The following is a 115343-nucleotide window of genomic DNA, read 5'->3' as shown; positions in this document are numbered from 1 at the left end:
GCAACACACAGACAGCTTCTTCTACCGTCTTGACATCCTTCACCAACATACTCCGTTTGTTGTTCTGTTCGCGCAGGTCACAACGCCGGGTGTACTTCATCATGTAGGCAATGACCTTACCGAAAGCCTGGCTCTGATAGTACGGGCTGTCCGGATTGGAGACGAAGAACAGGGACATGCGCCCACCTTTCAGAAAGACTTTCTCCACGCCGAGGCGGGCAGCCAGGCGTCGCAAGGGAACGATGCGCAGCAGTTCTTCCGTTTCGGGAGGAATCGGACCGAAGCGGTCTTCGAGGCGGGTACGGAAAGCATCCACATCCTTGTCGAGTGTCAATCCGTCCAACTCGCGATAGAGCAACATACGCTCGCTGCTGCCAGTCACGTAATCGGCAGGCAACAGAAGTTCAAGGTCGCTTTCCACCTGGCATTCGTCGACAAACTGTTCTCCACTGATGACGCCTCCGTCTGCTTTCAGTTCTTCGGCATAAAGGTCGGCAAACTCGTCGGTCTTCAGTTCGTGCACAGCTTCGGAAAGAATCTTTTGATACGTCTCGTAGCCTAGGTCGGCAATGAAACCACTCTGTTCGGCACCGAGCATATTGCCTGCGCCACGGATGTCAAGGTCCTGCATGGCAATGTGGATGCCACTGCCCAGGTCGGAGAAGTTCTCGATGGCTTGCAGGCGTCGTTTTGCTTCGGGAGTAAGGGAGGACAAAGGCGGTGCCAGCAGGTAACAGAAAGCTTTTTTATTGCTCCGCCCCACACGTCCGCGCATCTGGTGCAAGTCACTGAGGCCGAAGTTCTGCGCCTGGTTGATGATAATGGTATTGGCATTGGGTATGTCGATGCCACTTTCGATGATGGTAGTGGCAAGCAGCACGTCGTAATCGTAATTGACGAAATCAAAGATTATCTTCTCCAGTTCGGCAGGCTCCATCTGTCCGTGTCCGATACAGACACGGCAGTCGGGAATGTGCCGCTCTATCATGGCCTTCAACTCAACCAGATTGGAAATACGGTTATTCACGAAGAATACCTGCCCGTTACGGCTCATCTCAAAATTGACGGCGTCGGCAATGATTTCCTCGTTGAAAGTGTGCACTTCCGTCTGGATGGGATAGCGGTTAGGCGGCGGTGTCTGGATGACGCTCAAGTCGCGCGCACCCATCAGCGAAAACTGCAAGGTACGGGGAATGGGTGTAGCCGTCATGGTCAGCGTATCCACATTCACCTTCAATTGGCGGAGTTTCTCCTTGACGGAGACGCCGAACTTCTGCTCCTCATCAATAATCAACAAACCAAGGTCTTTGAACTTAACGTCTTTTCCCAGGATACGGTGGGTACCGATAAGAATATTCACTTCCCCTTCGGCAAGCCCTTTCACTACAGCCTTTGCCTGAACAGCGGTGCGGGCACGACTCAGATACTCCACCCGGCAAGGCAAGCCTTTCAAGCGCTCCTTGAAGGTCTGGAAATGCTGATAGGCAAGTACGGTAGTGGGCACCAGTACAGCCACCTGCTTATTGTCCGCCACAGCCTTGAAAGCGGCACGAACAGCCACCTCCGTCTTGCCGAAGCCCACGTCACCGCACACCAGGCGGTCCATCGGACGGGCACTCTCCATGTCGGCCTTCACGTCGGAAGTAGCCTTGCTTTGGTCGGGGGTATCCTCATAGATGAAGGAGGCTTCCAACTCCCGTTGCAGGAAGCTGTCGGGACTGTATTGGAACCCCTTCTCCTCGCGGCGTTGCGAGTAGAGTTTTATCAAGTCGCGGGCAATATCCTTTATCTTCGTCTTGGTGCGGTCTTTCAGCTTCTCCCAGGCTCCGGTGCCGAGCTTGTTGAGGCGGGGCGCTTCACCCTCCTTTCCCTTGTACTTGGAAACCTTGTGCAGAGAGTGGATGGAGACAAACACCACATCTTCGTTCTGATAGACAATCTTCATCACCTCCTGCGTGGTATCACCGTTGGGGATACGTACCAGTCCGGCAAAACGCCCCACACCGTGGTCGGTATGCACCACATAGTCGCCGGGGGTGAATTGGTTCAGCTCCTTCAGGCTCAAGGCCACCTTGCCGCTGCGTGCCTTGTCGCTCTTCAAGTTATACTTGTGAAAGCGGTCGAACAGCTGATGGTCGGTAAAGACGCAGATACGCAAAGTGTCGTCGGCAAAGCCTCCGTGCAGCGTCCGTTCCACGGCGGTAAAGGATATGTTGTCTCCACGGTCCTCAAAGATGGCACGGATGCGGTCGGTCTGTTTCAGGCTGTCGCTGCATATGTAGATGGTGTAGTGACGGGAGAGGTATTCGCGGAAACTCTCTGCCACCATGTCGAAGTTTTTATGGAAGATAGGCTGTACCGTAGTATGGAACGAAACGGTAGCATCCGGCGTTCCGGTGGGCTTGTTGCCGAACTCCATCCGGCGGAAATCGAGGGCGCGCAGGGTGAACTCGCCACCATCAATCAGCTTGCCTTCCAGCGTGATGGCTCCATTCTCCTCCGACTCACGGGCGGCGATGGCCTGTGGGGTGAGCGATTCGTCGTGCACGGTCTGGATGCGTTCGCGCAACCAGAGAAAGTCGCGCATGGCAAGCAAGCTGTCCGACGGAAGGAAATCGAGGAACGACACCATGCCGCCGCTTCCTTTTTTTTCTAGGCTATGGCTCAAGTCGGGAACTATCACGATGCTTTCTTTCTTCTCCTTCGAGAGCTGTGTTTCCACCTCGAAGGTACGGACGCTTTCCACCTCATCGCCGAAAAAGTCTATACGGAAGGGATATTCGGAAGAGAAGGAAAAGACGTCGATAATACTGCCACGAACGGCATACTGCCCCGGCTCGTAGACGTAGTCCACATATTCGAAGCCGTAGCTGCGCAACACGTCCGTCACGAAGTTCATATCCACCCTCTCGCCTGCATGCAGTTTCAGTGTATTCTCTCCCAGTTCCTTACGAGAGACTACCTTTTCGGCCAGCGCATCCGGATAGGTCACCACGCAAAGCCCCTCTTCTCCTTTTTGCAGGCGACTCAGCACTTCTGTACGGAGTATTTCGTTTGCCGCATCCTTCTGCCCGTACTTGATGGCGCGGCGGAACGAAGAAGGAAAAAACAATACCTGCTCTGTCCCCAATATCTGCGTCAAATCATGATAGAAATAACCGGCTTCCTCCATATCGCCCAGAATGAAAACGAGCGGACAAGTAGCCCGCTGAACCAATACAGACGAAAACAAAGAAGCGGCAGAGGCATATAAACCTCCGCAATATAGGTGACGGACAGAGTTATCTTTCAGAAGCCTGCACACCCCCTCTACATTGGGATGGGAAGCATAAGATTGTTGCAGTTCAGTTATATTCATTGCTTTGCGCTTTTTCCCCCGGTATTGCCTCTCATAAGGTATCCTACCGAAATAAATTCGGTGCAAAAATACACAAATAATCTTTAGCTTTGACCTGTCGGCAACTATGTTCTCTGAAATAATCTTTCTGCTGTCAGCCTGCACATCCTTCACCTTTTTTCTGTATCGCCCTATTTATCGGGGAAGGCAATGAAACTTCTTTTCCTCCAATTATGAATAACACAGCCTGCACAATCCCTATTCAGGAGTTATGTTACACAAAGTTTATCCCCAGCCTGCGGACATGTATCCCAGGGTTTGGTCTGTCTATCCCAAGGCTTGGGATAGACAGACCAAGACTGAAGAGCACTTTTTCTCCCTATATCTACCCACTTTATCCTTTATACTTCGAAAGTTTTTCTTTAATAGTTTGAATGTTTTCTGTTAATGATTGAAACGGGAATAGCTAAAGATTGAGGCTAAAGTTCAAAGTCAAGCATACGGTTCTTTGATTTAACCTGCATTCCTCATAGTCAGGAGTTAGAAGGAACTACATAAATGAAAGAGTCGTGGCGCCAGAACTTTGCAAAATCAAGATTTGTGTGAAAATGCTGCCAGATAAAAAAGAAATGTATTACATTTGTTCCCAGTTATAACCCCCATTACCTATAAGTATGCAAACATCAGACAGCATTGTCATCATCCCCACCTACAATGAACGGGAGAATATAGAAAATATCATCCGTGCCGTTTTTGCTCTGAAACATGGTTTTCACATCCTTGTCATTGAAGACGGTTCGCCCGACGGAACGGCTGCCATTGTAAAGACCTTGCAGCAGGAGTTTCCTGAACGCCTCTTCATGGTGGAGCGCAAAGGAAAGCTGGGATTGGGAACAGCCTATATAGCCGGCTTTAAGTGGGCATTGCAACGAGGTTATGAGTATATCTTCGAAATGGATGCCGACTTCAGCCACAATCCCCAAGACTTGCCGCGACTCTACCGCGCCTGCTCCGAAGAGGGTGCCGATGTAGCCATCGGTTCACGTTATGTGAGTGGTGTGAACGTAGTGAACTGGCCCATGGGACGTGTACTGATGTCTTATTTTGCCTCCAAGTATGTACGCTTCATCACCGGGCTGCCCATCCACGATACTACAGCCGGATTCGTATGTTACCGCCGCCGGGTATTGGAGACCATCAATCTGGACGGTATCCGCTTCAAAGGATACGCCTTCCAGATAGAAATGAAATTCACCGCCTACAAATGCGGCTTCAAGGTAAAGGAAGTGCCTGTCATCTTCATCAATCGCGAACTGGGCACCTCCAAAATGAACAGCAGTATTTTTGGTGAAGCCGTATTCGGAGTGATTCGGTTGAAATGGAACAGTTGGTTCCATAAATATCCTACCGTAGATAAGGAGATGAAGTAATGGGTGATAGAGTGATAGGGGTTTACTATAAATATTAGGAAGATATGAAAAGAACATTGATACATAACGCTACGATTGTCAACGAAGGACAATCCGTGAAAGGTTCCGTAGTGATAGAAGACGGGCGCATTGCAGAGGTACTGACAAACTGGAAACCTCTCTCCGCCCCTTGTGACGAGACCATAGATGCCACCGGATGCTATCTGTTGCCTGGCATCATCGACGACCATGTACATTTTCGCGATCCCGGGCTGACCCACAAAGCGGACATCCTCACCGAAAGCCGTGCGGCTGCCGCAGGTGGTGTGACCTCCATCATGGATATGCCCAATACAAATCCGGTGACCACTACGCTGGATGCCTTGAACGCCAAACTTGATTTGCTGAACGAGAAGTGTATCGTAAACCATTCCTGCTACTTCGGCGCAACAAACGACAATTACAGCGAATTCGGCAAGCTGGACAAGCACCGCGTCTGCGGTATCAAGCTATTCATGGGTTCCAGTACCGGAAACATGCTGGTAGACAAGATGAACAGCCTGCTGAACATCTTCAACGGTACAGACATGCTGATTGCCGCCCACTGCGAAGACCAGGAAACCATCAAGAACAATATTGCCAAGTATAAGGAAATGTTTGCCGGAGAGAATGATATTCCCATAGGCAAGCATCCCTACATCCGCTCCTCGGCAGCATGCTATGCATCTTCTGAGCTGGCAGTACGGCTGGCAAGGATTGCCGGTGCACGGCTGCATATTCTGCATGTGTCCACAGCCAAGGAACTGCAACTGTTCAATGACTATTCACTTTCCGAGAAGCATATCACCGCCGAAGCATGCGTTGCCCATCTCCTCTTCACGCTCAGTGACTATCGCACGTTGGGTGCACGTATCAAGTGCAATCCTGCCATTAAGAAGCAAGCCGACCGCGATGCCCTGCGTGCAGCCGTCAACTCCGACTTGATAGACGTAATAGCCACCGACCATGCGCCCCATCTGCTCTCCGAGAAAGAAGGAGGTGCCTTGAAGGCCATGTCCGGCATGCCGATGATACAGTTTTCACTTGTCAGCATGTTGCAATTAGTGGATGAGGGAGTATTCACACTCGAGACCATCGTTGAAAAAATGTGCCATGCTCCCGCACAAATCTACCGCATCAACGAGCGCGGCTATATCCGTGAAGGTTACCGGGCAGACCTTGTGCTGGTACGCCCCGATGCCCCGTGGGAAGTGACAGCCGACAAAGTTTTGAGCAAATGCGGCTGGAGCCCATTGGAAGGGTATACCTTCAACTGGAAAGTGGAAAGGACTTTTGCCAACGGACATCCCGTTTATAGTGACGGCATGGTGGACGACGCTTATCGTGGCGAGGAACTGAGATTTGGGATTAGAGATTAGGGATTAAATGGGATGAAAAGGACAATACTGGCACCGGGGCATGAATTGCTTTCGTATCGGATTCATGAAGTAACCCCTTACATCAACTGGATTTATTTCTTCCATGCCTGGGGCTTCCAGCCTCGCTTTGCGGCTATTGCCAACATCCATGGCTGCGATTCCTGCCGTGCACTTTGGCTGACAACCTTTCCCGAGGAGGAACGTACCAAAGCTTCCGAAGCCATGCAGCTCTTCAAGGAAGCCAATAGAATGCTCGGCCGACTGGACGAGACAATCTCCATCCATTGCATCTTCAGACTTTGCCAGGCAAATGCAGACGGAGATAACCTCTTGATAGAAGGAACAACCTTCCCGCTGCTCCGCCAGCAGACACCCCAACCCGATGGCGGTCCATTTCTCTGTCTGAGCGATTTTGTACGTCCCCTCTCTTCGGGCACGCCCGACATCGTAGGACTTTTCGCCTCCACCATCAGTGACGAGGCCGAAGAGACTTATAAGAGCGACCCTTACAAACATCTCCTTGTACAGACTCTGAACGACCGCCTTGCCGAAGCCGCCACAGAAAAGATGCACGAATATGTCCGCAAGGAGGCTTGGGGGTATGCCCCCGACGAATCCTTGTCCATTCCGGATCTGCTGGTCGAGAAATACCAAGGCATCCGCCCCGCTGTGGGATACCCCTCCCTACCCGACCAATCCGTGAATTTCCTGCTGGACGAACTGCTCGGCATGAAGCAGATAGGCATCACGCTGACTGAACATGGAGCCATGCACCCTCACTCCTCCGTCTGCGGCATGATGCTGGCACATCCCGCATCCCGATACTTTTCAGTGGGCAAGATTGGAGAAGACCAGCTGGACGACTACGCCCGCCGCCGGGGAATGCCAATAGGGGATATGCGGAAGTTTTTAGCCACTACAATATGAATAATGTGCTAATGTGCCAATTGGCTGCGCTATATGTATATTGTGCTACCATGCCGCAGGTCATTGGCACATTAGCATATAGGCACATTAACACATTAAAATAATCCTTTTTGAACTGTGATTTATCGCCACACAATGCGACTAACAGTGCAAAAGCAATTCGAAAGAAGCTAAAAGATGGAAAATGCAGAACAAGAGTTTGTATCCGTGGTACGGGAGTATGAGCGCGTGATATATAAGGTGTGCTATCTGTACACCACGCCCAATGCTACCCTCAACGACCTGTATCAGGAAGTGGTGCTCAACTTATGGAAAGCATTTCCCAAGTTCCGGCGGGAGTGTAAGATTTCCACATGGATTTACCGCATCGCACTGAACACGTGCATCAGCTTTATCCGCAAAGAAAAGAACATCCCCGAAATCGTTACCCTCACCCAGGAAGCCGACCGGACTGAAGAAACCGACGAGACACAAGCCATGCTACGGCAGCTCTACCGGATGATAAACCGACTGGGACAATTGGAAAAGTCCATCATACTGCTCTATCTGGAAGAGAAAAGCTACGAAGAAATTGCCGAAATCACCGGGCTGACCTTGACAAACGTTGCCACCAAACTCAGCCGCATCAAGGACAAATTGAAAAAAATGAATAAGGAGGAATAAATATATGGAACTGGATGAACTGAAGAAATCATGGAACGCACTGAATGAACAGTTGCAGAAAGAACCGATTGCTGACGAACAGCAGATTACCGAACTAATTGCCGGCTACAAGGCAAATACCCGCAAAAGTCTGGGACGACTCGTAGTCATACAGCGTTTCTCTATCGGAATGGGAGCGGTAGGTCTGGCAGCCCTTCTGCTTATATGGCTGTTGCTGCCCACCTTCGGCTTCAATGAGCAGCTGCAAGGTAAGATTGTCGCTTTACTGGGATTCATCGCTATAAGCATCCTCATAGGCATGTGGTGGGACTGGAAAACATACCGCTGGAACAAGGACACGCGTATTGATGAAATGGGGGTTGCCGAAGTCAGTCGCCGTATGACCACCTTCCGCCAATGGACCAGATATGAAGTGATGGGCATCTCCATTTGGATTATCCTTTTCAATATCCTCAACTATTGGGTGATGGAATATCATCTGGCACCAGCCAGCGTACAAGCCCTACTGATTACCCTTTTCGTAGTATTTGACGCGCTAATCATCTATATTCTCTACAAAAAGGTAATCTATAAACATCTGGACAATATTAAAAAGAACATTGAAGAATTGAAAGATATATGCACCGAGTAACTCTTGTTTTCATCCTTTTCCTTCTCATCCCCGACCTTTACATTTACTTGGTTTATGTAGTAAGAAAAACCAGAAAGACATTTCTACGCAGCCTCTATTGGCTTCCCACCTTATTGCTGGCGGCAGGCTATGTTTACTTCATGTTCCTTACGGGCGATAATGCGATGTCAAACCATACGCAGGCTATAGGCAGACTGGCAATTACCATCATGCTGTTTGTTTTTCCAAAAACCATATTCATGCTTTGCTCGCTGGTGGGAGTACTGGCGCACTTCATCATCCGTCGTTGTCCCCGCAGCCCGTTCACCGCTATAGGACTGGTTTTGGCTGTCGTCAGCTTCTTCAATATCCTCTACGGAACCTTTGCAGGTATCACCCGTTTTGATACGAAAGAAGTAGAATATCGTTCTGCCGATATTCCGGAAGGTTTCGACGGCTACCGCATCGTGCAGATATCGGACATACACATCGGCAGTTGGCAAGGCAATCCGGCTCCCATCAAGCAACTGGTCGATTTGGTCAACGGGCAAAAGCCGAACCTGATTGTCTTCACCGGTGACCTCGTGAACCAGCAGAGCCATGAACTGGATGGTTTCCAAGAAATACTCTCCCAACTGCACGCACCGGACGGAGTGTACTCCATCCTCGGTAACCATGACTATGGGTCATACTATCACTGGCAAAGCCAGAAAGCAGAAATAGCCAATCTGGACTATTTAATCCGGCAGCAGAAAGCAATGGGATGGAAACTGTTGAACAATGAGCACGACATCCTCCATCATAAAGGTGACAGCATAGCCCTTATCGGTGTGGAAAACGATGGTGAGCCTCCTTTCTCCCAATTTGCAAACTTGCCACAAGCCATGCAGGGCACGGAGGGAATGTTCCAAATATTGCTCAGCCATAACCCTACCCATTGGAGACGTGAAGTACTGCCCCAATCGGATATTTCACTGATGCTTGCAGGGCACACCCATGCCATGCAGGGCATCTTGTTCGGACACTCCCTTGCCGAACTTATCTATCCGGAATGGAAAGGAATGTACTACGAAGGCAAGAGGGCTTTGTATGTAAATATTGGCATCGGTTATGTAGGACTACCGTTCCGATTCGGAGCATGGCCGGAGATTACAGTAATAAAATTAGTAAGAGAGAAAGAGTGACGAAATAAGAAAAAGGTATATCTTTGTAGCAATAAAAAATCCAACCCCTATGAAGATACTTTACAATATTTACCAGGTTTGCTTTGCGTTGCCCATCTTATTGGTACTGACTATCCTTACAGCATTGGTTACCATCATCGGTTCGTTGATAGGAGGTGCACACTTCTGGGGTTACTATCCCGGTAAAATCTGGTCGCAGCTCATCTGCTATATCCTGCTTATTCCGGTCGAGGTGCATGGAAGGGAGAAAATACACAAACGTACCTCTTACGTGTTTGTGCCCAATCACCAAGGTTCCTTCGACATATTCCTGATATACGGGTTCCTGGGAAGAAACTTCAAATGGATGATGAAGAAGAGCCTGCGCAAAATCCCGTTTGTCGGTAAGGCATGCGAAAGTGCAGGACATATCTTCGTCGACCGTTCCAGCCCTAAAAAGGTGCTTGCCACCATGCGGCAGGCTGAATCATCTTTAAAAGACGGCGTATCACTGGTAGTTTTCCCCGAAGGGGCACGTACCTTCACGGGACACATGGGCTACTTTAAGAGAGGAGCCTTCCAGCTGGCGGATGAACTGCAACTGGAAGTGGTACCTGTCACGATAGACGGCTCGTTCGAGATTCTTCCACGCACCGGAAAGTGGATACACCGCCACCGGATGATACTGACCATCCATGAGCCCATTCCTCCTAAAGGGAGAGGAACAGAAAACATCAAAGCCAGTATGAATGAGGCCTATGTGGCAGTGGAGAGCGCACTACCGGAAAAGTATAAGGGGATGGTGAAAAACGAGGACCAAGACTAACGGTTTTGCTCCATACGTTTCTGTTCTTCAATCAGCTTCATGTTCTCTTTTGCCTTTGTAAGGTAATCCTTCACCAATTTGTTCTCTTTAAAAGATAAGGGAGCAGTTCTCATTAAATCCTCAATCTGCGGAGTCATTACCGGATAGGGCAGTGTGCTACACATCATCATGAATACACTGGGGCCCAGCACATTCTCAAAGTTATCTACAATGAACTGCCGGACGTAGTCGTTCATCTCTTTCACAAGTGCTTCGCCTTCCTTTGCCAACTGCCCATGCACGTCATCCAGATTGGCACCGTCCAGCACCATACGCGCCTCTTTCCGTTCCAGCTCCTCTATCTTCACTTCCAGGGAATTGCGCTTGTCTATGAACTCGTACAGTTTGTCATTCAAAGAGGTTCCTTTGGCAATCAACTGGGTATTGGAGATGGAAACCACGATTTTGCCATCTTCCAGCACCAAAGGCATAATGCCTTCCTGGTCCATATAAAGAGTCACCATCATCACGGAATCGGCCCGGCCTTTCATCTTGAAATGCCCATGGATAACCTCTGCCGAGTCAACGTTCACCCATTGTCCGTCCCGAAGCGTCTTGAGAAACAACATCTTTCCGTCAAGGCTGGTTACCGAAGAACTGCCCTCTATCTTATACTTGCGGTTACAAGAAGTAAAGAGCACAAGCAGGAGCAAAAAGGGTAAAATGCGGTTCACACTCATTCTAATCATGCAAGAAACGATTTTTGAATTACACCCAGCAAAGGTATTAATATTCCTTATAAACCGGATAGAAAGAAAGGATTTTTCATTCGGTTTACGTATTTTTGCACAATTATAAATTATAAAAATAGAGAAAATATACATGTCAACCTATGCACCTTTTGCCAAACCGCTCTATGTAATGCTGAAACCGGTAGGTGCGGTATGCAATCTGGCATGCGATTATTGCTATTATCTGGAGAAATCCAAACTATATAGAGATAATCCCAAGCATGTAATGAGTGATGAACTTCTGGAAAAGTTTATCGAGGAGTACATCAACTCGCAGACTATGCCCCAGGTTCTATTCACCTGGCATGGCGGAGAGACACTGATGCGTCCGCTGTCTTTCTACAAACGGGCCATGGAGCTGCAAAGGAAATATGCCAACGGACGCACCATCGACAACTGCATACAGACCAACGGCACGTTGCTCACCGATGAATGGTGCCGGTTTTTCAAAGAAAACAACTGGTTGGTGGGCGTCTCCATAGACGGACCGCAAGAGTTCCATGACGAATACCGGAAGAACAAGCAGGGCAAGCCCTCTTTTGTCAAGGTGATGCAAGGCATCAACCTGCTGAAAAAGCACGGTGTGGAATGGAACGGAATGGCTGTGGTCAATGACTACAACGCCGACTATCCGCTGGACTTCTATAATTTCTTCAAGGAGATAGGATGCCATTACATCCAGTTTGCCCCCATCGTGGAGCGCATTGCCCCTCATGGGGACGGACGCCATCTTGCCTCCCTGGCAGACAAGGAAAAGAGCACGCAACTGGCAGACTTTTCCGTCACACCGGAACAATGGGGAGACTTCCTATGCGCCTTGTTCGACGAATGGGTAAAGCAGGACGTGGGTACTTACTACATACAGTTATTCGACTCTACCCTTGCCAACTGGATAGGCGAACAGCCGGGTGTATGTTCCATGGCAAAGACGTGCGGCCATGCAGGTGTCATGGAGTTCAACGGAGACGTATATACCTGCGACCATTTTGTTTTCCCCGAATATAAACTGGGCAACATCCATCAGAATACACTGGTGGAGATGATGTACGGCGAACGGCAACAAGCCTTCGGACTGATGAAGCAACAATCGCTCCCCACCCAATGCAGGGAGTGTGAATGGCTGTTTGCCTGCAACGGCGAATGTCCAAAGAACCGTTTTGCATGTACAGCCGACGGAGAGCCGGGACTGAATTACCTTTGTGCAGGATATCATAAGTTCTTCAGTCACGTAGCCCCATACATGGACTTTATGAAGAACGAACTGATGAACCAGCGTCCGCCTGCAAACATTATGGAAGCAATAAGAAACAATGCCATCAAGCCATAAGCCCACAAGCGATGACAATGAAATTCAAAGACATTACTTAATAATTGATTATATGAAGATTACATTTAAGAAAGGTTTGCTTGCGGCCATTGCCGCACTGACAGTCTGCTCTGCGCGTGCAGACGAAGGAATGTGGTTGTTGCAACTGATGAAGCAGCAGAACTCCATCGACATGATGAAAAAGCAAGGACTGAAGCTGGAGGCTGACGACCTTTACAATCCCAACGGCGTGTCACTTAAAGATGCCGTAGGTATCTTTGGCGGCGGCTGTACTGGCGAAATCATCTCTCCGGAAGGACTGATTCTGACCAATCACCATTGCGGATACGGTGCCATACAGCAGCACAGCAGCGTGGAACACGATTATCTGACAGATGGTTTCTGGGCCATGAACCGCAGTGAAGAACTGCCCACCCCGGGATTGAAATTCCGTTTCGTGCACCGCATTGTAGACATCACCGACCTTGTCAACGCTAAAATAAAGGCAGGCGAAGTGACGGAAATCGATGCACTGACTTCCCCGTTCCTCAACAAACTGGCAAAAGAGGAACTGGAGAAGAGCGATTTGAAGGGTAAACCGGGCATTGAAGTGCGCGCACTCCCCTTCTATGCAGGAAACAAATTCTATATGTTCTATTATAAGGTATACAGCGACGTGCGTATGGTTGCCGCTCCTCCCTCCTCGGTAGGTAAGTTTGGCGGTGAGACCGACAACTGGATGTGGCCGCGCCACACGGGCGACTTCTCCATGTTCCGTATCTATGCCGATGCCAACGGAGAGCCGGCTGAATACAGTGAAAGCAATGTACCCCTGAAAACGCCGAAGTTCCTGCCCATCTCCATCAAAGGCCTGAACGAAGGTGACTACGCCATGATTATGGGCTTCCCCGGCAGCACAGAACGTTACCTCACCCAGAGCGAAGTGAAGCAACGCATGAACGCCGTGAACCAGGCAATGATTGACATGCGCGGCGTACGCCTCGAAGTGCTGCGCAAGTATATGGATGCCAGTGACAAGACCCGCATCCAGTATGCCAGCAAGTTTGCCGGAAGCAGTAACTACTGGAAGAACTCCATTGGTATGAACAAGGCAATCATCGACAATGACGTGTTGGGCGCCAAAGCCGAAATCGAGAAAAAGTATGCCGCCTTTGCCCAAGGAAAACCCGAATACGAGGGTGTGGTAGAGAAAATTGATGCCATCATCGAGAAAAGCACCCCCACGCTGCGCCAGCTCTACTATACCAACGAAGCATTGCGCGGTGCTATCGAATTCGGCAGTACCTACCTTATTATGGATAACATAAAGAAAGCGCTCGAAGAGAAGAACGACTCATTGCTGCAAGCTTCGAAGAAGCAGTTGGAAAATGCATACGATGGTATCCACAATAAAGACTACGACCACGAAGTGGACCGCGCCGTAGCCAAAGCCATCCTGCCCGCCCTTGCCAAGGCACTGAACGCCGACGAGCTGCCCTCCTTCTACCAAACCATCAACGGAGAGTTCAAGGGCGACTACAACGCATACGTAGACAACATTTACGACAACTCCATCCTCTCCAACCGCAAGAACCTGGATAAATTCCTGGCAAAGCCCACCGTGAAAGCCATCGAGAAAGACCCTGCTACGGCTTACTCGCGCTCCAAGAACGAAAAGCTGCAGGAACTCGGAAAGCAATACATGGAACTGGAAAGCGGAATGGAACTGCTCCACAAGGCCTACATCCGTGGCTTGGGTGAAATGAAACAGCCCGTCCCCTCCTATCCGGATGCCAACTTCACCATGCGTCTGACCTATGGTAATGTAAAATCATACAGCCCACGCGATGCCGTACACTACGACTACTATACCACTACCGACGGTATCCTTGAAAAAGAGAATCCCGAAGACCGTGAATTCGTAGTACCCGCCAAGCTGAAAGAACTGATTCAGAAGAAAGACTTCGGACGCTACGCCATGGCAGACGGCACCATGCCGGTTTGCTTCCTCACGACGAACGACATCACCGGCGGCAACTCCGGCAGCCCCGTCATCAATGGCGAAGGACAGCTCATCGGTACTGCTTTCGACGGTAATTGGGAGTCATTGAGCGGTGACATCAACTTCAACAATGACCTGCAGCGTTGCATTGCACTGGACATCCGCTACGTGCTCTTCATCCTCGACAAGCTGGGCAACTGCGGACATTTGATAAACGAAATGAACATCGTAGAATAAATAAAAGCCTCTGAGAAATTACTTCCCATACTGAATGGCATTCACTATACGACTGAATGCCATTCAGTAGTATACTTAACCCTATTCAGTATACGACTGAATAGCCCCCCTCTCAGATGCTCTTCTAACGCATATCATCATGAAAAGAATCCTATTATCATTATTCATTACATCTGCCTTTGCCACGGTTCACGCCGACGAAGGTATGTGGATGCTCACCGACCTGCAAAAGCAGAACGAAGTAGCCATGACGGAACTCGGACTGCTCATCCCCGCCAACCAAATCTACAATCCCGACGGCATTGCTCTGAAGGATGCCGTGGTGCATTTCGGCGGTGGCTGTACCGGCGAAGTCATCTCTGCCGAAGGCCTGGTACTGACCAACCACCACTGCGGCTATGGCGCCATACAGCAACACAGCTCGGTGGAACACGACTACCTGACCGACGGTTTCTGGGCCATGTCCCGCGAAGAGGAGCTTCCCTGCAAGGGACTCACCGTCACCTACATCGACCGGATACTGGACGTGACAGACTACGTAAACGAACAACTGAAAACCGACGACGACCCGAACGGCACCAATTATCTGTCTCCCAAATACCTGAAGACAGTAGCCGACCGCTTCGCCAAGTCCGAAGGCATCGCCCTGACACCCGGCCGCAAGCTGGAACTGAAAGCCTTCTACGGTGGAAACAGATACTATCTGTTCGTAAAGACCACCTATAGCGACATCCGCATGGTAGGTGCTCCCCCCTCCTCCATCGGCAAGTTCGGTGCAGACACCGACAACTGGATGTGGCCCCGCCACACGGGAGATTTCTCCATCTTCCGCATCTATGCCGACAAAGACGGGAAACCCGCCGCTTACAGCAAAGACAACGTCCCCCTGAAAGTGAAGAAACACCTCACCATCAGCCTCGACGGCTATCGCGAGGGCGACTTTACCTTCGTCATGGGCTTCCCCGGACGCAACTGGCGCTACATGATTTCCGACGAAGTAGAGGAACGCATGCAAACCACCAACTTCATGCGCCACCACGTGCGTGACGTACGCCAGAAAGCTCTGATGAAGCAGATGCTGCAAGACGATGCCGTACGCATCCACTATGCCAGCAAGTATGCATCTTCTGCCAACTACTGGAAAAATGCCATCGGTATGAACGAGGGTCTCGTCCGTCTGAAAGTATTGGACACCAAACGTGCACAACAAGAGGCACTCCTGGCACGCGGACGCTCGCTGAACGACAATAGCTATCAGCAAGCATTCGACCAGATACGCGCCATCGTAAAGCAACGCCGTCCAGCCCTCTACCACCAGCAAGCCATTCAAGAAGCACTGGTGACGGGACTCGATTTCATGCGTATCCCCAGCACCGCAGGACTGGCATCTGCCTTGAAGAACAAGGACAAGAAACAGATTGCAGCAGCTAAAGACAGCCTTCAGAAGGCAGCCGACCGCTACTTTGCCTCTGTCCCCTTCCCCGAAGTGGAACGTATTGTTGGCAAGGAAATGCTGAAAATCTACATGAAGTATATCCCTGCCGAACAACGCATCGGTATTTTCCAAATCATAGACAAGCGTTTCAAGGGCAACAGCGACGCTTTCATCGACGCCTGCTTTGAACATTCCATCTTCGGCAACAAGGAGAACTTTGCCAAGTTCATCCGCAAGCCCAGCCTCTACAAGATTAATACAGACTGGATGGTCTTGCTGAAATATTCCATCACGGACGGCCTGCTTCAGACCTCCATTGCCATGATGGATGCCAATAAAAACTACAATGCCGCCCACAAGGTATGGGTAAAGGGCATGATGGACATGAAACTTGCCAATGGTCAGCCCATCTATCCGGATGCCAACTCCACCTTGCGCCTGACCTACGGTCAAGTACTCCCCTACGCTCCGGCAGACGGTGTGAAATATGATTACTACACCACTCTGAAAGGAGCTATGGAGAAGGAAGATCCCGACAATTGGGAGTTTGTAGTCCCCGCCAAACTGAAACAGCTGTATCAGGCAAAGGATTTCGGACGTTATGCCATGCCGAACGGCGGAATGCCCATCTGCTTCATTGTCAACACAGACAATACCGGTGGAAACTCCGGCAGCCCAGTGTTCAATGCCAAAGGAGAACTGATAGGTACCGGCTTTGACCGCAATTACGAAGGTTTGACTGGCGACATTGCCTTCCGTCCGTCCTCCCAACGAGCAGCATGTGTAGACATCCGCTACACCTTGTTCATCATCGACAAATACGCGGGAGCTTCGCATCTCATTGAAGAGATGACGATTAAATAATGATTTAGCGAACAAATCCTCCTCCTATTTTGTTATCATTACAAATAAATAAAAACAGAAAGGAAAAAATTATGGAAAAGTTTGAAGAATTGATACAATCAGAAAAGCCCGTTTTAGTTGATTTCTTTGCAACCTGGTGTGGCCCGTGCAAGGCCATGCATCCGGTACTGGAGGAACTCAAAAACGAAATAGGAGATGCTGCCCGTATCGCCAAAATAGATGTAGACCAGCACGAAGAACTTGCTGCCCGCTACCGCATACAAGCAGTACCGACATTTATCGTATTTAAGAAAGGTGAAGCCGTATGGCGCCACTCGGGTGTCATCAGCGGTAAGGATTTGAAAGCCGTTATAGAACAAAACTCTTAACAAGAAGAAATGAAGAAGATTATAGCAATGGTTGCCCTCGTGTTTTCCTGCATGCTGGCCTATGCTCAAACAAACGGAGAAGTTATCGTCATGAACAAAGCCATGTTCATCAAGGATGTGTTCGACTATGAGAAATCCCAGGACTGGAAATACAAGGGAAACAAGCCTGCCATCATAGACTTATATGCCGACTGGTGCGGACCTTGCCGCATGGTGGCTCCCATTATGAAGGAACTGGCCAAAGAGTATGCCGATAAAATCGTTGTCTACAAAGTCAATGTGGATAAGGAAAAGGAACTGGCAGCGTTGTTCAATGCAACAAGCATCCCTCTTTTTGTATTCATCCCTATGAATGGAGAGCCTCAGCTCTTCCGCGGAGCAGCCGATAAGGCTACCTACAAAAAGGCGATTGATGACTTTTTACTGAAAACAGAATAGTTCATAATAGAAAGAAAAACTCCTGACTACCTTTACAAAAAGGCAAGTCAGGAGTTTTTGTATCCTATTCACTCAAAACACGATAGGCATCTCTTTCCATTCTCCTCCGTGTAGTTCCATCACCGATTCATATCCAGCTTTCCTCAAGGCACGCAAAGCTTCGGGACGTCCGTTGTTTATCCGTTCCGGATAGTGTGAATCACTGTTCACCTGCACACGTACACCCAAATCATGCAGGTAGGAGAAATACCGCTCATTGGGATAGAAAGTGCCCAAGTCATGATAGGCTTTGGTATTGACCTCTACCTGATAGCCGCGACGGGCAATATCTGCGAAATACGCCCTAACCAGCTCATCATACCAAGGCTCGTCCAGCAATCCCAGGCGATAGCATGCTGCATTGTAGTGCATCTTATCGGCATGGCCCACAATATCAAAACCACCCAGCTCAAGCATCCTCGTCAACCTACCATAATAGAGACGGACCACATGCTCCAAGTCACCGCAGAAATGTCCGTCTACAATGGTCTTAAAGGTATCCGCAGGTACATCTACATCCACCACTTCCCCTTTGTCATTGTAGAGAAGATGTACAGAACCAATACGGTAGTCCAACGGCAACTCCCTGAAACGGGCGATGGACGGATTACTCGCTTCATTCAGATAATCAATCTCCAGACCGATATACAGTTCGATACGTCCGGCATACTTCTCCTTCAGACGATGGAATTCAGATAGATAGTCGTCCATGATATCCCACTCCATAGTCCATGCCGTAGAAAAAGGCAATGGAGCATGCGATGAAAAGCCATAAGATGTAAAACCTTCACTCAATGCAAAACGCACAAAGTCCTCCATGCCGGCACGCCCGTCACAATAAAGGCTATGGCTATGATAATTCGTCAGATTTCCCACTTTCTCAGTTCTAATTTTTAATTCTTAATTTTCAATTTCGAACTTCAGTTCGATTCTATCTCACTCAGCTCCAGCCAGCGCAATGTTTTTTCGTCAATCAAGTCCGACAATTCCGGCAAACGTTTCGACTTCTCCGTCAGTTCGTCCACAGACAAAGTACCGCTGCACAAAGCCTCTTCAATTGCATTCTTTTCGGTTTCCAGGTCGGCTATCTCCTGCTCCAATTGTTCAAACTCGCGTTTTTCCTTAAAAGACATGCGCCGCTTTTCGTTCAGACGCACCTTCGCCGTCTTGTCCTCCTGAGCCTTGGCGGCTTCTTTCTCTTTCTCCTTTTCTTGATGGACTTTCGCATCTTTCCAGTCGCGATATTGTGTATAGTTGCCGGGAAAGTCGCGGATGTCCCCTTGTCCGTTGAACACTAACAGATGGTCTACCACTTTGTCCATGAAATAACGGTCGTGGCTCACCACAATCACGCATCCTTTGAAATTCTGCAAATACTCTTCCAGCACATTCAGCGTCACAATATCGAGGTCATTGGTCGGCTCATCCAGCACCAGGAAGTTGGGATTGCGCATCAGGACCGTACACAGATAGAGGCGGCGGCGTTCTCCCCCACTCAGCTTGTAGACATAGCTGTGCTGTGTCTCGGGAGTAAACAGGAAATGTTGCAGGAATTGCGATGCCGTCAGCTTCTTGCCGTTGCCCAGTTCTATGACTTCGGCAATGTCCTGCACTACATCAATCACTTTCATCTGCTCGTCAAACTGCAAGCCGTCCTGCGAGTAGTAACCGAAGCGGACCGTCTCGCCAATGTCCAGCGTACCGCTGTCTGCCTGCTCCAACCCCATCAGTATCTTGATGAAGGTCGACTTGCCCGTACCGTTATTCCCTACGATACCCATCTTTTCGTAACGGGAGAAGATGTAGGAGAAATCATCCAGAATCTTCAAGTCACCAAAGGATTTGTACAGATGGTCTGCCTCGAATATCTTACTGCCTATATAAGAAGCCTTAACGTCCAGCTTTACATTGTCGTTGTTGAAACGCTGCTTAGCCACCTTCTCCAACTCGTAAAAGGCATCCTCCCGATAGCGTGCCTTGTGCCCGCGGGCTTGCGGCATGCGGCGCATCCACTCCAGCTCTGTGCGGTAGAGGTTATTGGCACGTTCTATCTCCACAGTCTTGGCCTCGATACGCTCTTGGCGCTTCTCCAGATAATAACTGTAATTGCCTTTATACTGATAAATCTGCCGGTTGTCTATCTCTACGATTTCGGAGCATACCCGGTCGAGGAAATAACGGTCGTGCGTCACCATCAGCAAGCTGAGGTTGTTCCGGCGGAGATATTCCTCCAGCCACTCCGTCATATCGAGGTCGAGGTGGTTGGTAGGCTCGTCCAGTATCAGCAAATCGGGTTCAGTGATAAGGGTATTGGCAAGTGCCACACGCTTCAACTGCCCGCCGGACAGATGTTTTACGTGCTGACTGAAATCACGTATTTTAAGTTGAGACAGAATCTGTTTCGCCTTCTGCTCGTACTCCCAAGCTTTTTCATGGTCCATACGCACCAGAATTTCGTCCAAGCCGGGATGCCCCTCCGTTTCCATGCAACGTTCATATTCCTTGATTAACTCGACAGTACTGTTGCCATGATGGAAGCACGCTTCGAGCACGGTCAGCTCTTCGGGATATTGCGGGTCTTGTTCCAGATAACCCACACGCAAATCACGACGGAAGGAAATGGTGCCATTGTCATACCCTTCCTTGCCGGAAAGGATATTGAGCAATGTCGTCTTGCCACTGCCGTTCTTGGCTATCAACCCGACACGCTGTCCCTCGGACAAGCCCAAAGAAATATTTTCGAATAGTACCAAGTCACCGAACGACTTGGTCAAGTTTTCCACCTGAAGAATTGAATTTACTGCTGCCAATGCTTTAATAGTTGAAAAATGAAAATTGAAAGTTGAAAATCACAGTACCGAGATGACCGGACCTTAGAACAAGGAGCTGTATATCTCCGGCAGATTCACTTTACCTCCTGCCTTTACTTTGCTCCAAACCAGCTTCATGGGGTCTATCCATTCACCGGTAGACGTGTTCAGCAATATGGGCGCTTCCCGGTTTCCGTCCACCAAGGTACGCCATTCCATACCGTCCACTTCATTGGCGAAAATAACACAAAGCGCGATGCCAAAAGCCAGCCATGCATCCTTCTTCTTAGGACCGATGTTGCTTTCTTCCATCATCTGCTGCATCTTGGCAATGTCTTCCTCGGCTCCCTGGAAATCCTTCTTCAACGATTCCTTTATAGTAGTATCCACCCACTCGTATGCTTCATTAATCTGGTAGATTTCCGAAAGGCGCACCGGAATTATCTCCGCTGGATACTTCACTCCATCCTTCCGCGTTTCCAGCGAAGCGATAATCTTCTCCGCTTCTGCAACCGGCTCTCCTTTCTTCACCGTAAACGAGCATTCAAAGGCAATTTCATCCACGCCCGTTATCCATAAATGGGAAGTATAGTACGCACCTTCTTCCTCGAACATCTCCTTGCTATATGCGCATTCCAGCCGGCCTATCCTGACCGGAGTGGCAGAGGGGTTTTCTTTCAACTCCAGCTTCACGGAGTCCTTGCCGTATGTAGCATTCCCCTTGAAAGCCGAAATGCGGAAATTACCGGTCCACTCATTGGGGTTATAAAAAAGGAAAGAGCCTTCCCCGTCCTCGAATTCATTCCAGTCTGCCGGATAAGTCATGGAGAACCATGCCCCCGGAGAGATAAATTTCTTGCTTTGTTCCATATATAGACTAATCTTTGCAAAGACAGTTCACACCATCTCAGCTATTTCTCGCAAAGATAGTACAAACCGAATGCAAAATAAAATGAACTTGTCCATTTTTTATGCTGAGGTGCAGCCTATCTTCGGTTTTAGGGCAAAAGTAACATATTACCGCCGTTGATATGCAAACAAACGAAACAAAAAAACAGCCGATTCTCACGAACCGGCTGTTCCAATCATCATCTATGAATGAAGACCATTAGAGCCTTCAATATCTTAACTATATCTTAAAATCCACATTTTGGGCGTAAAGATAATGAATTTGTATCACAAAATAAAATGCAATGAAAAATTAGTTTTGGGCACTGTCCCACCATACGGGTAAAGTCCATACGTCCTCGGCAGCATTCCAAAGTGCAATTGAAGTATCAGCTCCCGGAACAGTGGCACCGATAGCTTGCAGATTGGCCGTATTGTAGTTGAGTTCATGACTGCATTGCTGCCAACGACGGAACTGTTTACCTTGCGGAATATTCTTTTGGGCAGTAGCATCAACGCCATAGCGTGCAGGAATACCCCAGCCTAAGAAAAGCTCCGGATTAAAATCGTAGCGACGCATATCGTTCCAAATTTCCATGGAAAAATGCAATGCCAAACGCTTTTGAGTAAGAATCTTGCCCAAAGTAATATTCTCTTCAGTGCCGATACCATTGTTCAAATAGTTGTCAATATCGGTTTGCGTCATAGGAGAGAACGAGGGGCATGCTTCCAAATTGGCATCTTCACGGCACCACACTTTCAACTTATCGTTCATACCGTCGATACTGGCTGCAATACCTTTCTTATAAGCATTAAAAGCCGCTCCTTTATTACCTTGGTTAAAGAGTACTTCAGCACGTATGAAACAAGCTTCGGCATAGGTTCCAATATAGGTGGGAGAAGACACGCGAGTATAGAAAGTTCCCGATTCGCGAGAGGCATCAGTGCCATCGCGACGATAAAGTAAATCAGGACGTCCTTGATAAGCTTTGCACTGACTGGTACACTCTACATAAATAGTGTCCCCCTTACGGGTAGAAGATTCACTGTCAATCCACCAACCTTTGGCTGCCGAGAAGTTCGAGCGCAACGGTCCGCCGGTAAGGCTGGGACTATCATTGCCAATCATGTCTACACCCATAGAACGACGCCAACCGTTTTTGAACTTCACCTCTGCGGGTGAATTACTTGATTGCTTCGAATATGCCCAAGGTAAAATCTTATCGGCACGCGGATCTTCTATTCCACTTCCGGCAAAATTTGTCAGATTATCGTAAAGCATCTTGGTAGGCATATAGCCGGCATTCATGCCACATACAGAAAAGAGCGGTGAATAATCAACCGGTTCGTCCCATCCCAATACATCATGCGAATTATTGGCATCAATATGATTGAATACGGTATTGTCGGCATTGCTTTGCTGAGCCTTGTCAAGACAAGCCAAGATTTCTGCGGCATCGTATTTCCCTTCAAGATAACTGCCTTCACCCTTTTTAATAAGCTTGTTAATGTAACGTGCTTTAAGTAAATATGCCAATTTAAGCCACTTGTCTACACTACCACCATTCCAAATATCGCCTACAGCCAACGAAGCTGTCGCAGACCCTTGCTCTTTTTGGAACATCTCGATAGCGGTGTCAAGATCGGCCAAACAGCCCAAATAGATTGTTTTTCCGTCATTATAGGTAGGAGTAACACCGGCTTCAGCCTCACTCGACTTGTAAGGCATTTCTCCATAAAGGTCTGTCATAAGCATAAAACCATAGGCACGAATTACGCGAGCTGCACCCACATAATGCCAAGCCTCGGCTGCCGTAGCCTTGTCAATCAAAAATGGAATATTTACAGCAGCTCCACAGAACCACCATTGGTAGGGAGTGGTAACGGCACCGGTCTGAGGACTCCAATAAGACATATTCCAATAAGTGCCGCCGTCATAATAGCGTGTCCAATCGCCCATAGACATACTGGAACGCCAAGCAGCAAACTGAGTGGCACTGTTGGTATAAAATTCAATATGTGCCAATCGTGAATCATAGGTCGCATTTCCGGCTGTGGGATTTTCGGGATCGACATTTACATCGAGCCAATCATTACACCCCGAGAACAAAGTCATAAGGGCACCCGCACTACATAATATCATAGATTTGAATAGTTTCATATTGCTTCTGTTTTTTAAGAGTTAGAAAGTAAGATTCAAGCCAAACGACATGGTAGAAGTGGCAGGTACACCGCAGTAGTCAAATCCTACTGATGATGAGCCACCTACACCTGCACCGGCGGCAGCCACTTCAGGGTCACCGTCGTAATTGGTGATGAGCAATAGATTGGTAGCAGCTACCGATACCGAAGCACGCTTTACAAATCCAATCTTGGAAAGCCACGTTTTAGGAAACTCATAGCTCAATGAAACAGAACGCAAACGCAAAGAGTTGACATCGGTAATATAGTTGGCTGACTCCTTGGAGTAATAGTTCTGATAGTAATCCTTAATGATGTTGTAGCCACTCATTTGTACTCCATTAAAAGTATAGGTTTTATCGGCTTCCCAAGTATTGGTCACTGGGTCACCATTGGCATTGACACCCGTTACAGTGAGAGAACGATTGCGTACATCGGCAGAGAACTGGCTCACACCGCTGTTATCCATAGCATATTGAGTACCGTTGACCACATCGCCACCTACACGGAATTCCCATAGCATATTGAAAGTAAAATTCTTCCAAGTAAGGGTATTGTTCAATCCACCGGTAAACGATGACTCACGATTACCTACTGCTACAAGGGTTTTGTCATAAGTAGGCATACCGTTTTTGTCGAGTATCACCTCACCGGCGTCATTACGTTTCCATTTGGTACCGGCAATACCCATAAAATCTCCACCGCTGAACGAGGCTGCCTGCATACCGGCATATTGCACATCGGTAACATACATCACGCCCATACCTTCGGGAAGCCCGTCCAAAGTACCACGATTACCTGCCATGTTCAAGCCAATGTCCCATGTCCAGTCCTTAGTCTGTATGGGAGTTCCCGAAATAGAGAGTTCCATACCTTTGTTATACACATTGCCCGCATTGATACTCCAAAAGATGTAACCGGTAGATTGCGGACCGCGAGGAGCAAGAATCTGATTATATGAATCGTTGGTATAGTAAGCATAGTCTATGTGCAGGCGGTTTTTGAAGAAACTCAATTCCACGCCTATTTCGGTAGACTTGGTCATTTCCGGTTTCAGTTTGTCATTACCGCGTGTCCAAGTATTTCCCACACCTACCGTACCGTCAAGATAGGTACCCGTAGGCCATAAGGCAGTTTCCAATTCGTACACACCGGTATCTTTACCTACCTTGGCCCACGATGCACGCAATTTACCAAAGTTGAGCACACTGTCATCCAGCCAACCGAGTCGCTGCAAGGCTTCAGTAAATACGAATGAACCGCTTACCGAAGGATAGAAGTACGAACGGTTTTCAAGAGGAAGAGTAGAAGTCCAGTCATTACGACCGCTCACAGTGAGATAGAGCATATTTTTCCATGATGCACGGAATTCTCCAAAAGCTCCTACCAAACGTTTCTTAGTAGCTGCATGTGTGAATTGCTTATTGTCTTTACTGGCATTGGCGTATGAGAAGAAATCAGGAACGGAAAAGTTCCAAGCCATCATCGAGCTACGGTCTGTCTTGGTTTCGTCCATTGTGGCACCCAACAAAAGATTCAAATCGAAATCACCGAACTTATGGCTCATGTTCGACATAAAGTCATGGCTCATATAGCGGAACTGCTGGGTGTTGTCACTCATCATACCTTTTTGCCACACTTGTTTAAGCACGCCATTGGCAGCCAAACGGTTGGAAGCAGTTTGGGTATAACGGTCAATACCTATTTTATAAGAAACAAACCACCATTTGGCAATATCGGCTTTTATACTGAGCATCCCATTGAAACGGTCGATGTCGTCATACATGTGGTTACGATTGACAATCCAATAGGGGTTGTCGCGTTCGTCCCATGGATCAAGACGATCGCCAAACAAACGATAACGGGTACCATCCTCGTTCTGATAGTGGGTCATTCGGTCGAAAGGAGACCAGTTGTACACACCATAAAGAGCACCATTACCACTCGAATTATAAAGCCCGGCACCCGTCAAAGTACGGTCCGTATGAGCATCGCTATAAGCGGCACTGGCGTTAAAGGTAAAAATCCCCACCTTCTGCTCACCATTGAAACGGAAAGCATATTTCTTGTATCCGGTCTCGGGCACAACACCTACCTGATCATAGTAAGACCCTGAAAGATAGAATTTACTATTCTTGGTACCCCCGGCTACGCTGGCACTTTCATCGAAAATGTTTCCGCCTTGAAAGAAATCACCTATGTTATCATAAGTAGCTGCGTTCGACTTCTCTCCCCACGAAGTATAAGCAAAGTCATTAAACACAGTACCAGTATAGTTCTTCTTTGAATCATATTGGTCTTCCATATATCCACGGGCATATTGGCGTTGCGTTTGCGGCAGGCTCTTTACCCATGAAGCAGTAAACTTAGAATTGATATTCACTTCAACCACGCCCTCTTTACCTTTCTTGGTAGTGATAAGAATAACTCCGTTGGCTGCACGTGAACCGTATAAAGCGGCAGCTGCAGGGCCTTTGAGCACCGACATACTTTCTATATCTTCGGGGTTTATATCCATCAAACGATTGGAAGTAGTAGAGGCAGAACGCATGGAACCATCGAAAGCCGAATTGCCCACCACTGATGAAGAGTTATCAAAAATAACACCATCCACCACAAAGAGCGGCTGATTGTCTTTGCCTTCAGCACCCGACGTTCCTCCACGCAATATAATCTGAGCGCCCGCACCAGCGGCACCGGATGACTGAGTAACATTCACACCGGCCACTTTCCCCGAAAGGGATGAAATAGGATTGGCAGTTTTCATCTTCATCAATTCATCCGACTTCACATCCTCCATTGAATATCCCAAAGCCTTGCGCTCTTTCTTGATACCCATTGCCGTCACAACCACTTCGTCCAGCGCTTGCGAGTCATCTTGCAAACTCACAGTATAAGTAGTGGCGTTCGTCACCTTCAATGTCACTGTTTTGTAGCCAATGAAAGATACCTCCAATGTGCTACCCACCGGCGCCTCTACAGAAAAATTTCCATCAATATCCGTCACAGCGCCGGTACCAGAACCTTTTACTAACACGCTGGCGCCGATGATGGGTTCGCCTGCCGCATCTAAAACTTTACCTGTGATTTTCTTGGCTTGCTGAGTACTTTGGGAACTTAGCACACTTTCAACAGCTGCATTAGCAGCAAAAGGTGCAGACACCCCAAACAATGCAAGCAACACTAATGATAAGCAATAATTTCTTTTCATAAGCTCTATTATTTGGATTTGTTTGCAAACATATGAATTAATTTAGAAATTCTATCATCAATCGAATTAAAAATTACTAAATAAACATTAAAACATTTGCATTTATATTTTTGCAAAGTTTTAAATATCTATTTAGTAATTATTCAAAGCATTAACTCTTAATCATATTAATGCCGTACTTGTATATAATATATCTCAATGATGCGAAAAAACGAAAAACACATCACATTTATCATTTATATATAGCGATGTTTTGAACTATTTGATTTACGCATTAAAGCATATTCATAAATCTTTTTATATAAAAAGAACTTGATTACGTGGGGATATTGGTATGGATAAGGATTCTAAAAAGCAAATTAGTCAAAATGATTCATAAGTTCATCAAAAAATAGTGTTAGACTATTAACAATAATAAATTCCATATATAATCTACATTAACATTTTATTTTTCAGCATAATACTAATATATACAAGTTTCACTTATAAAAACTGGTCTCTTTCCATGTTGTGGAATTTCCATATCAGTAGTGGTGACATATATAATGGTACAGATTATTTCATGACAGCACGTAGCATGAGTGTGAGATTTAATTCATTGAAGCCTCTCAACGGTCTTCATTCATAGATGATGATTGGAACGGCCGGTTCGTGAAAATCGGCTGTTTGCATTCTACGCCTCATTTCCCTATCGGCTGTATTCTCCTTCTCACCTCTTTGGATATTTCCAGAAACATATAGTTCAGTTTGCCGGAATGAATGCCTTCCTTATTCTGGGCATACTTCTTATTGGCATACTCCTTGGACTTGTCAAAGGTGATACGCGACATCTGGTTCTGCGACTTTCCCACCATCGTCGAATCCAATTGTTCGTCCGGAAAGAAATCATCCAAATCCACATCACCAATCATGGTCGTTTCAAGGAAATTCATGTCTTTATGACTGGAATCCGTGTAGTATCCTACAAACATATGCCCCGGGGTGCGCACCAATATAGGTTCTATGTTGATGGCACGGAGCAGAGAAGCAAAAAGCACACTTCCATCCACACAGTTGATTTGCGAGGACTCCAAGGCGTCATCGAACGTGCGCACACGCTGTGAAAAGACCACATTGCTGGAAAGGCTCGTATTGGAGACCGAGCTATAACGGAACTTACGCTTCTGCAGTACATTCCACAAGGCGTAAACCTGCCTGTCCACCACTTCGGTACCTCCCTGATAACCCAAAAACCGGTTGACGATACGCGTATCCAGCGCTTCACGCAACAGTTTGTCAATCATAGGATTCTCCTCATTTACATATGCTGCAAAAAAGATGCCGGTATCATGGAATTTTGTACCATTCGTGACATACCCCAACAGACATTCATTAATGCTGCGAACGGAAAAAGTACGCACCCTCTGCCCCAAATCCTTACCGTTCATCTCTACCATAACGGCCACACTAATGGGTTCCGCCTGGTTGTTATTCTTCAGAGCCTCATAATTCCATATGATATCAGGATAGATAATATACTCCGTACGCGGTTTTGCCAACACAAACTCCGACACTGAACGGGAAAAGAACGGAGTCTCCGCAACTTCTACCCGCACCCGGCTATAAGCATTCCTCGAACGGACACGGACAGCGATGCACGACTTCGGATTACCTACATACATGGAGTCTACCGGCACTATGACCTGAGCATCGGTGGTAGCCACTGAAAGGATACTGGAAGGGAATATATTACCGCCCAGCTCATCCGCGATATCAAAGCCCGAACGGAAAGGAGCCGTATTCAGCCAGACAGAGCCGATTATCACTAAAAGCAGAGTTCCCACAATAACCGGCAAACGCCTTTTAGAGAAACTCCTGATATACATAAGTTCTTTCATACAATTCAATATTTACGAAGCAAAGATAATATTTTATATGTGACAGGGCTTTTAGATAAACGAGAATTTAATGTAACCCAAATGTAACACTTGTTTCATCATTCCGTAACAAATTAGCCTCACTTTTGTACCCAGAAAGTAGAAATGGCCTGCATCTCAGCACAAGTTTTCATGCAAACATGAAAATTCTGCATTCGGTTTGCACTATTTTTGCTGATAAAAAGAAATAAAGTTTAACTTTGTGACAAGAGAATTGTTTTATCCTTGTCATACATAAACAACAAAGCAATGAACGATTACCGGATTTTAGTAGTGGACGATGAAGAAGACTTATGTGAAATTCTGAAGTTCAACCTCGAAAACGAAGGCTACGAAGTGGATACGGCAAACTCCGCTGAAGAAGCTCTGAGAATGGACATTGGCAGCTACAGCCTGCTACTGCTGGACGTGATGATGGGAGAAATTTCCGGCTTCAAAATGGCGAGCATGCTGAAGAAGGACAAGAAGACAGCCCAGATACCCATCATCTTCATTACCGCCAAAGATACGGAAAATGACACCGTGACCGGTTTCAACCTGGGAGCGGACGACTACATATCCAAACCCTTCTCGCTGCGCGAAGTGGCGGCACGTGTCAAAGCCGTACTTAGACGCACCCGACAAGGAGAAACGGAACATGCACCGGAACAGATTGTCTACAAGACGCTGGTACTGGACATCATCAAGAAGAAAGTCTGCATTGACGGCGAAGAGGCACCGCTCACCAAAAAAGAATTTGAAATCTTATTGCTGCTTTTGCAGAATAAAGGACGCGTATTCTCGCGCGAGGATATACTGAACCGCATCTGGAGCGACGAAGTATATGTGCTGGACCGCACCATCGACGTGAACATCACACGCCTGCGCAAGAAAATCGGAGTTTATGGCAAATGTATCGTAACACGCTTGGGATATGGTTATTGTTTCGAAGCCGAATAACGACAGACACTTTCTGTCCTTCAGCCGGAAACTTTTCCTTTCGGTCATCTCGCTGTTCCTCGTATTCGCCGCCTGCTTCATCGCCTACCAGTATCAGCGGGAAAAGGAATACAAAGTGGAGCTGCTGGACATGCAGCTGCAAGATTATAACGACAGACTGCACCAGGAGCTTCGCTACCTCCCCGACAGCCTATGGACTTCCATGCTGGACAGCTACATCTCCAAGCATGTGAACAAGGAATTGCGCGTCACTGTGGTAGACCTTCATGGCAACGTATTGTTCGACAGCTCCCAGAACGACAGCCATGAACTGGACAACCACATCAAACGCCCCGAAGTGCAGAAAGCGCTGAAAGACGGCAAGGGCTACGACCTACGGCGCATCTCCGAAACCACCGGCAAGACCTATTTCTATTCTGCCACCGCCTACGAAGGCTGCATCATCCGCTCAGCCCTCCCCTACAACGTCAACCTGATGAACAATCTGGCTGCCGACCCACACTACATCTGGTTCACGGTCATTGTATCACTGCTGCTGATATCCGTCTTCTACAAATTCACCTCCAAACTGGGCAGCGCCATCAACCACCTGCGCGAGTTTGCCAAAAGAGCCGACAAGAACGAACCTATAGACATGGACATACAAGCCGCCTTTCCGCACAATGAGCTTGGAGAGATTTCGCAGCATATCATACAGATATACAAGCGCTTGCGCGAAACCAAAGAGGCGCTTTACATTGAGCGCGAAAAGCTTATCACCCATTTGCAAACCTCCCGCGAAGGACTGGGCGTATTCAACAGAGACAAAAAGGAGATATTGGTAAACAATCTGTTCACCCAATACGGCAATCTGATTTCAGACTCCAACCTGCAGACTACCGAAGAGATATTCTCCATCTGCGAATTCCAGAAGATAACGGATTTCATCAACAAGGCGCAGAAGCGCCCCTCCTACAACGAAGAACGAAGGATGTCCGTACACATCAACAAGAACGGACGCACCTTCATCGTGGAGTGCATCATCTTCCAAGACCTCAGCTTTGAAATTTCCATCAACGACATCACCCAGGAAGAAGAGCAAGTACGGCTGAAACGGCAGTTGACCCAGAACATCGCCCACGAGCTGAAAACCCCCGTAAGCAGCATACAAGGTTATCTGGAAACCATCGTGAACAACGAAAACATTGCACCCGAAAAGATGCAGGTCTTCCTGGAACGCTGCTACGCGCAAAGCAACCGCCTGAGCCGCCTGCTGCGCGACATATCCGTACTGACCCGCATGGACGAAGCCGCCAACATGATTGATATGGAAAAGGTGGACATCAGCATGCTGGTTTCAAACATCGTCAACGAAGTGTCCCTGGAACTGGAACAGAAGCAAATCACCGTTGTCAATTCCCTAAAACCGAAGATACAGTTGCGGGGCAACTACTCTCTACTCTACTCCATCTTCCGCAATCTCATGGACAACGCCATCGCTTATGCCGGCACCAACATACACATCAACATCAGTTGTTTCCGCGAAGACGAGAATTACTACTATTTCAGTTTTGCCGATACCGGCATCGGCGTTTCTCCCGAACATCTGAACCGTTTGTTCGAACGCTTCTACCGTGTAGACAAAGGACGCTCGCGCAAGTTGGGCGGCACCGGCTTGGGGCTCGCCATAGTGAAGAATGCAGTCCTTATTCACGGAGGCACCATCTCTGCCAAAAACAACCAAGGTGGAGGACTGGAGTTTGTATTCACACTGGCAAAAGAGAGATAACAGCCCGTTTTACCACACCAAACAAAATGCTTTGCATACCTCTGGAGAAGGTTCTTGTGGCAAGTGTGGCTTGTATTGGTATCTTTTCACCTTACCGACATGACGGATTGCTTAAATCGCCTTAAGTCACTATCAATCAGAGAGTAATTTTGCCAACCTATTGCCATGCTTTTGGCAAACTTTTGCCATACCTATGGCAAAGTTTTGCCAACGCGGTGACAAAGTCTTGCCAAGAGGGTGGCAAAACCTTGCCAATTTGTCGGCAAAAAGAAAGAGAGAGGGGAAGAAAATTTATCACTCATAGAATTGTTTTCTCAAAAAGAATCCGTATCTTTGTCATGCATTGGTTCGCTCCCCCTCTTCTGGGAAAGCGATTAAAAGGGAATCAGGTGTAAATCCTGGACAGTCCCGCTGCTGTAAGTTTCGTGCAACGTTGCAGACAATTACTCTATGCCACTGGAATATTCTTCCGGGAAGGCGCCTGCAACAGAAACAAGTCAGAAGACCTGCCATGCATACTTTATCATTGCTTTCGAGGAAAAAGCGTTGAGTCTAATGAGCCGGACAAACCGTCCATCATTTCATTCATCAAACCTAATTCAGAGAAAGTAAAGAAGGTAATAAACTCTGCCAAGTTTATTTGATGATGTCCGGCCGAAGTGATTTCGTCCGGACATTTACATTACAAAAAGTCATATTTAAATTGGTTATTACATAGATTTTACCTAAATTCGGCACATTAAACCGCAATAATCGGTTTATCCGTTAACCTATTGTCAAATTATTAAAGATACAGAGTCTATGGAATTACCATTTGCCGAAGCATGGAAAATCAAAATGGTGGAACCTATCCGTAAAAGTACCCGCCAGGAACGCGAACAATGGCTGAAAGAAGCCCACTACAACGTATTCCAACTCAAATCGGAACAAGTTTATATCGACCTCATCACCGACTCAGGTACCGGCGCCATGAGCGACCGCCAATGGGCAGGCATGATGCTGGGTGACGAAAGCTATGCCGGAGCCACCTCATTCTTCAAACTGAAAGAAGTCATCACCCGCCTCACCGGATTTGAATACATTATCCCCACCCACCAGGGACGCGCTGCCGAAAATGTACTCTTCTCCTACTTGGTGCACGAGGGCGACATTGTGCCGGGAAACTCCCATTTCGACACCACCAAAGGACATATCGAGGGACGCCGGGCATTGGCTCTGGACTGCACCATAGACGAAGCCAAACAGACACAGCTGGAAATTCCCTTCAAAGGCAATGTAGACCCTAAAAAACTGGAAAAAGCATTACAGGAACATAGCGAACGGATACCGTTCGTCATCGTCACCATAACCAACAACACTGCAGGCGGCCAGCCGGTTTCCATGCAGAACCTGCGCGAAGTCCGCGCCATTGCCGACAAGTACGGCAAGCCCGTTCTCTTTGACTCGGCACGCTTTGCGGAAAATGCCTACTTCATCAAAATGAGAGAAGAAGGTTACCGCAACAAGAGCATAAAGGAAATTACCCGCGAGATGTTTGACCTTGCCGACGGTATGACGATGAGTGCCAAAAAAGACGGTATTGTCAACATGGGCGGATTCATAGCCACCCGCCGGAAAGACTGGTATGAAGGTGCCAAAGGCTTCTGCGTGCAGTTCGAAGGCTACCTTACTTACGGAGGCATGAACGGTCGTGACATGAACGCCCTTGCCATCGGCCTGGATGAAAATACTGAATTTGACAATCTGGAAACCCGCATTCACCAGGTGGGCTATCTAGCCATGAAACTGGATGAGTACGGGATACCCTACCAACGTCCCGCAGGCGGCCATGCCATATTTGTGGATGCCCCCAAAGTGCTGACACATGTGCCCAAAGAAGAATTCCCGGCACAAACACTGACCGCTGAGCTCTATCTGGAAGCAGGCATACGCGGCTGCGAAATCGGGTATCTGCTGGCAGACCGCGACCCGGTGACCCGCGAAAACCGCTTCAACGGCCTGGACTTGCTCCGGCTTGCCATCCCCCGCCGCGTGTATACCAACAACCACATGGATGTGGTGGCAGCCGCTTTGAAAAATGTATATGACAAACGGGAAAGTATTACCCGCGGAGTGCGCATCACCTGGGAAGCTCCGTTGATGAGACACTTCACGGTACAACTGGAAAGGCTGTAAGAGATTTACAGACTCAATGTCAAGACAAAATCCGGAAACAAATAATAATGAATAGTGAACCGGCGTTTCTCCACCGTACGATATTCTTCGGCGGAGAATACGCCGCTTTCATTTACAGCAAAAGGCAGAATGCGCATGTGCCCGCGAAAATCAACCTCGGAAGCATTCAGGCATTTGAACATGGTCTCCTTAGCCGACCAGTGCAGCAACAGTGACCAAGTGTCGGTTCCGCGAAACACGGATGGCTGTTCATCTTCGCGCATGAATTTATGCGCCACCTTCCTTACCCGTTCACCATACTGCTCGATGTCAACACCCACTTCCCGACCCGGCAATCCCAAGACAACAGCCACATAACCTTTCGTATGCGAAATACTGATAGAGGCAGAGTCATCTGCCAGATAAGGTTTCCCACTGGGATGATAGGCAATCTCTTTCTCTTCTCCCGACAGAGTATAAAGCAATACGCGGACAGCCAGCCACTCCAAACGGCGGTGTGCCGCGGTGAAGCGCCGCATACCTTCCCGGTATACTTCCTGATGAGGAAGCATGGCTAGCAATTCCTCTGGAGATTCCTCCGTTTTCCAAATTCCCCATCGGCAGGGAAGAGCGGTATGTTGTAAGAAGAGGGGCACGGAACAATTTAAAAATTAATAATTAAAAATTAAAGGGAAGAAGAGTTGGGTTCTGCCGGGGCATTTACTGTGAACTTCACTTTCAGGATACGGCGGTTGTCCATCTCCAGCACCTCAAACTCATAACGGCCGTAGGTCACCTTTTCATGGAGAGCAGGAAATTCCCCCTTCAGTTCCAGCAGAAGTCCGGCAAGCGTATCGGCATCCCCTGCCACCTCATCGAACGTTTCCTCGTCTATCTTCGTTATTTTATAGAAATCGGTCAGCTGGGTCTTGGCTTCAAATACCCAAGTGTGGTCATTCAGTACGGCATATGTACGTTCTTCATCATCGTATTCGTCATGAATTTCGCCCACAATCTCCTCAATAATGTCCTCCATGGTGACAATGCCCGACGTACCGCCGAACTCATCGACCACAATGGCTATATGAATCTTGTTTGCCTGGAAATCGCGCAGCAAATCATCAATCATCTTGGTTTCGGGCACAAAATAGGCGGGCCGGATAAGCGACTGCCAACGGAAATTATCCCCTTTGTTCAGATGGGGAAGCAAATCCTTGATATAAAGTACCCCCTTGATATTGTCACGGCTATCCGCATAGATGGGAATACGGGAGTAGACATTCTCTACGATGCACTTCACCACATCTTTGAAAGGGGTACGGATATCCAGGTCCACCACATCAAGGCGAGAGGTCATGACCTCCTTGGCCGTTTCCCCGCCAAAGCGGATGATACCTTCCAGAATATTATTCTCCTCCGAAAGCTCTGCCTTGTCGGTCAGCTCCAACGCATGCGAGAGTTCATCGACCGATATGTTATGGTTCTTGCGGACCATATGCTTGTTCAGGAAAGAAGTGGAACGCACCAGCATGGATGCCATCGGATAGAATACGGAACGGCAAAACGTGATACCGGGAGCGGCGAAGCGGCAAAAAGCCAGCGTCTTCTGAGCCGAATATATCTTAGGCATGATTTCACCGAAAAGCAACAGCAAAAATGTAAGGACTACTGTCAGAATGAGGAACTCTGCAATGGGAGAATGAAATTGGAACACATTCATAAAGAAGAAGTTGCAGAGCATGATTATGGTTACATTCACGAAGTTGTTCGTAATCAGAATCGTTGCCAACAAACGTTCGCTGTTGTCCAGCAGATTACTGATTTTCTCATCCGAAGGATGCTTTCTCTCCGCTATTGCATTCAGGTCTGACGGAGAAAGAGAGAAAAAGGCTATTTCGGAAGCTGATGCAAAACCGGAAACAAGCAAAAGCAAACCTGCCAACACAATGGCTACAACGGCCGAAATAGAAGGAGTCTGTACGGATATACCGTTAAAAACATCTGCCAACTGGCATAAATAAGCGTCTGGGTCCAAAGATTTTGGTTTTAGTTAAACAATTAGAACGGCAAGTCGTCCGTCGGGTTATCTTGTGCAGGGGCAGCCTGCGGTTGTACTGGTTGTTGTGGCTGGGGGGCGGCTCCCGCCTGCGGCGCATAAGGGCCAGCACCGGGAGTTGCCGTTCTCGGAGTCAGCATCTCCATATTGTCGACAAATATCTCAGTCACATAACGCTTGATGCCTCCCTGGTCATCGTAAGAACGGGTACGTATCTTACCTTCCACGTAAAGCTTATCGCCTTTATGCACATATTTCTCAACGATTTCGCCTAAACGGCCACGGAATATCAGGTTATGCCATTCGGTACGGTCCGGAATCTGCGTACCATTCTGCAAAGTGTATCCTTTCTCCGTAGTGGCCAAAGAAAGCTGGGCAACACAGTTTCCACCTTCATAATAGGTTATTTTAGGGTCTTGTCCCACATTTCCTATCAATATCACTTTATTTACTGACATAAGCTTCTATTTTATTAATTTGCTGCCAAAATTAACGAGAATATTCACACCATGCAAGAATACGAACAACTTTTATACATATTTCTCCAAGAAAGCATGTATCAGCCGGGGTACCGCATAACGGTCCAAATCTTCGACTGCAACCCGTTGGTAACTTGAGAAGGAGCTCGAATTATCGGGCAGAGTAACCTCGTAGAAGTTGGTGTAAATCACTCTGTGGGACAATACATGCTTCACCCCCCGAAGCAGTGTACGGACCATCCGCACCTCTCCCTCTGCAAACAGCGCGTGAAACTGCGGACATGCCAGAAATTCCTCTTCGGATAAATCTTTTTCCGTTTCAACCAGAGGCAATTCAAAGAGATTTTTCCAGATATCGTCCTCCGTCCTCTTATGTATCAAGGTATGCGCGCCCATGCGTACATATATATAATTAAAATAGCGGTTGGTGGTCTTGGTTCTGTGCTGCTTCACGGGCAGTTGCTGCACTTTTCCTTCAGACAATGCCCGGCAGCTGCCGGACAAAGGGCAAAACAGACAGTTGGGCGACTGCGGCGTACACTGCACGGCTCCGAAGTCCATAATTGCCTGGTTATAATCTGCCGGCCTGGATTTATCGAGCACCTCTCCCGCCAAAGCGGTAAAAGTCTTTTTCCCTTCAGTAGAATCAATGGGAACATCAATGCCGAAATAGCGGGAAAGCACCCGATACACATTCCCGTCGACCGCCGGATAAGGCATATCATAGGCAAAGGAGCAGATGGCCGCTGCCGTATAATCCCCCACTCCCTTCAAGGCACGTACCTCTGCATAGGTTTTCGGAAATGTACCCTTCATGCTTTTGGCTGCGGCATGCAGGTTGCGGGCACGCGAATAGTACCCCAGGCCCTGCCAATATTTCATCACTTCGTCCTCGGACGCAGCAGCCAGCGACGCCACATCCGGGAAGCGTTTTATGAAACGCAGAAAGTACTCATACCCCTGCGCCACTCTTGTCTGTTGTAAGATGATTTCAGAAATCCATATCAGATAAGGGTCCGTGGTATTTCGCCACGGAAGGTCGCGTTTGTTCTCCGCATACCAGTCCAACAATGTTCCGCTAAAAATATTCATGCTGCAAAAATACTTCATTTTCAGCCTAACAAAGCTTAATGCCAAGACTTTTTTAGAAAATTGTCCGAAATATATTTTTTAGAGCCACGGAAAAGCTATATATTTGCAGTCCAAAAAATTAGGAAAACTATAGTAATAATATTTTTTTTAAAGAAAAATGACTAAAGCTGATATTGTAAACGAAATTACAAAGAACACCGGAATTGATAAGACAACCGTACTTACAACCGTTGAAGCATTCATGGACGCAGTAAAGGCATCTTTATCCAAAGATGAAAATGTTTACCTCCGCGGGTTTGGTAGTTTTGTAGTGAAGAAAAGAGCTCAGAAAACTGCTCGCAACATCTCCAAGAACACTACAATAATCATTCCGGAACATAACATTCCGGCATTTAAGCCTGCAAAAACGTTCACCCTCTCAGTGAAGAAATAATAAACAATAGTATTAACCCATAAAAATTTTGAAGCTATGCCAAGCGGAAAGAAGAAAAAAAGACATAAAATGTCTACGCACAAGCGTAAAAAAAGACTAAGAAAGAACAGACATAAAAGCAAAAAGTAATTTTTAGTCTGAAGGACAAAATAAAGAACAAACTTGTGAAGCAAAATGTCTCGCGGGTTTGTTCTTTGTTTAAGTAGTAAATAGAATCATTTAAAAGCCAATTATTGTGACAAGCGAACTCGTTGTAGACGTACAGCCCAAAGAGGTATCCATTGCACTGCTTGAAGACAAGCAGCTGGTGGAACTCCAGAGCGAAGGAAGAAATATCTCCTTTTCGGTGGGCAACATGTATTTGGGACGCGTCAAGAAATTGATGCCCGGCCTGAATGCCTGCTTCGTGGACGTGGGTTACGAGAAAGACGCTTTTCTTCATTATCTGGACCTGGGTCCTCAATTTAACTCGTTAGAGAAGTACGTAAAGCAAACTTTAAGCGACAAGAAGAAGCTGAATCCCATTACCAAAGCAACCATACTTCCCGACCTTGAAAAGGACGGAACGGTTTCCAACACACTCAAGGTGGGACAAGAAGTAGTGGTGCAGATTGTCAAGGAACCTATCTCTACCAAAGGGCCGCGACTGACTTCCGAGCTTTCCTTTGCCGGAAGATACCTCGTGCTGATTCCCTTCAATGACAAGGTTTCCGTATCACAAAAAATTAAATCGAGCGAAGAGCGCGCACGCCTCAAGCAACTGCTGATGAGTATCAAGCCGAAAAACTTCGGCGTCATCGTCCGCACCGTGGCCGAAGGAAAACGTGTTGCCGAACTCGACGGAGAGCTTAAAGTATTACTGAAACATTGGGAAGATGCCATTACAAAAGTACAGAAGGCCACCAAATTTCCGACACTGATTTACGAAGAAACCAGCCGTGCCGTAGGACTGTTGCGCGACTTGTTCAATCCTTCCTTCGAAAACATCCACGTGAACAACGAGGCTGTGTACCACGAAATCAAGGATTACGTAACCCTCATCGCCCCTGAACGGGCAGGAATCGTGAAGCTGTACAAAGGTCAACTCCCCATTTACGACAATTTTGGTATCACCAAACAAATCAAGTCATCATTCGGCAAGACCATTTCATACAAAAGTGGTGCCTACCTGATTATTGAGCATACTGAGGCGCTTCACGTAGTAGACGTGAACAGCGGTAACCGCACCAAGAATGCCAACGGGCAGGAGGCCAACGCACTGGAAGTGAATCTGGGCGCAGCCGACGAACTGGCACGCCAGCTCAGACTAAGGGATATGGGTGGTATCATCGTAGTGGACTTCATCGACATGAATGAAGCCGAAAACCGACAGAAGCTTTACGAACGTATGTGTGCCAACATGCAGAAAGACAGAGCACGTCACAACATCCTGCCGCTCAGTAAATTCGGACTGATGCAGATTACACGCCAGCGTGTACGCCCGGCTATGGATGTAAATACGACGGAAACCTGCCCCACCTGCTTCGGTAAAGGCACCATCAAATCGTCCATCCTCTTTACGGACACCTTAGAGAGTAAGATTGACTACCTGGTCAACAAATTGAAGATAAAGAAATTCTCGTTACACATCCACCCGTACATCGCAGCCTACGTCAATCAGGGACTCGTCTCCCTGAAACGGAAGTGGCAGATGAAGTACGGATTCGGTATCAAGATTATTCCAAACCAGAAATTAGCATTCCTGGAATATGTATTCTACGACCTGCAAGGGGAAGAGATAGACATGAAGGAAGAAATCGAAATCAAATAAAAAAGACGGCGAAGGGTATTTATCTTCGCCGTCTTTTTTATCTCTTGCTTTGGGGGAGCTCTCCTCAAACATGCCTTCCGCTATAAAGCCAAACGATAGATTTCCCTGCAATCAGTCATGGTCAGCTTCACGTAGTTGCCAAGCAGTTCGCCTTTATTGCGCCGCAGACTGACGAGCATACGGTCTATATCGGGATGCTCGATACCCAACTCCTTAAAGCTAACCGGCAAGCCCATGTAACGGAAAAAGTGTTTCAGTCGGGCAGTACCTGCCAAAGCCATCTCTTCCAAATCTTCGGACTTGGGTATATCAAAAACACGATGGGCAAACTGGGCTATCTTTGCCGGATTATGTTCCGCCATAAAAGCCATCCAGGCAGGGAAGATTACAGCCAAGCCGGCACCGTGGGCTACATTATAGATAGCACTGATTTCATGTTCCAGTGCATGGGATGCCCAGTCTTCCTCACGCCCTACCCCACAAGTTCCGTTATGCGCCACAGTGCCACACCACATAATGTTGGCACGCGCGGCATAGTTGTCCGGTTGCTGTTTCACCCGGTAAGCTTCTTTAATGATAGCTGTCAAGGTACCTTCACAAAGCCGGTCGCTGATTTCCACATCCGGTGTATTCGTGAAGTAACGCTCCATGATGTGAGCCATCATGTCGGCAATACCACAAGCCGTCTGATAAGCCGAAAGGGTGTAGGTCAGTTCAGGATTCATGATGGAAAATACGGGACGCAAATGCTCGGGGGCACAGAGCCCCAGCTTTTGGAGTGTCTCTGTCTTGGTAATTACCGTATTGCCCGAACCTTCGCTTCCGGCAGCCGGGATAGTCAGCACCACGGCTACTTTCAACGCTTTCTCCACCTTGGCACGACCGATAAAGAAATCCCAAAAGTCACCATCATAGAGGGCTCCGGCAGCAATGGCCTTTGCCGTATCTATGACCGAACCACCTCCCACAGGAAGCATCATATCCACCTGCTCACGACGGCAAAGCTGAATACCTTCGTATACCTTCCCGTCAATGGGATTGGGCTGGACACCTCCCATTTCGCAATAAGCCACACCGGCTTCCTGCAAGGATTGCTTCACTCTATCCAGCAGACCACTCCGTACAACAGAACCGCCTCCATATACTATCATCACCTTTTGTGCACCATACTTACGTGCCAATGCACCGACTTGCACTTCAGTATTCTTGCCAAAGACAAACTCTGTAGGACTATAAAAAACAAAATTATTCATTGTATACCTTATTTAATGTATCGACTGTATCTTTCAAAGAAGCGTCCGAACGCTCCCCACTTCATCAGTCCTTTCTCAAAAACAAAAATACCCAGCAATGCACAAGAGATGCCCAGCATCACATCAATCAGATAATGGTGTCCCGAATAGACAGCCGTCCACCAGATACCGACCATAATCACCGCAAACAACGCTATCAACCACTTTTTGCTGCGGTCCATAACCGCGTAGGCCAAAGCCACCACCATATAGGCGGCATGGAGCGAGGGCACTGCTGCAAATACATTGGCATTCCTTCCGTAAATGGAGTTGAAGATGGAGCATCCCAGCAATTCGTCAAAACGTCCTAAGCCGGCCACATTGCCCGGAGTGTCGAGTATCGGCTCGAAACCATAATTCATGGCATACCAGGGCGGAGCAGCGGGATGGATGTAATAGCCGGCAAAACCGATGAGATTAACCAGCAGGAACACCATCGCAAAACGAAGATATACCTTACGGTCACCCTTCAGATAGAGCCACACCCCGAATGCAATGGGAACCGGTACCCAACAGAGATAGAATATCCCGGCAAAGAAATCGGCAACAGGACAATGGTTCAAAGCAAAATACTCACAAGGGATAAGGACAGCACCGTCTACAGACAAGCCAAAAAGGGATTTTTCTGCCTCATAAAGTCCTTTTACATCAATGGGATTCACCTGGTAATTGGGATATACGCGCATCCAGTCATACGAAATGCCGAATATGAAAAACGGCAACAGCGCCACTGCCAACTTACGGGTTGTCTGTCCGGCAAAGAACAATAACAGAAATACCCCCGCCATCAGGAAATGTTCCGGACGAAGCCCGATACAGACCGCTGTCAGAATCAGGAAAAACGCTGTGATGACAATCACCAGCACTGCCTCTCTCACAGAGGGAAACAAACTATTTTTCATTCCTTGTCTTTCAGTAGTTTATAGCAATGCGCCAAGCGGGCAAATGCCGTCAAATTCGCCAATATTGCAATCACTGCCATAGGCACAATTAGTATCAGCATCGGGTCGAACAAGGTACAATCACCAAAGATACCGCAGAACATGGCACCGAGGGCAGTCAGCACAACGCGTTCGGGACGCTGCATGAAACCGACTTTACACTCCAGCCCCAAACCTTCGGCACGGGCACGCACGTAACTCACCATCAGCGAACCTATCAGCGCAATGAATGTAATGATGGAGCCCCACAAATAGCCTTGCAGCATCAGGTAATAGAAGATGCCGAACAATGTCACGAGCTCGCTGTAACGGTCGAGTACGGAGTCGTAGAGCGCACCGAAAGTAGAACTCATTTTACCCACGCGTGCCACACGTCCGTCCATCATGTCAAACAACCCGGCAAAGAGCACAATACCGCCTCCCCAGCCTACATAGGCCAGTTCACCACTCTTGTACACCCCGGCATACACAAACAAGGCAGCCGCCACGATATTCAGCACCAGCCCCGTAGTCGTAATAAAGTTAGGCGTAATGCCAATTCTAATCATACCATGCACCACAGGATTGATAATCTTGTATATCACCTGCTGCAACCAATCTCTATAATTCATATTCGTCTTTTTTGTTCTCTAAATAATGTTTCAGAAAGCCTTTTATATTGTGATTACGATAAACGAAAAAACGTTGCAGATGGTAGTTCCAAAAAAAAGCTACCAGCACTGCTACAATTATCTTTGACAGAATAAATACATTGTCGATATAATATCCCAACAATCCATTGACCCATGTCATGCCCGTAAGCCACTCGGTCAGTGCAAAAGTGCCCCAGGTATTCAGTATAATGCTGCCTCCCCAGACAAAGAGATATTTCACGGCAACATGCGTTTTCTTACAGTCTTCGGCATGGAACACCCATCCGTAATTAATGGCACAGTTTACAATGCCTCCTACCACGGAACCCGTGAATGTGGCATAAAGATAAAAAACAGCAAAAGCCTTTACCAGAAGGATAGTCACCAGAAAATCGACAAAGCTTGCGAATTGCGCAGAAATCTGGGCCTTGAAGAAGATCCAGACAGAATGGCGCCACGACACACCTTTGCCATTTGATTTCAACTGATTATCCATCTTGCCACAATCAAAATTATAAATCCGTAGACTCCAGACAGAATATCGTCCATCATTACCCCGATTCCACCCGGCAGACTTTCCATACGGCGAATGCCCAAGGGCTTGAATATATCAAACAAACGGAACAAGACAAATGCTCCCAATGCATACCATACATGTCCGGCGGGCGCCGCAAGCAAGGCAATCCACACACCGACCATTTCATCGACCACCACGCGCGAAGGGTCTTCGCCCCAAGATGCCTCCAGGCGGTTAGCAGCCCAGATACCGGCAAGTGTAAATACCAAAATCAATGCTACTGTCAGCCACAAAAGGCAGGCACTTGAAACCAGATAAGACAACCCGAACCAGATAAGCGTAGCCAGCAAAGCTCCCGCAGTGCCGGGTGCAAAAGGAGAAAAGCCCGAGCCAAAGCCCGTACCGATAATAACTGGGAGGAGGGAGGGTTTCTTCATCAAAAAAGTAATAAGGTGATAAATGCGATAAAAACGGTAAAATGACAAATAAATAAAGTGATAAAAGTGATAAAGTGGTAAAGTGCTATCACTCTATCACCTTACCACCTTATTTTTTATCACCTTATCACAGTTTTTTTAGTCCAAGTAACTCGGTGCTGTCTCACCCACCATGTTGCGGAGAGTTTCTTTCACCATACGCCATTGTTGGAACAAATCGTGTACCGGTTCATGCTCGAAGTCGTGCATCGGACTCTTGCAGAAGAAAGACAGCCAAGTCTGGATGCCGCACATGCCTGCACGCAATGCCAAGTCACTGAAAATTACCAGGTCGAGCGCGATGGGAGCAGCGAGAATGGAGTCGCGGCACAAGAAGTTAACCTTGATTTCCATCGGATAACCCATCCAGCCGAAAATATCGATGTTGTCCCATGCTTCCTTGTTGTCCTTGCGGGGAGGATAGTAGTTGATGCGTACCTTATGATATACATCACCGTACAAGTCAGGATATTTTTCCGGTTCGAAGATATTGTCGATAACAGACAGCTTGCTGACCTCTTTTGTCTTGAAGTTCTCCGGTTGGTCGAGTACCTCGCCGTCACGGTTACCCAGAATGTTCGTAGAGAACCAGCCGCTTACACCCAGCATACGGGTCTTGAACATCGGAGCAAGCACCGTCTTCATCAAAGTCTGGCCGCTCTTGAAGTCCTTACCGGAAATGGGCACGTTCATCTTCTTGGAGAATTCCCACATAGCCGGAGTGTCCACACAGAGATTAGGAGCACCCATAATGAACGGAGCGCCTTCTGCAATGGCAGCGTATGCATAGCACATGCTCGGAGAGATTACTTCAGTATTGTTTTCCTTCATCGCCTGCTCCAAAGCAGCGAGAGATTCGTGCTCCTTGGACAGCGGAATATAGATTTCGGTACTTGCAGCCCACAACACAGCAATACGTTCGCAGTTATTGGCTGCCTTGAAGTTACGGATATCCTCGCGCAACTGTTCTGTCATATCCCAACGGGTAGCAGCATTCTTTATGTGTGTACCGTTCAAACGTTTTGCGAAATTGTGGTCGAATGCAGCAGGCATCGGCTTGATGGCCTGCAATTCGTCTTTCACCAGATTCAGGTCTTTTTCTTTCAAAACCTCGGCATACATAGCAGCTTCGTAGGCGTTGTCCGGGAAAATGTCCCAACCTCCGAAAACGATATCGTTCAAATCAGCCAAAGGCACTATGTCTTTGATAAGTTTTTCTTTGCCGTCTTGCATGCGCATAGCAGCCATTTGTGTAATTGAGCCTATAGCTTTTGCCAAGCCCTTGCGAGCAGCTAATGTACCAGTAATCATGGTAGTTGCAACCGCACCACCTACTCCGACTACCAACACGCCAAGACGTCCGGTTGCCGGCTTAATGTTTTCTTTCATTGCCATTGTATTATTTAGAGTTTAAAAAATTGCTCAAATTTAGGGTATTTTACTCAATTGGGATTAGTCATTTTATCCGATTTAGTGTCCTATTAGTAAGATTTAAGTTAAAATGTCATATGCAGACTAATTCTAAGTCCGGATTTGTCGATATTTGGTAAATTTCGGTAAGTCAGACGCCATACATAATCGATACGCAATACCTTAAGAATGTTTTCAATGCCTACGCCTGCCTCTACATACGGCGTATGCCTCATGGTAGTACTGCCAACGGGAAAACGGAACAAATCCTGCTGAAAAGCCGGATTATTCTTATCACTCAAATTCCCATACAAGCCGCGACAGGAAAGCACTTCACGCCATTTCAACTTTTTCAACAAAGGAACACGGTTGAAAAGCCAGCCGTTCAAGTAATAAGTCACATCCCAAGAAGCGTACTCATCGTTCATGAATTCCATAGCATTCATCAATGAATAAGACTCAGGCTGTATAGTATATGACAAGTTCGCATTGGGAATGATGAGCAGAGGGAAAGGAACCTTATTCCAGACTTTTCCGGCCTTCAGGATAACATCCGTATAACCGAATGCCGAGAACCAGAAACGTTTTTGAAAGCCGGCTTCCGTGTAATGATAGGTATAGTCTCCCCCAAATACCCCTTTGGCAGCCATGGTATGCGTAAGCGAAAAGACCGGAGCATCCAATGACACGGGGAAGCGGTTCCATTGAGTCTGGAAGAACTTCTCGTTGGGAGCATAGCGCAACTTCAGTTCCAGCTCACTGGTTGAAATGTTTTTCACATACGTATGCTGCGCATCCTGCTTGATGAAAGGAATCAGATGGGACGATTCATCCTTACGCAGACGCGTAGTCATCTGGATGGAAAAGCCGGAATGGAACTCATTGGTATAGGTCAGCTCCGCCTTTCGCTGATAACCTATACGGTCATCCTTCTGGCGTTTCAAGGCAAGAAAAACATTGTCCTGACTGGTATAAAGATAGTGTTGTCCATATTGATTGACATCTGACAAATAACGCAATTTTAACGAATGTATGGGAAATTCATTGGCATACTCCTTCTTCTTATGAAATGAATATTCCAACTCGGCAAGTCCTTTCACACGATGGTCACGGAAACCATATGCCATATATCCTCTACCGAATAAATGTGGATTGAGCCATGCTGTCGTCATACCTCCGGCACGCAGACGCACCCCTTCCAAAGTATTTCCACTAATAGTAGTATTCATCATACCAATATAAAACAAAGGTTCTTTTTCCTTCGGAGCGGGAATATAACCCGTAAACAGCACTTTCAGAACCTTTTCCGTCCAAAAATAAACAGGGTAGCTGCGCAGTTGGGCCATCATCTTGTCCACCGAAGTTTCCTTTTCACTAACCTCTACCTGCCGGTTAGCATCCCAATATGCTTCCGAATAGGTTGAAGCCGATGCCTCTTCAATCACCTTTTCCGGCCTCCGGAAAGCCTGCAAAGCCTTGTCATCCGGTTCATACTGATAGTTTCTGTAATACACATCTCGCTTGGCATAAATGCCGTCGCTATTATCCACCAACTTAAATTCCGTAGTAATGCTTTCGTTGAGTAGCTGCCGCGTGCCGTCTTCCGCACGGTCAAAATTCTGTTCAATCTTCATGTAATCCACAAAGTTCAGATTGATTTTCCGGGGAAAGTTCATGACGGCGCGCCTTACAAAATAGGTACTGTCCAGCATAACGTACAAATGTCCCGTAAAACCGAACGACTCGGAATTGAAAGGAACAAATGTCAAATCAACACAAGGCTTTCCGGCAACGGTAAGCGTATCCATCAGATAATATTTGTAGAAAGACGGGCCAAGGGAAGAAAGCGGACTGACAAATTTATTGGTGAACAAGGTTATGTTGTTCTCATAGAGGTCTACATCGGTCATGGTGACACTGATGGCCTGCTCCATACCCTGCTGGGAAAGCATCTCGTCCACTCCTGCCTGCCTGCGGGCAGTGACCCACTGTTTCCGGCTGTGCGGAGACTTGCGGTAATAGTCTGTGGCAAGCAACTCACGGTTGGAGATGGCCAGTACCGGCTTACCGGTGACAGCAGAGGTGTCAACGTAATCCGTCAGAAACTTGAATTTACGGTAAAGCCACTTCTGCTGCTTCAAACTGTCGAAGTTATTGATGGCAAAAGTCATCTTTTCGTAGCGGTCACGTTTCCAGAAGTCGCGTTCGTCGGGCGAGTAGTCATCCCGATGTTCTATCATCTTGCGTACAAACTCCACTGCGGGATTATCCTTTTTCTTATACCGTTCACGCTTCGGCTTCACCACCACCTCATCCAGCGCATAAGTGGCAGGTGAAAGAGCGACATTGAACCTCGCAGCTCTGGCAGGATGTATCAGCCGGACATATTCATTATAGCCCACAGCCGAAACGACCAGCGTGGCCTCCGGGCGATAAGTCTTGAAGGAAAAACGACCGTTATTATCCGTCATCCCTCCCTCCGTAGTTCCTTTCAGATAAACTGACGTATAAGGCAATGGCTCCTTCGTCAACGAATCGGTGACAACGCCTTGCACCATATATTGTGCTCTCAATGGAAGAGTAACCAGCTGGATAAGCAGAAATACCCTAAAAAACAACTTCATACCTTGTTTTACCTAATTTAGACGGCAAAGGTACGGAAGAAAACTTTTCTTCAGAGTTCGGTTTTACGGAATAAATGTTCTAAAAAACTCCTTTTGCACCAAACACTTCCCGTTAAAAGCCGTTGTATAGCGAAACGACGCTCCAGAAAGCATCGGAACAACCAATATATAACCTAAACAACTTGATTATGGAATGGATTTTCAATCAACTTAGGGAACGCCCCGAACTTGCCATTTTCCTCACTATATTCCTGGGATTCTGGCTGGGAAAGCTACGCATCGGTAAGTTTACACTGGGTACTGTAACCAGCGTACTGCTTGTAGGTGTATTGGTGGGGCAACTGAACATTGCCGTGCCAGGCCCAATAAAATCAGTATTTTTCTTGCTGTTCCTTTTTGCCGTAGGCTATAAAGTAGGCCCCCAGTTTTTCCGAGGACTGAAAAAGGACGGATTGCCCCAAGTAGGCTTTGCCGTACTGATGTGTGTATCCGTCCTGCTAGTGACCTGGCTGCTGGCCCTGATGATGGGCTACAATGCCGGTGAAGCTGCCGGACTGCTGGCCGGTTCGCAGACCATCTCCGCCGTCATCGGAGTGGCAGAAGACACCATGGCCAATATGGGGCTGGACGAGGCCCAACGACAAAGTTACGTCAACATCATTCCCGTATCCTACGCCGTCACCTACATTTTCGGGACGGCAGGCTCGGCATGGGTTCTGTCATCCATCGGCCCCAAGATGCTGGGTGGACTGGAAAAGGTGAAAGCCGCCTGCAAGGAACTGGAGGCAAAGATGGGTAGTTCCCTGGCTGACGAACCGGGATTCATGCCGGCGGCACGCCCCGTCACTTTCCGTGCCTACCGGGTCGAAAATGAATGGTTCAAGAATGGAAAGCGGGTGATTGACCTGGAAGTTTACTTCCGGCAACACGACAAACGTCTTTTTGTAGAGCGTCTCCGCAAATCCGGCGTTGTAGTGGAAGTCAGCATGAACTTGCAGATAGAGCCGGGAGACGAAGTAGTGCTAAGCGGACGCCGCGAATACATCATAGGCGAAGAAAGCTGGATAGGGCCGGAAGTACAAGATGCCCAGCTCCTGGATTTTCCTGCCGAAAAGTTACCGGTTACAATCACACGCAAGACGGTTGCCGGCAAGACGGTTGCAGTTATCCGAAGGGAAAAGTTCATGCACGGTGTCAGTATCCGGAGCATCAAGCGCGCCGGAATATCCATTCCCGTGCTGGCACAAACGGTAGTAGATGCCGGCGACGTCATCGAAGTGGTAGGTACCAGGCAGGAAGTGGAAGCAGCAGCCAAACGTCTGGGGTATATAGACCGTCCTACCAACCAGACGGATATGATATTCGTAGGCCTTGGTATCCTTGTCGGAGGTTTGTTCGGAGCACTTTCCGTCCATATCGGCGGCATCCCCATCAGCTTGAGCACAAGCGGCGGCGCATTGATTGCGGGCTTGTTCTTCGGCTGGCTCCGCAGTAAGCACCCCACCTTCGGGCGCATTCCCGAACCTTCACAATGGGTGTTGAACAATGTCGGTCTGAACATGTTCATTGCGGTAGTGGGCATTTCGGCAGGTCCCAGTTTCGTGCAGGGCTTCCACGACGTAGGTATCAGCCTGTTTCTGGTGGGAGCAGCCGCCACCACCCTGCCGCTGATTATCGGCTTGCTGCTGGCAAGGTATGTTTTCAAGTTCCATCCGGCACTGGCTTTGGGCGTCTGCGCGGGGGCACGTACCACTACGGCCGCTTTAGGCGCGGTGCAGGATGCCGTTGAGAGTGAGACACCTGCTCTGGGATACACCGTGACCTATGCCGTGGGCAATACCTTATTAATAATATGGGGTGTAGTCATCGTTTTGCTAATATAAGACGATTCTGTACCAATGCTTACTAATCCGGAGCATTCAAAGAATTATTGCCGGAAATGCAAGCGACTATATACCCATTCACTAATAGCTATTCGTCCGACAGCTGTCGGACGATAATTCAACAGTTGTCGGACGATGATTCAACAACTGTCGGACGAAAAGGAAACATATATCGGACGATTAATTTCAAGCAAGGAAAGAAATAGTATACCGCATGAACAGAGATTATTCGCCGAATGACTGAAAACAATAAATAACGAACCTAAACTTGAGCTTATGGATACAAAACTTTTAGAAAAGAAAATGGAATCTATCAGTCCTTTCGAACTGAAGAACCGCCTGATAGACATGGCAGACGAGAGTCTGAAGAAAACCGCCCGTACCATGCTGAACGCAGGGCGCGGCAACCCCAACTGGATTGCAACCGCTCCACGCGAGGCCTTTTTCCTATTGGGAAGCTTCGGCTTGGAAGAGTGCCGCCGCATCATGGATTTGCCCGAGGGCATTGCAGGCATCCCCGAAAAAAAAGGCATTGCCTCTCGCTTCGAAGCCTTCCTGAAAAAGAACAATAACGTACCGGGCGCCAAATTGCTGGAACAAACCTACAACTACCTGCTGATGCAGCATGCCGCCGACCCCGACAGCCTTGTACACGAATGGGCCGAAAGCATTGTAGGCGACCAGTATCCCGTGCCCGACCGCATCCTTCATTTTACGGAAATCCTTGTGCAAGATTACCTTTCGCAAGAGATGTGCGACAACCGTCCTCCCCGGGGTGCCTATGACCTGTTTGCCACCGAAGGTGGAACAGCCGCCATGTGCTACATCTTCGACTCCCTGCAGGAAAACTTCCTGCTGAACAAAGGGGACGGCATCGTCCTCATGGTTCCTGCCTTTACCCCCTATATTGAAATCCCACAACTCAGCCGCTACCAGTTTCGAGTGACCAAAATACATGCCAACCGCATGAATAGCGAAGGGATGCACCTCTGGCAGTACAGCGACGAAGACATAGACCGCTTGAAAAGCCCTAAAATCAAGGCCCTCTTTGTCACCAATCCCAGTAATCCGCCCAGCTACACACTCAGTCCGGATACAATGGCGCGCATCGTGAGCATCGTCAGGAATGACAACCCTAATCTGATGATTATTACAGACGACGTATACGGTACATTCAGTCCGCACTTCCGTTCGTTCATGGCAGAAATTCCCTACAATACGCTTTGCGTCTATTCATTCTCCAAATACTTCGGTGCCACCGGATGGCGCAATGCGGTCATTGCCCTGCACGAATTCAACCTGTTCGACAAGCTGATAGCCAAACTGCCGAAAGAGAAACGGGAGATTCTGCACCACCGCTACTCCACCCTCACTCTGGAACCTGAAAGACTGAAGTTTATCGACCGTATGGTTGCCGACAGCCGTCAGGTGGCACTGAACCATACCGCCGGACTGTCATTACCACAACAGATGCAGATGGGCCTTTTCGCCGCCTTTGCCCTGCTGGACAAGGAAAACAAATACAAGCAAAAGATGCAGGAGATTATCCGCCGCCGATTGCATGCCCTTTGGGAGAATACCGGTTTCACGCTGACGGAAGACCCGTTGCGCGTAGGTTATTATACAGAAATCGACATGCTGGTTTGGGCAAAGAAGTTCTATGGGGACGACTTTGTAGAATATCTGAAACGTACCTACAGCCCGCTGAACGTAGTCTTCCGCCTTGCCAAAGAAACCTCTCTGGTGCTGCTGAACGGCGGTGGTTTTGACGGCCCCGAATGGAGCGTGCGCGCCTCACTCGCCAATCTGGACGAGAAAGACTATGCAACCATCGGCCAAGGCATTAAAAAGATACTGGAGGAGTATGCAAAAGAATTCTTTAAAAATGGAAAGGCGAAAGGTAAAAATTGAAAATTGAAAGGTGAAAGGTAAAACTTTCAAATTTCAATTAAATAGTATACGGAAGCGGGTCAATCCATCGTTGTAGGTACGTAAGGAGAACGTGCAACCATGACGGCTCAAAACTTCCCGGATAAACACCAGGCCAATTCCCTGCCCGTTCGGCTTGGTGGAAAAGAAGGGGCTGAAGAGTTTAGCTTCGGTCTCTTTACTTATCCCCGGACCATTGTCAACGACTTCGACAGAAGCGGGGGCAGTGGTCCTTACTATTATCTCACCTTGCTGTCCGTTTTCTCCGGCATCCCCCTCTATACTTTCGGCAGCATTCTTGATGATATTCACAAGCACCTGCTCAAAAAGAGAAGCATCCATACGCACCATTCCCACCTCCGGGTCGCATTCCAGACGTAGCTCTATATTGCGGTCATTGCACATTCCTTCCATGAAACGCTTGCACATGGACACCAACTCATTCAGTTGGACGGGTGCCAGGGTAGGTTCGGGTATCTTTACCACATCTGCAAAACGGGTAATGAAACGGCTCATCGAGAAACAACGCTCCGTACAGACGCGCATCACGTCGCAGATGTCCTCCATATCATCTTCTGTAGAAAGTGCCTGCTCCACTGTATCGAGTGTGGAAGTGATGCCCGCAGTGGTATTGTTCACTTCGTGAGCTATCATGCGGATAACCTTTTCATAGGCACGCTTCTCGGCACGCATCACTTCTTCTGTCATACGCTCTATCAAGAAAAAAGGATGTTTGAACCCTCTGTCAATAAAAGAAGAATGGGTGCATTTATAAATATTCGCATCATTGAGACGGACCACTGCCGTCTCGTCTTTGGGAATGGACGAAAGTTCGGCAGCCAACGGAGAGTCCATCTGGTCCAGCCGCTTTGCCATCGCCTCCTCCATACGGACACCGAGCATCTTTACCGCCATCGGATTCAGTTGAGACACTTCATCGTCCATTGTCAGGATAACAACCCCCATTGGAGATGCCTGAATCAACAAATCCAAGAAGTGATTCTGCTCGCGCATGCGCAACCGTTCATTCTTGAGCTGCTCCATCATTCGGTTAAAGATATTCACAATGCGGTCTGCTTCGTACTGCCCTACCCGGCTGAGACGACTACTGAAATCCTGCTCGCGCAGCAACTCCATACCGCTGCCTATGGTGTTCATCGGCTTCACTATCTTATTATAGAATACTATCAGATAGATAAGGATAAACCCGATGAGCCCCTCCAATACGTACAGATACAAAAGCGGCTTCCCACTCAGCAAATATACCAACATTCCACCCAGACCGAGCAGAAAAAGGACAAGTATGAAGAAAAAGAATTTTATGCGCACGGGACTTGAATATTATATTTTTCCAAACGTCTGTAAAGCGCAGCGCGGCTGATGCCTAATGACACTGCCACCTGACTGAGATTCCCTTTATGCTGTTCCAACGCCTGCAAGATAGTCTGCCGCTCTATTTCATCCAAGGTCATACCTGCAAAAGAAGTACCTTCGGCAGCTTTGGCCGGTTCGTCGTGACGCAGATATTGGGCATCGAAATCCGCGGCATCCAGCACCGGCTTGCCGCTGACCAGAATGGTACGCTCCACCAGATTCTTCAACTCACGAATGTTGCCCGGATAAGGCAGGCGGGAAAGGAAATTCAGAGCGTCGGCCGAGAAATCCGTACGCGGCAAGCCGTTCACCTCTGCCTGACGGTCGGCAAAGTGACGTGCCAGCAAAGGAATATCTTCACGGCGCTCCCGCAAGGAGGGCAGTTTTACGGTAATCAGGTTGATACGGTAAAAAAGGTCTTCACGGAAAGTACGTTCGGACACCATCTTGCGGAGGTCTGCATTAGTGGCGGACACAACGCGCACATCGACTTTGCGGGGACGGCTATCGCCCAGCACTTCGAATGTCTGGTCTTGAAGCACGCGCAGCAGTTTCACCTGGCAGGAAGGGTCGAGGTCACCAATCTCGTCGAGGAAGATAGTACCTTTATTTGCCATTTCAAAACGCCCTATACGGTCGGCGCTGGCATCGGTAAACGCCCCTTTCTTATGGCCGAACATCTCGCTCTCGAACAAGCTCTGCGAGATGCCGCCGAGATTCACCTTGACAAAAGGCTGCTTCACACGTTGGCTGTTGATATGGATGGCTTCGGCAATCAGCTCCTTGCCCGTTCCGCTTTCGCCCGTAATCAGCACCGAAGCATTGGTACGGGCTATGCGGGCCACTGTGTTCAACACTTCCATCAACCCTTTGGACTTACCTATAATATGGCTGCGATTCAATGCGGTAGTCTGTTCTTCCGGCACCTCTTTCGGGGCGGCCGTAAGCTCAAGGGCCGTCTCGATGCGCTGCAAAAGAGCAGCATTGTTCCAAGGCTTGGTTATGAAATCGAATGCGCCGGCCTGCATACCCTGCACGGCAAGCTGGATACTTCCCCATGCCGTCATCAAAATAACGGGCACATCGGGACGGAACACCTTTACCTGCTTCAATAAGGTAAGTCCCTCTTCTCCGGTAGTGGAAAGAGTGAAGTTCATATCCATCAAAATCAAGGCGGGAGCTTCGGCCCTCACTATGTCCATAGCTTCGCGAGGGCCCGGAGCCGTTTTCACCTCATATCCGGCACGCTTCAGCATAAAGCTGAGGGAAGAGCGCACAGCACTATCGTCGTCTATTATCAGTATCATAAAAATTGTAGTTTGTTTCCCGCAAAAATAAGTAAAAAAGCAGAGTTATGAATGATAAGTTATAAGTTATTTACCTATAATATCGCATATACGGTACTTTTACCGGCAAATAACTCATAACTTATCACTTGCAACCCGTCGACTTATCCTCTTACCACCTCTTCAAAATCAGCTTCCAATTCCGTATCGCGTTCAAAATCCCAAAGGGTCAAGCTGCGGAGCTGATAGAAGTAATACCAATAGTAGTACAGCTCTGAAATATGCTTTTGACGGGCTTCGTCTTTAGAGTTCTGTGCATCGTTCAGGTCCAGGGTGCTGATTTTACCTATCATAAAGGTCTCTACACTAGTCTTGTAACGCTTCTCAGCAATGACATCCGCCTCTTTGGCTATGTCCAGCTGTTGCGCCTGGTTGTTGAAGTTAGCCACCAGCAAAAAGATGTCCTGGTTAAAGTCCATCTGTTCCTGACGGATTCTGGACAAGACCACTTCACGGTTGCTCTTTGCCACTCTTACCTTGCCGCGGCGCTTGCCCCAGTCAAGGATAGGAATCTTGACGCCTACCTGCACAATCTGATTATCAAGCAAGTCCCGGTAGGCTGAAGAGAATTCATGGTTCTGCCCCGTATAGCCCACACTGGCAAAGAGGTCGATGCTGCGCAAGTTTCCGCGTGCCGTTGCCACTTCATAATCAGCTTCGAGCTGGCGGCGGCGAATGTTCTGTGCAAAGGAGTTGCGTTCCAGTGCCTTGTTCAGCACACGGTCATACTCCATCTTTATATCGGGAACAGTGGCGGGCAACACCGGATTCAGGCTTTCCTGCTCGGACACCCCGAGGAAAGAACGGAGCTGGAACATTTTTGCATTTAGGTTGCTCTCTGCCTCAGTCACGTCGGCCTTGCCCTGCAATGAATTCAGTTTAAGCTGCAACAAATCATTCTCGGATATCTGTCCCATTTTACGTTTGGCTATGGCCACTTCATAAAGGCGGTCGGCATTCGTCTTGTTCTGCATGGCGGTAGCGAGCGATTCTTTGGCCAGCAGCAACTCAAAGAAATAAGTGATGGTTTTCATCGTCACCTCTTCCGTAGCTGAAATGAACTCGGCCTTTGCCTCGGCATAGCGTACGGGCTCTATACGGCGGTTCCACTTCAAGGTATTCACTCCGAAGACCGGTTGCGTCAACTCCAGACTCACGGGGACTGACATGAACTGCTTCGCTCCTCCGGAACCCAGTTGTTTGAGATAATCCAGCGAAGAAGTCAGTGACAGCTTACCCCCCGTAAACCAAATGTTCTGGTCTACCGAAAGCTGTCCGGACAGCCCCAGTGTATTGTTGCGAACAAAGCTATAGGAGCCGTCGGAATTCTGGTAGGTACTGTAGGACTTGTTATAGTTGGGTAGTGTACCGGTGAAATTCACTTCCGGCAACAAGTCCGCACGGAATGTACGGTATTCCCAATACGCGGTTTTCAATTCATTCAATGCCACAGCAGCATCCACAGACTGCGTACGGGCCAGTACAATGGCCTCCGACAGCGTAATATTGCGTTCATGTCCCAAAGTATCATTCTGCGCCATGGTTGCCAACGGCATCAAAAAACAAACTGCAAGTAAAATATTCTTTTTCATGTTCAATCTTTAAAATTGTCGCAAACAGAAAAGCAAAGAGTGTGCCAAGTGGCCGGAAAGGTTTCATAGAGGGGTAAGTGTTCATTTTCGGACAGTGGGGATGTCCGTTAGCGGACGATATCAGGAAAACAACCGGTCTCTATCTAAAGTCTGAAAAAATCCTTCTAAAGTTCAATTATCCATGAATTAATTGATGAAAAATTTCTTTATTAAGGAAGAATTCTCTTTCTTTGTGCTGCTTTATACCTTTATTAAAAGGATACAATACTAACATTAATTTATATAGTTATGAAGATTTCACACATTGAGCATCTGGGCATTGCCGTTAAGAGCATTGAAGAAGCCCTTCCGTACTACGAAAACGTTTTAGGTTTGAAATGCTACAACATCGAAACCGTGGAAGATCAGAAAGTTAGAACCGCTTTCCTGAAAGTGGGCGATGTAAAGATCGAATTGTTGGAACCTACTTCTCCCGAAAGCACAATTGCCAAATTCATTGAGAAGAACAACGGCAACGGCGGCATGCATCATCTGGCATTTGCCGTTGAAGACGGAGTGGCCGGTGCGCTTGCAGAAGTCGAAGAAAAAGGTATCCGCCTTATAGACAAAGCTCCCCGCAAAGGTGCAGAAGGTCTGAACATTGCATTCCTGCATCCGAAGTCAACTCTCGGTGTCCTGACCGAGCTTTGCGAGAAACCGGAATAAGCAAGACTGTAAAATCATCAAATCATAAATTGTATAAACACTTAAAGAATATAAATTCATGAGTAATCAACTTGAAAAGATTAAAGAGCTTATAGACCGCCGCGCTGCAGCACGTCTCGGTGGTGGTGAAAAAGCGATTGCAAAGCAACACGAGAAGGGTAAATATACAGCTCGTGAGCGTATAGCCATGCTTCTTGACGAAGGCAGTTTCGAAGAAATGGACATGTTCGTAGAACATAGATGTACGAACTTCGGCATGGAAAAGAAACACTACCCCGGTGACGGTGTAGTAACCGGTTGCGGTACAATCGAAGGCCGTCTGGTTTATATCTTCGCACAGGACTTCACAGTTTCTGCCGGTTCACTGTCCGAAACCATGTCTCTGAAAATCTGTAAGATTATGGACCAAGCCATGAAAATGGGTGCTCCGTGTATCGGTATCAACGACTCGGGCGGTGCACGTATTCAGGAAGGTATCAATGCCTTGGCTGGCTACGCTGAAATCTTCCAACGTAACATCCTTGCTTCCGGTGTCATCCCGCAGATTTCCGGTATTTTCGGTCCTTGTGCCGGTGGTGCCGTTTACTCTCCTGCATTGACTGACTTTACGCTGATGATGGAAGGTACATCCTACATGTTCCTTACCGGTCCGAAGGTAGTAAAGACTGTAACCGGAGAAGACGTAAGCCAGGAAAACCTGGGTGGCGCGAGCGTTCACTCCACCAAATCAGGTGTTACTCATTTTACTGCACAGACAGAAGAAGAAGGTTTGGCCCTTATCCGCAAACTGTTGAGCTACATTCCCCAGAACAATCTGGAAGAAGCTCCCTATGTAGACTGTACAGACCCTATTGACCGTCTGGAAGATTCCCTGAACGATATCATTCCTGATAACCCGAACAAACCGTACGATATGTACGAGGTAATTGGCGCTATCATAGATAATGGTGAGTTCCTCGAAATCCAAAAAGATTATTCAAAGAATATCATTATTGGTTTCGCACGTTTCAACGGACAGTCCGTAGGTATTGTTGCCAACCAGCCGAAGTATCTGGCAGGTGTGCTCGACAGCAACGCATCCCGCAAGGGCGCACGCTTCGTCCGTTTCTGCGACGCCTTCAATATTCCTATCGTATCATTGGTAGACGTACCGGGATTCCTTCCGGGAACCGGCCAGGAGTACAACGGCGTCATCCTGCACGGTGCCAAACTGCTGTATGCATACGGTGAAGCTACTGTACCCAAGGTTACCATCACACTGCGTAAATCCTACGGTGGTTCGCACATCGTGATGAGCTGTAAGCAGCTGCGTGGCGACATGAATTATGCTTGGCCTACTGCTGAAATCGCTGTAATGGGTGGTGCAGGTGCTGTAGAAGTATTATATGCCCGCGAAGCCAAAGAGCAGGAAAATCCGGCTCAATTCCTGGCTGAAAAAGAGGCTGAATACACCAAGTTGTTTGCCAATCCTTATAATGCAGCTAAATATGGCTACATTGATGATGTTATCGAACCGCGTAACACACGTTTCCGCATCATTCGTGCCCTGCAACAGTTGCAAACCAAGAAATTGACTAACCCGGCTAAGAAGCATGGTAATATTCCCTTGTAATCAAGCTTTTCACACTAAAACAAGAACGATTATGAATAAAACAAAAATCGGAATATTCCTTTCATTGATGCTGGTGTTAGGCTTTTGCTCTTCTTGCAAAGAACAGAAATCGAACAACAAACTGCTGCTGAATGAAGTGCTGGTCAACAACGAAAGCAACTATCAGGATGACTACGGTGTGCACAGCGCATGGATTGAAATATTCAACAGATCATACGGCAGCGCCGACCTTGCAGGTTGCTATCTGAAATTCAGCAGCCAGCCGGGTGATACTGCCAGTTATTTCATTCCCAAAGGTGACGTTCTGACACTCATAAAACCACGTCAGCATGCACTTTTCTGGGCTGATGGAGAACCAAGACGCGGTACATTTCATACGAACTTCAAACTGGATGCCACAAATGCCAACTGGATTGGGTTGTATGATTCCGGCAAGAAATTGCTTGATCAAGTCATAGTGCCTGCCGGTACTTTAAAAGCCAACCAATCCTATGCCCGTGTCAGTGATGCAGCCGACCAATGGGAAGTAAAGGGTGGAAGCGAAGATAAATATGTCACTCCGAGTACCAACAACAAGACTATCGACAGCAATGCCAAAATGGAAAAATTCGAAGAGCATGACAGCGTAGGTATCGGTATGGCTATTTCTGCCATGAGCGTTGTATTCTGCGGGCTGATATTACTCTACATCTCCTTCAAGATTATAGGTAAAATATCAGTTAACCTCAGCAAACGCAATGCTATGAAAGCTAAAGGTATTACTGATAAACAAGAAGCAAAAGAGAAACAACTGGGGCAGGCTCCGGGAGAAGTTTTTGCTGCCATTTCAATGGCCATGCACGAATTCCAAAGCGATGTACACGATGTGGAAGACACGATACTTACCATTACCCGTGTAAAACGCAGTTACTCACCGTGGAGTTCAAAGATTTATACGTTGCGTGAGACTCCTCACAAAAAGTAAGTCACCCATAATAAAATAAAACGATGAAAGAATATAAATATAAAATTAACGGTAACGTATATAAAGTTGCCATTGGAGATATTGAAGACAACATCGCTCACGTAGAAGTGAACGGTACTCCCTACAAAGTTGAAATGGAAAAAGCACCGAAGGTAGTCGTTAAACCGGTAGCACGTCCGGCAGCCACATCCGCTCCTGCTGCTCCTGCTACTCCGGTAGTAAAACCGGCCGCTGCTTCTACCGGCAAGTCAGGTGTAAAATCTCCGCTTCCCGGTGTAATCCTCGATATCAAAGTAAATGTCGGCGATACAGTAAAGAAGGGACAAGTTATCATCATTCTGGAAGCCATGAAGATGGAAAACAATATCAATGCTGATAAAGACGGTAAGATTACAGCCATCAATGTAAACAAAGGGGACTCTGTTCTCGAAGGTACTGACCTCGTAATTATTGAATAATATGGGAGAATTTATCACATTTTTAGGAAACAACCTTGCCGACTTCTGGACTTATACAGGTTTTGCCAATGCAACGGTAGGACATGTGGTAATGCTTCTGGTAGGTTTGTTTTTCATATACTTGGCTGTAGCCAAGGAATTTGAGCCGATGCTATTAATTCCTATCGGTTTCGGTATGCTGATTGGTAATATACCTTTCAATATGGAAGCCGGATTGAAAGTCGGTATCTATGAAGAAGGTTCCGTACTTAATATTCTGTACCAGGGAGTAACCTCCGGTTGGTACCCGCCACTCATATTCCTGGGTATCGGTGCCATGACGGATTTCTCCGCTTTGATATCGAACCCCAAATTAATGTTGGTTGGTGCAGCAGCCCAATTCGGTATATTCGGTGCTTATATGATTGCCCTTGCCATAGGATTTGACCCGATGCAGGCTGGTGCAATCGGTATCATTGGTGGTGCCGATGGTCCGACTGCCATCTTCCTCTCTTCCAAACTGGCTCCTAACTTAATGGGTGCCATTGCGGTATCAGCCTATTCATATATGGCATTAGTACCGGTGATACAGCCGCCTATTATGCGTTGGCTGACCAGTAAAAATGAACGTCTTATCCGTATGAAACCTCCCCGTGTGGTTTCACATACGGAAAAAGTAATGTTCCCGATTATCGGTTTGTTACTGACCACATTCCTTGTACCATCCGGTCTGCCTTTGCTGGGTATGCTGTTCTTCGGTAATTTACTGAAAGAAAGTGGAGTTACACGTCGTCTGGCAAACACAGCCAGTGGTCCGCTGATTGATACCATTACTATTCTGCTTGGTTTGACAGTAGGTGCTTCTACGCAAGCATCCGAGTTCTTAACCCTTGATTCAATCAAGATATTCGGTCTGGGCGCCTTATCATTTGTCATTGCCACAGCATCCGGTGTCATCTTCGTGAAGATTTTCAACCTCTTCCTGAAGAAAGGCAACAAGATTAATCCGTTGATCGGTAATGCCGGTGTATCTGCCGTACCCGACTCTGCACGTATCTCCCAAGTAGTAGGTCTGGAATACGATCCTACCAACTATCTGCTGATGCATGCCATGGGCCCGAACGTTGCCGGTGTAATCGGTTCCGCTGTAGCAGCAGGTATCCTGCTGGGATTCTTAATGTAATACATTTATTCATTCCGTTATCCGGATTGAATTCCGAACTATTTTAAAGCCCCTCCATCATTTTTGGAGGGGCTTTTTCGTTAATCTATCTAAAACAGATTACGATTATTTCGTAAATACATTCTTTTTAGTAACTTGCAGTCAGTTTAACCTCATATAAATGATATACTGTATGCGAAAGCTTTTTATCTCCTTATGTTTCAGTGCATGCTGTTCGCTTCTGGCGGCACAGACCACAAATCCCATTCAAGAGGCGATGGCCAACTACGATTATGAAACAGCCTTGATGTTGATCGATCAAGAAACCCCGACCGTCCCCCTGCTCTACCAAAAAGGGAAAGTGCTGAAAGGACTGGGCAATAACCTTGAAGCTCTGAGCGTATTTCAAGAAGTCGTAGCTCAGGATTCTCTCAATCCCCGGGCATACATTGAAGCTGCCGAATGCTGCAAATCACTAGCCAAATATAGCGAGGCACTGGATTACTACCAGAATGCGCTCCACATAAATCCGGACAATAAATACGCACGCATCCAGTATATCAGTCTGCTGATGAACATGAAGAGATACCGTGAGTCTCTAAAGGAAAGTAACCTGCTGGCAGAAAGGGACAGTTCCGCCTATGTACTACACCTTAGAGCCGAAAGTATGGGGCAAGTCTATGACAACACAGAAATCATGCATGTGATAGATGCCTATCTGGACATACAGAAAAGATATCCCAATGATTACCTGTCTGCTGCCAAACTCGGCAACATCTATGTAGCAGGCCACCAGTATGAAGACGCCATAAGCATAACGGAGAAATACCGTTCCATAGACTCCACCAACGTCCTTGTGAACCGCATCAATGCCCAAGCCTATTGCCTGAACAAAGATTACCCCAAAGCAATAGAAAGATATGAACAACTGTTACAGGAAAAAGACAGTTCTTTCCAAACCTGCTTCTACGCCGGAATCAGTTATTATGCCCTCGAAGACTTCTACCCAGCACACGACCTGCTGGAAAGGGCTCTTAAAGATGACAATACCAACATCAACGTTCTCTATTATCTGGGACGCGCCTGCTCCAAGACATCATGGAAAGAGGATGGAGTGACTTATCTGGAAACTGCCGTAAGCCTCGCCATGCCCAGCGACAGTGTCATGTCCCGCCTATATGTGGGGCTTGCGGACTGCTACAAGATGGCATTTCAATACACCGACCAGGCGAATACCCTTCTGACACAATACGAAAAATACGACCGGCAGAAACACAAACTGCTCTACGACGCAGCCTTTATCTATTATTACTATCTGAAAGATGCGTCCAAAGCAGAGAGATACCTAACGGCCTACCTGAAAACCCGTCCGAAAAACAGCAAGGACAAAGTGCAGGAAGTAGATGCGGACGGAGTTCCCATCATCGGAGAAGACAACCGATACAATGCCGCCGAAAACTGGCTGAAGGACATCAGAGAAAAGCGCAAGAAAGAGGACTTCTTCAAGGGAAAGGTTGATACCGCCAGCGTAACCCCCATCAAATAGCCCCAATGAAAACGTTTGCATAATATAATAAAGTACAGTAACGGAGAAAGATTAACTTTCTCCGTTATTTGTTTTAAATTAGCGCAAAAATTAACCGTAAAGTTACTATCATGAAAAAAGTATTCTTAATCTTGGGAACACTCTTACTCTCCCTCAGTACGTATGCAGCTATGAATGTGAACAAAATCGACCCTCCGTTTTGGTACACCGGCATGCAGAACCCGGAACTCCAGCTGATGGTCTATGGCGAAGGCATCGGCAACGCGGCAGTATCCGTCAATTATCCTGGCGTCTCATTGAGCAGCACCGTCAAGCTGGAAAGCAACAACTACCTCCTGGTCTATCTGAAACTGGACAAGGATGTAAAACCCGGCAAATTCAACCTCACCTTCACTGAAGGAAAAAAGAAACTCGTAAAGGAATATGAACTGAAGGCACGCAACAAGAAAGGTTGCGAACATAAAGGTTTCGACGCCTCCGACGCACTGTACCTGCTGATGCCCGACCGCTTTGCCAATGGCAACCCAGACAATGACCAGATTGCGAGCATGGCCGAGTACAAGGTAGACCGCAATGACCCCAATGCACGCCACGGCGGTGACCTTGCCGGCATAGAACAACACCTGGACTACTTCTCCGACCTCGGCGTCACAGCCCTCTGGTTTACTCCGGTACTGGAAAACAACATGACCGGCGGTTCCTATCACGGCTATGCCACCACAGACTACTACAAGGTGGACCCGCGCTTCGGTACCAACGAAGAATACAAGCAACTGATTGAAAAAGCCCATGCACGCGGCATCAAAATCGTAATGGACATGATTTTCAACCACTGCGGCGTAGAGCATGTATGGATTAAGGACATGCCCTCCAAAGACTGGTTCAACAACCCCGACCACGAAAACAACTTCGTGCAGACCTCCTTCAAACTGACCCCGCACGTAGACCCTTATACTTCCCAGTACGATGCCGACCAGATGAACGACGGCTGGTTCGTACCTTCCATGCCCGACCTCAACCAGAAGAACCCTCACGTTTACCGCTACCTGGTACAGAACAGTTTCTGGTGGATTGAATTCGCCAACATCGACGGCATCCGCATGGACACTTACCCGTATGCCGACTATGATGCCATGAGCAACTGGATGAAAGAGCTAAACGAAGAATATCCCAACTACAACACCGTGGGCGAGACCTGGGTTACCGAACCCGCCTACACCGCTTGGTGGCAGAAGGATTCCAAGCTATCAGCCCCCAAGAACAGTAACCTCAAGACCGTTATGGACTTCAGCTTCTTCGACAAGATAAACACCGCCAAGAATGAACAGACCGAAACTTGGTTCAAGGGACTGGACCGCATATACAATAACTTCGTATACGACTTTCTCTACCCCAACCCCGCTTCCGTACTGGCATTCATCGAAAACCACGACACCGACCGCTTCCTGGGCGAAGGCAACAACCTTCCAATGCTGAAGCAAGCCTCTACCCTGCTGCTTACCACCCGCCGCATTCCGCAACTCTACTACGGAACGGAAGTTATGATGAATGGCGTGAAGAGCAAGAGCGACGGCTATGTCCGCAAGGACTTCCCCGGTGGATGGACCGGTGACGCAACAAACGCACTGACCCCAGCCGGACGTACCAAAATACAGAACGAGTGCTACGACTTCTACAAGACCATCCTGAACTGGCGCAAAGGAAACGATGTGATTGCCAAAGGCAGCATGGTGCAGTTCATGGTACAGAATGGTGTTTATGCCTACGCACGCCAGTACGAGGGCAAGACGATATTCGTGATGCTGAACGGTACAGATGCAGAGACCACCGTTCCTTTGAAATTCTACAAGGAAATCCTGAAAAACAGCAAGCAGGGAAAAGATATTCTTAGCGGCAAGGCCATCACCTTCGGTGAAGAGCTGAAGATGGGCCCCAGAGAATCATTAGTGATAGAATTATAACGCGTACTCCACACAGAGAGCTCATTCTTGCAAATCTCCCTTGCAGATAGCTGGCAGACACTTCTCCTGCCAGCCATCTGCAAGGGATTTTTAGTATGGAACAGGTGTCACGGGGATATGCTTTTCACCGGTCTCAAATATAGCTAATCTGTTAGTTCATAACGGTGAACACTTTGTTCCAGTATAGAGAAACAAAGTGTTCGGATATGTAGAAACAAAGTGTTCTTACGTATTGGAACAAAGTGTTTTTGCATATTGGAACAAAGTGTTCTCTTTATTGAAACAAACTGTTCAGTTAAGGGAAACAGACTGTTTTGTTAAAGGAAACAGACTGTTGTACACATTGAAACATCCGCTTCTGAAATAAGCGGCGAACTTAACCATCCCACAACACCGGCCTATATACAACAAGTCAGCCCTTGCAACATCAATATTGCAAGGGCTGACGCTATATTCGGATTATCTTTCGATTAGTCCAGTTGAGCCAATTTGTTCTCTGAACCAAGCACGTTGATGATTTTATGCTTGTACAGTTTTTCCATATTGTCACGAGCCGGACCCAGATACTTACGCGGGTCGAATTCTGCCGGTTTTTCAGCAAATGTCTTGCGGATAGCAGCTGTCATAGCCAGACGTGAGTCAGAGTCGATGTTGATTTTGCAAACAGCAGACTTGGCAGCCTTACGCAACTGTTCTTCGGGAATACCGATAGCAGCTTCCAATTTGCCACCATACTTGTTGATAGTATCAACTTCTTCCTGAGGAACTGAAGAAGAACCGTGAAGAACGATGGGGAATCCCGGAAGTTTCTCCATTACAGCATCCAGAACGGCAAATTCCAAAGGAGGAGGAACCAGACGACCGGTAGCAGGGTCAACGTGGCATTGTTCGGGTTTGAACTTGTATGCACCGTGAGAAGTACCGATTGAGATAGCCAGTGAATCGCAACCTGTACGGGTAGCGAAGTCAATAACTTCTTCAGGATTAGTATATGTATGGTGTTCTGCAGAAACTTCATCTTCTACACCGGCCAATACACCGAGTTCGCCTTCTACAGTTACGTCGAACTGATGAGCATAATCAACTACCTTCTTAGTCAGTGCAACGTTTTCTTCGTACGGAAGGTGTGAACCGTCAATCATTACTGAAGAGAAACCAGAGTCGATACAGCTCTTGCAAGTTTCGAATGTATCTCCGTGGTCGAGGTGAAGAACAATTTCAGGATGTTTGCAACCCAATTCCTTAGCGTACTCAACAGCACCCTGAGCCATGTAACGCAACAGAGTAGCGTTGGCATACTGACGGGCACCCTTAGATACCTGAAGAATAACCGGAGACTTTGTTTCAACTGCAGCCTTGATGATAGCCTGCATCTGTTCCATATTGTTGAAGTTGAATGCCGGAATAGCATATCCACCTTTGATAGCCTTAGCAAACATCTCTCTTGTGTTTACCAGTCCTAAATCTTTGTAATTAACCATTTTGTTTAAATTTTATTGTTAGTGAATTAAAATTCTACGCAAAAGTAATCATTATCCTTTAAAGTAAAGAACTTGAGAGGAATAAAATATCCGGCTCATCCTACCAAATCCATTCTATTTTAAAGCTATTGGCTTCATTTAACAGATTATTGTAATCTCTATATTACAAACTCTTTGCATTTATCTCTGCCAGCCATACTTTTGCCATCTATACTTCTATCAACAAAAAAGCCGGAGAACATGTTTGCTCTCCGGCATCTGTTTACACATTATTATGTAATACTAATTTTTCAGATAGATGATGGTCGGCAAATGGTCACTGTAACCGTTCAGCCAAGTCCTGCCTCCATGCGTACGCAAGGGGGAACCTTTGTATTTGCCATCCTGCTGAATCAGATAATCGCGGATGAAAACTTCATTGTGATCATAGCGCAACCCTTTCTTAGCCTTCAGCAACGGTTTCGAAATGACAATCTGGTCAAACAAGTTCCACTTGCCCCGATAGAGCAATGTCCCCACTCCCTTGTCTTCCAGTGTCTCCCACCAGGGATTGTAGAATTCGCCTTTCTTCACCTGCTTCGGATATTTGCGTGCACCCAGCACCTTCATGCTTTCATCCATCGGGTCGTCATTCATATCCCCCATCACGATGAGTTTCAGCTTCTTGTCGCTACGCATCAGAGAGTCCTTCAAGGCCTTTACCTGCCTGGCTGCATGCACACGCACCGGTGACTTTGCCCCACGGGAGGGCCAGTGGTTCACTATCACGCAGACACGCTCTCCCGCCAGTTGCCCGTCCACAATCAGGAAGCCGCGCGTCAAGTGCAGCGTATCCCCCTCAAAAGGAGTAGAAAGCACCAACTTTGAGTGGGTAACGCTAAACTGCTTCGGGTCGTACAGCAAGGCACAGTCTATACCCCGTCTGTCCGGTCCTTCATAATGCACGAACTCATAATTGGAAATGGCCGGCTGCTTCACGAGGTCTTCCAGCACCCGGCTGTTCTCCGCCTCTGCCACACCGATGAATGCCGGACCTTCCGGCACTAAATCACGCGAAAGGGAACCCAACACTTTGGAAAGGTTCTGCAGCTTGGACTCATACTTCTTTGCCGTCCATTGGTAACTGCCGTCGGGCAGGAACTCATAGTCATTCTTACCTGCATCATGAATCGTATCAAACAAGTTCTCAAGATTGTAGAACGCAACACTATACAGTTTCCGTTCCGCATTTTGTGCCCCCAGCGTTGCCACGCACAGCCAGAAAGAGCATAAGACAAGTAGTTTCCTCATAAATTCACAAGATTAAGTCCTGCAAAAATCAGAAATAAAATGCGATAAACCTACTAAATAAAAATAAATCTGAATTTATTTTGTAGAGTCTCCAACTTGCACTATCTTTGCGCTCTGAAAAGAAGACCATTACACTATTTATTACCAAAATAGTAACAGAATATAAATTTTTAAAAGAAAATATCAAAATGAAAAAAGGTATTCATCCTGAAAATTACCGTCCGGTAGTATTTAAAGATATGTCAAATGGTGATGTATTCTTGTCTCGTTCCACTTGCAACACGAAAGAGACTATCGAATTCGAAGGTGAAACTTATCCGCTGGTAAAGCTGGAAATCTCCAGCACTTCTCACCCGTTCTACACAGGTAAGTCTAAGCTGGTTGACACTGCCGGTCGTGTTGATAAGTTCATGAGCCGTTACGGTAACCGTAAGAAATAATCAGTTTCAAGCAAACTGAAAAAAGGGAGTCTTTCACTGAAAGGTTCCCTTTTTTGTTTCCGCCTCCCACTGCAGGACCGATAAATAGGGAATCTCCTATCACAGAATAGGGAAAAAAACGAGAAAGGAGAAAAACACTTCCCTATTTTTGTATCATCAAAACCGAAAACATATACTAATCATGAAACGACTCGCCACCCTATTCATCCTGACAATCCTTGTCGCAACGGCAGGATTTGCCAAGCCCAAAAAGTACAAAGATTTAAGCGGAAACATCGCTGTCAAAGGAGAATTGACAAAAGAGTACCGGCAATCTCCCGCCGGTACACCGGTCATTATCCGCCGGGTTGTCAAAATGAAGAATCCCGGTGAAAGCAGCAACAACATTTGCTATGCTGTCGAAATGAACGGCATACAAGAGACCATTCCTTTGAATGAGATGGGGCACATTGCCATATCCGCTCCGCAAACCGACCGGGAATTCTGGCAGCAGATATACTTGAAAAACCATCTTTACGAATATTTCAGCGACCGCGGCTACAAGCACAAACTGCGCCAGGAAATCGACGAAGAGTGCCTGGAGTATCTCGACAAACTGAATGAGATAGCCTATCAGGAAGATTACATCGTTTCGTACGTGCAGGGAGTGTTCTCCAAGTTGAATGCCACCACCATTGACAGCAATCGTGGAGAAAGCCTGAACATACGTATCATCCAGTCGCCCGAACCAGATGCCTTCATGCTTCCCAACGGCTCCATGGTTATCAGTACGGGCCTCCTCTGCACTCTTGATTCCGAAGACGAACTGGCCGCCGTCATCGCATGTGAGCTGGGACATTTCGTCCTCGACCATCAGGTAAACAACATTTACCGTGCCGAGCGGCGTGCCAAGCGTGCAGCTTTTTGGGCAGATGTCTTTGCCACTACCGCCAGTGCAGCCCTCGATGTGGCCTACTGGGACGATAATGAAGATGCTTATGCCGTCAGTCTGGTGGCAGATATCGGAGCCATCGCTTCCCTTTTGAGCATTCCGGCAACGGACCGGTTGGGGATGAAATACAAAACTTCCCAGGAAATCTCTTCAGACCGCCTTGCGCGCCAACTTCTGGCATTCAAGGGATATAATCCCGACGGAATCGCATCGGCCCTCGGTAAAATTATAGGGTATTACAACCTGCACCAACGCAACAAGGACATTCCTCGCTACGGCAGCATCGGCAACCTGCAAAAGCGTATAGAAAAGGCCGGTGAATCCCATAGCCTGAGTGCCCGCCCCTACCTACGGACCACCAGCGATGTCGTTTCTTTCAACGCAAGTATGAACTACGCCAACAAGCGCTATAAGGAAACTGCCCGGCTGATACGCAAGAACATTGACAACAGACTAGCCACAGACAATGACTACATCATCCTGGTAAAAGCGGAAATGGCACTGTCTAATACGGAAGAAGTGAACAACCGCTGCCTCGCCATGCTTGATAAAGCCCAGGAGATGGCAGGAACAAGCCCCAATCTGGACATATATAAACAAAAAATACTATTATTGATGCGCATGAACAAACAAGCCCAAGCCGCCGATATACTGAAAGAATATATCACCTTGCTTTCGGCCTACGAAGGCCAGGGCATAGAAGGAACCGAAAAGGAATGGACCAATAAAGAGATAGGTTGGGCAAACCAAATGCTGGACAGGATAAGCAGAATATAGAGAAAGGAATAACTAAGAATGAAGAATTTGACTGCGCGATGATGCCGCATGACAAATTCTTCATTCTTCTTATTTTAGTTATTCATTCAAATTACTGTTTGCGGAACGGCGGCTTCACAACCACAGCTTTCAGCTTACGTCCCCGCATGTCAATGCAGATTTCCGTACCGACTTTGCTGTACTCGGGTCTGATATACCCCATTCCGATACCAATCTTGCGGGTAGGCGACATAGTTCCGGAGGTAACCACACCGATGGCAGTACCGTCTGTACTATACAGCTCGTAACCATGACGGGGGATACCGCGGTCTATCATTTCAAATCCCACCAACTTACGGGTAGTGCCTTCCGCTTTCTGTTTTTCCAGCATCGGGCGATTGGTGAAGTTCTTTCCCTCCACAAACTTGGTAATCCATCCTAAACCCGCTTCAATGGGCGAAGTGGTGTCATCCAAATCATTGCCATACAAACAGAAGCCCATTTCCAGACGAAGCGTATCGCGCGCACCCAGACCAACCGGCTTAATGCCGAACTCCGCGCCTGCCTCGAACACGGCATCCCAAATCTTCATGGCAGCCTCCGGATAGAAGTAAAGCTCAAAACCACCCGCACCGGTATATCCGGTATTGGAGATAATGACATCCTTTTCTCCGGCAAACTCACCGTGGGTAAAAGTATAGTAAGGAAGGTCGGAAAGATTAATGGAAGTCAGTTTCTGCAAAGCCTGAATAGCCTTCGGTCCTTGCACAGCAAGCTGTGCCATGTGGTCGGAAGCATTTTCCAATTCAGCGCCTTCCGTGTTATGAGACACACACCAGTTCCAGTCTTTCTCAATGTTCGACGCATTCACGACAAGCAGGTATTTCTCCGGCTCATAATGATAGACCAGAAGGTCGTCCACAATGCCTCCATTTTCATTTGGGAAGCAGGTATACTGTACTTTCCCCGGTGTGAGGGTAGCTACGTTATTGGAAGTCACTTTCTGCAGAAAGTCCAAAGCATGGGGACCTTTCACCCAAAATTCTCCCATGTGTGAGACGTCGAATACACCGACACCCTGACATACTGTAAGATGCTCGTCAATGATGCCGGAATACTCGATAGGCATATTATATCCCGCAAACTCGTGCATCTTGGCACCCAGCGAGATGTGTTTTTCGGTAAACGGAGTGGTTTTCATGGAACTATTAGAGTTATGAGTTATGAATTATCTATTTGCTTGCTACGAGCTCGGCAATCTTGACGATGACGTTCATGGCTTTCTCCATGTTCTGGATAGGCACGAACTCATAGCGGCCGTGGAAGTTCAAGCCACCGGCAAAGATATTGGGACAAGGCAGGCCCTTGAAAGAGAGCTGGGCACCGTCCGTACCTCCGCGAATGGCTTTTACACGAGGCTCTACACCTACCGCCTTCATGGCGGCAAAAGCGGTGTCGATGATATGCATCACCGGTTCAATCTGCTCGCGCATATTATAGTATTGGTCGCGAAGTTCCAGAGTAGCGGTACCCGGACCGTATTCTTCATTGATTTTTGCCACAAGACGTTCCATCTCCTTCTTGCGCTCTTCAAAGCGGGTGCGGTCGTGGTCACGGATAATGTAAGAGACTGTTGTCTGCTCCACCTCGCCGGTAATGCCTATCAGATGATAGAAACCTTCGTAACCTTCGGTATGCTCCGGAGCCTCGTCAGCCGGAAGCATGGACATGAAACGGTTGGCAACGCGGATAGAGTTAATCATCTTATTCTTGGCATAGCCCGGATGCACATTCCGTCCCTTGAAGCTTATCTTGGCAGAGGCCGCATTGAAGTTCTCGAATTCAAGTTCACCCACTTCTCCGCCATCCATGGTATAGGCCCATTCGCAACCGAACTGCGCTACATTGAACTTATGGGCGCCCAAACCGATTTCCTCATCCGGATTAAAGCCGATACGAATTTTACCGTGCTTGATTTCGGGGTGCTCCTTCAGATATACCACCGCCGATACAATTTCGGCAATACCGGCTTTATCATCGGCACCAAGCAAGGTCTTGCCGTCGGTCACAATCAAATCTTTCCCTTGATGGTCGAGCAGTTCGGGGAACTGGGCAGGAGAAAGAACCACATTCTCTTCGGCGCAAAGAACAATGTCCTTACCGTCATAATTCTGCACGATACGCGGAGAAACATTCTTGCCACTCATATCGGGGCTTGTATCCATGTGGGCAATAAAGCCGATGACGGGCAACGGCTTGTCTGTATTGGCAGGAAGAGTGGCGAACAGATAACCATTTTCGTCCAACGTGATTTCTTCCAGACCCAAAGTTTCCAATTCTTCTTTCAGATACCGGGCAAACACCATTTGCCCCGGAGTACTCGGAGTAATCTCAGTCTCTTCACTGGACTGAGTATCGAAGCTTACGTACTTTAAAAAACGTTCTACTAAAGTCATGATGAATAATGATTAGTGATTAATGGTTAGTGATTAATGGTCAGTGATTAATGGTCAGTGATTAGTAATTGGCGAAAAGCATTATCCAAATGGCATTAATCATTAATCACTAATCATTAACCACTATTTTGTGCTGTAAAGATAAAAAAAGGGGCGTGAACTGCCAAGCAATTCACGCCCCTTTTTTATTTCTTAAGGACAAAATGTCAATCAAAAATGGCTGCTACCATCAAAACAATGCGTACATATCTTACACTTAGGCAATCCGATAGCCTCAACCAGAGTTTCCAACGTATTGAACTTCAAGGATGAAAGTCCGAAACGCTCGCGGATAACGTCCACCATCTTTTCGTATTCGGGTGAGCCGGTAGTGGCATACTTATCGAGATTCTTATTCTCGTCACCCTCCAGTTCCTTGATGACACGACGGGTAATCAGTTCCATGTCGCTTTTGGAAGCCGTGAATCCTACAAACGGGCAGCTATATATCAATGGAGGACAAGCAATCCGGATATGCACCTCCTTGGCGCCATACTCATACAGCACCTTCACATTGTCGTGCAACTGGGTACCCCGGACAATAGAGTCATCACAGAACAGCAACCGCTTGCCCTCGAGCATGGCACGATTGGGAATCAGCTTCATCTTTGCCACCAGCGAACGCAACTCCTGCTTGCTGGGAGTAAAGCTACGAGGCCAAGTCGGAGTATATTTGGAAATGGCACGATGATAAGGAACTCCTTTACCTTCGGCATACCCAAGCGCCATACCTACACCCGAATCAGGAATGCCGCAGGCACAATCCACCTCTGACTTATCTGTCTGTGCCATCTTGAAACCGGAGGCAAAACGCACTTCCTCCACATTCTTACCTTCGTAGCAGGAAGTGGGGAAACCGTAATATACCCATAGGAAGGAACAAATCTGCATTCCTTCATCAGGCTTGCGCATCTGTTCCACACCATCGGCACGCAGGCGAACAATCTCTCCGGGTCCCAAATAACGGTCTATCTCATAACCAAGATTCGGAAAGCTGCTCGACTCACTTGTGGCGGCATACGCTCCGTCTTTCTTGCCAATCACAATCGGAGTACGTCCCCAGCGGTCGCGAGCGGCAATGATGCCGTCTTCCGTCAATAACAGCATGGAGCAAGAACCTTTGATATGCTTATACACATTTTCAATTCCTTCGACAAATGTCTTTCCTTGTATAATAAGGAGGGCGATAAGTTCCGTCTGATTGGTTTTGCCCGAACTGAGTTCGGCGAAGTGCATGTTTTGGGCCAACAGTTTTGTTTCCAGTTCTTGCAGATTTACTATTTTGGCTACCGTTACAATGGCAAAGCGACCAAGGTGGGAGTTGAGGATAAGGGGTTGAGGGTCTGTATCGCTGATGATTCCTATTCCGGAATTTCCTTTGAACTTGTCCAGTTCATCCTCAAACTTCGTGCGGAAATAAGTGCTTTCCAGATTGTGAATGGAACGGGTAAACTGCTCCGTTTCTGCATCGTATGTAGCCAACCCACCACGTTTTGTCCCTAAATGTGAATTATAATCTGTGCCGTAAAACAAATCCGCCACACAGCTTGTTGCCTTGGCGACTGTTCCGAAAAAACCTCCCATAAGTTCTGTTTTGTTATTGGTTTCTAAAATTAACGGATGCAAAGGTATGAAGAATTTGCGAAATTCGGGCAGATTTGAAATGAATAAAAAAGGCAATATATTTCTTGCCCACAATAGAAGTTATATTATTGGAAACATATACTTTTGTGATCGAAACCAAACAACTGTATAATGGGAGAAACCGCAAATATTATAATAGCCGATACTCTTCAAGGTCTGGGGACGGACGCATACAGTGGCTATCTTGCACACGCCCTCTGTCTGTCAGGAATCTGCCGATTGAAGTACAATGGAGAGGAGCGCGAGCTACGTGCCGGCGACCTGATGATTGTCCGCAAAGGAAAACTGGTAGAGAAAATTCAACCTTCAGAAGATTTTCGCGTAAAGGTCATCTATATCGCATCGGGCTTTGTGGTGCTGAGTACACCACAGAACAACTACGGCATGAAAGGGCAACTTTCCCTATTTCTCAATCCTATCATGTCCCTGACTACCGAACAGCAAGAGCTATGTCTCCGGGATTTTGAACAAGTGGAATACAGACTCCGGAATACAGACCATCATTTCCATCGCGATATGCTTATCGCCTCCACACAGATGTTGATACTCGACTTCTTCGATTTCCACTCCCATCTATATGGCGAGGACAATATCTCTGTACAAAATGCTTCCATCATGAGCCGTTTCCTCAACATGCTGGAGAACGGAACTTTCCGCGAGCATCGTGAAGTGACCTATTATGCCGACTGCCTATGTGTCACCTCCAAATATCTTTCGGAAGTTTCCAAGAAAGTAAGCGGTTATACAGCAAACTACTGGATAAACCGTTATACCACACTCGACATCTCGCGTTTGCTGCGCGACAAATCACTAACGTTCGTCCGTATTTCCGATATGTTCGGTTTTTCCTCTCCTGCTTATTTTAGCCGTTACGTACAACAACATCTGGGTGTAAATCCGACAAAATACAGAGGTTAATGATTATAGTTTTTGATTGTTTGCCCGTTTCAGATCTATTAGCGAAATATGCTCATTACGATGGCGGGCATTGGGGTTCTTCTCCGTTCCGTCAGGAAAAGAGCCATCTTCCTGCTTTATGAACTGAATAGCCTTCTGCGGACAATTCTGTATGCAGGCAAAACAGAACTCGCAGTCACCGGACGTCTTCACTCCTCTCGACGTCAACTCATAGTTGCCGCGCGGACAAACGTAGGTACAGATGCCACAGTCAATACAAACATCGGTCACGGTAAAGAACTTCTCGCTTTTCATCAGGAAGCCCACCTCGGGGTTGAGTCCACTCCGCTGCATAAAACCTTGGTGCTGTTGCCGTTCCTCCTCCGTCACCGGTTCGTGCCAATGCTGCCGACTGTTGATATCTGCCGTTATCTTCTGCAAGTTCTCGGGGATGTGCTTGTCTATCTTGAGTTGCTCGTTCATGTCGAAGTTGGGTAGCCAGTTATCCACCATGATGATAGTGCTGATATAGTCGAACGCATTGTCGGCTTTACGGGATATACGGTCCCAAATCTCTACCGCATCGCACTTCCTTGCACCATAGGTGAGGACAGCAAACTTGTATTCTGCCTTCAGTTTTGCTTTCTGAATGAACTGCCGTACCATATAGGGAGGCATATGACCGTAGATGGGATAAACGATGCCGATTTCATCTGCCTCAAATTCATACTTCCCCCGTTTCACCATCTGAGGGATACTCAACAATTCTGCGTTCTCTCCAGCCAACTGACGGGCGATGTAAAGACTGTTACCCGTTCCGGTAAAATAAAAGATGATACGCTTACTCCTTTTTGTTTCGCAGGATGCCAACGAGAGTAGGCCGGAAGATGCGATAGCACCGCTCATCACGGCAAATCCCATACGCTTTAAAGCCTCCCGACGACTGATTTTCTTATCCGTATTCATATCTCTGATTTTTAATGATTATGCAATCTGTTATCTGAGTGCAAAAATAAAGGTTTCCCCAAAGAACGGACTTACCAAAAACTCGGGTCTTGATGCTATTTTTACGGTATAAGAATGAGCTTACCCTAACACAAAAAAAGCCCCGCAAAGATTGGACTTCTGCGGGGCCTCACTAATGCCTAATAAAAACTCTTTCTACCCTAAATTATCTCCACTTCTTCACAGCTTTCTTGTCAGCCGGAGTCGCTTCAATCAAGCTCAATGCAAAACCACCGCTACGCGCTTCCTTCACGGACATTTTGGTCTTGCTGGTTACGATACCCTTCTTTATCTGATAAGAAGTAGGGTTCTCCTTGTAATCAGCATCTTTACCGTCGGCATAGAGAGTGGCTACGTATTGCTTGCCCGGTTCAAGGAAGTCGAGCGTAAAGTTGGCTGTACGTGCATTCTCGTCTGTAATACCTCCTACAAACCAGTTGCCGGTTCCTTTTGCCTTACGGGCCACGGTAATGTAATCACCCGGTTCTGCTTCAATGTACTTGCTGTCGTCCCAGTCTACTGCCACATCCTTGATGAATTGGAAAGCATCCATGTGCTTTTCGTAGTTCTCAACCAAGTCGGCAGCCATCTGCAACGGGCTGTATAAAGTTACATACAGAGCGAGTTGCTTAGCAAGTGTAGTCTGCACTTGTCCGTGGGGCAAATCGCCCATAAAGTCAAGTTTGGTATCGAAGATACCCGGTGTATAATCCATCGGACCGCCAATCAAGCGGTTGAATGGAAGCAATGTGGTATGGAACGGTTTGCTACCGCCGAATGCCTCATATTCAGTTCCTCGTGCAGATTCGTTGCCAATCAAGTTAGGATAAGTACGGCACAAACCGGTAGGGCGTACAGCTTCGTGCGCATTTACACAAATTTTGTAGTCGGCTGCCTTCTTCACGGCATAGAGGTAGTGGTTGTTCAGCCATTGCCCATAATGATGTTCACCACGGGGAATCATATTACCTACATATCCGCTCTTCACGGCATTGTAGCCATTATCCACCATAAACTGATAGGCCTTGTCCATGTGACGTTCGTAGTTGCGCACCGAACCGGATGTCTCATGATGCATCATCAGCTTCACGCCTTTGCTCTTGGCATATTCATTCAGCATCTTCACGTCGAAATCGGGATAAGGGGTCACAAAATCGAATACATAATCCTTGGATTTGCCAAACCAGTCTTCCCAGCCTTCATTCCAGCCTTCTACCAATACTTGGTCCAGACCGTGCTCAGCTGCGAAGTCGATGTACTTTTTTACATTTTCGTTAGTGGCACCGTGACGGCCGTTGGGCTTCATTTTGGAGTAGTCCACTTCACCCAGTTTGATGGAGGGAAGGTCGTCTGTATATGCCCAGGTGCTCTTACCTGCAATCATTTCCCACCATACACCTACGTATTTCACGGGCTTAATCCAGGAAACGTCCTCGTAAGCACAAGGTTCGTTCAAGTTCAGCGTGATTTTAGAGGCAAGGATGTCACGAGCATCGTCGCTTACGATAACCGTACGCCACGGTGACGTGCAGGGAGCTTGCAGATAACCTTTATCGCCTACTGCATCGGGAGTAAGCCAAGATTCAAAAACAAAATTCTTATCATCCAGATTCAAGTGCATGCAAGAGTAATCCACCAAAGCAGCCTCGTGCAAGTTGATGTACAAACCATCAGCAGTCTTCATCTGCAAAGAAGTCTGAACACCGGTGGGCGAAAACGGGGTTTGTGAAGAGTTAGGCGTAATGGCCCCTTTCATCAACCCGCGAATTTCAGAAAGTTTGGATTCTGTGTAATCATATTCCTGCGTATCGTAGTCGCCCGGAATCCAGAAGGCTGTATGGTCGCCAGTCATGGCAAACTGAGTACGCTCCTCCTTAATCACGAAATAGTTCAAGTTCTTCTGCAAAGGGAACTCATAACGGAAGCCCATACCATCGTCGAACAAACGGAAGCGGATAATGATGTTCCTATCCTGCGCCTTTTGGTTGAGCGTCACAGCCAGCTCATTATAGTGGTTACGGATTTGCTTTACTTCACCCCATACCGGTTCCCAAGTCTCGTCGAAAGTGGAAGTCTTTGCATCCTCCATCGTGAAGCCATTCATCAGACCGGGGTCGTTCTTCAGTTCGAGTCCTAATTTGGAAGGGTTAATCACCGGCTTTCCTTTATAAGAAAGTTCGTAAACGGGTTCGCCTTGCGCATTTACCGAAAAATTCAATTGAAGTTGTCCGTTGGGAGAGGTAATACTCTCTGCCATTGCTACACCGCTCACCAACAAAACGAGCAGGAAGCAGGCTAATTTTGTACAGATTGCTTTCATGTTTCTCATGCTATATTTATAAAATTATGTTCCAGATGCAAATATAGGCAGGAAAGAAATACACTCTGACGCAATTAAACTAAAATGATAGATGATTTGTCGGCAAACGTTTGCATGAAAACCAACTTCCCTTGAACAATATCCTGCCTACAAACAAAATAGAAGGAGAAGTATCGCTACGAAAACTTCGCCCTCCATATTTTTACAACTTTAATCGTGCACTGGAATTATCCCAAAGGATTTTCACCTTGGTCCCCGTCATTGCCTCCCGAAGGATTGGAGTTATCCCCTCCACCATTGCTACTTCCATCCGTATAGTCCGTATCGGGAACCACCATCTTGATGACGCTCATATTGCCCAACATTTGACTAAAAGCTTTCCCCGGAAAAAACAGAATACGTTTACGGACAATGTTACTGGCCGAAACGCCAGCCTCCGTATCAGCACTCTTCCCTACAAAAGAAGGGCGGAACAATCCGAAATCACCTAAACGAACAGTCTTTCCATCGTCTATTTCTTCCGACATGATGTCCACCAGTCCTGCAGCCACTAAGTCCACCGTCTTTCTGTGAATACCAAGAATACGGCTCACTTTGGCACACAACTTATCAAAATCCAATTCACCCGCTCCTACGGATTTAGCTACATACTTTACATTTTTGTCCTTGTCAAAACCAAAGATTCTCTTTGCCACTACATACTGAAGTCCCATAATTTTTAATGTTTTAGAAAGTTAATATAATAATGTAATAAATAGGCCGAAGCCTTTTCCTCTCTTTCAAGAAGTGGAGATCCATCGTGAGGCCTCAACGATAAACTTTCATTCTCTTGAATTCGATGTTGCAAAGTTAGGGTGTGAATGACGGGAATACAAGGAAATGACATCTACAACCAATTTCGTTAAAACTCTAAAAAACAACAAATTAAAAACAACCCTTCTCTACAAGTGAAGAAAGAAAGGCAGGAAGAGAATGAGAAGGAATGGATACAATCTCTACAGCCAATGAAAATAAATCGCTGATTATCAAGACAAGGTTCTAGAGAGGTCTCTACAATATGGCATTTGAACGGTTAAGACCTCAATTTCAAGAGTGGCTCAAGTTTCACAAGTTATTACCGTATCCAAAAATACAGACAAACCAGTCATCCTTCCAAAGCCCCTTCTACTCGTTTACTAAAATCTCCCGGACATTTTACTAAATCTCCGGCAACGATTTACTAAATCTTCCTCCAAGATTTAGTAAATCGCTTCTGCCCCATCACGAACTATCCGGAACCAAGATTGGCAATCACTCATATCAAATATCAAAATTATATACATCCCACCAATAACTACTTCCCCCAGTACAGAATCGCTTTATGAAATTTCGGGCTATGATTTACTGAAATTCCTTTGTCTTCACTACCTTTGCAGCCAAAACCAACCCCAGACAACCTATGACTAGATTACTGATAGCTATATTCCTTGGCGGCGGTACCGGCAGCGTACTGCGCTACTGCGTGCAGATGATGCTCCACGAGCGCATAGTCCCCTACTCTTTCCCATGGGCTACATTCACAGTCAATATCCTCGGAAGTTTCCTCATCGGGCTATTCTATACCTTATCCGCCCGTTTCAACCTTTCTACTGAGGTACGGCTGTTGCTGACTACCGGTCTGTGCGGAGGATTCACCACCTTCTCCACTTTCAGCAATGACGGACTGATTCTGATAAAGCAAGAATTCTACGGAATGTTTGCCTTATATACCTTATTAAGTATCACATTAGGAGTCCTGGCAGCCTTCGCCGGCGGCGCCTTCGGACGCTGTATATAACCCAAACACCCCTATGAAACCCAGCAAGCCTTTTGTCATGCCTCCCGTACGCATCATCCCTCCTACCTTAGAGGGACAAAGTGAAAGTTCCAAATCATTGGAAGAATGGCTGAATACGGAAGAAACTGTCAGAGACCTTCACTTCGGTAAACGGACAGAGGAACACATGGAGTATTCCTACAAAAGCATCACCAACTGTACTTTCAGTCATATCCAATTCAGCGCCTGCAAACTGAAATCCTGCCATTTCACTGATGTACGTTTTGAACATTGCGACCTTTCCAACATCTCATTTGCCGAAAGTTCTCTGTTCAGAGTGGAATTCATATCCTGCAAACTGGTGGGAACCAATCTGCCGGAAACAATATTGAACCATCTGACAATGAAGGACTGCAATGCCAGATACCTCAATCTTTCCATGAGTAAAATCAATCAAGCCCGCTTCACCTCTTGTGACTTGCGCAACAGCGACGTCAACGACTGCAAACTTGCCTCCATCGCCTTTGAAAACTGTGAGCTGGTAGAATCCGAGTTTTCGCACACCCCTCTAAGAGGTATCGACTTGAGCGACTCGCACATAGGAGGTATACGCCTCAACCTGCCCGACATACGGGGAGCCATCGTCAATACTTCCCAAGCCATGGAGTTGACTGCTCTTTTAGGCATTACAATAAAGGATTAAAAACGAAAAACAATTCCTTGTTTTCATTTGTTAGTAAGATAGTTTATAATTAAAATTGACTGAATATGAAAATAGAGAAGATTATCGGACGTGAAATCCTCGATTCAAGAGGTAACCCAACTGTAGAAGTAGACGTAACCTTGGAATCCGGCTTCATAGGCCGTGCATCTGTCCCGTCAGGAGCATCCACGGGAGAACACGAAGCATTGGAACTGCGTGACGGTGACAAAAAACGTTACGGAGGCAAAGGTGTCCTGAAAGCCGTGGACAATATCAATAATATCATTGCTCCCAAGCTCATCGGTATGTCCGCCCTCAACCAGATGGGTATCGACCATGCCATGCTTGCACTGGACGGAACCAAAACGAAAGCCAATCTGGGTGCCAATGCCATCCTCGGCGTATCTCTTGCTGTAGCCAAGGCTGCCGCCGCTTACCTTGACATCCCACTCTACCGATATATCGGTGGTACAAATACCTATGTGATGCCTGTACCGATGATGAACATCATCAACGGCGGTTCACATAGTGACGCTCCCATTGCTTTCCAGGAATTCATGATACGCCCCGTAGGTGCCACTTCCTTCCGCGAAGGTCTGCGTATGGGTGCCGAAGTGTTCCACGCACTGAAGAAAGTCCTAAAAGACCGTGGCCTCAGCACAGCAGTAGGCGATGAAGGAGGTTTTGCTCCTAATCTAGAGGGTACAGAAGATGCCTTGAACTCCATCATTGCCGCCATCAAGGCTGCCGGATACGAACCGGGCAAAGACGTAATGATTGCCATGGACTGCGCTTCTTCCGAGTTCTACCATGACGGCATCTACGATTACACCAAATTCGAAGGTGAAAAAGGCAAGAAACGTACTGCCGACGAACAGATTGACTATCTGGAAGAGTTAATCAACAAGTATCCCATCGACTCTATCGAAGACGGCATGAGCGAGAACGACTGGGACGGCTGGAAAAAACTGACCGACCGTATCGGTAACCGTTGCCAGTTGGTAGGAGACGATTTGTTCGTCACCAATGTGGACTTCCTTGCAATGGGCATCGAAAAAGGCTGTGCCAATTCCATATTGATTAAAGTAAACCAGATAGGTTCGCTGACCGAAACACTGAACGCCATCGAAATGGCACACCGCCACGGATATACTACCGTAACTTCCCATCGTTCCGGTGAAACGGAAGATGCGACTATCGCAGACATAGCCGTAGCTACCAACAGTGGACAAATCAAGACCGGTTCGCTGAGCCGCTCAGACCGTATGGCAAAGTACAACCAACTGCTTCGCATCGAAGAAGAACTGGGAAGCAATGCGGTGTATGGATATAAGAAAGTTATAAGTAATAAGTGATGAGTTATTTGCCGGAAGGCGGGGCTTATAAAGAAGAAAGCAGAAGGGGCGAACCGTCACGGTCCGCCCCTTCTCTTTTTAACCTTAAATCAACAATCAATCTACTACCTTAAAGAAAACTTCTTCTCCACTTTGGCTATCCGGTGCCACCCAAAGAGCAAAGTCTCCGGCTTCCACCGTCTTCACCATATCTATATTCCAGAAAGCAAGTTCACTTATCGGAAGTTCAAACGATACATTTTTCTTCTCACCCGGCTTCAATGTGACGCGAGCAAAGCGTTTCAGCTCTTTCACCGGACGGGTCACCGAAGCAAACTTGTCCTGCACGTAAAGCTGGGCTACCTCGGTACCTTCATACTTTCCGGTATTCTCAAGATCGAAAGTCACAGTCAGCACATCTTCCTTCTTCAGATTGGCAGACGAGAGTTTCACATTATCATATTTGAACGTCGTATACGACAGACCGTAGCCAAACGGATACAGCGGATCGAAACCTGCATCCATATAGAAAGAAGTACATCCCAACGAAGTCTGCCCCGCTTCTAACGGAATGTCATTCAGCAAAACCTCATTCCGCGTAGCCGGACGTCCGGAACTGTTATGAGCATAATAAACCGGTATCTGTCCTACCATCTTCGGGAAAGTCACCGGAGTCTTGCCACTTGGCACAGCCTTGCCCCACAACAAGTCGGCCAATGCCGGTCCTCCCATGGTTCCGGGATGGAACGAATAAAGTACAGCTGACGAGAGTTCGACTTCCTTTCCTATGGTCAACGGACGCCCTGCCATTACGACAGTAACCACCGGTTTTCCTGTTTTCGCCAAAGCGGCAATCAGTTCGCTTTGCGCACCTTGCAGGTTCAGGTCGGCCAGGCAATGCGCCTCTCCTGAAAGAATAGCCTCTTCGCCTACAAACGCCAAAATAACATCAGCACGTGCAGCGGCAGCAGCGGCTTTGGCAACACCTGCCATATTCTTGTCACGGCTATAAGTCAGACCCGGCTCGTATATCACCTGCACTTTGTCCCCCACCAGTTCCTTGATAGCCTTCAACGGTGTCACGGTTTTTGTCTTGTCACCATCAAATATCCAGGTACCCAATTGGTCATAAGGTGCATTTGCCATCGGACCTACCACAGCAACCGTCTTTACCGAAGATTGCAAAGGCAATGTCTCCTTTTCGTTCTTCAACAAGATGGCCGATTCCACAGCAGCTTGCTTGGCAGCCTCCAGATGAGAAGGAGCATAAAGTTCCTCTATCCGTTTCTCATCCACATAAGGATTATCAAACAGTCCCAACCGGAATTTGATACGCAGAATATTCCGCACGGCATCGTCTATAGCAGACTTCTTGACCTTACCTTCTTTTATCAATTCCGGCAATTCCTTGACAAACGTATAGCTGACCATCTCCATATCCACACCAGCATTCACCGCCTTCATTGCTGCCTCTTTAGAATCGGCAGCAAAGCCATGTGCCATCATTTCGGCTACCGAAGCCCAGTCTGACACTACTATTCCATCAAATCCCCATTCACCACGAAGCACATCTTTCAAAATAAAAGTGTTTCCGGTAGACGGTGCTCCGTCATTGTCATTGAACGAAGTCATGAAAGTAGCTGCTCCTGCCTTGGCTACAGCTTCAAAAGGAGGAAGGTATACATCCCTCAAACGACGCTCCGGAATGAAAGTGGAATTATAATCACGCCCGCCCTCGGCAGCACCATAACCTACAAAATGTTTAGGACATGCGGCTATGGAAGTCGGACTGTTCAGCGAATCTCCCTGGAAACCTTCGACCATAGCAACACCCATCACCGAAGTCAAATAAGTATCTTCGCCACATCCTTCGGCCATACGCCCCCAACGGGGATCGCGAGCCACATCTATCATCGGTGCAAATGTCCAGCGGATACCCACAGCAGAAGCCTCCACAGCCGCTACCCGTGCACCATCCTTAGCCACCTGCGGGTTGAAAGATGCCGCTTGTCCCAAGGGAATAGGGAATATGGTCTTGAAACCGTGGATCACATCACGCGCCATCAGCAAGGGGATGCCCAAGCGGGACTCCTCCATTGCCACACGCTGCAAGGCATTGACACGCACCGGATCTACTTCATTCAAGATAGACCCGACTTCACCTTTCTTTATCAATCCGCTCATATCCTCTATGTTGCCATAAGAAGAAATCTGGTTCATCTGCCCAATTTTTTCCTCCAATGTCATACTGGACAACAGCGTTTCTATTTTCTGCTCGATGACTGCATCATTTTTTATATCCTGCACTTGAGTACAAGATATAAAAGGAAGCAGCAACAAACAAGCAGAGAGCATTTTCATTGTTTTCATCTTTAATCTATTACTTGAAATGGAATATTTGCTGTGGAGACAAAGCCCGTATTATCAAGTACATATACGTACAAACGATATTCTCCGGGAACTTTAATTGCAGTCTCATACACATTTTTATCTGACATAGCCACCTCACCGACTCTTTCCGGACGCGGTTCATAAGAACCTCCAAAGCCCAGCACTGTAGCTTCTTTAAGCACTTCCCAAACATAAGTCAGAGAATCATTTTCCTTGTCTATGGCCGCAACCTCTGCTTTCAATGAAGCACCTGCCTTGATGCGGACATTATCAATAGCACTCTTCCCATTGCCAGTCATCATACCCAGAATTACCGGAGCCGTTTCATCCAGTTCCTTACCAGTCCACACTCTTTGCATAGCCTCTACCATAGGAGTCTTTTCTCCTTTCAGAGGCAGCATATCCACCGTGTCTTCTACAAACATACTGAACCAGGTAGGCGTACGTTCTTCTTTTTGTCCCCACAAGAATACAAAAGAGCCCAAGCAACGGGGATTGGCAGAAATATATTGCGTATAACGCTCTTCGTATACCTGCCGTTTTTCTTCACTGGTCTGCTCTATGGGTGCCTTCCACTCGGTTGACGCTGTTTCCCACCAACCGGTCGGTCCCCACTCGGTAATCATAAATGCACCCTTGTAGTCCGACCGGTCAACAACAGCCTGCACCTCTCCCATCGGACCATATACATTGATGCCCACATAATCGAGAGACGGAGCATACTTTGCCACAGAGTCCAATGCCGACGGATTGTAGGAAATCACTGTCGAAACCAGATGACGCTTGTCTATCGACTTAATCAGCTGTGCCAGTTCTTCCACAAAATTCCATGCGGCAGCTATATTGGCATTTCCCAACTCAATTTCATTGCCAATACCCCAAGCCAGCAAACTCGTATCATTCTTGAACGTTTCTGCCAACAAGCGGACTTCTTCGCGCATCTTGTTCTTATATTCATCATCGTAATAGCGTATAGAGTCTTTGGTCATGCCTATTCCCTGCATTACGTACATGTTGTGCTCCGAAGCCAATGCCAGGCTCTTCTTTATCTCCTCCACATTACCTCCCCAGGTTCTGAAGGCATTGGCACCACTCTGGGCGGCAATGTCCAACCGATATGTGCCGCCTACGCCTTTAATATAGGTTTCTCTTCCGTCAATGGAAAGTTTATAACCGTCTGCCGCTTTCTCTATCACAATACCGTCTAAAGAAGAAGGAGAACAGGCAGACAACAAAACTAAACAGATAAAAATAAATATTTTTTCTTTTTTCATTATCAATTGTTCTAAAGCATAAAAAGTTAATATTCTATTACCGCCCTTATTACTCCGTGTTTTCCATCTGCTCCATTTTGTAATCCAAGACTCTTTGTAAAGCGTGCCTCCAATACATATTCGCCTGGGTCAAGAACAGTAGCATCTTGCCAATTATAGATTGCATAACTATTTGGATTAGCATTCCAAATATATGGCTCTATAAAAGTACGAATTGAGAATGATGCAGGAATCTTTGTTAAAGTAACTCCAGTTTCTTCCGTAAATCGAGATATTTCCGACCATTCATTAAATCCACGCTCCACCTCAATATCTAAAAAAGTTACAGGAGTAACCTGAGAAAGCGTAAATCTTACGGTACTAGCACTAGTATCAGAAATAGCCATTAATCTTATGACATTAGTCTTATCCCGCCATTTGGGGTATAAAGTAATATCACCTATTATCGTTTCTCCGTAGCTAAATGGAATTGTTAAAGCTGCATTTTTAAACCATCCGGCAAATATGCCCTTAGCAGATGTAGGAATTAAATTTCTACTCAGATAACTACCATAATCTACTTCCATTTGAGGAAGGCTACTTCCATCGGCAAAAGATATTATACATTTTGGCCATAAAGTTTTAAGTGCCACAACATCATAAGTTGAAGCTCCATTCCAAGAATTACCACACGTAGTTGAATTCATAAAAGATTGAGAATCTGATGTAGGAGTTCCAGGAATTTGAACTAATCCAACGCCACCATCTCCCTCTCCAAGCCCATTAGTATGACGTAATCCCAAATTATGCCCAAGCTCATGCACTAATAAAAACTTCTTTTGACTTAAACTCAAAAAGGTATCTATATTTTTATAAAAACTATCATTGATAATTATTTTACTACCAGGTTTGCCTGATAAAGGGAACTCCCCTTGTGCACATGCTATAGCATTATATAAATTGCTCTTAGAAATCTTTATTTGAGGATTATACTCATTATATACAAAACGGAGCCCCGTATATTTATTATATACATCTATAGCCTCTTTAGTAGCTTCTCTCCAATTGGTACTTTGAGCAATAGTATTATCAACTCCAACTGTAATTGTTTGATAATTATCCACATAATAAGTTGCATGATATTGCCTAGTAGAAGTAAGATTAATACTATCTTTGCAAAGCAAAATATCTTCTTCTACAATGTAATAATTATTCCATTCCACCATAAATGTAGTGTCAAGCCCCATAGCATAAATAGCCAATTTAGCTTGTTCTAACTCCAGAGCTGAATCTTTAAAAGGTTCCTCCACTATCACAATTCCATCTTCTTGACTACAAGAAAAGAAGAAAGATAGAACTATTAATATTAAAAAAAGATATTTAGTCTTCATATTCAAATCTCATTTAAATAAAACAGTTCTACTTCTTCTGAAATACACGTACATAATCCACCTTCATCGTTACAGGAAGAGCAGACTCATCCACACCGTTCATTCCACCCCAATCACCGCCCCAAGCCAGATTCAGAATGGGATAGAAAGCATAATGGAAAGGCCATTGATTATGACCAGCTCCCAATTGTTGCTTGGTAACAGCCAACTGTACCTTGCCATCTACGTATGTAGTGATGGCATCTTCTGTCCACTCTAAAGCATAGAGATGAAATTCTCCTTCTGCCTGTTCTATAGTCATGGCATGTGTTTTCTGCGTACCTATAGTATGATTATAATCTTGCGTATGGATAGACGAAGAGACTTCGTTGGGTACGACTCCCACTTCCTCCATAATGTCTATTTCACCACACATGGGCCATGGGTTAGTATTCCAGTCATTACCAACTGGCATCATCCAAAAAGCCGGCCACGTCCCCTTGCCTTCAGGCAACATGATACGTGCTTCAAAATAGCCATATTCCCAACCAGTATTCACTTTAGCATACACACGACCAGAGTAAATTTTACCATCGGAGCCTTTGAAACAATTAATATTCAACTTACCGTCCACAAGTTCTGTCACACGCTTTCCGTCAGCAGAACCATTGACGTAATTTTGAAGTTCATTATTTACCCACCCTGCTCCTTGAACCTCGTGTGTCCAATCATTGCCAAGAGATGTGCCCTCATTAAATTCATCATGCCAAACCAACCGATACCCCTCAGGAGTATTGATATCCAGATCTTCAGCCGATTCTTGAATAACTGTTACCGTTACTTTCTCTGCACCAGCCACAACCTCAACTGTACCCGTACGGGAAATCTTTGCATCATTAGCTAAAGTGGTCACAACAATTTCCCCACTATTTTTTTCTGCGCTAATCCAACTATCATTGGATTTCACATTCCATTCGCCAGAAGCAATAACAGATAAGACAAAAGATTCTCCTATAGAATTAGAATACAACTCAGTCTGTGACACTGATAAAGGAGCCGCTTGCGTAAGAGGAATAGATACACGAGTAGCACCAGATTTAACCACCACCGTACCAGTACGAGAAGTAGTACCCGTATGAGCACTGACTATAACTGTCGCTGTGCCTTGGCTAGAAGAAGAACCCATTACATTTACTTTGACCCATGAACTGCAATCATCAGAGGCAAAAGCTGTCCACTCTTTACCAGAACAAACCACATTCACCACATATTGGCTAGCTTGTGCAACAGCCTCTATCTTTTCAGGAGAACATTTAATGGTAACATCCTCGGATTGCGGTTCCTTGTCATCGCTACTGCCACAAGCAATCAACGAAAACAAAAGAATAGATAATAGACAATAGTATTTCATATATATATATATTTTACAACATAAGTAGAGAAAAAGGGAAAGGATGAAACTCCAGCAATTGCCAAGATAACACACATCCTTCCCCCTTTTTATTATTCACTGCTTTTAGCAGACCAATATTCTATCTAATACTAGCCATCAATCTCTATGAGTCTGGAAAATAATATCTTTAATAGTCACTTTTGTGTCAGCAGGATTTCCACCAAAATCCAAGACTAAAGATATAGCATGCATATCTTTAGGCGCCTTTTTATTTGCAACCCAAAATTTATTATCTTCATTACCCAACAAATCCGTCTGTTCTGCAAAGAAGAAGTTATCATCATGTTTGACATCAGGTTCATCAGTCTGAACCAGTTTTACTGTTACCCCCTTCAAATCAGTACTAGGATTTAGAGTGACACAGAAATCATAGGCAGTTTCTGTATCGGCTGACAAATCTGTAACAAACGAGAACTGGTTCTGCCATTGTGCTTCAGTAGCATCAGGGAAAGTGAGTGTATAAGCATTTCCATCCACCACTAAATCTGGATTAGGTCTAGCACTCCAATCCGGGTTTGCATAGAAGAAAGTATTGGTAAAGGTTGCCCCGTTCCAAAGATTGTCTTCACTATCCACCTTCACCCAAGAAGGTTCAGGCTCTTGTACTTCTGGAATTTCCGTACCGTCATCATTAGCATGGTCTTTCAAGACAAAGCTTTCCAAAGTAATATCCGTATTAGCTTCATTACCACCAAAATCAAGTGCAAACTTCAAGTCGGTAATATTCACACCGGGTACGTTACTGAACCATATACACTTAGGCTCATTAGCATCTAAAGCCACACGCTGCATATTGATAAACGTATTGTCATCACCTTTCTGCTGTACTTTAACCGTCACGCCCGGATGTTTGGTAGTAGAAGTGATTATCACCGAAAAATCATAGGTTTTATCCACTGACAAAGCAATTACCTTATCCAATTCCACATGCATCTGAGCTTGCCACTGATCGGTAGTAGCTTCCGGTAAGGAAACAACAAATGCACCATTCTGATAAGTATATTTTGGATCTGCAATCTGCCCCCATCCTGGAGCATAGTAGAAAGATGCCACATTGAAAGTTACTCCCTTAAACATGTTAAATTCACTATCTTCCACAAAACCACCAAAACCGTTCATAATAGTCTTCTCTATTTCAAAGGTTTTGGTTATCGAACCATCACTAATGCCATTTGCGTTCTTTACTTTACATTCTACTGTATATGAACCTTTTTTACGATAATATTTGGAAAAGCCATATGAGGCTTGATAAGCGCCGTCAATTATCCAAATTGGAGACACTCCAGGAGCAGAAGTAAATTCAAAGTTTGCATAATTGGTTGTCTGATCTACAGTAACTTTAAAGTTATCAGTATAATCCGATGCTTGTGGGATATTGCCATTGGCTCCCGTAAAATCTTCAGGCGAACATGAAGTCATTGCAAAACCAGCAACCAACACGCCTGCCATATATTTAAATATATTTTTCATATCAATTATTTATTAATGGAGTTATGGTAAACTATTTATAAGCATTTTGAACCAAAGCCGGATCGGAATCCAACTCTCCCTGTGCAATAGGAATATATTTCTTCTTTGCAGTCCAAGAATTAGTACGGTAACCATATTGATCGGGGATCAGTGCAGTAGTAGCCTTATTGCTGGCTGATGCTCCACTGATTCCTTCAGCACGTACCAAATCAAAATAACGCTTGCCTTCACCTACAAATTCCAAACGACGTTCTGTAAGTACATCGTCAACCGTAACGTTTGCAAGTCCAGCCAAACCGGCACGGGTGCGAACTTCGTTCAACCATGTCTTAGCCTCACCTGTACCACTTCCACCTGTACGAAGAGAAAGTTCTGCAGCATTTAGTAATGTCTCAGCATAACGATAATAACGATAATTGTTATTATAGTTCAAATTCTGGTCACCGGAAGACTGCTTGAAGTTCTTATCATACGGACGATATTTTTGTAACCAAATATGAGTATCTTGATAACGTTTCGTATATTCTACATCTTCGGCAATCACCCAGCAAGTTGCATCACGACGTTTGTCTTGTTCACTAAACATTTGATAAGTTTCAAGACGCATGGGCATAAATCCCCAGCCATCATTACCCTTTGACCAACCATCATCACCTGGGAAAGAGTTAGGAGAAATCAGAGTAGGAAGCACTGTACCACCAACAGCTAACGGACTTCCCCAGCCACGTTCGTTATTAGTTTGCTCATAATTAATTTCCCAGATAGATTCGTCACACCATTCACCTTCCGTTTCCCAGATGTTGGCAAAACTAGGATTCAATCTAAAGCTAGGACTATCAATAAGCTCCTTCATATAACCTAAAGCTTTTGAGAAACGACTTTCATCATTCTGATACATTACCATTTCAGCATATACCATATAAGCCATAGCTTGAGTGACACGTCCCAACTGACCTTCGTCGTCAACTTCTTTACCTTCTTTGATTGTTTTATAATATTTCAAAGGTAACACCTTAGAGTCAATTACAGCTTCAAGTTCTGCGATCAACTCAGCATAAACCTGATCGGCAGTATATTGCGGAGCCGTATAAGGAGGTTCGGAAAGATTCTCCAAATAGAAAGGTACATTACCAAAATAATGCCACAACATATTATAATAGAAAACACGTAGTAAACGGGCTTGCATCTCATAGAGTTTACGATTGGCCTCAGTAACATCAGTACCCCAATCAAGATATTTCAGTAAGTCATTACAACGTTTGATGCCAGAATAATCCACAGTCCAAAGAGAGCCAAGTGTATTATTTTCATTAGCTTCATAATTAAATAACATATGCCAATTCTGCATATCGGTCTTGGTTGCACCACCTACCCAAAAATTATCGCCCATAATTTCACCGTCAATATTCAAGGCATTGTACTGTCCCAATCCCCAATCTGGCCAATGGAGAGGGTCATAGGCGGCAATCAGAGCTTCCTGAATATGCTCATCCGTAGTATAATAATCTTCCAATGGTTCACCTGTCGGATTTTCCACCTCAAGAAAACTGTCACTGCAACCGGTAGTCAACACTGTAGCGGCAGCAAGTAAGCCTATTGCTAATATTTTATTTGTTTTCATATAGTTCTTATTTTTAGATTAGAAAGAAACATTTACACCTACTGTATATGTGCGAGCCTGCGGATAAATACCACGGTCAACACCAAGAGAAGTTGCACCTGAAGAAATTTCAGGATCAAATCCCCAATATTTGGTCCAAGTCACAAGATTTTCAGCTTGCACATACACACGCAGACGTTCAATAGTAAGTTTGCGAGTAAGAGTCTTAGGCAATGTATATCCCAAAGTAATATTCTTAAGACGAAGATATGAACCATCACAAACATAAAGATCAGATACCATCCAGTTCGTTGCATTACCGACAGCCAGACGAGGATACTTATTAGAAGTACCTTCACCAGTCCAACGTCCCAACATCCAAGAAGGATAGTTACCAGAAGCAACATCTGTACGATAAGTGCCATCAAACACATCAGCACCAGCTACACCTTGGAAGAAAATATTAAAATCAAAGCCTTTCCAATCAGCATTAAGATTCAAACCATAAGTCCAATCCGGAGTACCATTACCAATGTTAGTACGGTCATCTGCCGAGATGCTACCATCACCATTTACATCCACAAAACGTGTATCACCAGGAACCGCATCCGGCATAATCATTTTACCATCTTTATTGACATAAGCACGAACTTCATCCATATTCTGGAAAACACCGTCAGTCTTGTAACCATAGAAATAGGGGAAAGGTTGTCCGTTAGAACCGCGTGTACCACCACCAGAGAATCCTTGAATACCATCTAAATCCATATAGCCAGTATCATTTCCCAAATTCTTCAATTCATTTTTAAGATAAGTAGCATTTCCCTTTACTGCAAATTTAGCATCAGCAATATTCCATTTATAGCCAAGTTCAAACTCAAAACCACTATTTTCCATATCACCTACGTTACCAAGAGGTTTAGTTTCACCTACATAACTCGGGATAGGCATCGTAATAATCATGCCATTGGTTTTCTTTATGTAATAGTCAGCACTGAATGTTAAAGCATTATTAAAGAATCCCAAATCAATACCTAAGTCAGTTTGCTCACTCTCTTCCCATTTCAAATCAGGATTTGCCAAACGTTGTGCTTTAGAACCGTTCCATTTGATGGCATCTTTACCCAAAAGGACATTGTTACCCATGGCCGTCAATGAAGTATAACCAAATTCGGCTATGTTATCATTACCATTCTTACCCCAACTGGCACGAACCTTTAAGTTAGACAACCATTCTCGCGTATCAGCCATAAACTCTTCATTTGTCACATTCCATCCCACAGATACTGAAGGGAACGTACCATATTTATTATTAATACCAAAACGACTTGAACCATCACGACGGATTGTAGCCTGAATCATATAGCGTTCATTATAGTTATAACTCAAACGAGCAAACATAGACGACATTCTATGTTCTGTATAAGGACCTCCATAAACGCCATACTGAACTGTAGCACCAGTAATATTACCATCTGCATCCTTTGTATATTCAACATTCCCTGTAGCATAATCAATAGAAGGTTTATTAGGATTCACCAGATTCCAACGGTTACCACCAAGTTGATCTCCCTTATATTTAAGAGCAGACTGTCCTAATACAACACCAAATGTATGTTTGCCGATAGTTTTGTCATAAGTTAATGTGTTTTCAATCTGCCATGTCACATTCTGTGCCTTGAATGAAGATGCATTAGTATGTGTTGCCTTATTATTAGCTGAGAGATAATACTTGCTCTTAGTAGCCCCTTCATTACCCCAAAATCCCATATCAGCACTATAATTGAAGTGATACTTCAAATTATCCCACAATTGAAGATCAATAGAAAACTTTGGAACAAACTTATGCGACCAATTCTTTGTAGGAGTCAATGTCATCATAGCCAGCGGATTATTCATTTCCTGATAAGCTCCTCCATAGCCAGGTACTGTATAAGGATCACCATTTGCATCACGAGGCAAATCAAAATCTTTATAAGTTTCAATCATCTTTTCAGCTGCATCACCAGTCAATGTAGGGGTCAAAATAGGAGACAGATAAAGAGCCGATCCCAAAATTGAACCGAATTCAGAGTTAGTACCAACACCTGTTGAATGCGTACGCATATAAGCCAAATTTACACCTAAATCCAATTTATTAAGGAAACCGCGTTCTTTAGATGCATCAATTAGATTATATTGAGTATTGGAACGAATAGTCAAACGGTCATAATTAGAATGTCCGTGATTACCACCAACAATACCATCTTGTGAATAATACCCCAAAGACAAATAATAATTTACTTTTTCCGATGCACCACTAACTGTCACATCATGATTCACTACCGGAGCATTGTCATAGAAAACAAGATCTTGCCAATCAGTGCCAAATCCTTTGATAGAATTTCCATTAGCATCAATCAAATTATAAGGATCTGCATAAATTGGAGCCTGACCACCATTCACATTGGCTTCATTCTGAAGGATAGCATAGTCTGTCGCACTAGTCACATCACGTCTCTTCCATGCACTCTGCCAGCCATAAGAAAAATTGTAATTAATTTGTGCCTTACCCATCTTACCTTTTTTGGTAGTTACTAGAATAACGCCATTAGCAGCACGCGCACCATAGATAGCACCAGAAGCAGCATCTTTCAACACTTCGATAGACTCGATATCATTAGGATTTACAAAATCAAGACCACCCCCAATAGGCATACCGTCTACAATGTAGAGCGGATCACTATTGTTGATAGTACCAATACCACGTACACGTACACGAGGAGAATCACCCGGCTGACCAGAAGCTGAAGTTACATCCACACCTGCAGCCAAACCTTTCAATGCATTATCCATACGCACCGGAGATTTGTTTTCCAAATCCTCACTACTAACTTTGGCAATAGATGCTGTTACCACACTTTTTTTCTGAACACCATACCCCACCACTACTACTTCGTCCAGCGTTTCTGAATCTTCTTGAAGAACTATTTTCAAGGAATTTTTTCCATTTACCGCTACTTCTTGTGACTTAAAACCAATATAGGTAATAGAAAGTGTTGCGTCGGCAGGAACCGACAATGTAAAATTACCGTCCAAATCAGTAATTCCACCATTGGTAGTACCTTTAACTACCACATTTACTCCAGGCAACGGTTCATTATCCGAACCGCTTACCACTGTACCTTTTACCTGTATATCTTGGGCATATACAGAAGCCAAGGTAAAGCTTAACAGAAATAAAACTGATAATAACTTTTTCATAAGTTTTACTAAATTAAGATTAACGTTTCTCGGTTTTGTTCTCAATCGAACGATGCAAACATACAGAATAAGGTAATAAAACAAATAAGAAACAATCATTCTTAAATACGTCAAATACAAAACTCAAATACGTTATCAATACGTCATCAGCAAATAACTTACTAATAATCAATAATTAATATATACTTTTAAGTATTACGTCACAACATGTTATAGAACACAAAAGGGAGGAATATTAAATTCCTCCCTTCCATGCACTTCCTTCTTTTAAAGGAAGTTAATATCTAAAGACTACAGTTTATTGCTTAAATAATCCGTCAAACTATCCTCTCTCTCTAAAGCGAACTTCTTACGAAGACGATAACGGATTGTTTCAACTCCACGAACCGAAATGTTCAATAGAGGCGCTATTTCTTTCGTGGAAAGATTCATCTTTAGATAAGCGCACATCATGCGTTCGTTGTGGGAAAGTTCAGGATGCTTGGCATGAAGACGTTTCATAAAATTGTTATGTATCAAATCGAACTGGTCTTCAATACGCTTCAAAACCTCATCACTCTGTATATTACCGTCTATTTTATTATTAATAAGTATGAGTTGCTGTTTTCCTTCCCGAGCCCCCTCACCCTTCAGCAAGGCGGATACTTTAAGTATCTCTGACTTGATTTCAGTCAGCATTTCATTCTTACGGACAAAGTTTATCATCAGATTGGCCATTTCCTGACTCTTATGTTGCAAATCGTATTCCAATTTTTCTTTCTCCAGCTGCATAATCTGCTTTTCCTGACGGGCTTTCTCCTCTTCGTACTCCCTTTCCATATCGTGCAACTCTTTATCTTTCTCGATTACCGCCTGCTGTTTCTTCCGTTTCACACGGACATCATCCCAACGATAGACATACCATAAGGCAAGCAAAGCCAAGATGATATAACAAACGTATGCAGCAGCACTACGATACCACGGCGGAAGTATACGGAAAGCAATTGTATCCGATGATGTCGTACCGTCAGGAAAGACCGCCTTAACTTCAAACGTATATTCACCTTCCGACAGATTACTATACTCTTTGGTGCGTACCGTTGTAAAATCGGACCAGCTCCCCTTATTCAGACGATATTGAAAACGGACATCATCTCCTACCGCAAAGAAAGAAAGGGCATAGTCAAAACGAACGGAATTCATGGAATAAGCTATCACCGGAACCGGCTTCTCTCCTAAAAAGTTTGCGGTATATACCAATGAATCCTTGGGATAAGACAGATACATGTTCCTTATATATAAGGAATGGCTACGATCCTGACGCTCCCTTACGGCCGGGATACTGAACAAAGCGAAACCTCCTTCATTAGGAACCACCATCAGCGAATCTGAAAGAGGAATAATCGTTTCAAAACCGGGTACCAGTTCAATCAGCGATTGCTGGATGGGATTAATGCTTGTATTCGCCCCCCGCTTATAGGTACCCAGATTGGCAATACAGATTTCGTGAGGGCTCAAACTTATCAACTTATCGTGATACTCCAAGATATGCGAATAGGCCGTGGTGCCATTCAAAAGGTTGTTCATATCCGGACAAGGCTCCATGACATCTTTATGAGGATTATGCTTATAGATTCCCCGGGGAGTGGCAAAATACACCCGGTCTTCTATCTTCGCTATATACATATCACGTCCTACCGGGAAACCATCCTTCGCGCTATATTCCTTTATACGGACAGCTTTTGTCAAATCATTATCCAAATCCACACGGGTAACGTGGTCTGTATTATACACCCAAATCACCTTATCACTTTCCTGCTCAAAAAGACGGCAAGAATCGTTCACACCCTCAATCTTGCCAACCACCTGCCATTCTCCATTCTTTTTCCCAACCAAATAAATACCGTTATATACCCCGACATACATAAGGTCCGTACGTCCTGCCACAAGCTGGCAACACCAGGCGCCGGCAATATCCGTCACGCGTTTTACGGAAGTGCCATTGATAAGGAAAATACCACGGTCGTGCAGACAGAAGAGTTCATCACCTATACGGCAAAGGTTCCAGACCTGTCCGCTGGATTGGGGCATCGGACGGATATCCGGCAAATCGCCGTTCATCTGTACCGGATAAGAGGTGTAATACAAACCCCGATTGGTACCTAAATAAAGATAGCCGCCTTCTACGGCCGCCGTATATCCCGTGCCGTAGGAATAAGGATAGGAATAGAGATTCGTAAAAGGAGAACTCAGACAGACGTAGTCAATGCCGCTATCCAGACCGGCCCAGAGGTTTCCGGTTGTATCGAAGGAGACAGAAAGCACCGTATTGTTACGCAAGCCGTTGTTCTCATTGAAATATTTCAGTTGCATGGTGCTGCAATCCACCAGTACCAATCCTTTATGAATGGTTCCCAAGGCAATCTTATCATCCTTTTTGGCCACGCAAAAGACTTCATTCTCACGCATAAACTCTTCGGCACCGGTGATAAACGGTTCCATCGTACGCCCGTCACAATAGTAAAGTCCGTTGTATGCAGTCACCACCAGAACACCTTTCTTATAAGGTATAATGCCACGAATACGTTTGGAAGCCAACGCATCAGCACCCTGAAGAGGAAAAAAAGTGTTTCCAACCAAAAGCCATACGCCCCTGTCCGTACCGATATAAAGAATACCATTGACCATATTGGAACAGTCTATCTTGGCATTCATTTCAATGGCGGTATATTTTCCGTTCAGGAACTTCACCACGCACCCGTCCCCTTGGAAATACAAGATATTGTCAGTCTCATGAATGCCCCACACGTTTCCAAGAAAACGAACGGAACTCTCCAAAGTATCGGACATGCAATGATAGGCCAAAGAACCGTCCGCATCCGGTTCATAATAGCCGAACTCATTGATGCCCCCCACATAAATTCTTTTTTGGGTGGCAGAAGCCAGAACGGAACGCACATCGGAAGCATTGTTCAATGGAAACACATTCCAGACATTGCCATCAAATTGCACCATACCGTTCTTGTTGGCGAAATATACCCACTTGTCATCATAGGGTGCTATCTGCCAAGTCTGGGTCCCCTTGCCATAAACACTTTTATCAAAATTGACGATAAAGCTATTCCAGCCGGCAATTGCTTCGACCAAAGGGAGAAAAAGAAAAAGGCAGAAAAAAAGGTAGAATGACAATATGTGTTTGTTCATGCGTATAATGACTATATAGTTAGTTGCACAAAAATAATGCTTATTTTCAAGGTAGCGCACAATAGCCTATCAGTTTTTTCGTCCCCGATTATTATTTTCTTCTCGAATGGCAATCTTTTGCATTACTATACTTTAGATTCCGGTATACTAAGAAGTATTCGTCCGACAGTTGTTGAATTATCGTCCGACAGCTGTCGGACGATAATTCAACAACTGTCGGACGATAAGGTTACACATATCGGACGAATACTTTTTAGTAAAAGGAATATTTGTCCATCGTAATGCCGGAAAGAATCCGTACCTCCCCTCCAAAGTATCTGTATAAGGAGCCGTGAAGAGGGATAGAATAGAGAATCTAAAAAAACAAATAAAAAAATCGCCGCAAGCTATTGCAGATTTCAAAATAATGCCTACCTTTGCAACCGCAAAACGAAAACGGGTAAGTCCTATACGGCCAGCTCCCTTCGAATCCTCCAGGGCTTGATCGCAGCAAAGGTAGTTGGTTGTAGCGGCGCGATATAGCAAGCTTACCCACCCGCCTCTTTAGCTCAGTTGGCCAGAGCACGTGATTTGTAATCTCGGGGTCGTTGGTTCGAATCCGACAAGAGGCTCGAAAGAAAAGCAGATGATACGAAAGTGTTACCTGCTTTTTTCTTTTTGCCCCGCAAAGAATCCTCTAATTTATTTAAAATCTACACATCGGCTTGCCCTTGAATCCAACTATATTTGTACCTTTGCACATTATTTCTAAGAAAGATGACAGAAAATAGAGGTTACATGCAACGATACGCAATGCTGTTCGGTACCTATATGGGAGGTTTCTGGATATTGAAGTTCATACTCTTTCCTGTGGGGCTGTCGGTTCCTTTTTTACTTTTCCTTTTCATGGGACTCACGCTATGCGTACCTTTTATGGGATATTATTATGCACGGATGTATCGTAATCAGGTATGCGGAGGCGGCATCAGCTTCCTGCATGCATGGATATTCACCGTTTTCATGTATATGTTTGCTGCGCTGCTTGCCGCCGTGGCACACTACATCTACTTCAGGTTCATAGACCACGGATATGTGATAAACACGTGCGAAACGATGGTAGACACGCTTGCCCAAAGCAACATGCCGGGAATGGATTCGTACATCGCCACCTATCAGGAAGCTCTGGAGACAGCCCGACTGCTCAGCCCTATCGACATTACGCTACAGATGATATCGTCCAATGTATTTTGGGGTTCGATACTGGCTTTCCCCACCGCCTTGTTCGTGATGAGACGCAAGAAAGACGACGCTCCGGCAGAGTGACGGAACAGCAAAAAGAAATGTTATTTCAATTGTAAAATAGAAAAATCATACATCAATGGATATTTCAGTTGTCGTACCACTATATAATGAAGAAGAATCACTCCCCGAATTGTTCGCATGGATTGAGCGGGTGATGAATGCCAACGGCTTTTCATACGAAGTGATTTTCGTTAACGACGGAAGTACCGACCGTTCGTGGCAGGTTATCGAGCAATTGCAGGCACAAGCTCCGGACAAGGTACGGGGCATTAAGTTCCGCCGCAACTACGGGAAGTCGCCGGCATTGTTCTGTGGTTTCGAACAAGCACAAGGCGACGTCGTGATAACCATGGACGCCGACCTGCAGGACAGTCCCGACGAAATACCCGAACTCTACCGCATGATTACCCAGGAGGGCTACGACCTCGTATCGGGCTGGAAGCAGAAACGTTACGACCCGTTGTCGAAGACCCTCCCCACCAAATTGTTCAATGCCACCGCCCGCAAAGTATCGGGCATCAAAAACCTGCACGACTTTAATTGCGGACTGAAGGCATATCGCAAAGAGGTTGTCAAGAATATAGAGGTATACGGCGAAATGCACCGCTACATCCCCTACCTGGCCAAGAACGCCGGCTTCAAGAAAATCGGCGAGAAAGTGGTGCACCACCAGGCACGCAAATACGGAAAGACCAAGTTCGGGCTGAACCGATTTGTAAACGGGTATCTGGACTTGCTTTCCCTTTGGTTCCTTTCCCGGTTCGGCATCAAGCCCATGCATTTTTTCGGATTGCTGGGTTCATTGATGTTCATCTTCGGCTTCATAGCCGTGGTCATAGTAGGTGTCAGCAAGTTGTACTACATGCACCATGGCATGCCCTACCGTCTTGTAACGGACTCTCCCTACTTCTACCTCTCGTTGACCTCCATGATTATCGGCACACAACTATTCGTGGCAGGATTCCTCGGAGAGCTGATTTCACGTAATGCCCCGGAACGAAACAAATATCAAATAGAGAAAACCATTTAACGATGAAAAAATTAGTCAGACTTGTCATACTCGGAGCTATCCTTTGTCCGATAGTAAGCATAGCTATCTCCTGCTCGGAAGAGGCCGACTGTTCCATGACAGCACGCTCCATGGTGAATTGCATTCTTTATAGAGTAGACCCCGAAACCCAATACGTGGAGAACGACACGCTCGACTCGCTCACCGTGACAGCATACGGCACCGACTCCATCATCATCAACAACCAGAAGAAGGTACACGACATCTCCCTGCCACTGCGCTATACGGAGGATTCCACCAAGCTGATATTCAAGTACAGCCGGACCAAGAGTGACACGATGGTGATACGCCACACCAACACCCCCTATTTCCTATCAATGGATTGCGGCTATCAGATGAAGCAGGCCATCACAGACGTAACGTGCACCCGCATCTCTCTGGACTCGATATACATCAAAGACAATGAAGCAGGCATCTATGGAAAGGAAAATCTTAAGTTATTCTATTAGTCTGGCACTCTGCCTGCTGATGTTCCTCCCCCTACGGGCGCAGAACGGGAATCCTACCGCTCCCCCCCAGGGAGCACCTCCCAAGAAGGAGAAGAAGGACGCGAAAGAAGAAGTGCACTATCCGTTATACAACGGCATGTCCGTCGGCTTGGACTTGTGGGGAATCGGAAGCTCCGTATTTGGAGGAGATTTCCTGAGTTCCGAAGTGGCCGTGGACGTAAACCTCAAGAACCGCTTCTTCCCTATTGCCGAACTGGGATATGGCTCCACGGACACCTGGAGTGACAAAGGCATACACTACAAAAGCAACGCCCCCTACTTCCGCATAGGAATGGACTATAACACGCTATACAAGAAGCAGCACGGACACATGCTACTCGTAGGCTTGCGTTACGGTGTAAGTAGCTTCAAGTATGATGTAGACGCCTTGGGACTGGACGACCCGATATATGGTGGCATCGTAGGCAATCCGAATCTGGACGACGAGATATGGGGAGGCAGCCTGCCCTATAACCATAAAGGAATGAAAGGCTCCATGCAATGGGCGGAATTTTGTGTCGGTATCCGGGCGCACGTCTGGAAGGCATTGTACATGGGCTGGTCACTACGCTTCAAGTTCAAATTGTCTGCCTCGGCCGATGAATACGGTGACCCGTGGTATGTGCCCGGTTTCGGGAAATATGGCTCCAACACGATGGGAGTAACCTATACGATAACTTATAAACTACCTCTTTAAGCGACTTATGACAGGGTTAGAGATTTGGCTACTGGCCGTAGGACTTGCGATGGATTGTTTCGCCGTTTCTATAGCCAGCGGAATTATATTGAAACGCGCCCGGCTGCGCCCTATGCTGGTGATGGCCATCAGCTTCGGCTTTTTCCAGGCTTTGATGCCTCTGCTGGGATGGATAGGCGCCAGTTTTTTCAGCCACCTGATAGAAAGTATTGACCATTGGATTGCATTCGGTATCCTTGCCTTCCTGGGCGGACGCATGATAATGGAATCCTTCAAGGACGAAGATTGCAAGCACGAGTATGACCCTACCAGCCTGAAGGTGGTGCTCGCTCTGGCCGTGGCAACCAGCATCGATGCATTGGCGGTAGGTGTTTCGTTTGCATTCCTCGGTATCAAGCAATTCTCGGCTATTCTTTCCCCCATCGGCATTATCGGTTTTGTATCATTCGCCTTGTCGATGGTCGGCCTGATGTTCGGCATCCGTTTCGGATGTGGCATAGCCCGCAGACTGCGCGCCGAACTTTGGGGAGGGATTATCCTCGTCATCATCGGTACCAAGATATTGGTAGAGCATCTCTTCTTTTAATTAAAAAGTAAAAACTCAGATAGGATATGGAAAAGAAAGTACAACGGAATTTTTTATGGATTGCCCTACTGGTACTGGGAACCATCTGGATACTTGCCCGCCACAACCAAGTCACTCCTTATCAGACGGATAACGGACTGATATTCGGTACGGTATATAAAGTGACTTATCAATGTGACCAAAATCTGAAGGCGGAGATAGAAGCGGAACTCAAACGTTTCGACGGTTCCTTGTCCCCTTTCAATGACACGGCGACCATTACGCGCATCAACCGCAACGAGGACATTGTGCCCGACACATTCTTTACCAACGTCTTCCGACGTAGCATGGAAATCTCCCGGGAGACCGATGGTGCCTTCGATATCACCGTTGCCCCTCTTGCCAATGCCTGGGGATTTGGGTTCAAGAAGGATAATTTCCCCGACTCTGCCATGATAGACAGCCTGCTGGAGATGACAGGATACGAAAAAGTAAAATTGTCCGATGAAGGGAAAGTGGTGAAAACAGACCCACGTATAATGCTCTCGTGTAGCGCTGTGGCAAAAGGATATGCAGTAGATGTCATAGCCCAACTTCTGAAGAAAAAGGGTATCCGCAACTTTATGGTCGATATAGGCGGAGAAGTGGTTGTTCACGGGCAAAACCCTCAAAATGGACCTTGGCGCATCGGTTTGAACAAGCCGATAGACGACTCACTGGCAGTGAACCAGGAACTGCAAGCAGTGCTGCAAGTTACGGATTTAGGCATGGCTACATCGGGCAATTATCGCAACTACTACTATAAAGACGGAAAGAAATATGCGCATACCATCGACCCGCGTACCGGCTATCCGGTACAGCACAGCATCTTGTCCGCCACCGTCATCGCCAAAGATTGCATGAGTGCAGACGCCTATGCCACGGCATTCATGGTGATGGGGCTGGAAGAAGCAGAACGCGTGGCGGATGCACATCCGGATATCGACGCCTGTTTCATTTATACGGATGAAAAAGGAAAGCTTCAAACGTTCTTAACAAAAGGAATGGAGAAGTATATGAAATAATGTGCAAATGCGATTAACCCATCATTTATAAAATACAAAATATACCGCCAGTACCAGACATACAAAAGCGGCAAAATGATTCCAATGCAGCGTTTCCCCCTTGAAAAGAACCGTTGTAAACACCGTAAAGATTATCAAAGTGATTACTTCCTGAATCACTTTGAGTTGCATCAATGAGAACGGGCCTCCATTGCCTAAAAAGCCTATCCGATTGGCCGGAACCTGACAAGAATACTCAGCCAGAGCTATTACCCAAGAAAACAGCACCACGGCATACAACGGCCAGTTGGAGATGACTTTTGTCTCTTGTAGCTTCAGATGCCCATACCAGGCAAACGTCATGAAAATATTAGATACAATCAATAGCAAAATGGTATAAAATGCTTTCATATAGTGATTAATGATTAGTGATTAGTGATTAATGATTAATGATTGCAGGCAGCAATTCCTCTTGCACATTCGTCATACTCCCCCATAGACTATAGCGTGCCTCAGGATTCATTTCCTCCAACTGTTTCAGAATGCCTTTCATTGCACTACGGCTGGATTGTGACTCATACGGACAATTCTTCACCTGCTTACGATACCCCCTCACTTGCGCCAACTCCATCAAATCCGCCTCATGTACCAGACACATCGGACGGATAATCGTCATATCAAACTTCTTCATTACCAGCCGAGGAGGCATGGAGCTGAACGCTCCCTGATAGGTGATATTCATCAGCAAAGTTTCCAGAACATCATCCATGTGATGGCCTAACGCGATTTTATTGCATCCCTGCTCCTTGGCTACGGTAAACAATGCCTTCCGTCTATTCCAAGAGCAAAGAAAACAAGGAGACTTGCGGGTATCTGTCGTGGCATCAAACTCCGTTTCAAAGAGAACAAAAGGCACTCCCCACGACTCTACGTACTCCCTCAGATAGTCCACATCGCTTTGATAAGGTATATTCTTCATCACTACATGTACGGCGACAACGGAAAAACGGGGTTTATAGACACGGGCACGCCGTGCCAACAATTCCACCAGCGCCAAAGAGTCCTTGCCTCCCGAAAGCCCGATGAGAATCTTATCGCCGTCCTCTATCAGCCCATATTCCACCACACCTTTGCTAAACCGCTTGTCTATGCGGCGCAACATCTTTTCTTCTTCAGTAAATTGTGCCATTGATACGAGTTATGAGTTATAAGTTATGAATTATAGCTCTTCCGGTTGCAAAAGTAAGGCAAAAGAACGATTTAAAGAAGAATTAACAAAATAGAATTACGGAAACCAGCTTTATTCACGATAAATTTGTATTTTTGACCTTCTGAACAAATCAGCATGTATCAATATGAATAAAAAATATATCCTTTTCTTTCTATTCGGCCTTTTGAGCATAACAATTTCCGCACAAAGCCTGGCAGAAGCCAAAGCCTTGTACGAGAAGGGAGAATACGAAGAAGCCAAGCCCGCCTTCAAAAAACTCGTCAAGACACAACCTGGCAATGGAAATTACAACCTATGGTACGGTGTATGTTGCCTGGAAACCGGCGAACCCGCAGAAGCCTTGAAACACCTGGAAAGCGCCGTCAAGAGACGCGTCCCCAGCGGGCAACTCTATTTGGCCCGGGCATACAATGATCTATATCGGTTCGAAGATGCCATCGAGACTTATGAGACCTACATTTCCGACCTGAGAAAGAGAAAACGCTCCACCGAAGAGGCCGAACAATTATTGGAAAAAAGCAAATCCAACTTGCGCATGCTGAAAGGCGTGGAAGAGGTCTGCTTCATCGACAGCTTTGTGGTAGACAAGGAAAAATTCCTGGATGCATACAAAATCAGCCCCGAATCGGGCAAGCTGTTCATGTACGACACCTACTTCAATGATTCCGGTAAGGAAGGCGGAACGGTATACGAAACGGAGCTGGGCAATAAGCTATATTATAGCGAAATGCAACCGGACAGCACCCTCAGTATCCTTTCGCGCAACAAGTTGCTGGACAAATGGAGTGATGGCAGCTTGTTGCCCGGAAGCATCAACGAGGCCATGAATGCAGACTATCCCTATGTACTTACGGACGGTATCACTATCTACTATGCTTCGGATGGCCCTGGCTCGATGGGAGGATATGATATTTTCGTCACCCGTTACAATACGAATACCGACTCCTATCTGATGCCGGAAAATGTGGGCATGCCGTTCAATTCGCCCTACAACGACTATATGTACGTCATCGACGAATTCAACGACTTGGGATGGTTTGCCTCCGACCGCTACCAGCCCGAAGGCAAAGTGTGCATCTATGTATTCATTCCCAACTCATCCAAGCAAGTGTACAACTACGAAGGGATGGACCCGGACAAGATGATATCATTGGCGCAACTTCACTCTATCAAGGACACATGGACGGACACCGATGCGGTAAAGGCCGCCCGAGAAAGGCTTCGGACCGCTGCCAACGCAAAGCCGCGGACCACCAAGAAGCACGATTTCCAATTCGTCATTGATGACCACTCCACCTACTACCAGCTGGACGATTTCCGCTCCCCGCAGGCCAAAGCCTCGTATGGCAAATACAATCAGCTGGAGCAGAGCTACAAACAACTGCAGGAGAAACTGGAAGATATGCGTTCGGAATACTCCCGAGCCAACAAGCAGGAAAAGGACAAGATGTCCGCCGCCATCCTCGACCTGGAGCAACGTGTACGGCAATTGTCCACTGAGATGGAGCAAACTGCCATTCAAGTGCGCAACCTGGAAAAACAAGCCACCAAATAAAGACAACTATGGATATACTCATTATCGCCTCATTGATTATAGGAGCAGTAATCTTGTTCTTAGTGGAATTATTCGTAATTCCGGGCATCAGCGTTGCCGGTTTTCTGGCAGGAGGTTGCATCATCTTTGCCAACTACTATGCCTTTGCCTATATGGGCACCACGGCAGGTGTCATTACGCTTATCATATCTGCCCTGGCTTGTATCGGCTCGTTGGTATGGTTCATGCGCTCCAAGACACTCGACAAAATTGCATTGAAAAAAAACATCACCTCCAAAGTAGACCGTAGTGCCGAGGAAAAAGTCAAGGTAGGCGATATAGGCGTAACCACTACCCGCCTGGCTCTTATCGGCTATGCCGAAATCAACGGAGACATCGTGGAAGTAAAGTCATCAGACGGCTTCCTGAACGAAAAGACTCCGATTATCGTAGACCGTATTGCCGACGGAGTCCTCTTAGTGGAACGGCTCAAGCAGTGAAATTTCTGAAATCAACCTATTATTTATAACTAACAATTAATATTTAATCTCATGGATCCAAGCACAATGTATTTAACCGCCTTCCTCATTATAGGAGGCATTATTTTCCTGGTACTTTTCTTCCATTATGTACCGTTCTTCTTGTGGCTGTCCGCCAAAGTATCGGGAGTAAACATCTCGCTGGTACAACTTTTCCTGATGCGCATCCGTAATGTTCCTCCTTATATCATTGTGCCCGGCATGATTGAAGCTCATAAAGCAGGATTGCAAAACATCACGCGCGACGAACTGGAAGCGCACTACCTTGCCGGAGGTCATGTAGAGCGAGTGGTACACGCACTGGTATCCGCCTCTAAAGCCAATATCGAGCTGCCGTTCCAGATGGCAACCGCCATCGACCTTGCCGGCCGTGACGTGTTCGAAGCCGTACAGATGTCCGTTAACCCCAAAGTAATCGATACCCCTCCCGTGACGGCTGTTGCCAAAGACGGTATCCAGCTGATTGCCAAGGCCCGTGTAACGGTGCGCGCCAATATCCGCCAATTGGTGGGCGGTGCCGGAGAAGACACGATTCTGGCCCGTGTAGGCGAGGGTATTGTGTCTTCCATCGGTTCGTCAGAGAATCATAAGTCTGTATTGGAGAATCCGGATTCTATCTCCAAACTGGTATTGCGCAAGGGGTTGGATGCCGGAACAGCATTCGAAATTCTGTCCATTGACATTGCTGATATTGACATAGGTAAGAATATCGGTGCCGCCCTGCAGATAGACCAAGCCAATGCCGACAAGAACATTGCTCAAGCCAAGGCAGAGGAACGCCGCGCCATGGCCGTAGCCACAGAGCAGGAAATGAAGGCAAAGGCCCAGGAAGCCCGTGCCAAAGTTATCGAGGCAGAAGCGGAAGTACCCAAGGCCATGGCCGAAGCATTCCGCAACGGCAATCTGGGTATCATGGACTATTACCGGATGAAGAATATAGAAGCCGACACTTCCATGCGCGAAAACATTGCCAAACCGACGACGGGCAATACCAGCCAGCCGTTGAGCAAATAACTCGAAAAGTAACTGACAGAAACGCCGGAACCGGTGAACAAGAATCGGTTCCCGGCGTTTCTATTTATAAACAAAAGATTAAAAGCTCAATCAAATGAAAAAATATTTCGCCTCTTCCGAACTGATCATCAATGAAGACGGTTCTGTATTTCATCTTCACGTAAAGCCCGAATGGCTGGCAGACAAAGTCATCTTGGTAGGTGACCCCGGACGGGTGGCACTGGTTGCCTCCCATTTCGAGAACAAGGAATGTGGAGTGGAAAGCCGCGAGTTCAAGACTATCACCGGTACTTACCAAGGGAAACGTATTACGGTGGTTTCCACCGGTATCGGATGTGACAACATCGATATCGTGATGAATGAACTGGATGCCCTGGCAAACATCGACTTCGAGACGCGCGAAGAAAAGCCCCGCCTACGTAGCCTTGAGCTGGTACGTATCGGCACCTGCGGCGGCTTGCAACCCTACACTCCGGTGGGTACATTTGTATGTTCTGAAAAATCCATCGGTTTCGACGGTCTGCTCAACTTCTATGCCGGACGCAACTCCGTGTGCGACCTACCCATGGAGCGTGCCTTCCTCAACCATATGGGATGGTCCGGCAACATGTGTGCCCCTGCCCCCTACGTCATTGATGCAAGTGCTGAACTGATAGACCGCATCGCACAAGACGACATGGTACGTGGCGTAACGATTGCCGCCGGGGGCTTCTTCGGACCTCAAGGACGCGAGTTACGCGTGCCGCTTGCCGACCCGCATCAGAACGAGAAGATTGAAAAATTTGAATACAACGGCTACCATATCACCAACTTCGAGATGGAAAGTTCTGCCTTGGCAGGCTTGAGCCGTCTGATGGGACACAAGGCCATGACGGTATGCATGGTCATTGCCAACCGCCTGATAAAAGAAGCGAACACGGGATACAAAAATACGATAGATACTCTTATCAAAACAGTACTCGACCGTATCTAAGTATCCTTCAAGAAATGCTCCTCCCTTTCCTTCAGCCAATCCTAGGAGTAAGGTTTAGTAATGACTTCATCACATCCTGCCTGACGTGCCCGTTGCTGGTCTGTATAGTGTAGCAATGTCCTGCTATACCCACAATGGGCACAGAGGCGGATTAGGCTTTATAAGCATCTATCCATTATCGATTTGCACAAAGTTACGATAAAAGCCCATAAGTTGAATCACCATCTCTCTTTTTTGTAAAGAAACCATTATCTTTGCTGAATAAAAATAAGCCGGATAAAATGAACCAAGATACCATTTGTGCCATAGCCACCGCCCAAGGGGGAGCCATAGGATGCATCCGTGTCTCCGGACCGGATGCCATAGAGATAACATCCCGCATATTTACCCCTGCCCGGAAGGGGAAGAAGCTGAAGGATGCCAAGCCATACACACTTACCTTCGGTCATATCCATGAAGAAGAAAACATCATAGACGAAGTACTTGTAAGCTTATTCCGTGCCCCCCACTCGTACACGGGCGAGGATAGCACGGAAATCATGTGCCACGGTTCGAGCTATATTCTTCAGAAGGTGTTGCAACTGCTCATCGGTAATGGTTGCCGCCTGGCCGCTCCCGGTGAGTACACGCAACGGGCCTTCTTGGGCGGCAAAATGGACCTAAGCCAGGCCGAAGCCGTGGCCGACCTCATCGCCTCCACCTCTGCCGCCACTCACCGCCTCGCCATGAGCCAAATGCGCGGTGGGTTCAGTAAAGAGCTGGCCTCACTACGCGACCAATTGCTGCACTTCACATCACTCATAGAACTGGAGCTGGACTTCAGCGACCACGAAGAACTGGAATTTGCAGACCGCTCCGAGCTATGTCTCCTAGCAGACGGCATAGAGCAGGTAATTTCCCGTTTAGTACAATCCTTCAGTGTAGGCAATGCCATCAAGAACGGTGTGCCCGTAGCCATCATCGGCGAAACGAATGCTGGTAAATCCACCCTGCTGAATGCACTACTAAACGAGGAACGAGCCATTGTAAGCGACATACACGGGACAACCCGAGATGTGATAGAAGACACAGTCAATCTTGGCGGGATAACTTTCCGGTTTATTGATACGGCAGGCATACGCGAAACGAGCGACACCATCGAGAGCCTAGGAATTGAGCGAACCTTCCAGAAATTGGAGCAGGCGGAAATCGTGCTCTGGGTAGTTGATGCCACGAATGCCGTCTCACGGATACCACAACTAACTGCCCAGATACTTCCCCGTTGCGAAGGGAAACGGCTCATTCTCGTATTCAACAAGGCCGATCTGGTGCAGGATGCCTCAACCATCCCCAACTCCAGTTTCACCCTGGCCGCTACTAATGTGCAATGCATCTCCATCTCTGCCAAAGGGCGTACCAACCTCGACAAGCTTCAGCAAATGCTAATCTCTGCCGCTAACCTGCCCACGGTTACCCAAAACGATGTCATTGTCACGAATATACGCCACTACGAGGCTTTGACCCATGCCTTGGAAGCCATCCACCGGGTCCAACAAGGGATAGCAGAAAATCTATCCGGAGATTTTGTTTCACAAGATATCCGCGAATGTATTTTCCATCTAAGCGATATTGCGGGGGAAGTTACGAACGATATGGTACTTGGGAATATTTTCGAACATTTTTGCATCGGCAAGTAGGATATTGTAATCAACTGCAACGAATTAGAACCAACTATAATGAAGTCGCTGATTTTCAGCGGCTTTTTTATTTGCCAAAAATCCAGTTATAAACAGTTGGATACTGTTGTTCACCATATTTTTCTACCGTATTTCTACCGCGGAACAATTGAGGGCTTTTGCCCGATGTCACACTGACGCATTTGTTGACGTGTGTTGACAATGGTTTACGTGAGTAGACAAAAAGGGAAATAATCCGAGCCGTAAAAAGCTCATGTTTCACTAAAATATGGAGAATAACAAAAATGGAAGTAAAAAGAATCTGCCAGTGGTGCGGCAAGCCTTTCATGACAAAAAAGACCACTACCAATTATTGTAGTCCGCAATGTTCCAAAAGAGGTTATAAACACCGGATGAAGGAACGTAGAATGGAAATGCGCGAATTTCAGGAAATGATGGAGGTAAAGAACAAACTGGAGAGCCAGGAATACTTTACCTTTTCTCAAGCAGCCAGACTAATGGGCGTTTCTCGCCAGTATGTCTATAAACTGGTAAAGGAGGACAAACTTCGTGCATCAAGGCTGAGTTCAAGAATGTCGCTCATCAGAAGAACCGACATCGAACTTATGCTGAAAACAAAACCTTATGAGGCTCTCAGACCAAAAGATGAATTTGACGTTACCGAGTATTATACAGCTGAACAGATTGCGAAAAAGTACAAAGTCAACGCCAAATGGGTGTGGACCTATACCCGGCAAAACAATGTTCCCAAAGTCAGAATTCGCCAGTTCAATTATTACAGTAAAAAGCACATAGATGCGGCATTTGCCAAATATAAGACGGATGACGCCTTGACCGAATGGTACACTCCGGAAGAAATCGAGAAAAACTATGGGATGACACGTGTAGCCATTCGTTCACATGTTTACCGCAACAACATCCCTTCAAAGAAAGAGCACGGCCAGATATTCTACTCAAAACTTCACTTCGATCTGTCCAAGAAGACAACCGAAGATGATTCTTCAGAATATTATACCGTGCAGGAAGCCATGAAGAAATATAGTCTCACACGGGATTCAGTTTACGGCATTCTGCAATTCCACGAAATAAAACGGGAGAAGAAAGGGCGCTTTGTGAGATTCCTGAAAGTGGAATTTGACCACATTATGGGCGCCAGATAATGAATCTGTACAGACAGATATACAGACTGGAAAATGATTTTATGCTGAATGCGGTCTGCATAAAGTCATTGTGAATCTTCACCGCAAAAATTAAGTCAACTAATAACATTTGTAACTATGTCAGAATGTAAAACTGTAACTTTGAGAACCCGCCAGTTAAAAAATGGTATGCTTTCCTTCTATCTGGACTATTATCCGGGCTACCGTGACCAGGAAACGATGAAGACTATCCGTCACGAAGGTTTGAACATTTATATCTATGCAAATCCGAAGAATCAGCGGGAACGTGACTTCAATGCAACTATGTCAGAGAAAGCAGAAGCCATCCGATGCCGTCGCTTTGAAGCTATCGTAAACGAACGCTATGATTTCTTTGACAAGAGGAAATATAAGGCAGATTTTCTAGAATACTACCGTAAGCAACTTCCCAAGCACGACCAGAAATGGGAATTCGTTTATCAGCACTTCTATAACTTCGTACATGGCAAATGTACTTTCGAAGAAATTGATGTGGAGCTATGCAACAAGTTTCGTGAATATCTGCTCAATGCCAGACAGCTAAAACGAGATGGATATATTACACGAAACTCTGCGTCCGGCTACTGGTCCACATTCAGAGGATTCCTGAAAATTCTCTATCGCAATCGGCTGATCAAGGCAAACATAAATGATTTTCTGGAAAAGATTGAACCGGAAGATGTGGTAAAGGACTATCTGAGTGTTGAGGAATTGTACTGTCTGGCTGAAACACCATGCAAGATACCAGTTCTAAAAACCGCTTCCCTCTTTTCGTGCCTGACCAGTTTGAGACTCAGTGACATACTTACTCTCTGCTGGGAAGAAATCGTTGATTTTGCAGCAGGAGGAAAATGTGTACACACCATCACACAGAAAACAAAGACGGAAGACATCATCCCCATTAGTGATGAAGCCCTGAAGCTGATAGAATACTCACCTGAGAAGAAGGGTTTGGTATTCAAAGGTCTGAAAAGGTGCTGGACCCAGGTTCCCATGAAGGAATGGATTCGTTCTGCCGGAATCACCAAGAATATAACATTCCATTCGTATCGTAGAACATTCGCAACCCTGCAAGGAGCTGCAGGGACCGACATCCGTACCATACAAAGTATGATGGCTCACAAGAGCATAACCACGACCCAAAGATACATGAAAGTAGTGGACAGCAACAAGCGTGAAGCGAGCAACAAGATTACCCTAAAAAGGAAAGGATAGCAGTCTGTATTCTATATAAATAATAGGCCTAAAGTATGATTATAGTATGATTTGGAGTATGATTTTCGTACTTTAGGCTTATTTTTCTTAAAATCTCAACGATTATCTGTCACTAATTACAACTATTTGGAAATAGAAAATATATTTGCCATAAAAACTAATACATATAATTACAGAACATGACAAACAATATTAAATTATCGGCACGAAAGACAAGTTTCATACTTGCAGTAAGTTGTATCCTTTTTTCAGTAATTGCAACATATCTGTACATTAATCACCAGATAGATCTGACCAGATATACAACACCTATAATATTAGGAACTGTTGTAATAATCATAACGTGCGGAGGATTACAACGTGTATTCTATATATTCCTTACAGATGAATGTCCGCAGATCTTTTTTGATAATCAAAGAAATTCTATACCTGACAAGATTATTCCCAAACCAGATATGATAATTGAAGAATGCAGTGAACCAACTGTAGAAGTTTCAGATATAGAAATGATTGAAGTTAGCAATGCAACAGAAGTTATTTCAATGATTGAGTTACCGGAAAAGACAAAGAATACTGATACGACAGAAAATAAAGCTGTCAGCTCTGAAATCGTTACATCCATTACAATATCAGAGCAGCATGATGATTCGAAAGAAATCAAAGTTTTGGAGCAACAACCTACCTCAGAAGTTAAGTCCGAAGCTTTTTCATATCTCCAGGGATTCGAAAGCCGTATGGAAGAAATTCAGAAGGAAGAACTGGAGAGAAAAATAATGATTATAAAGGCTATTCATGAATATGTCACCTATTCTACCGCAAAATTTCTTACCAAAGAGAATCTGCTTATACTACATGAAAACATAGACCATTTGGCAAGTGGGCAATCAGATTTGTATAAACCCATTCGTTCAAAAATGGAAACTCCTCTTACATCACCTTCATTACGACATTTTGTCTGGAATATAGGCGAACGGTTAGGCATATCATTATCAGAAAGAGCCAATTTTATAAAAACCATATTTCCTAATGAATTAAAAAATGCAACTTTGGGATACCTTGTCAAGAATCTCAAAGATACCATACACAGTCAGATTCCTATTGACAGTCCAAAATATGATGATTTTAAATTTGATTATACTCTTATAAACAAAGCGCAATGTGAGAAAAAAATGAATTAATACAGACCGGAAAATGATTCTCGTCTCCTATTTTTCTGCATAATGTCATTGATTTAGTTTGTGGCATATTCAAACACAACAAATAAAGACATCATGCATTTTAAAAATTTAACCTTTAACGATTTACCTACAGTTGTAGGTGAATTATGTAAGAGAATTGAAAGTCTGGAAACTGTATTGAAAAACAGTCTGGCAGTCCAAAACAAGGTCAAAGAGAACCATCACGTTCCTATGACGGTGGATGAAGTATGTACCTACCTTGGTATATCCAAATCCTCATTTTATTATAAGGTCAAGCATGGGGGCATTCCTGTAATCAAACAAGGTAAACATCTTTTTGTCTATCGTGATGAACTGGACAAATGGCTTGAGACCGGAAGAAAGGTACAGGTTCCACTGACTTTTGAAGAAGAACAGACACAGTTGCTTGCTGCCACCCGTCGTAAGGCTAACCCTAAAAACGTGTAAAGCCTATGGACAAGACAGACATTAGAATTCCTACTGACGAGGAATTGACCGCTTATATGAAGGAATCTGCTGTAAGTGCAAACGGAGCTTATGAACAGTCACCGGTTGTATTGATGGTAGATGATGCCGCAATCGGTACACTGGGGAACTTCAGTGCCTCTATAGGCAAGGCCAAAAGTAAGAAAACTTTTAATGTTACAGCCATTGCAGCATCGGCATTGAAAAACGGAACAGTGCTGAAATACCGTTCATCATTTCCAGAGGATAAGCGAACTGTTCTGTACATTGATACAGAACAGGGACGCCATCATTGCCAGAAGGTATTGAAAAGAATCCTGCACCTTGCCGGACTCCCGGAGGAAAAGAATCCAGATAATCTGATTATGCTGGCTTTGCGCAAGTACGCCCCTCCGATACGTCTGGCTATAGTCGAACAAGCTATCGGCACAATCCCCGATCTCGGACTGGTGATTATAGATGGCATCCGAGACTTTCTTTATGATATCAATTCCCCCAGTGAAGCGACCGATATTATTTCCAGATTCATGCAATGGACGGATGACCGCCAGATTCACATTCATACCATTCTCCATCAGAACAAGAATGACGAGAATGCCCGTGGTCACATCGGCACGGAACTGAATAACAAGGCAGAAACAGTCATGCAGGTAGAAGTGGACAAAATGGACAGAACAGTGAGCGTAGTAGAAGTCATTCATATCCGTGACCGGGAATTTGAACCGTTTGCTTTCCGTATAAACGATGAAGTCTTACCTGAACTGCTGGATTCCTATCAGCCCCAGGAAAAGAAAATCGGAAGACCTGTAAAAGAACCGTTTGATCCGTACAAGGAAATTTCCGAGACCGTGCATCGGGCAGCTCTGGACGCAGCTTTTACAAACGTCTGTATTACCAGTTATGACGATTATCTGGAACGACTGAAGGAAGGATATGCCCTGCAGGACATTAAGCTGGGACATAACAAAGCAGTTAAAGTTGCCACCTTCCTCAGTAACAAAAGGATGGTCATAAAAGAGGGAAAGGAATATAAAATCAACCCAGACAGCCATTATTGAATCCGGCTTTACTTTATTGGCAGGGTGTACATATTAGAATAAAGCAAAGTCATAAAGACATTATAGGGAATATTCATCTTCTCCCCTTTTATTGGATAACCAGAATACTTATATCGCTTATGGTAGTAGTCGAAATGCCAATTTCATTTGTATATACGACACGGCTTGCCATGCAGTTTCAACAGGTATCTGTTGCGAGATATGCCAAGGTATAACCTCCACTCCGTTATGGTTGTACATTGGCGCTCTCGCCGGCTCAGTCACTTCGCCGGTGCGGTACTCGCAGGCTCGCACCTTAACCCGTTATAATATTAGATTTTCATGGAAAAAGAAATAATAAAACAAACAGAACAGAACGAGACTCCGGACAACAGGAGAACCGTATTTATCGGGGCCAAAGTCAGCCCCCGACAGAAAGAACATATCAAGTCACTGGCCGAACAATGCGGAATGACCGTAAGCGATTATCTGCTTGCACGGGCATATAATTATAAGCCAAAGGCAAGACTCTCCAAAGAAGAAGCTGCACTGCTGCAGAATCTGGACAACTGCCGTGCTGACCTGGTGAAATACACATCAGCCCTTCATGGAATGAGTACAAGCCAACGGCACACGATGTTCAACCAGATTCCATTTATGGTGAACTGGCTGAAGGAGCTTGGCAATGTGGCAGAAAATGTCTGCCAGTTCCTAAATTCCGTAAAAGAGCCAAACAGTATTCCAACCAATAATAAAACTGAAGAATCATGATCGCAAAGGCTAAAGCAATATCGCATGGCATAAACGACATCCGTTATATAACCGGCGAATCACATAATAAAAAACATCCGGAAAAAATCTATCGGGTATTGGACAATATGATGCCATCTGAACCAGATGCAATGGGTGTCTGGAATTCCATGCAATTTACTCTTTCCCGCTTCCGTCCGGTGAAGAATTCAGTCATCAGGATTGAACTTAGTCCGTCACCCGAACATACCAAGGACTTCACCATTGAAGACTGGCAAAAACTTTGGCAGGATTTCGCTACAGAGTTTGACAAACAGGTGTTCAAAGACAAGGTGTAGCTAACACTTGAAAAGGGACCCGGAACAACATTTAAAAAGTGCCCC

Annotated in this window: 89 protein-coding genes, 1 tRNA gene, 1 pseudogene and 1 riboswitch (1 of these 92 running past the window's edge); of the genes and pseudogenes, 51 read left to right on the top strand and 40 right to left on the bottom strand. The window is 46.3% G+C overall.

Annotation, left to right across the window (positions count from 1 at the left end; genetic code table 11):
- Positions 1–3358 carry the 5' portion of a transcription-repair coupling factor gene (gene mfd, locus DWZ67_RS18205; protein ID WP_120139469.1) on the bottom strand. Its footprint begins 32 nt before the window's first position, so the window shows 3358 of its 3390 coding nt (coding positions 1–3358); the start codon lies at positions 3356–3358; the stop codon falls past the left edge of the window.
- A gap of 653 nt (positions 3359–4011) precedes the next feature.
- On the opposite strand from mfd, the gene DWZ67_RS18200 reads away from it, so the two are divergent.
- From DWZ67_RS18200 to DWZ67_RS18170, 7 genes are all read left to right on the top strand, one after another.
- On the top strand, positions 4012–4767 hold the full coding sequence (locus tag DWZ67_RS18200; RefSeq protein ID WP_005826694.1) for a polyprenol monophosphomannose synthase: 756 nt from the start codon (positions 4012–4014) through the stop codon (positions 4765–4767).
- A 44-nt stretch (positions 4768–4811) separates the two neighbouring features.
- Positions 4812–6164, top strand: a complete 1353-nt coding sequence (locus tag DWZ67_RS18195) for a dihydroorotase (RefSeq protein WP_120139468.1) — start codon at positions 4812–4814, stop codon at positions 6162–6164.
- Positions 6165–6176: 12 nt separating this feature from the next.
- Positions 6177–7091, top strand: coding sequence for a vitamin B12 dependent-methionine synthase activation domain-containing protein (locus DWZ67_RS18190; RefSeq protein WP_120139467.1), 915 nt, complete (start codon positions 6177–6179; stop codon positions 7089–7091).
- Positions 7092–7268: 177 nt separating this feature from the next.
- Positions 7269–7754, top strand: coding sequence for an RNA polymerase sigma factor (locus tag DWZ67_RS18185; RefSeq protein ID WP_005826701.1), 486 nt, complete (start codon positions 7269–7271; stop codon positions 7752–7754).
- A gap of 4 nt (positions 7755–7758) precedes the next feature.
- On the top strand, positions 7759–8385 hold the full coding sequence (locus tag DWZ67_RS18180) for a hypothetical protein (RefSeq protein ID WP_005826703.1): 627 nt from the start codon (positions 7759–7761) through the stop codon (positions 8383–8385).
- A complete protein-coding gene (locus DWZ67_RS18175) occupies positions 8373–9548 on the top strand; it encodes a metallophosphoesterase (protein ID WP_120139466.1) in 1176 nt (391 codons plus the stop codon). Before DWZ67_RS18180 ends, DWZ67_RS18175 begins: the two co-directional genes overlap by 13 nt.
- 49 nt (positions 9549–9597) lie before the next feature.
- A complete protein-coding gene (locus tag DWZ67_RS18170) occupies positions 9598–10353 on the top strand; it encodes a lysophospholipid acyltransferase family protein (protein WP_120139465.1) in 756 nt (251 codons plus the stop codon).
- Here the strand turns inward: DWZ67_RS18170 and DWZ67_RS18165 are convergent.
- Positions 10350–11081, bottom strand: a complete 732-nt coding sequence (locus tag DWZ67_RS18165; protein ID WP_120139464.1) for a DUF4369 domain-containing protein — start codon at positions 11079–11081, stop codon at positions 10350–10352. The two genes, DWZ67_RS18170 and DWZ67_RS18165, sit on opposite strands and share 4 nt — an antisense overlap.
- A 133-nt stretch (positions 11082–11214) precedes the next feature.
- On the opposite strand from DWZ67_RS18165, the gene DWZ67_RS18160 reads away from it, so the two are divergent.
- From DWZ67_RS18160 to DWZ67_RS18140, 5 genes are all read left to right on the top strand, one after another.
- Complete coding sequence (locus tag DWZ67_RS18160) at positions 11215–12450, top strand: anaerobic sulfatase-maturation protein (protein ID WP_120139463.1); 1236 nt, start codon at positions 11215–11217, stop codon at positions 12448–12450.
- Between the two features lie 52 nt (positions 12451–12502).
- The gene (locus DWZ67_RS18155; RefSeq protein ID WP_087332683.1) at positions 12503–14668 is read left to right on the top strand and encodes a S46 family peptidase; all 2166 of its coding nucleotides are present in this window, start codon (positions 12503–12505) and stop codon (positions 14666–14668) included.
- Between the two features lie 139 nt (positions 14669–14807).
- Positions 14808–16967, top strand: a complete 2160-nt coding sequence (locus DWZ67_RS18150; RefSeq protein ID WP_120139462.1) for a S46 family peptidase — start codon at positions 14808–14810, stop codon at positions 16965–16967.
- A 71-nt stretch (positions 16968–17038) separates the two neighbouring features.
- Positions 17039–17335: a thioredoxin gene (gene trxA, locus DWZ67_RS18145; RefSeq protein WP_005826711.1), complete on the top strand. Its 297-nt coding sequence runs from the start codon at positions 17039–17041 to the stop codon at positions 17333–17335.
- A 9-nt stretch (positions 17336–17344) separates the two neighbouring features.
- Complete coding sequence (locus DWZ67_RS18140) at positions 17345–17773, top strand: thioredoxin family protein (RefSeq protein WP_005826712.1); 429 nt, start codon at positions 17345–17347, stop codon at positions 17771–17773.
- 72 nt (positions 17774–17845) lie between these two features.
- Here the strand turns inward: DWZ67_RS18140 and DWZ67_RS18135 are convergent, their stop codons facing one another.
- The 6 genes from DWZ67_RS18135 to DWZ67_RS18110 all read right to left on the bottom strand — a co-directional run bounded on the left by DWZ67_RS18135 (position 17846) and on the right by DWZ67_RS18110 (position 28779).
- On the bottom strand, positions 17846–18688 hold the full coding sequence (locus DWZ67_RS18135) for a histidinol-phosphatase (RefSeq protein ID WP_120139461.1): 843 nt from the start codon (positions 18686–18688) through the stop codon (positions 17846–17848).
- Positions 18689–18732: 44 nt separating this feature from the next.
- The gene (locus DWZ67_RS18130; RefSeq protein ID WP_005826716.1) at positions 18733–20622 is read right to left on the bottom strand and encodes an ABC-F family ATP-binding cassette domain-containing protein; all 1890 of its coding nucleotides are present in this window, start codon (positions 20620–20622) and stop codon (positions 18733–18735) included.
- A 63-nt stretch (positions 20623–20685) separates the two neighbouring features.
- A complete protein-coding gene (locus tag DWZ67_RS18125; protein WP_120139460.1) occupies positions 20686–21492 on the bottom strand; it encodes a DUF3805 domain-containing protein in 807 nt (268 codons plus the stop codon).
- A gap of 331 nt (positions 21493–21823) precedes the next feature.
- Complete coding sequence (locus tag DWZ67_RS18120; protein ID WP_057256388.1) at positions 21824–23671, bottom strand: SusD/RagB family nutrient-binding outer membrane lipoprotein; 1848 nt, start codon at positions 23669–23671, stop codon at positions 21824–21826.
- Between the two features lie 21 nt (positions 23672–23692).
- Positions 23693–26902: a SusC/RagA family TonB-linked outer membrane protein gene (locus DWZ67_RS18115; protein ID WP_005826721.1), complete on the bottom strand. Its 3210-nt coding sequence runs from the start codon at positions 26900–26902 to the stop codon at positions 23693–23695.
- Positions 26903–27582: 680 nt separating this feature from the next.
- Positions 27583–28779 (bottom strand): hypothetical protein, encoded by a 1197-nt coding sequence (locus tag DWZ67_RS18110; RefSeq protein ID WP_009036798.1) that lies wholly within the window; start codon positions 28777–28779, stop codon positions 27583–27585.
- Positions 28780–29067: 288 nt separating this feature from the next.
- Between DWZ67_RS18110 and DWZ67_RS18105 the strand changes: the two genes are divergently transcribed.
- The 3 genes from DWZ67_RS18105 (at position 29068) to DWZ67_RS18095 (ending at position 33700) form a co-directional block, all read left to right on the top strand.
- Positions 29068–29757, top strand: coding sequence for a response regulator transcription factor (locus DWZ67_RS18105; protein ID WP_005835972.1), 690 nt, complete (start codon positions 29068–29070; stop codon positions 29755–29757).
- Complete coding sequence (locus tag DWZ67_RS18100; RefSeq protein ID WP_016273375.1) at positions 29732–31525, top strand: ATP-binding protein; 1794 nt, start codon at positions 29732–29734, stop codon at positions 31523–31525. The genes DWZ67_RS18105 and DWZ67_RS18100 overlap by 26 nt, the downstream gene beginning before the upstream one ends.
- A 327-nt stretch (positions 31526–31852) precedes the next feature.
- Positions 31853–32054, top strand: a riboswitch (cobalamin riboswitch).
- A 272-nt stretch (positions 32055–32326) separates the two neighbouring features.
- Complete coding sequence (locus DWZ67_RS18095; RefSeq protein ID WP_005826739.1) at positions 32327–33700, top strand: tryptophanase; 1374 nt, start codon at positions 32327–32329, stop codon at positions 33698–33700.
- Between the two features lie 5 nt (positions 33701–33705).
- Here the strand turns inward: DWZ67_RS18095 and DWZ67_RS18090 are convergent, their stop codons facing one another.
- The 4 genes from DWZ67_RS18090 to mutY all read right to left on the bottom strand — a co-directional run bounded on the left by DWZ67_RS18090 (position 33706) and on the right by mutY (position 37306).
- Positions 33706–34335 (bottom strand): 4'-phosphopantetheinyl transferase family protein, encoded by a 630-nt coding sequence (locus DWZ67_RS18090; protein WP_118264262.1) that lies wholly within the window; start codon positions 34333–34335, stop codon positions 33706–33708.
- Between the two features lie 29 nt (positions 34336–34364).
- Positions 34365–35714 (bottom strand): gliding motility-associated protein GldE, encoded by a 1350-nt coding sequence (gldE, locus tag DWZ67_RS18085; protein ID WP_005826743.1) that lies wholly within the window; start codon positions 35712–35714, stop codon positions 34365–34367.
- A gap of 23 nt (positions 35715–35737) precedes the next feature.
- Positions 35738–36193: a single-stranded DNA-binding protein gene (locus DWZ67_RS18080; RefSeq protein ID WP_005826745.1), complete on the bottom strand. Its 456-nt coding sequence runs from the start codon at positions 36191–36193 to the stop codon at positions 35738–35740.
- Positions 36194–36265: 72 nt separating this feature from the next.
- Complete coding sequence (gene mutY / locus DWZ67_RS18075; RefSeq protein ID WP_120139477.1) at positions 36266–37306, bottom strand: A/G-specific adenine glycosylase; 1041 nt, start codon at positions 37304–37306, stop codon at positions 36266–36268.
- A gap of 157 nt (positions 37307–37463) precedes the next feature.
- Here mutY and DWZ67_RS18070 point away from each other — a divergent pair, with 157 nt between their 5' ends.
- Positions 37464–37739, top strand: coding sequence for an HU family DNA-binding protein (locus tag DWZ67_RS18070; RefSeq protein ID WP_005826750.1), 276 nt, complete (start codon positions 37464–37466; stop codon positions 37737–37739).
- A gap of 235 nt (positions 37740–37974) precedes the next feature.
- Entirely contained in the window at positions 37975–39549 is a 1575-nt protein-coding gene (locus DWZ67_RS18065) for a ribonuclease E/G (RefSeq protein ID WP_005826752.1), read from the top strand.
- A gap of 80 nt (positions 39550–39629) precedes the next feature.
- Here the strand turns inward: DWZ67_RS18065 and DWZ67_RS18060 are convergent, their stop codons facing one another.
- The 7 genes from DWZ67_RS18060 to DWZ67_RS18030 all read right to left on the bottom strand — a co-directional run bounded on the left by DWZ67_RS18060 (position 39630) and on the right by DWZ67_RS18030 (position 47441).
- Positions 39630–40802 (bottom strand): iron-containing alcohol dehydrogenase, encoded by a 1173-nt coding sequence (locus DWZ67_RS18060; protein WP_087332689.1) that lies wholly within the window; start codon positions 40800–40802, stop codon positions 39630–39632.
- Positions 40803–40810: 8 nt separating this feature from the next.
- A complete protein-coding gene (locus DWZ67_RS18055; protein WP_044467306.1) occupies positions 40811–41743 on the bottom strand; it encodes a phosphatase PAP2 family protein in 933 nt (310 codons plus the stop codon).
- The gene (locus DWZ67_RS18050; protein WP_005826758.1) at positions 41740–42393 is read right to left on the bottom strand and encodes a CDP-alcohol phosphatidyltransferase family protein; all 654 of its coding nucleotides are present in this window, start codon (positions 42391–42393) and stop codon (positions 41740–41742) included. Before DWZ67_RS18050 ends, DWZ67_RS18055 begins: the two co-directional genes overlap by 4 nt.
- Positions 42383–42910: a GtrA family protein gene (locus tag DWZ67_RS18045; RefSeq protein ID WP_005826761.1), complete on the bottom strand. Its 528-nt coding sequence runs from the start codon at positions 42908–42910 to the stop codon at positions 42383–42385. Before DWZ67_RS18045 ends, DWZ67_RS18050 begins: the two co-directional genes overlap by 11 nt.
- Complete coding sequence (locus DWZ67_RS18040; protein WP_005826764.1) at positions 42895–43368, bottom strand: phosphatidylglycerophosphatase A; 474 nt, start codon at positions 43366–43368, stop codon at positions 42895–42897. The genes DWZ67_RS18045 and DWZ67_RS18040 overlap by 16 nt, the downstream gene beginning before the upstream one ends.
- Positions 43369–43506: 138 nt before the next feature.
- A complete protein-coding gene (locus DWZ67_RS18035; protein ID WP_120139476.1) occupies positions 43507–44796 on the bottom strand; it encodes an inositol-3-phosphate synthase in 1290 nt (429 codons plus the stop codon).
- Between the two features lie 107 nt (positions 44797–44903).
- Positions 44904–47441: a DUF5686 and carboxypeptidase-like regulatory domain-containing protein gene (locus DWZ67_RS18030; protein ID WP_120139459.1), complete on the bottom strand. Its 2538-nt coding sequence runs from the start codon at positions 47439–47441 to the stop codon at positions 44904–44906.
- Positions 47442–47629: 188 nt separating this feature from the next.
- Here DWZ67_RS18030 and aspT point away from each other — a divergent pair, with 188 nt between their 5' ends.
- Positions 47630–49324, top strand: a complete 1695-nt coding sequence (gene aspT / locus DWZ67_RS18025) for an aspartate-alanine antiporter (protein ID WP_120139458.1) — start codon at positions 47630–47632, stop codon at positions 49322–49324.
- Positions 49325–49600: 276 nt separating this feature from the next.
- Positions 49601–51235: an aspartate 4-decarboxylase gene (gene aspD, locus DWZ67_RS18020; protein WP_120139457.1), complete on the top strand. Its 1635-nt coding sequence runs from the start codon at positions 49601–49603 to the stop codon at positions 51233–51235.
- Between the two features lie 33 nt (positions 51236–51268).
- Here the strand turns inward: aspD and DWZ67_RS18015 are convergent, their stop codons facing one another.
- The 3 genes from DWZ67_RS18015 to DWZ67_RS18005 all read right to left on the bottom strand — a co-directional run bounded on the left by DWZ67_RS18015 (position 51269) and on the right by DWZ67_RS18005 (position 55565).
- Positions 51269–52582: a sensor histidine kinase gene (locus tag DWZ67_RS18015; RefSeq protein ID WP_044467309.1), complete on the bottom strand. Its 1314-nt coding sequence runs from the start codon at positions 52580–52582 to the stop codon at positions 51269–51271.
- A complete protein-coding gene (locus DWZ67_RS18010) occupies positions 52573–53934 on the bottom strand; it encodes a sigma-54-dependent transcriptional regulator (protein ID WP_044467310.1) in 1362 nt (453 codons plus the stop codon). Before DWZ67_RS18010 ends, DWZ67_RS18015 begins: the two co-directional genes overlap by 10 nt.
- Before the next feature lie 143 nt (positions 53935–54077).
- A complete protein-coding gene (locus DWZ67_RS18005) occupies positions 54078–55565 on the bottom strand; it encodes a TolC family protein (RefSeq protein ID WP_120139456.1) in 1488 nt (495 codons plus the stop codon).
- Positions 55566–55853: 288 nt separating this feature from the next.
- On the opposite strand from DWZ67_RS18005, the gene mce reads away from it, so the two are divergent.
- From mce to DWZ67_RS17970, 7 genes are all read left to right on the top strand, one after another.
- Positions 55854–56270, top strand: a complete 417-nt coding sequence (mce, locus tag DWZ67_RS18000; RefSeq protein WP_009036790.1) for a methylmalonyl-CoA epimerase — start codon at positions 55854–55856, stop codon at positions 56268–56270.
- A 58-nt stretch (positions 56271–56328) separates the two neighbouring features.
- The gene (locus DWZ67_RS17995) at positions 56329–57882 is read left to right on the top strand and encodes an acyl-CoA carboxylase subunit beta (RefSeq protein ID WP_005826784.1); all 1554 of its coding nucleotides are present in this window, start codon (positions 56329–56331) and stop codon (positions 57880–57882) included.
- Positions 57883–57913: 31 nt separating this feature from the next.
- Positions 57914–58846 carry an OadG family transporter subunit gene (locus tag DWZ67_RS17990; RefSeq protein WP_008663742.1) on the top strand — a complete coding sequence of 311 codons (933 nt, stop codon included), beginning with the start codon at positions 57914–57916 and terminating at the stop codon, positions 58844–58846.
- Between the two features lie 23 nt (positions 58847–58869).
- The gene (locus DWZ67_RS17985; RefSeq protein ID WP_005826788.1) at positions 58870–59304 is read left to right on the top strand and encodes a biotin/lipoyl-containing protein; all 435 of its coding nucleotides are present in this window, start codon (positions 58870–58872) and stop codon (positions 59302–59304) included.
- A gap of 1 nt (position 59305) precedes the next feature.
- Positions 59306–60466: a sodium ion-translocating decarboxylase subunit beta gene (locus DWZ67_RS17980; RefSeq protein WP_005826789.1), complete on the top strand. Its 1161-nt coding sequence runs from the start codon at positions 59306–59308 to the stop codon at positions 60464–60466.
- A gap of 172 nt (positions 60467–60638) precedes the next feature.
- Entirely contained in the window at positions 60639–61991 is a 1353-nt protein-coding gene (locus DWZ67_RS17975; RefSeq protein WP_120139455.1) for a tetratricopeptide repeat protein, read from the top strand.
- Between the two features lie 110 nt (positions 61992–62101).
- The gene (locus tag DWZ67_RS17970) at positions 62102–63952 is read left to right on the top strand and encodes a glycoside hydrolase family 13 protein (protein WP_120139454.1); all 1851 of its coding nucleotides are present in this window, start codon (positions 62102–62104) and stop codon (positions 63950–63952) included.
- Positions 63953–64422: 470 nt separating this feature from the next.
- Here DWZ67_RS17970 and DWZ67_RS17965 read toward each other — a convergent pair whose 3' ends face one another.
- Together DWZ67_RS17965 and DWZ67_RS17960 are read right to left on the bottom strand one after the other, a co-directional pair.
- Positions 64423–65433: a class II fructose-bisphosphate aldolase gene (locus DWZ67_RS17965; RefSeq protein ID WP_005826798.1), complete on the bottom strand. Its 1011-nt coding sequence runs from the start codon at positions 65431–65433 to the stop codon at positions 64423–64425.
- A 282-nt stretch (positions 65434–65715) separates the two neighbouring features.
- Complete coding sequence (locus tag DWZ67_RS17960; RefSeq protein WP_061411187.1) at positions 65716–66723, bottom strand: endonuclease; 1008 nt, start codon at positions 66721–66723, stop codon at positions 65716–65718.
- 188 nt (positions 66724–66911) lie between these two features.
- On the opposite strand from DWZ67_RS17960, the gene DWZ67_RS17955 reads away from it, so the two are divergent.
- Both DWZ67_RS17955 and DWZ67_RS17950 read left to right on the top strand, forming a co-directional pair.
- Entirely contained in the window at positions 66912–67163 is a 252-nt protein-coding gene (locus DWZ67_RS17955) for a type B 50S ribosomal protein L31 (protein WP_005835945.1), read from the top strand.
- A 181-nt stretch (positions 67164–67344) separates the two neighbouring features.
- Positions 67345–68871: a M48 family metallopeptidase gene (locus tag DWZ67_RS17950; protein WP_044467724.1), complete on the top strand. Its 1527-nt coding sequence runs from the start codon at positions 67345–67347 to the stop codon at positions 68869–68871.
- Between the two features lie 91 nt (positions 68872–68962).
- On the opposite strand, the gene gcvT is transcribed toward DWZ67_RS17950, so the two are convergent.
- From gcvT to DWZ67_RS17935, 3 genes are all read right to left on the bottom strand, one after another.
- Positions 68963–70051: a glycine cleavage system aminomethyltransferase GcvT gene (gene gcvT, locus DWZ67_RS17945; RefSeq protein WP_120139453.1), complete on the bottom strand. Its 1089-nt coding sequence runs from the start codon at positions 70049–70051 to the stop codon at positions 68963–68965.
- 31 nt (positions 70052–70082) lie between these two features.
- Entirely contained in the window at positions 70083–71306 is a 1224-nt protein-coding gene (gene pepT / locus DWZ67_RS17940) for a peptidase T (protein WP_120139452.1), read from the bottom strand.
- Positions 71307–71516: 210 nt separating this feature from the next.
- A complete protein-coding gene (locus tag DWZ67_RS17935; protein ID WP_005826808.1) occupies positions 71517–72929 on the bottom strand; it encodes an amidophosphoribosyltransferase in 1413 nt (470 codons plus the stop codon).
- 171 nt (positions 72930–73100) lie between these two features.
- Between DWZ67_RS17935 and DWZ67_RS17930 the strand changes: the two genes are divergently transcribed.
- Positions 73101–73907, top strand: a complete 807-nt coding sequence (locus DWZ67_RS17930) for a helix-turn-helix domain-containing protein (RefSeq protein ID WP_005826809.1) — start codon at positions 73101–73103, stop codon at positions 73905–73907.
- Between the two features lie 3 nt (positions 73908–73910).
- Here DWZ67_RS17930 and DWZ67_RS17925 read toward each other — a convergent pair whose 3' ends face one another.
- From DWZ67_RS17925 to DWZ67_RS17915, 3 genes are all read right to left on the bottom strand, one after another.
- Positions 73911–74852, bottom strand: a complete 942-nt coding sequence (locus DWZ67_RS17925; RefSeq protein ID WP_120139451.1) for an EFR1 family ferrodoxin — start codon at positions 74850–74852, stop codon at positions 73911–73913.
- 205 nt (positions 74853–75057) lie between these two features.
- Positions 75058–77220: a glycoside hydrolase family 97 protein gene (locus DWZ67_RS17920; RefSeq protein ID WP_057088054.1), complete on the bottom strand. Its 2163-nt coding sequence runs from the start codon at positions 77218–77220 to the stop codon at positions 75058–75060.
- Between the two features lie 218 nt (positions 77221–77438).
- A complete protein-coding gene (locus tag DWZ67_RS17915) occupies positions 77439–77924 on the bottom strand; it encodes a DsbA family protein (RefSeq protein WP_120139450.1) in 486 nt (161 codons plus the stop codon).
- A gap of 725 nt (positions 77925–78649) precedes the next feature.
- Here DWZ67_RS17915 and crcB point away from each other — a divergent pair.
- From crcB to eno, 3 genes are all read left to right on the top strand, one after another.
- Positions 78650–79027 (top strand): fluoride efflux transporter CrcB, encoded by a 378-nt coding sequence (gene crcB, locus DWZ67_RS17910; protein WP_005826820.1) that lies wholly within the window; start codon positions 78650–78652, stop codon positions 79025–79027.
- A 13-nt stretch (positions 79028–79040) separates the two neighbouring features.
- Positions 79041–79709, top strand: a complete 669-nt coding sequence (locus tag DWZ67_RS17905; RefSeq protein WP_016273353.1) for a pentapeptide repeat-containing protein — start codon at positions 79041–79043, stop codon at positions 79707–79709.
- Between the two features lie 65 nt (positions 79710–79774).
- Positions 79775–81064: a phosphopyruvate hydratase gene (gene eno, locus DWZ67_RS17900; RefSeq protein WP_005826824.1), complete on the top strand. Its 1290-nt coding sequence runs from the start codon at positions 79775–79777 to the stop codon at positions 81062–81064.
- A gap of 96 nt (positions 81065–81160) precedes the next feature.
- On the opposite strand, the gene DWZ67_RS17895 is transcribed toward eno, so the two are convergent.
- The 8 genes from DWZ67_RS17895 to DWZ67_RS17860 form a co-directional block, all read right to left on the bottom strand.
- Positions 81161–83413, bottom strand: coding sequence for a glycoside hydrolase family 3 N-terminal domain-containing protein (locus DWZ67_RS17895; RefSeq protein WP_035449412.1), 2253 nt, complete (start codon positions 83411–83413; stop codon positions 81161–81163).
- Between the two features lie 2 nt (positions 83414–83415).
- Entirely contained in the window at positions 83416–84708 is a 1293-nt protein-coding gene (locus DWZ67_RS17890) for a glycoside hydrolase family 2 TIM barrel-domain containing protein (RefSeq protein ID WP_120139449.1), read from the bottom strand.
- 26 nt (positions 84709–84734) lie between these two features.
- Positions 84735–86078 carry a M57 family metalloprotease gene (locus DWZ67_RS17885; protein WP_120139448.1) on the bottom strand — a complete coding sequence of 448 codons (1344 nt, stop codon included), beginning with the start codon at positions 86076–86078 and terminating at the stop codon, positions 84735–84737.
- Between the two features lie 28 nt (positions 86079–86106).
- On the bottom strand, positions 86107–87468 hold the full coding sequence (locus DWZ67_RS17880) for a family 16 glycosylhydrolase (RefSeq protein WP_005826833.1): 1362 nt from the start codon (positions 87466–87468) through the stop codon (positions 86107–86109).
- Positions 87469–87606: 138 nt separating this feature from the next.
- Positions 87607–88980, bottom strand: a complete 1374-nt coding sequence (locus DWZ67_RS17875; protein ID WP_005826835.1) for a hypothetical protein — start codon at positions 88978–88980, stop codon at positions 87607–87609.
- A 31-nt stretch (positions 88981–89011) separates the two neighbouring features.
- Positions 89012–90601 (bottom strand): RagB/SusD family nutrient uptake outer membrane protein, encoded by a 1590-nt coding sequence (locus DWZ67_RS17870; RefSeq protein ID WP_005835927.1) that lies wholly within the window; start codon positions 90599–90601, stop codon positions 89012–89014.
- Positions 90602–90619: 18 nt separating this feature from the next.
- Positions 90620–93823 carry a SusC/RagA family TonB-linked outer membrane protein gene (locus tag DWZ67_RS17865; protein ID WP_120139447.1) on the bottom strand — a complete coding sequence of 1068 codons (3204 nt, stop codon included), beginning with the start codon at positions 93821–93823 and terminating at the stop codon, positions 90620–90622.
- A 291-nt stretch (positions 93824–94114) separates the two neighbouring features.
- Positions 94115–97006, bottom strand: coding sequence for a triple tyrosine motif-containing protein (locus DWZ67_RS17860; RefSeq protein ID WP_120139475.1), 2892 nt, complete (start codon positions 97004–97006; stop codon positions 94115–94117).
- Positions 97007–97543: 537 nt separating this feature from the next.
- On the opposite strand from DWZ67_RS17860, the gene DWZ67_RS17850 reads away from it, so the two are divergent.
- The 7 genes from DWZ67_RS17850 (at position 97544) to DWZ67_RS17820 (ending at position 102170) form a co-directional block, all read left to right on the top strand.
- Positions 97544–97617: transfer RNA gene (locus DWZ67_RS17850), tRNA-Thr, on the top strand.
- 145 nt (positions 97618–97762) lie between these two features.
- A complete protein-coding gene (locus DWZ67_RS17845) occupies positions 97763–98308 on the top strand; it encodes a DUF4199 domain-containing protein (protein ID WP_117962577.1) in 546 nt (181 codons plus the stop codon).
- Positions 98309–98363: 55 nt separating this feature from the next.
- A complete protein-coding gene (locus DWZ67_RS17840) occupies positions 98364–99317 on the top strand; it encodes a glycosyltransferase family 2 protein (RefSeq protein WP_016273343.1) in 954 nt (317 codons plus the stop codon).
- Positions 99318–99319: 2 nt separating this feature from the next.
- A complete protein-coding gene (locus DWZ67_RS17835; protein WP_057088046.1) occupies positions 99320–99805 on the top strand; it encodes a DUF6452 family protein in 486 nt (161 codons plus the stop codon).
- Positions 99774–100541 (top strand): DUF6048 family protein, encoded by a 768-nt coding sequence (locus DWZ67_RS17830; protein WP_117887531.1) that lies wholly within the window; start codon positions 99774–99776, stop codon positions 100539–100541. The genes DWZ67_RS17835 and DWZ67_RS17830 overlap by 32 nt, the downstream gene beginning before the upstream one ends.
- A 7-nt stretch (positions 100542–100548) precedes the next feature.
- Entirely contained in the window at positions 100549–101127 is a 579-nt protein-coding gene (locus tag DWZ67_RS17825; protein ID WP_005826852.1) for a manganese efflux pump MntP family protein, read from the top strand.
- 26 nt (positions 101128–101153) lie between these two features.
- Positions 101154–102170, top strand: coding sequence for an FAD:protein FMN transferase (locus DWZ67_RS17820; protein ID WP_120139446.1), 1017 nt, complete (start codon positions 101154–101156; stop codon positions 102168–102170).
- A gap of 21 nt (positions 102171–102191) precedes the next feature.
- Here the strand turns inward: DWZ67_RS17820 and DWZ67_RS17815 are convergent, their stop codons facing one another.
- A complete protein-coding gene (locus DWZ67_RS17815; RefSeq protein WP_005826856.1) occupies positions 102192–102560 on the bottom strand; it encodes a DMT family protein in 369 nt (122 codons plus the stop codon).
- 28 nt (positions 102561–102588) lie between these two features.
- Complete coding sequence (locus tag DWZ67_RS17810; RefSeq protein WP_120139445.1) at positions 102589–103338, bottom strand: ATP-binding protein; 750 nt, start codon at positions 103336–103338, stop codon at positions 102589–102591.
- 166 nt (positions 103339–103504) lie between these two features.
- On the opposite strand from DWZ67_RS17810, the gene DWZ67_RS17805 reads away from it, so the two are divergent.
- From DWZ67_RS17805 to DWZ67_RS17745, 12 genes and pseudogenes are all read left to right on the top strand, one after another.
- A complete protein-coding gene (locus DWZ67_RS17805; RefSeq protein WP_087332703.1) occupies positions 103505–104935 on the top strand; it encodes a tetratricopeptide repeat protein in 1431 nt (476 codons plus the stop codon).
- A gap of 8 nt (positions 104936–104943) precedes the next feature.
- The gene (locus DWZ67_RS17800; protein WP_005826862.1) at positions 104944–105414 is read left to right on the top strand and encodes an NfeD family protein; all 471 of its coding nucleotides are present in this window, start codon (positions 104944–104946) and stop codon (positions 105412–105414) included.
- A 51-nt stretch (positions 105415–105465) separates the two neighbouring features.
- Entirely contained in the window at positions 105466–106467 is a 1002-nt protein-coding gene (gene floA / locus DWZ67_RS17795; RefSeq protein ID WP_005826863.1) for a flotillin-like protein FloA, read from the top strand.
- Between the two features lie 94 nt (positions 106468–106561).
- The gene (locus DWZ67_RS17790) at positions 106562–107440 is read left to right on the top strand and encodes a nucleoside phosphorylase (RefSeq protein WP_120139444.1); all 879 of its coding nucleotides are present in this window, start codon (positions 106562–106564) and stop codon (positions 107438–107440) included.
- A 281-nt stretch (positions 107441–107721) separates the two neighbouring features.
- The gene (gene mnmE / locus DWZ67_RS17785) at positions 107722–109116 is read left to right on the top strand and encodes a tRNA uridine-5-carboxymethylaminomethyl(34) synthesis GTPase MnmE (protein WP_120139474.1); all 1395 of its coding nucleotides are present in this window, start codon (positions 107722–107724) and stop codon (positions 109114–109116) included.
- Between the two features lie 284 nt (positions 109117–109400).
- On the top strand, positions 109401–110276 hold the full coding sequence (locus tag DWZ67_RS17780; RefSeq protein ID WP_120139443.1) for a helix-turn-helix domain-containing protein: 876 nt from the start codon (positions 109401–109403) through the stop codon (positions 110274–110276).
- Positions 110277–110393: 117 nt separating this feature from the next.
- Positions 110394–111509, top strand: coding sequence for a site-specific integrase (locus DWZ67_RS17775; RefSeq protein ID WP_120139442.1), 1116 nt, complete (start codon positions 110394–110396; stop codon positions 111507–111509).
- Between the two features lie 179 nt (positions 111510–111688).
- A complete protein-coding gene (locus tag DWZ67_RS17770; RefSeq protein WP_120139441.1) occupies positions 111689–112687 on the top strand; it encodes a hypothetical protein in 999 nt (332 codons plus the stop codon).
- A gap of 93 nt (positions 112688–112780) precedes the next feature.
- Positions 112781–113155 carry a helix-turn-helix domain-containing protein gene (locus DWZ67_RS17765; protein ID WP_120139440.1) on the top strand — a complete coding sequence of 125 codons (375 nt, stop codon included), beginning with the start codon at positions 112781–112783 and terminating at the stop codon, positions 113153–113155.
- Between the two features lie 5 nt (positions 113156–113160).
- Positions 113161–114231, top strand: coding sequence for an AAA family ATPase (locus DWZ67_RS17760; protein ID WP_120139439.1), 1071 nt, complete (start codon positions 113161–113163; stop codon positions 114229–114231).
- Between the two features lie 321 nt (positions 114232–114552).
- Positions 114553–114981 carry a plasmid mobilization protein gene (locus tag DWZ67_RS17750; RefSeq protein ID WP_120139437.1) on the top strand — a complete coding sequence of 143 codons (429 nt, stop codon included), beginning with the start codon at positions 114553–114555 and terminating at the stop codon, positions 114979–114981.
- A pseudogene (locus DWZ67_RS17745) lies at positions 114978–115292 on the top strand (relaxase); the annotation flags it as partial. The gene DWZ67_RS17750 and the pseudogene DWZ67_RS17745, both read left to right, overlap by 4 nt.
- Positions 115293–115343: the final 51 nt, after the last annotated feature.

It is taken from the genome of Bacteroides sp. AF34-31BH (assembly GCF_003602795.1).
Classification (GTDB): domain Bacteria; phylum Bacteroidota; class Bacteroidia; order Bacteroidales; family Bacteroidaceae; genus Bacteroides; species Bacteroides uniformis.
This window is presented reverse-complemented; position numbering and strand designations above follow the sequence as displayed.

Bases quoted from the DNA above. Each gene is read 5' to 3' on its own strand.
- DWZ67_RS18200 (WP_005826694.1), top strand. From the start codon at position 4,012: ATGCAAACATCAGACAGCATTGTCATCATCCCCACCTACAATGAACGG.
- DWZ67_RS18195 (WP_120139468.1), top strand. From the start codon at position 4,812: ATGAAAAGAACATTGATACATAACGCTACGATTGTCAACGAAGGACAA.
- DWZ67_RS18190 (WP_120139467.1), top strand. From the start codon at position 6,177: ATGAAAAGGACAATACTGGCACCGGGGCATGAATTGCTTTCGTATCGG.
- DWZ67_RS18185 (WP_005826701.1), top strand. From the start codon at position 7,269: ATGGAAAATGCAGAACAAGAGTTTGTATCCGTGGTACGGGAGTATGAG.
- DWZ67_RS18180 (WP_005826703.1), top strand. From the start codon at position 7,759: ATGGAACTGGATGAACTGAAGAAATCATGGAACGCACTGAATGAACAG.
- DWZ67_RS18175 (WP_120139466.1), top strand. From the start codon at position 8,373: ATGCACCGAGTAACTCTTGTTTTCATCCTTTTCCTTCTCATCCCCGAC.
- DWZ67_RS18170 (WP_120139465.1), top strand. From the start codon at position 9,598: ATGAAGATACTTTACAATATTTACCAGGTTTGCTTTGCGTTGCCCATC.
- DWZ67_RS18165 (WP_120139464.1), bottom strand. From the start codon at position 11,081: ATGATTAGAATGAGTGTGAACCGCATTTTACCCTTTTTGCTCCTGCTT.
- DWZ67_RS18160 (WP_120139463.1), top strand. From the start codon at position 11,215: ATGTCAACCTATGCACCTTTTGCCAAACCGCTCTATGTAATGCTGAAA.
- DWZ67_RS18155 (WP_087332683.1), top strand. From the start codon at position 12,503: ATGAAGATTACATTTAAGAAAGGTTTGCTTGCGGCCATTGCCGCACTG.
- DWZ67_RS18150 (WP_120139462.1), top strand. From the start codon at position 14,808: ATGAAAAGAATCCTATTATCATTATTCATTACATCTGCCTTTGCCACG.
- trxA (WP_005826711.1), top strand. From the start codon at position 17,039: ATGGAAAAGTTTGAAGAATTGATACAATCAGAAAAGCCCGTTTTAGTT.
- DWZ67_RS18140 (WP_005826712.1), top strand. From the start codon at position 17,345: ATGAAGAAGATTATAGCAATGGTTGCCCTCGTGTTTTCCTGCATGCTG.
- DWZ67_RS18125 (WP_120139460.1), bottom strand. From the start codon at position 21,492: ATGGAACAAAGCAAGAAATTTATCTCTCCGGGGGCATGGTTCTCCATG.
- DWZ67_RS18120 (WP_057256388.1), bottom strand. From the start codon at position 23,671: ATGAAACTATTCAAATCTATGATATTATGTAGTGCGGGTGCCCTTATG.
- DWZ67_RS18115 (WP_005826721.1), bottom strand. From the start codon at position 26,902: ATGAAAAGAAATTATTGCTTATCATTAGTGTTGCTTGCATTGTTTGGG.
- DWZ67_RS18110 (WP_009036798.1), bottom strand. From the start codon at position 28,779: ATGAAAGAACTTATGTATATCAGGAGTTTCTCTAAAAGGCGTTTGCCG.
- DWZ67_RS18105 (WP_005835972.1), top strand. From the start codon at position 29,068: ATGAACGATTACCGGATTTTAGTAGTGGACGATGAAGAAGACTTATGT.
- DWZ67_RS18100 (WP_016273375.1), top strand. From the start codon at position 29,732: ATGGTTATTGTTTCGAAGCCGAATAACGACAGACACTTTCTGTCCTTC.
- DWZ67_RS18095 (WP_005826739.1), top strand. From the start codon at position 32,327: ATGGAATTACCATTTGCCGAAGCATGGAAAATCAAAATGGTGGAACCT.
- DWZ67_RS18080 (WP_005826745.1), bottom strand. From the start codon at position 36,193: ATGTCAGTAAATAAAGTGATATTGATAGGAAATGTGGGACAAGACCCT.
- mutY (WP_120139477.1), bottom strand. From the start codon at position 37,306: ATGAATATTTTTAGCGGAACATTGTTGGACTGGTATGCGGAGAACAAA.
- DWZ67_RS18070 (WP_005826750.1), top strand. From the start codon at position 37,464: ATGACTAAAGCTGATATTGTAAACGAAATTACAAAGAACACCGGAATT.
- DWZ67_RS18060 (WP_087332689.1), bottom strand. From the start codon at position 40,802: ATGAATAATTTTGTTTTTTATAGTCCTACAGAGTTTGTCTTTGGCAAG.
- DWZ67_RS18055 (WP_044467306.1), bottom strand. From the start codon at position 41,743: ATGAAAAATAGTTTGTTTCCCTCTGTGAGAGAGGCAGTGCTGGTGATT.
- DWZ67_RS18050 (WP_005826758.1), bottom strand. From the start codon at position 42,393: ATGAATTATAGAGATTGGTTGCAGCAGGTGATATACAAGATTATCAAT.
- DWZ67_RS18045 (WP_005826761.1), bottom strand. From the start codon at position 42,910: ATGGATAATCAGTTGAAATCAAATGGCAAAGGTGTGTCGTGGCGCCAT.
- DWZ67_RS18040 (WP_005826764.1), bottom strand. From the start codon at position 43,368: ATGAAGAAACCCTCCCTCCTCCCAGTTATTATCGGTACGGGCTTTGGC.
- DWZ67_RS18035 (WP_120139476.1), bottom strand. From the start codon at position 44,796: ATGAAAGAAAACATTAAGCCGGCAACCGGACGTCTTGGCGTGTTGGTA.
- DWZ67_RS18030 (WP_120139459.1), bottom strand. From the start codon at position 47,441: ATGAAGTTGTTTTTTAGGGTATTTCTGCTTATCCAGCTGGTTACTCTT.
- aspT (WP_120139458.1), top strand. From the start codon at position 47,630: ATGGAATGGATTTTCAATCAACTTAGGGAACGCCCCGAACTTGCCATT.
- aspD (WP_120139457.1), top strand. From the start codon at position 49,601: ATGGATACAAAACTTTTAGAAAAGAAAATGGAATCTATCAGTCCTTTC.
- DWZ67_RS18010 (WP_044467310.1), bottom strand. From the start codon at position 53,934: ATGATACTGATAATAGACGACGATAGTGCTGTGCGCTCTTCCCTCAGC.
- DWZ67_RS18005 (WP_120139456.1), bottom strand. From the start codon at position 55,565: ATGAAAAAGAATATTTTACTTGCAGTTTGTTTTTTGATGCCGTTGGCA.
- mce (WP_009036790.1), top strand. From the start codon at position 55,854: ATGAAGATTTCACACATTGAGCATCTGGGCATTGCCGTTAAGAGCATT.
- DWZ67_RS17995 (WP_005826784.1), top strand. From the start codon at position 56,329: ATGAGTAATCAACTTGAAAAGATTAAAGAGCTTATAGACCGCCGCGCT.
- DWZ67_RS17990 (WP_008663742.1), top strand. From the start codon at position 57,914: ATGAATAAAACAAAAATCGGAATATTCCTTTCATTGATGCTGGTGTTA.
- DWZ67_RS17985 (WP_005826788.1), top strand. From the start codon at position 58,870: ATGAAAGAATATAAATATAAAATTAACGGTAACGTATATAAAGTTGCC.
- DWZ67_RS17980 (WP_005826789.1), top strand. From the start codon at position 59,306: ATGGGAGAATTTATCACATTTTTAGGAAACAACCTTGCCGACTTCTGG.
- DWZ67_RS17975 (WP_120139455.1), top strand. From the start codon at position 60,639: ATGCGAAAGCTTTTTATCTCCTTATGTTTCAGTGCATGCTGTTCGCTT.
- DWZ67_RS17970 (WP_120139454.1), top strand. From the start codon at position 62,102: ATGAAAAAAGTATTCTTAATCTTGGGAACACTCTTACTCTCCCTCAGT.
- DWZ67_RS17965 (WP_005826798.1), bottom strand. From the start codon at position 65,433: ATGGTTAATTACAAAGATTTAGGACTGGTAAACACAAGAGAGATGTTT.
- DWZ67_RS17960 (WP_061411187.1), bottom strand. From the start codon at position 66,723: ATGAGGAAACTACTTGTCTTATGCTCTTTCTGGCTGTGCGTGGCAACG.
- DWZ67_RS17955 (WP_005835945.1), top strand. From the start codon at position 66,912: ATGAAAAAAGGTATTCATCCTGAAAATTACCGTCCGGTAGTATTTAAA.
- DWZ67_RS17950 (WP_044467724.1), top strand. From the start codon at position 67,345: ATGAAACGACTCGCCACCCTATTCATCCTGACAATCCTTGTCGCAACG.
- gcvT (WP_120139453.1), bottom strand. From the start codon at position 70,051: ATGAAAACCACTCCGTTTACCGAAAAACACATCTCGCTGGGTGCCAAG.
- pepT (WP_120139452.1), bottom strand. From the start codon at position 71,306: ATGACTTTAGTAGAACGTTTTTTAAAGTACGTAAGCTTCGATACTCAG.
- DWZ67_RS17935 (WP_005826808.1), bottom strand. From the start codon at position 72,929: ATGGGAGGTTTTTTCGGAACAGTCGCCAAGGCAACAAGCTGTGTGGCG.
- DWZ67_RS17930 (WP_005826809.1), top strand. From the start codon at position 73,101: ATGGGAGAAACCGCAAATATTATAATAGCCGATACTCTTCAAGGTCTG.
- DWZ67_RS17925 (WP_120139451.1), bottom strand. From the start codon at position 74,852: ATGAATACGGATAAGAAAATCAGTCGTCGGGAGGCTTTAAAGCGTATG.
- DWZ67_RS17920 (WP_057088054.1), bottom strand. From the start codon at position 77,220: ATGAGAAACATGAAAGCAATCTGTACAAAATTAGCCTGCTTCCTGCTC.
- DWZ67_RS17915 (WP_120139450.1), bottom strand. From the start codon at position 77,924: ATGGGACTTCAGTATGTAGTGGCAAAGAGAATCTTTGGTTTTGACAAG.
- crcB (WP_005826820.1), top strand. From the start codon at position 78,650: ATGACTAGATTACTGATAGCTATATTCCTTGGCGGCGGTACCGGCAGC.
- DWZ67_RS17905 (WP_016273353.1), top strand. From the start codon at position 79,041: ATGAAACCCAGCAAGCCTTTTGTCATGCCTCCCGTACGCATCATCCCT.
- eno (WP_005826824.1), top strand. From the start codon at position 79,775: ATGAAAATAGAGAAGATTATCGGACGTGAAATCCTCGATTCAAGAGGT.
- DWZ67_RS17895 (WP_035449412.1), bottom strand. From the start codon at position 83,413: ATGAAAACAATGAAAATGCTCTCTGCTTGTTTGTTGCTGCTTCCTTTT.
- DWZ67_RS17890 (WP_120139449.1), bottom strand. From the start codon at position 84,708: ATGAAAAAAGAAAAAATATTTATTTTTATCTGTTTAGTTTTGTTGTCT.
- DWZ67_RS17885 (WP_120139448.1), bottom strand. From the start codon at position 86,078: ATGAAGACTAAATATCTTTTTTTAATATTAATAGTTCTATCTTTCTTC.
- DWZ67_RS17880 (WP_005826833.1), bottom strand. From the start codon at position 87,468: ATGAAATACTATTGTCTATTATCTATTCTTTTGTTTTCGTTGATTGCT.
- DWZ67_RS17875 (WP_005826835.1), bottom strand. From the start codon at position 88,980: ATGAAAAATATATTTAAATATATGGCAGGCGTGTTGGTTGCTGGTTTT.
- DWZ67_RS17870 (WP_005835927.1), bottom strand. From the start codon at position 90,601: ATGAAAACAAATAAAATATTAGCAATAGGCTTACTTGCTGCCGCTACA.
- DWZ67_RS17865 (WP_120139447.1), bottom strand. From the start codon at position 93,823: ATGAAAAAGTTATTATCAGTTTTATTTCTGTTAAGCTTTACCTTGGCT.
- DWZ67_RS17860 (WP_120139475.1), bottom strand. From the start codon at position 97,006: ATGAACAAACACATATTGTCATTCTACCTTTTTTTCTGCCTTTTTCTT.
- DWZ67_RS17845 (WP_117962577.1), top strand. From the start codon at position 97,763: ATGACAGAAAATAGAGGTTACATGCAACGATACGCAATGCTGTTCGGT.
- DWZ67_RS17840 (WP_016273343.1), top strand. From the start codon at position 98,364: ATGGATATTTCAGTTGTCGTACCACTATATAATGAAGAAGAATCACTC.
- DWZ67_RS17835 (WP_057088046.1), top strand. From the start codon at position 99,320: ATGAAAAAATTAGTCAGACTTGTCATACTCGGAGCTATCCTTTGTCCG.
- DWZ67_RS17830 (WP_117887531.1), top strand. From the start codon at position 99,774: ATGGAAAGGAAAATCTTAAGTTATTCTATTAGTCTGGCACTCTGCCTG.
- DWZ67_RS17825 (WP_005826852.1), top strand. From the start codon at position 100,549: ATGACAGGGTTAGAGATTTGGCTACTGGCCGTAGGACTTGCGATGGAT.
- DWZ67_RS17820 (WP_120139446.1), top strand. From the start codon at position 101,154: ATGGAAAAGAAAGTACAACGGAATTTTTTATGGATTGCCCTACTGGTA.
- DWZ67_RS17815 (WP_005826856.1), bottom strand. From the start codon at position 102,560: ATGAAAGCATTTTATACCATTTTGCTATTGATTGTATCTAATATTTTC.
- DWZ67_RS17810 (WP_120139445.1), bottom strand. From the start codon at position 103,338: ATGGCACAATTTACTGAAGAAGAAAAGATGTTGCGCCGCATAGACAAG.
- DWZ67_RS17805 (WP_087332703.1), top strand. From the start codon at position 103,505: ATGAATAAAAAATATATCCTTTTCTTTCTATTCGGCCTTTTGAGCATA.
- DWZ67_RS17800 (WP_005826862.1), top strand. From the start codon at position 104,944: ATGGATATACTCATTATCGCCTCATTGATTATAGGAGCAGTAATCTTG.
- floA (WP_005826863.1), top strand. From the start codon at position 105,466: ATGGATCCAAGCACAATGTATTTAACCGCCTTCCTCATTATAGGAGGC.
- DWZ67_RS17790 (WP_120139444.1), top strand. From the start codon at position 106,562: ATGAAAAAATATTTCGCCTCTTCCGAACTGATCATCAATGAAGACGGT.
- mnmE (WP_120139474.1), top strand. From the start codon at position 107,722: ATGAACCAAGATACCATTTGTGCCATAGCCACCGCCCAAGGGGGAGCC.
- DWZ67_RS17780 (WP_120139443.1), top strand. From the start codon at position 109,401: ATGGAAGTAAAAAGAATCTGCCAGTGGTGCGGCAAGCCTTTCATGACA.
- DWZ67_RS17775 (WP_120139442.1), top strand. From the start codon at position 110,394: ATGTCAGAATGTAAAACTGTAACTTTGAGAACCCGCCAGTTAAAAAAT.
- DWZ67_RS17770 (WP_120139441.1), top strand. From the start codon at position 111,689: ATGACAAACAATATTAAATTATCGGCACGAAAGACAAGTTTCATACTT.
- DWZ67_RS17765 (WP_120139440.1), top strand. From the start codon at position 112,781: ATGCATTTTAAAAATTTAACCTTTAACGATTTACCTACAGTTGTAGGT.
- DWZ67_RS17760 (WP_120139439.1), top strand. From the start codon at position 113,161: ATGGACAAGACAGACATTAGAATTCCTACTGACGAGGAATTGACCGCT.
- DWZ67_RS17750 (WP_120139437.1), top strand. From the start codon at position 114,553: ATGGAAAAAGAAATAATAAAACAAACAGAACAGAACGAGACTCCGGAC.